The sequence below is a fragment of the Yinghuangia soli genome (genome assembly GCF_021502675.1).
In the GTDB taxonomy this organism is placed as follows: Bacteria; Actinomycetota; Actinomycetes; order Streptomycetales; family Streptomycetaceae; genus Yinghuangia; species Yinghuangia soli.
The window spans coordinates 133,355-218,092 of sequence record NZ_JAKFHA010000003.1; the positions used below are offsets into that span (position 1 = coordinate 133,355).

83 protein-coding genes, 1 pseudogene and 1 riboswitch (1 of these 85 running past the window's edge) are annotated in these 84,738 nt (G+C 71.7%); of the genes and pseudogenes, 45 read left to right on the plus strand and 39 right to left on the minus strand.

Annotated elements, in window-relative coordinates:
• The 3 genes from LZ495_RS07560 to LZ495_RS07570 form a co-directional block, all read left to right on the plus strand.
• Positions 1-478 carry the 3' portion of a glycosyltransferase 87 family protein gene (locus tag LZ495_RS07560; RefSeq protein WP_235051222.1) on the plus strand. The gene continues 791 nt to the left of window position 1, outside the view, so only the last 478 of its 1,269 coding nucleotides appear in the window; the start codon falls outside the window, past its left edge; the stop codon is at positions 476-478.
• Positions 441-1,169: a hypothetical protein gene (locus tag LZ495_RS07565; protein WP_235051223.1), complete on the plus strand. Its 729-nt coding sequence runs from the start codon at positions 441-443 to the stop codon at positions 1,167-1,169. Before LZ495_RS07560 ends, LZ495_RS07565 begins: the two co-directional genes overlap by 38 nt.
• 503 nt (positions 1,170-1,672) lie before the next feature.
• Positions 1,673-2,017, plus strand: coding sequence for a hypothetical protein (locus tag LZ495_RS07570; RefSeq protein ID WP_235051224.1), 345 nt, complete (start codon positions 1,673-1,675; stop codon positions 2,015-2,017).
• Between the two features lie 10 nt (positions 2,018-2,027).
• Here LZ495_RS07570 and LZ495_RS07575 read toward each other — a convergent pair whose 3' ends face one another.
• Positions 2,028-2,522, minus strand: coding sequence for a DUF1877 family protein (locus LZ495_RS07575; RefSeq protein ID WP_235051225.1), 495 nt, complete (start codon positions 2,520-2,522; stop codon positions 2,028-2,030).
• A 113-nt stretch (positions 2,523-2,635) separates the two neighbouring features.
• Positions 2,636-3,550, minus strand: a complete 915-nt coding sequence (locus LZ495_RS07580; protein ID WP_235051226.1) for a LysR family transcriptional regulator — start codon at positions 3,548-3,550, stop codon at positions 2,636-2,638.
• 93 nt (positions 3,551-3,643) lie between these two features.
• Between LZ495_RS07580 and LZ495_RS07585 the strand changes: the two genes are divergently transcribed.
• The 6 genes from LZ495_RS07585 to LZ495_RS07610 all read left to right on the plus strand — a co-directional run bounded on the left by LZ495_RS07585 (position 3,644) and on the right by LZ495_RS07610 (position 10,977).
• Complete coding sequence (locus LZ495_RS07585) at positions 3,644-4,345, plus strand: succinate dehydrogenase cytochrome b subunit (protein ID WP_235051227.1); 702 nt, start codon at positions 3,644-3,646, stop codon at positions 4,343-4,345.
• Position 4,346: 1 nt separating this feature from the next.
• The gene (locus LZ495_RS07590; protein WP_235051228.1) at positions 4,347-6,293 is read left to right on the plus strand and encodes a fumarate reductase/succinate dehydrogenase flavoprotein subunit; all 1,947 of its coding nucleotides are present in this window, start codon (positions 4,347-4,349) and stop codon (positions 6,291-6,293) included.
• A complete protein-coding gene (locus LZ495_RS07595) occupies positions 6,290-7,036 on the plus strand; it encodes a succinate dehydrogenase/fumarate reductase iron-sulfur subunit (RefSeq protein WP_235051229.1) in 747 nt (248 codons plus the stop codon). The genes LZ495_RS07590 and LZ495_RS07595 overlap by 4 nt, the downstream gene beginning before the upstream one ends.
• A 96-nt stretch (positions 7,037-7,132) precedes the next feature.
• Positions 7,133-9,238 carry a DUF8189 domain-containing protein gene (locus tag LZ495_RS07600; RefSeq protein ID WP_235051230.1) on the plus strand — a complete coding sequence of 702 codons (2,106 nt, stop codon included), beginning with the start codon at positions 7,133-7,135 and terminating at the stop codon, positions 9,236-9,238.
• Between the two features lie 171 nt (positions 9,239-9,409).
• Positions 9,410-10,303, plus strand: a complete 894-nt coding sequence (locus LZ495_RS07605; protein WP_372498539.1) for an ATP-binding cassette domain-containing protein — start codon at positions 9,410-9,412, stop codon at positions 10,301-10,303.
• Positions 10,300-10,977 (plus strand): hypothetical protein, encoded by a 678-nt coding sequence (locus LZ495_RS07610; protein ID WP_235051231.1) that lies wholly within the window; start codon positions 10,300-10,302, stop codon positions 10,975-10,977. The genes LZ495_RS07605 and LZ495_RS07610 overlap by 4 nt, the downstream gene beginning before the upstream one ends.
• 94 nt (positions 10,978-11,071) lie before the next feature.
• On the opposite strand, the gene LZ495_RS07615 is transcribed toward LZ495_RS07610, so the two are convergent.
• Positions 11,072-12,169 (minus strand): NAD(P)H-dependent flavin oxidoreductase, encoded by a 1,098-nt coding sequence (locus LZ495_RS07615; protein ID WP_235051232.1) that lies wholly within the window; start codon positions 12,167-12,169, stop codon positions 11,072-11,074.
• Positions 12,170-12,380: 211 nt separating this feature from the next.
• Here LZ495_RS07615 and LZ495_RS07620 point away from each other — a divergent pair, with 211 nt between their 5' ends.
• The 3 genes from LZ495_RS07620 (at position 12,381) to LZ495_RS07630 (ending at position 15,385) form a co-directional block, all read left to right on the plus strand.
• Positions 12,381-12,953, plus strand: a complete 573-nt coding sequence (locus LZ495_RS07620) for an MOSC domain-containing protein (RefSeq protein ID WP_235051233.1) — start codon at positions 12,381-12,383, stop codon at positions 12,951-12,953.
• A 125-nt stretch (positions 12,954-13,078) separates the two neighbouring features.
• Positions 13,079-14,059, plus strand: coding sequence for a DUF5996 family protein (locus LZ495_RS07625; RefSeq protein ID WP_235051234.1), 981 nt, complete (start codon positions 13,079-13,081; stop codon positions 14,057-14,059).
• 297 nt (positions 14,060-14,356) lie between these two features.
• On the plus strand, positions 14,357-15,385 hold the full coding sequence (locus tag LZ495_RS07630; protein WP_235051235.1) for an EamA family transporter: 1,029 nt from the start codon (positions 14,357-14,359) through the stop codon (positions 15,383-15,385).
• Here LZ495_RS07630 and LZ495_RS44725 read toward each other — a convergent pair.
• The 4 genes from LZ495_RS44725 to LZ495_RS07650 all read right to left on the minus strand — a co-directional run bounded on the left by LZ495_RS44725 (position 15,365) and on the right by LZ495_RS07650 (position 19,609).
• The gene (locus LZ495_RS44725; RefSeq protein WP_235051236.1) at positions 15,365-17,053 is read right to left on the minus strand and encodes a DUF11 domain-containing protein; all 1,689 of its coding nucleotides are present in this window, start codon (positions 17,051-17,053) and stop codon (positions 15,365-15,367) included. The two genes, LZ495_RS07630 and LZ495_RS44725, sit on opposite strands and share 21 nt — an antisense overlap.
• Before the next feature lie 411 nt (positions 17,054-17,464).
• The gene (locus LZ495_RS07640) at positions 17,465-18,127 is read right to left on the minus strand and encodes an HAD family hydrolase (RefSeq protein WP_235051237.1); all 663 of its coding nucleotides are present in this window, start codon (positions 18,125-18,127) and stop codon (positions 17,465-17,467) included.
• 43 nt (positions 18,128-18,170) lie between these two features.
• On the minus strand, positions 18,171-18,950 hold the full coding sequence (locus tag LZ495_RS07645; RefSeq protein WP_235051238.1) for a VOC family protein: 780 nt from the start codon (positions 18,948-18,950) through the stop codon (positions 18,171-18,173).
• Between the two features lie 161 nt (positions 18,951-19,111).
• Positions 19,112-19,609 carry a GNAT family N-acetyltransferase gene (locus LZ495_RS07650; protein ID WP_235051239.1) on the minus strand — a complete coding sequence of 166 codons (498 nt, stop codon included), beginning with the start codon at positions 19,607-19,609 and terminating at the stop codon, positions 19,112-19,114.
• A 173-nt stretch (positions 19,610-19,782) separates the two neighbouring features.
• Between LZ495_RS07650 and LZ495_RS07655 the strand changes: the two genes are divergently transcribed.
• Both LZ495_RS07655 and LZ495_RS07660 read left to right on the plus strand, forming a co-directional pair.
• Positions 19,783-20,055, plus strand: a complete 273-nt coding sequence (locus LZ495_RS07655) for a hypothetical protein (protein WP_235051240.1) — start codon at positions 19,783-19,785, stop codon at positions 20,053-20,055.
• 106 nt (positions 20,056-20,161) lie between these two features.
• Complete coding sequence (locus LZ495_RS07660; protein ID WP_235051241.1) at positions 20,162-20,608, plus strand: nitroreductase family deazaflavin-dependent oxidoreductase; 447 nt, start codon at positions 20,162-20,164, stop codon at positions 20,606-20,608.
• Positions 20,609-20,653: 45 nt separating this feature from the next.
• Here LZ495_RS07660 and LZ495_RS07665 read toward each other — a convergent pair whose 3' ends face one another.
• Positions 20,654-21,295 (minus strand): maleylpyruvate isomerase N-terminal domain-containing protein, encoded by a 642-nt coding sequence (locus LZ495_RS07665; RefSeq protein ID WP_235051242.1) that lies wholly within the window; start codon positions 21,293-21,295, stop codon positions 20,654-20,656.
• Positions 21,292-22,395: a sigma-70 family RNA polymerase sigma factor gene (locus tag LZ495_RS07670; RefSeq protein ID WP_308267811.1), complete on the minus strand. Its 1,104-nt coding sequence runs from the start codon at positions 22,393-22,395 to the stop codon at positions 21,292-21,294. The genes LZ495_RS07665 and LZ495_RS07670 overlap by 4 nt, the downstream gene beginning before the upstream one ends.
• A 124-nt stretch (positions 22,396-22,519) precedes the next feature.
• On the opposite strand from LZ495_RS07670, the gene LZ495_RS07675 reads away from it, so the two are divergent.
• The 3 genes from LZ495_RS07675 (at position 22,520) to LZ495_RS07685 (ending at position 26,182) form a co-directional block, all read left to right on the plus strand.
• Positions 22,520-24,046, plus strand: coding sequence for an MFS transporter (locus LZ495_RS07675; RefSeq protein WP_235051244.1), 1,527 nt, complete (start codon positions 22,520-22,522; stop codon positions 24,044-24,046).
• 80 nt (positions 24,047-24,126) lie between these two features.
• Positions 24,127-24,570, plus strand: coding sequence for a GNAT family N-acetyltransferase (locus tag LZ495_RS07680; protein WP_235051245.1), 444 nt, complete (start codon positions 24,127-24,129; stop codon positions 24,568-24,570).
• Between the two features lie 262 nt (positions 24,571-24,832).
• The gene (locus tag LZ495_RS07685) at positions 24,833-26,182 is read left to right on the plus strand and encodes a M20/M25/M40 family metallo-hydrolase (RefSeq protein ID WP_235051246.1); all 1,350 of its coding nucleotides are present in this window, start codon (positions 24,833-24,835) and stop codon (positions 26,180-26,182) included.
• Between the two features lie 84 nt (positions 26,183-26,266).
• On the opposite strand, the gene LZ495_RS07690 is transcribed toward LZ495_RS07685, so the two are convergent.
• Both LZ495_RS07690 and LZ495_RS07695 read right to left on the minus strand, forming a co-directional pair.
• A complete protein-coding gene (locus LZ495_RS07690) occupies positions 26,267-27,244 on the minus strand; it encodes a ribonucleotide-diphosphate reductase subunit beta (protein WP_235051505.1) in 978 nt (325 codons plus the stop codon).
• A 68-nt stretch (positions 27,245-27,312) separates the two neighbouring features.
• Positions 27,313-29,703 (minus strand): ribonucleoside-diphosphate reductase subunit alpha, encoded by a 2,391-nt coding sequence (locus LZ495_RS07695; RefSeq protein WP_235051506.1) that lies wholly within the window; start codon positions 29,701-29,703, stop codon positions 27,313-27,315.
• A gap of 67 nt (positions 29,704-29,770) precedes the next feature.
• A riboswitch (cobalamin riboswitch) is annotated at positions 29,771-30,041 on the minus strand.
• Between the two features lie 201 nt (positions 30,042-30,242).
• Here LZ495_RS07695 and LZ495_RS07700 point away from each other — a divergent pair.
• Genes LZ495_RS07700 through LZ495_RS07710 form a run of 3 tightly spaced genes read left to right on the plus strand, consistent with a single transcriptional unit; the run spans position 30,243 to position 33,896 of the window.
• Complete coding sequence (locus LZ495_RS07700) at positions 30,243-31,148, plus strand: M24 family metallopeptidase (RefSeq protein WP_235051247.1); 906 nt, start codon at positions 30,243-30,245, stop codon at positions 31,146-31,148.
• Positions 31,145-32,932: an SDR family oxidoreductase gene (locus LZ495_RS07705; protein WP_235051248.1), complete on the plus strand. Its 1,788-nt coding sequence runs from the start codon at positions 31,145-31,147 to the stop codon at positions 32,930-32,932. The genes LZ495_RS07700 and LZ495_RS07705 overlap by 4 nt, the downstream gene beginning before the upstream one ends.
• A gap of 46 nt (positions 32,933-32,978) precedes the next feature.
• Positions 32,979-33,896 (plus strand): metal-dependent hydrolase, encoded by a 918-nt coding sequence (locus LZ495_RS07710; protein WP_235051249.1) that lies wholly within the window; start codon positions 32,979-32,981, stop codon positions 33,894-33,896.
• 93 nt (positions 33,897-33,989) lie between these two features.
• Here the strand turns inward: LZ495_RS07710 and LZ495_RS07715 are convergent, their stop codons facing one another.
• Both LZ495_RS07715 and LZ495_RS07720 read right to left on the minus strand, forming a co-directional pair.
• The gene (locus tag LZ495_RS07715) at positions 33,990-34,700 is read right to left on the minus strand and encodes a DUF4328 domain-containing protein (RefSeq protein ID WP_235051250.1); all 711 of its coding nucleotides are present in this window, start codon (positions 34,698-34,700) and stop codon (positions 33,990-33,992) included.
• 117 nt (positions 34,701-34,817) lie between these two features.
• Entirely contained in the window at positions 34,818-35,795 is a 978-nt protein-coding gene (locus tag LZ495_RS07720) for an NADP-dependent oxidoreductase (RefSeq protein WP_235051251.1), read from the minus strand.
• A gap of 213 nt (positions 35,796-36,008) precedes the next feature.
• Here LZ495_RS07720 and LZ495_RS07725 point away from each other — a divergent pair, with 213 nt between their 5' ends.
• Together LZ495_RS07725 and LZ495_RS07730 are read left to right on the plus strand one after the other, a co-directional pair.
• A complete protein-coding gene (locus tag LZ495_RS07725) occupies positions 36,009-36,401 on the plus strand; it encodes a PPOX class F420-dependent oxidoreductase (protein WP_235051252.1) in 393 nt (130 codons plus the stop codon).
• Between the two features lie 156 nt (positions 36,402-36,557).
• A complete protein-coding gene (locus LZ495_RS07730) occupies positions 36,558-37,145 on the plus strand; it encodes a hypothetical protein (RefSeq protein ID WP_235051253.1) in 588 nt (195 codons plus the stop codon).
• Positions 37,146-37,189: 44 nt separating this feature from the next.
• Here the strand turns inward: LZ495_RS07730 and LZ495_RS07735 are convergent, their stop codons facing one another.
• On the minus strand, positions 37,190-37,699 hold the full coding sequence (locus tag LZ495_RS07735) for a DUF488 domain-containing protein (protein ID WP_235051254.1): 510 nt from the start codon (positions 37,697-37,699) through the stop codon (positions 37,190-37,192).
• A 61-nt stretch (positions 37,700-37,760) separates the two neighbouring features.
• Here LZ495_RS07735 and LZ495_RS07740 point away from each other — a divergent pair, with 61 nt between their 5' ends.
• Positions 37,761-38,735, plus strand: coding sequence for a helix-turn-helix transcriptional regulator (locus tag LZ495_RS07740; protein WP_235051255.1), 975 nt, complete (start codon positions 37,761-37,763; stop codon positions 38,733-38,735).
• A 27-nt stretch (positions 38,736-38,762) separates the two neighbouring features.
• Here LZ495_RS07740 and LZ495_RS07745 read toward each other — a convergent pair whose 3' ends face one another.
• A complete protein-coding gene (locus LZ495_RS07745) occupies positions 38,763-39,401 on the minus strand; it encodes a suppressor of fused domain protein (protein ID WP_235051256.1) in 639 nt (212 codons plus the stop codon).
• 106 nt (positions 39,402-39,507) lie between these two features.
• Between LZ495_RS07745 and LZ495_RS07750 the strand changes: the two genes are divergently transcribed.
• A complete protein-coding gene (locus LZ495_RS07750; protein WP_235051257.1) occupies positions 39,508-39,918 on the plus strand; it encodes a VOC family protein in 411 nt (136 codons plus the stop codon).
• Here LZ495_RS07750 and LZ495_RS07755 read toward each other — a convergent pair.
• The gene (locus LZ495_RS07755; RefSeq protein ID WP_235051258.1) at positions 39,915-40,532 is read right to left on the minus strand and encodes a DJ-1/PfpI family protein; all 618 of its coding nucleotides are present in this window, start codon (positions 40,530-40,532) and stop codon (positions 39,915-39,917) included. The two genes, LZ495_RS07750 and LZ495_RS07755, sit on opposite strands and share 4 nt — an antisense overlap.
• Positions 40,529-41,527, minus strand: a complete 999-nt coding sequence (locus tag LZ495_RS07760) for a GlxA family transcriptional regulator (protein ID WP_235051259.1) — start codon at positions 41,525-41,527, stop codon at positions 40,529-40,531. Before LZ495_RS07760 ends, LZ495_RS07755 begins: the two co-directional genes overlap by 4 nt.
• A 223-nt stretch (positions 41,528-41,750) precedes the next feature.
• Between LZ495_RS07760 and LZ495_RS07765 the strand changes: the two genes are divergently transcribed.
• Positions 41,751-42,659: an NADP-dependent oxidoreductase gene (locus LZ495_RS07765; RefSeq protein WP_235051260.1), complete on the plus strand. Its 909-nt coding sequence runs from the start codon at positions 41,751-41,753 to the stop codon at positions 42,657-42,659.
• Between the two features lie 129 nt (positions 42,660-42,788).
• Here LZ495_RS07765 and LZ495_RS07770 read toward each other — a convergent pair whose 3' ends face one another.
• Positions 42,789-43,613, minus strand: a complete 825-nt coding sequence (locus tag LZ495_RS07770) for a polysaccharide deacetylase family protein (RefSeq protein WP_235051261.1) — start codon at positions 43,611-43,613, stop codon at positions 42,789-42,791.
• Between the two features lie 197 nt (positions 43,614-43,810).
• Here LZ495_RS07770 and LZ495_RS07775 point away from each other — a divergent pair, with 197 nt between their 5' ends.
• Together LZ495_RS07775 and LZ495_RS07780 are read left to right on the plus strand one after the other, a co-directional pair.
• Positions 43,811-45,349: an acyl-CoA carboxylase subunit beta gene (locus LZ495_RS07775; protein ID WP_235051262.1), complete on the plus strand. Its 1,539-nt coding sequence runs from the start codon at positions 43,811-43,813 to the stop codon at positions 45,347-45,349.
• An 87-nt stretch (positions 45,350-45,436) separates the two neighbouring features.
• Positions 45,437-46,336, plus strand: coding sequence for an SMP-30/gluconolactonase/LRE family protein (locus LZ495_RS07780; RefSeq protein WP_235051263.1), 900 nt, complete (start codon positions 45,437-45,439; stop codon positions 46,334-46,336).
• Positions 46,337-46,395: 59 nt separating this feature from the next.
• Here LZ495_RS07780 and LZ495_RS07785 read toward each other — a convergent pair whose 3' ends face one another.
• A complete protein-coding gene (locus LZ495_RS07785; protein WP_235051264.1) occupies positions 46,396-47,355 on the minus strand; it encodes a DMT family transporter in 960 nt (319 codons plus the stop codon).
• Positions 47,356-47,455: 100 nt separating this feature from the next.
• On the opposite strand from LZ495_RS07785, the gene LZ495_RS07790 reads away from it, so the two are divergent.
• From LZ495_RS07790 to LZ495_RS07805, 4 genes are all read left to right on the plus strand, one after another.
• Positions 47,456-48,028 (plus strand): helix-turn-helix domain-containing protein, encoded by a 573-nt coding sequence (locus LZ495_RS07790; protein ID WP_235051507.1) that lies wholly within the window; start codon positions 47,456-47,458, stop codon positions 48,026-48,028.
• 144 nt (positions 48,029-48,172) lie between these two features.
• Positions 48,173-48,934 carry an SDR family NAD(P)-dependent oxidoreductase gene (locus LZ495_RS07795; RefSeq protein WP_235051265.1) on the plus strand — a complete coding sequence of 254 codons (762 nt, stop codon included), beginning with the start codon at positions 48,173-48,175 and terminating at the stop codon, positions 48,932-48,934.
• Between the two features lie 175 nt (positions 48,935-49,109).
• The gene (locus LZ495_RS43885) at positions 49,110-52,343 is read left to right on the plus strand and encodes an AfsR/SARP family transcriptional regulator (protein WP_268822479.1); all 3,234 of its coding nucleotides are present in this window, start codon (positions 49,110-49,112) and stop codon (positions 52,341-52,343) included.
• 52 nt (positions 52,344-52,395) lie between these two features.
• Complete coding sequence (locus LZ495_RS07805; protein ID WP_235051266.1) at positions 52,396-53,991, plus strand: MFS transporter; 1,596 nt, start codon at positions 52,396-52,398, stop codon at positions 53,989-53,991.
• Positions 53,992-54,049: 58 nt separating this feature from the next.
• Here the strand turns inward: LZ495_RS07805 and LZ495_RS07810 are convergent, their stop codons facing one another.
• Positions 54,050-54,589: a barstar family protein gene (locus LZ495_RS07810; RefSeq protein ID WP_235051267.1), complete on the minus strand. Its 540-nt coding sequence runs from the start codon at positions 54,587-54,589 to the stop codon at positions 54,050-54,052.
• 35 nt (positions 54,590-54,624) lie between these two features.
• Positions 54,625-55,188, minus strand: coding sequence for a dihydrofolate reductase family protein (locus LZ495_RS07815; protein ID WP_235051268.1), 564 nt, complete (start codon positions 55,186-55,188; stop codon positions 54,625-54,627).
• Between the two features lie 372 nt (positions 55,189-55,560).
• Here LZ495_RS07815 and LZ495_RS07820 point away from each other — a divergent pair, with 372 nt between their 5' ends.
• Positions 55,561-56,049 (plus strand): hypothetical protein, encoded by a 489-nt coding sequence (locus tag LZ495_RS07820; protein WP_235051269.1) that lies wholly within the window; start codon positions 55,561-55,563, stop codon positions 56,047-56,049.
• Positions 56,050-56,077: 28 nt separating this feature from the next.
• Here the strand turns inward: LZ495_RS07820 and LZ495_RS07825 are convergent, their stop codons facing one another.
• Entirely contained in the window at positions 56,078-57,829 is a 1,752-nt protein-coding gene (locus LZ495_RS07825) for a serine/threonine-protein kinase (protein ID WP_235051270.1), read from the minus strand.
• Positions 57,830-58,536: 707 nt separating this feature from the next.
• Between LZ495_RS07825 and LZ495_RS07830 the strand changes: the two genes are divergently transcribed.
• Entirely contained in the window at positions 58,537-59,055 is a 519-nt protein-coding gene (locus tag LZ495_RS07830; RefSeq protein ID WP_235051271.1) for a DUF6461 domain-containing protein, read from the plus strand.
• Positions 59,056-59,149: 94 nt separating this feature from the next.
• Here LZ495_RS07830 and LZ495_RS07835 read toward each other — a convergent pair whose 3' ends face one another.
• On the minus strand, positions 59,150-59,857 hold the full coding sequence (locus LZ495_RS07835) for a hypothetical protein (RefSeq protein WP_235051272.1): 708 nt from the start codon (positions 59,855-59,857) through the stop codon (positions 59,150-59,152).
• Between the two features lie 283 nt (positions 59,858-60,140).
• Between LZ495_RS07835 and LZ495_RS07840 the strand changes: the two genes are divergently transcribed.
• Complete coding sequence (locus tag LZ495_RS07840; protein WP_235051273.1) at positions 60,141-61,298, plus strand: hypothetical protein; 1,158 nt, start codon at positions 60,141-60,143, stop codon at positions 61,296-61,298.
• A 631-nt stretch (positions 61,299-61,929) separates the two neighbouring features.
• Positions 61,930-62,475: a cysteine--tRNA ligase gene (locus LZ495_RS07845; protein ID WP_235051274.1), complete on the plus strand. Its 546-nt coding sequence runs from the start codon at positions 61,930-61,932 to the stop codon at positions 62,473-62,475.
• Positions 62,476-62,586: 111 nt separating this feature from the next.
• Here LZ495_RS07845 and LZ495_RS07850 read toward each other — a convergent pair whose 3' ends face one another.
• The gene (locus LZ495_RS07850) at positions 62,587-62,868 is read right to left on the minus strand and encodes a hypothetical protein (protein WP_235051508.1); all 282 of its coding nucleotides are present in this window, start codon (positions 62,866-62,868) and stop codon (positions 62,587-62,589) included.
• A 390-nt stretch (positions 62,869-63,258) separates the two neighbouring features.
• Entirely contained in the window at positions 63,259-64,443 is a 1,185-nt protein-coding gene (locus LZ495_RS07855; protein WP_235051275.1) for a PQQ-binding-like beta-propeller repeat protein, read from the minus strand.
• Positions 64,444-64,680: 237 nt separating this feature from the next.
• On the opposite strand from LZ495_RS07855, the gene LZ495_RS07860 reads away from it, so the two are divergent.
• Entirely contained in the window at positions 64,681-65,709 is a 1,029-nt protein-coding gene (locus LZ495_RS07860) for a dienelactone hydrolase family protein (protein ID WP_235051276.1), read from the plus strand.
• 323 nt (positions 65,710-66,032) lie between these two features.
• Here the strand turns inward: LZ495_RS07860 and LZ495_RS07865 are convergent, their stop codons facing one another.
• The 4 genes and pseudogenes from LZ495_RS07865 to LZ495_RS07875 all read right to left on the minus strand — a co-directional run bounded on the left by LZ495_RS07865 (position 66,033) and on the right by LZ495_RS07875 (position 68,547).
• Entirely contained in the window at positions 66,033-66,929 is an 897-nt protein-coding gene (locus tag LZ495_RS07865; RefSeq protein WP_235051277.1) for a HEAT repeat domain-containing protein, read from the minus strand.
• 673 nt (positions 66,930-67,602) lie between these two features.
• Complete coding sequence (locus tag LZ495_RS07870; protein ID WP_235051278.1) at positions 67,603-67,779, minus strand: hypothetical protein; 177 nt, start codon at positions 67,777-67,779, stop codon at positions 67,603-67,605.
• Between the two features lie 190 nt (positions 67,780-67,969).
• A pseudogene (locus LZ495_RS45425) lies at positions 67,970-68,128 on the minus strand (IS630 family transposase); the annotation flags it as partial.
• Entirely contained in the window at positions 68,107-68,547 is a 441-nt protein-coding gene (locus LZ495_RS07875) for a hypothetical protein (protein WP_235051279.1), read from the minus strand. The pseudogene LZ495_RS45425 and the gene LZ495_RS07875, both read right to left, overlap by 22 nt.
• Before the next feature lie 191 nt (positions 68,548-68,738).
• Here LZ495_RS07875 and LZ495_RS07880 point away from each other — a divergent pair, with 191 nt between their 5' ends.
• The gene (locus tag LZ495_RS07880; RefSeq protein ID WP_235051280.1) at positions 68,739-69,164 is read left to right on the plus strand and encodes a nuclear transport factor 2 family protein; all 426 of its coding nucleotides are present in this window, start codon (positions 68,739-68,741) and stop codon (positions 69,162-69,164) included.
• Positions 69,165-69,272: 108 nt separating this feature from the next.
• Here LZ495_RS07880 and LZ495_RS07885 read toward each other — a convergent pair whose 3' ends face one another.
• From LZ495_RS07885 to pdxR, 4 genes are all read right to left on the minus strand, one after another.
• On the minus strand, positions 69,273-70,142 hold the full coding sequence (locus LZ495_RS07885) for a helix-turn-helix domain-containing protein (RefSeq protein WP_235051281.1): 870 nt from the start codon (positions 70,140-70,142) through the stop codon (positions 69,273-69,275).
• A 397-nt stretch (positions 70,143-70,539) separates the two neighbouring features.
• Positions 70,540-71,292, minus strand: a complete 753-nt coding sequence (locus tag LZ495_RS07890) for a uracil-DNA glycosylase (protein WP_235051282.1) — start codon at positions 71,290-71,292, stop codon at positions 70,540-70,542.
• Positions 71,293-71,412: 120 nt separating this feature from the next.
• Entirely contained in the window at positions 71,413-72,132 is a 720-nt protein-coding gene (locus LZ495_RS07895; protein ID WP_235051283.1) for a sulfite exporter TauE/SafE family protein, read from the minus strand.
• Positions 72,133-72,554: 422 nt separating this feature from the next.
• Entirely contained in the window at positions 72,555-74,051 is a 1,497-nt protein-coding gene (pdxR, locus tag LZ495_RS07900; RefSeq protein ID WP_235051284.1) for a MocR-like pyridoxine biosynthesis transcription factor PdxR, read from the minus strand.
• 262 nt (positions 74,052-74,313) lie between these two features.
• Here pdxR and LZ495_RS07905 point away from each other — a divergent pair, with 262 nt between their 5' ends.
• Positions 74,314-75,948 carry an amidohydrolase gene (locus LZ495_RS07905; RefSeq protein WP_235051285.1) on the plus strand — a complete coding sequence of 545 codons (1,635 nt, stop codon included), beginning with the start codon at positions 74,314-74,316 and terminating at the stop codon, positions 75,946-75,948.
• Between the two features lie 326 nt (positions 75,949-76,274).
• Here the strand turns inward: LZ495_RS07905 and LZ495_RS07910 are convergent, their stop codons facing one another.
• From LZ495_RS07910 to LZ495_RS07920, 3 genes are all read right to left on the minus strand, one after another.
• Positions 76,275-77,153, minus strand: coding sequence for an NmrA family NAD(P)-binding protein (locus LZ495_RS07910; RefSeq protein WP_235051286.1), 879 nt, complete (start codon positions 77,151-77,153; stop codon positions 76,275-76,277).
• A complete protein-coding gene (locus tag LZ495_RS07915) occupies positions 77,150-77,605 on the minus strand; it encodes a hypothetical protein (RefSeq protein WP_235051521.1) in 456 nt (151 codons plus the stop codon). Before LZ495_RS07915 ends, LZ495_RS07910 begins: the two co-directional genes overlap by 4 nt.
• A gap of 238 nt (positions 77,606-77,843) precedes the next feature.
• The gene (locus LZ495_RS07920; RefSeq protein WP_235051287.1) at positions 77,844-78,371 is read right to left on the minus strand and encodes a MarR family winged helix-turn-helix transcriptional regulator; all 528 of its coding nucleotides are present in this window, start codon (positions 78,369-78,371) and stop codon (positions 77,844-77,846) included.
• A 234-nt stretch (positions 78,372-78,605) separates the two neighbouring features.
• Here LZ495_RS07920 and LZ495_RS07925 point away from each other — a divergent pair, with 234 nt between their 5' ends.
• Together LZ495_RS07925 and LZ495_RS07930 are read left to right on the plus strand one after the other, a co-directional pair.
• On the plus strand, positions 78,606-79,157 hold the full coding sequence (locus tag LZ495_RS07925) for an NUDIX domain-containing protein (RefSeq protein ID WP_235051288.1): 552 nt from the start codon (positions 78,606-78,608) through the stop codon (positions 79,155-79,157).
• Between the two features lie 415 nt (positions 79,158-79,572).
• On the plus strand, positions 79,573-79,962 hold the full coding sequence (locus LZ495_RS07930; protein WP_235051289.1) for a hypothetical protein: 390 nt from the start codon (positions 79,573-79,575) through the stop codon (positions 79,960-79,962).
• Between the two features lie 177 nt (positions 79,963-80,139).
• Here LZ495_RS07930 and LZ495_RS07935 read toward each other — a convergent pair whose 3' ends face one another.
• A complete protein-coding gene (locus LZ495_RS07935; RefSeq protein ID WP_235051290.1) occupies positions 80,140-80,718 on the minus strand; it encodes a hypothetical protein in 579 nt (192 codons plus the stop codon).
• 397 nt (positions 80,719-81,115) lie between these two features.
• Positions 81,116-81,667: an SUKH-4 family immunity protein gene (locus tag LZ495_RS07940; RefSeq protein WP_235051291.1), complete on the minus strand. Its 552-nt coding sequence runs from the start codon at positions 81,665-81,667 to the stop codon at positions 81,116-81,118.
• A 110-nt stretch (positions 81,668-81,777) separates the two neighbouring features.
• On the opposite strand from LZ495_RS07940, the gene LZ495_RS07945 reads away from it, so the two are divergent.
• Positions 81,778-81,939 carry a hypothetical protein gene (locus LZ495_RS07945; protein ID WP_235051292.1) on the plus strand — a complete coding sequence of 54 codons (162 nt, stop codon included), beginning with the start codon at positions 81,778-81,780 and terminating at the stop codon, positions 81,937-81,939.
• Positions 81,940-82,106: 167 nt separating this feature from the next.
• Here LZ495_RS07945 and LZ495_RS07950 read toward each other — a convergent pair whose 3' ends face one another.
• Positions 82,107-82,802 (minus strand): type III effector protein, encoded by a 696-nt coding sequence (locus tag LZ495_RS07950; RefSeq protein WP_235051293.1) that lies wholly within the window; start codon positions 82,800-82,802, stop codon positions 82,107-82,109.
• Positions 82,803-82,958: 156 nt separating this feature from the next.
• Here LZ495_RS07950 and LZ495_RS07955 point away from each other — a divergent pair, with 156 nt between their 5' ends.
• From LZ495_RS07955 to LZ495_RS07970, 4 genes are all read left to right on the plus strand, one after another.
• A complete protein-coding gene (locus LZ495_RS07955; protein ID WP_235051294.1) occupies positions 82,959-83,393 on the plus strand; it encodes an Hsp20/alpha crystallin family protein in 435 nt (144 codons plus the stop codon).
• A gap of 119 nt (positions 83,394-83,512) precedes the next feature.
• Positions 83,513-83,875: an STAS domain-containing protein gene (locus tag LZ495_RS07960; RefSeq protein WP_235051295.1), complete on the plus strand. Its 363-nt coding sequence runs from the start codon at positions 83,513-83,515 to the stop codon at positions 83,873-83,875.
• Positions 83,872-84,204, plus strand: a complete 333-nt coding sequence (locus LZ495_RS07965; protein ID WP_235051296.1) for a hypothetical protein — start codon at positions 83,872-83,874, stop codon at positions 84,202-84,204. Before LZ495_RS07960 ends, LZ495_RS07965 begins: the two co-directional genes overlap by 4 nt.
• 41 nt (positions 84,205-84,245) lie before the next feature.
• Positions 84,246-84,635, plus strand: a complete 390-nt coding sequence (locus LZ495_RS07970; RefSeq protein ID WP_235051297.1) for a DUF2267 domain-containing protein — start codon at positions 84,246-84,248, stop codon at positions 84,633-84,635.
• Positions 84,636-84,738: the final 103 nt, after the last annotated feature.

An 84,738-nucleotide genomic window follows, 5' to 3' on the forward strand; every position in this document is an offset into this window, starting at 1 on the left:
CCTCGGTCTCGCTCTTGCGGTACGCGCGTCCCGGCAAGGGCACGAGGTGCTCGGCGTCGCCTTGTGCGGACTCACCGGCGTCGTGATCGCCCCGCACTCGTGGGGTCATCACTGGGTGTGGGTCGTTCCGCTGATCGTGCATCTCGCGGTCACGGCGTGGCGCAGCCGCGACAGGGCTGCCGGTTTCGCTCTGGCCGCGACGTACCTGACGATGCTCGCGTGGCCGGTCAAGATGCATCCGATCCGACCCTCGACCGGCATCTACGGCCTGGAGGGCCTGCCTTCGTGGTTGAGCGTGCTCACCGAGAACGTGTGGGTAATTGGGTTCGGCATCCTGCTGGCGTACTTCGCCTCAGCATGCCGGCGAGGGCGACTGAACGTGGTTGAGCCGAGGGTCCCGTCCAGGAACGTCGTCGCCCCAGATCGTTATCCTGCCGGGCATGTTGCCCACCCCCGTCGAAGGACCGGTCGGACCTGACGATGCCGCGTTCCTCCCGCGCATGCGCATGACGCTGTATGCCCCCGGGCAGCCCGTCACCGAGCCGGTCGCCAAGCTGGGCGGTTCGCCGGTGTGGCTTACCGAGCCCGCGTGGCCGGTGAGCCCGACCAGCGGCGAACCGCTCATGTTCATCGGCCAGTTCCCGGTGCCGGTCGCGGCCGGGGAGGTCGCGCGTCTGGCCTATCTCTTCCTCGAAGAGGACAGCCTGTTCATGGGCGGACTCGACGGCCCCGATGAGGAGCCGGGCGACGCTGCTTTGATCGTCCAGCCCGGCGGTCGCGTGCGTCCCGGAGTGCGGATCGGCCCGCCTGGCATCACGGGGCCGACGCTGTGGACGGATGCCGTTGAGCAGGTGCCGGTGGAGTGGCTGGTCGACCTCGCACCGTTCGACCCGCGTACCGAGGAGGCAATCGAGCAGTACGTGGGCTGGAGCAACGGGGAACGCGGGGAGCCCGATGTGTGGTCGGACGATCCACGCGACTGGCTGGCGGGCCGCCCTCTGTATCCGAACTTCGCCGTCGTCGGCCGCCCCTGGCGGTTCTTCTTCCAACTCCACGACCTGGAGGGCACCCTCGACGACCCCTACTTCCTCAACTTCGGCGGAGGCACCGGCCATGCCTACCTCAGCACCGACGGCCTCGAAGGCATCTTCGTCTGGCAGGGGGCCTGACGGTCACGGTGGTTGAGCGAGAACCGCCGTTCGCGGTAGTCCGAACGGCGTCCGCCTGGCTGACTCCACTTGACCGGCTTAATGCGTGTGATCGCCCCCTGCACGGGGCCTGAACTCCGCTGCAGTGGAACGACGGTGACGACATTCTTGCCGTTCTTCCGGAAAGCGGCTCACCCGCGGACCAGTTTGAGGCCGTCCGCGCAGGCGCCGCCATCCAGGCAGTGATCCGACGCGGTTTGGGACAGGGTTCCGGGGTTCCACCGGGGCGGTGCCGTCGCGCAGGATTGCGGGCGGCGGTTGCGGGCCGACGTCAGCAGGTGGTCGAGGTCGGTGTCCTGGGTAGTGCCGTACGGTCATAGGTCACGACCCGCCGTCCCTTACTCCTCCTCTAAGCGACGGCGCGGCGCGAGACACTGGAGAGCACGCCAATCAGGTGTCTCTGGGCCTGGGGTCGTCGCACCCCGTACCGATGCTGCGCAGGAGGAGATGTGTCCGGACCTCGCGTGCTTGTCATCGGGCTGGATCCCGAGAAGCTCGACGGCTGGGATCCTGCGCCGGTTCTCGCGGGTCTGGCGCGGAGCCGGGCCGCTTTCGCCGAGCATGGCATTCAGGCCGATTGGTGCTTGTTCGTCCCTGACGACAACGCTGAAGAGGCAGTCACCGCCGCGCTGATCGGTGGCGACTACGCCTGCGTCGTCATTGGCGGCGGTATCCGCAGCCATGAGCCTTTGCTGCCGCTGTTCGAGGCAATTATCAACCTCGTCCGCCTGCACGCTCCCAGGGCAGCCATCGCCTTTAACAGCGCCGCCGACGACTGCGCTACCGCAGCACTCCGCCGGCTGCGCTGACCGGCCCGTTCTACTGATCGACGGTGAAGACCGCCGTGCGTCCGCGGGCGGCTGCTGCTCGGTAGAAGTCCTTGAGGCCGGGCAGGGAAGCCCACGTGTAGGCGATGTCCTGCTCGCTGCCGGCGCCCTCGTAGTCCCCGAAGGGCAGGGTGGCGAACCTGCCCCGAAGCCACTGCTCGTCCAGCGGGGCCAGGGCGCGGGCGATGTCGTGGACCTGCTCCGGGCTGACGTACGACACGATGTAGTCGTCTCCGTCGTACAGGACTTGTCCGCCCAAGATGGCGTGCGAGAGCGGGTAGTCGCCGTTCTCGAAGGCCAGTTCCCCGTCGGTGAGGCAGCGGTGCAGCGCGTCCCACGACTTGTCCAGGTCGACGAGTCCGTCGCGGTCCCAGCGCTCCTCGATCTCCTCGATCAGGCTCATCACCGCGCCGTCGTCCCCGGCGGCAGCCAGGAGGCGCCGGGTGTCGTCGACTCCCAGCGCAAAGATCACCGCTCTGCCTCCCATGGCAGCCCCCTCCCCCGGCAATGAAACGGACAGCGGGAGCCAAGCACAGACGTCGGACAGCGCGTCCGCGCACGTGCCGGACGAACGCTCGTGGTGTCTTCGATCGGCTGTGCTCAAGGGGTTCGGCCGTGGGGTTTGCGGGGGTGGGTGGCGAGGAGGACTCGTTGGAATTCTTGGGCTGCTCGGGAGAGGGTCGCGTCGCTGCGGTGGGCCAGGGCGATGGTGCGGTGGAGGCGGCTCTGGGGGGTGAAGGGGGTGACGCGGAGGCCTTGGCCGGCGTGGGTGGCGACCATGCTGGGGACGACGGCTACGCCCAGGCCGGCGCGGACGAAGCCGAGGACGGCGTCCATCTCGCCGCCTTCCACGGCGAAGGAGGGTTCGAAGCCGTCGGCGCGGCAGGCGGCGACGGTGAGTTCGCGCAGGTCGTAGCCGTGGCGGAACATCACCAGGGACTCGTGGCGGAGGTCGGAGACGGCCACGGTGCGGCCGCCGCCCGGGGGTGGGGCGGTGGTGGCGGAGACGACGACGAGGTCCTCGCGGAGGAGCTCGACGGTGGTGAGCGCCGGGGAGGGGCGGGGCAGCGGGAGGACGACCAGGGCGAGGTCGAGGGCGCCGTCGGCGAGTTCGCGGACGAGGCCGTGGGAGCCGCTTTCCTCGATGAGGAGGCGGATGCCGGGGTGCATGGCGTGGAAGGTGCGCAGCACGTCGGGCAGCAGGCCGGTGCAGAGGCTCGGGGTGGCGCCGAGGCGGACGCGGCCGCGGCGGAGCTGGGCGAGTTCCTGGACTTCGAGGCGGGCGGTGTCGGCGTCGGCCAGGATGCGGCGGGCCAGCGGCAGGAGGGCTTCGCCGGCTTCGGTGAGGGCGATGTTGCCGCGGGCGCGGCTGAACAGGTCGGTGCCCAGTTCGGTCTCCAGGGCCCGGATCTGCTGGGAGAGCGAGGGCTGCGAGACGTGCACGCGTTCGGCGGCCCGGGTGAAGTGCCGGGTCTCGGCCACGGCCACGAAGTAGGCGAGTTGCTGGAACTGCATGGGGGCAGCTTAGCTCGTTGATAGGCAGTGCCTATGGAGTCGAGCAGGATCATGTCTTGGACCTCTTGTGGGTGGCCGCCCTACGGTCGGCGCATGGCTCTCGCAACCAGGGATCGGCGGCCGCCCACCGTACGCACGCTGTGGGACTCCTCCGTCGGCAAGAAGACGGTCATGGCCGTGACCGGCCTGATCATGCTCGGCTACCTGGTCGCCCACATGGCGGGCAACCTCAAGATCTTCTTCGGCGCGGACGAGTTCAACGGGTACGCGCACTGGCTGCGGCACCTCGGCGCGCCGGTCCTGCACAGCCACTGGGCACTGTGGATAGTCCGGGTCGGACTGGTCGTCTCGGTGGTGCTGCACGGTGTGTGCGCGTTCCAGTTGAGCCGCCGGGACATCAAGGCGCGTCCGGTGCGCTACGCGCATACCAAGGCGCGTACGAGCTACGCGACCCGGACGATGCGCTGGGGCGGGGTCATTCTCGCGCTGTTCGTGGTGTGGCACCTGCTCGACCTGACGACGCTGACCGTGAACGAGAACGCGCAGGCGGGACACCCGTACGAGAACGTCGTCGCCACCTTCTCGACCTGGTACGGGAACGTCGTCTACATCGTGGCGATGCTGGCCTTGGGGCTGCACATCCGGCACGGGTTCTGGAGCGCGGCGCAGACCCTCGGAGTGGGCAGCGCGGCTCGGGCCCGGCTGCTGAAGGGGGCCGCGAATCTTCTCGCGGCCGGCTTGACCATCGGTTTCATCTCCGTACCTGTCGCCGTCATGACCGGAGTCGTGAACTGACATGAGCTATCTGGACTACGGCACCGGTTCGCGGATCGCCGACAGCAAGGCCCCCCAGGGGCCGATCGCCGAACGCTGGGACCGGCGGCGCTTCACCGCAAAGCTGGTCAACCCCGCGAACCGGCGCAAGCACACGGTGATCGTCGTCGGGACCGGGCTGGCGGGTGCGTCGGCGGGTGCGACGCTGGCCGAACAGGGCTATCGGGTGCTGCAGTTCTGCTACCAGGACTCGCCGCGGCGGGCGCATTCGATCGCCGCGCAGGGCGGTATCAACGCGGCGAAGAACTACCGCAACGACGGCGACTCGGTGCACCGGCTGTTCTACGACACCGTGAAGGGCGGGGACTTCCGCGCGCGGGAGTCGAATGTGCACCGGCTCGCCGAGATCTCGGTGCAGATCATCGACCAGTGCGTGGCGCAGGGTGTGCCGTTCGCGCGGGAGTACGGCGGGCTGCTGGATACCCGCTCCTTCGGCGGGGTCCAGGTGTCGCGGACCTTCTATGCCCGCGGGCAGACGGGGCAGCAACTGCTGCTGGGTGCCTATCAGGCGCTGTCCCGGCAGATCGCGGCCGGAACGGTCGAGATGCACCCCCGTACGGAGATGCTGGACCTGGTGGTGGTCGACGGGCGGGCTCGGGGCATCGTGGCGCGCGATCTGGTCTCCGGCGAGATCGGCACCTACATGGCCGATGCCGTGGTTCTGGCCTCGGGCGGGTACGGCAATGTCTTCTATCTGTCGACGAACGCGATGAACTCCAACGCGACGGCGGTGTGGCGTGCGCATCGGCGCGGCGCGTACTTCGCGAATCCCTGCTTCACGCAGATTCATCCGACGTGCATTCCGCGGACCGGAACTCATCAGTCCAAGCTCACGCTGATGAGCGAGTCGCTGCGCAACGACGGCCGGATCTGGGTGCCGAAGAAGGCCGGCGACCCGCGGGCTGCGGTCGATATTCCGGAGGACGAGCGGGACTACTACCTGGAGCGCATCTACCCTTCGTTCGGCAACCTCGTGCCTCGGGACATCGCCTCGCGTGCGGCCAAGAACGTGTGCGACGAGGGTCGCGGTGTCGGCCCCGGGGGACAGGGCGTGTACCTGGACTTCGCGGATGCGATCGCGCGCCTGGGCCGCGACAAGGTCGCCGAGCAGTACGGCAACCTCTTCGAGATGTACGAGCGGATCACCGCGGAGAACCCGTACGAGGTCCCGATGCGGATCTACCCCGCCGTGCACTACACGATGGGCGGCCTGTGGGTGGACTACGACCTCCAGACCACGGTGCCCGGCCTGTTCGCGATCGGCGAGGCCAATTTCTCCGACCACGGGGCGAACCGGCTCGGTGCGTCTGCCCTGATGCAGGGCCTCGCGGACGGCTACTTCGTCCTGCCGGCGACGGTGAACGACTACCTGGCCGGCGCGCCCGCGGTCGGGGATGCGGACGCCTCGCACCCGGCGGCGGTGGCGGCGCTGGACGAGACCAGGGAACGCCTCGCGCGGCTGCTCGCGGTGCAGGGCGACCGCACGCCTGACTCCTTTCATCGCGAGATCGGCGAACTGATGTGGGAGTACTGCGGAATGGCCCGCACGGAGGTGGGGCTGCGCAAGGCGCTGCAGCGGATTCCGGAGATCCGTGCGGAGTTCTGGCGGCGCATCAAAGTGCCCGGTACCGGCGCCGAGTTCAACCAGGCGCTGGAGAAGGCGAACCGCGTCGTCGACTACCTGGAACTCGCCGAGCTGATGTGCCTCGACGCCCTGCACCGGTCCGAGTCCTGCGGCGGCCACTTCCGCGAGGAGTCCCGCACGCCCGAGGGCGAGGCGGAACGCAAGGACGACGAGTTCTCCTACGCCGCGGCGTGGGAGTTCACCGCCCCCGGCCAGGCTCCCCTGCTGCACAAGGAGGACCTGGTGTTCGAGTACGTCCACCCCACCCGACGGAGCTACACGTGAAGCTCACCCTGCGCGTCTGGCGCCAGAAGAACGCCGATGCCCCCGGAGCCATGGCCGCCTACGAGGTCGACGGCGTCTCCCCCGACATGTCCTTCCTCGAGATGCTCGACACCCTCAACGAAGACCTCATCGTGCAGGGCGAAGACCCGGTGGCCTTCGACCACGACTGCCGCGAGGGCATCTGCGGCGCCTGCAGCCTGGTCATCAACGGCGACGCGCACGGCCCGGAACGCACCACCGCCTGCCAGTTGCACATGCGGTCCTTCCGCGACGGCGACACCATCGACGTCGAACCCTGGCGCGCGGCCGCCTTCCCCGTGGTCCGCGACCTCGTCGTGGACCGGACGGCCCTGGACCGGATCATCCAGTCCGGCGGCTATGTGACCGCGCCGACGGGTTCCGCCCCGGATGCCCATGCCGTCGCCGTCCCCAAGCCCGACGCTGACCACGCCTTCGTGCACGCCGAGTGCATCGGCTGCGGCGCATGTGTCGCGGCCTGCCCCAACGGCTCCGCCTCGCTGTTCACCGCCGCCAAGGTGAACCACCTGAACGTGCTGCCGCAGGGAGCCCCCGAGCGGGAGAGCCGGGTCCTGGACATGGTCGCCCAAATGGACGCCGAGGGGTTCGGCGGCTGCACGCTCGCCGGGGAGTGCGCGACCGCGTGCCCGAAGGGGATCCCGCTGCAGGCCATCACGACGATGAACAAGGAGTGGCTCCGCGCGGCCCGCACGTCCAAGCGCTGACCGGACCGCGGACCGGCGACGCGACGGGGGGCGATCCGCCCTAGAATCACCTTTCTTTGCGGTAGTGCCCTGGGCATGCTCCGGAAGGTGTCGACGGTGAGACGACGGCGGATATCCGCGGTTTTCATGGCGGTGTTCGCCCTGGCCGCCGGCCTGGTGTCGCCGAGTGCCGGGCAGGCGGGTGTCGGCCGGCCGGCCGTCATGCAGATCGTCGCGCACCAGGACGACGACCTGCTCTTCATGAACCCCGACATCCAGAAGGCGATCGATGCGGGCGTGCCGCTCACCACCGTGTACCTGACGGCAGGCGAGAACACGCCGAAAGCGCTGCCTGCCGGGGTCAGCCAGGAGGAGTACGCCGAACACCGCCAGGAAGGCGTCCGCGAGGCGTACGCCTGGATGGCCGGAGTGGACGGCTGCGAGGAAGCAGCGTCCGGCTGGGGTGCATGCTGGGACGAGGTCCGCCCGTCCGGTCTTCCGCGACCTGTCGAGGCTTTCAAGCTCAAGTCCCCCGGCAAGAGCGTCACGTTGGTCTTTTTGAACCTGCCCGAGGCGGCCGATAAGCGCCACCTGGGCGGCAAGGCACTCGAACAACTCGGCAATAGCGCGGTGAGCACGAGCACCCTGGACGCCGACGGTCCGAACGGGGCCGTCTGGCCGGTCTCCTACACCGGACTGACGCTGCGCAACGTGCTCACCGCCCTGATCACCTGGACCGAGGCCAGGGTCGTGCGTGCCCTGGACACGACCGACGATCCCTCCCACGCCGCAAGCCACTCCGACCACGTGGCCGCCGGCAAGGCCGCAGACGCCGCCGTCGCGCACCACCAGCGGATGCACCCCGACCCCGGCGTGCGGGTGCTGATGGAGCACTACCGCGACTACAACATCAGCGCTCTGCCGCAGAACCTGTCCGGGCCGGATGCGGCGCAGAAGACCGCCGCGTTCGCAAAGTACGCCGCCAATGACGGCGTGCTGCTGAAGTCCCACGCGGTCACCGCGGACGGCATGCCGGACCCGGCCACCGGATCGGGCGCGGGCTATGGTAGCTGGGCGGTGCGGGAGTACGCGGCCGAGTCGCGCGGCACGCAGTGGGCGGGCCGGGACGCCGCCGGCCGGATCCATGCATTCGTCGCGGTCGGAGCGACGCTGTACGAATGGACCGAGAACGCCGCGGGCGGCTTCGATGGTCCGGTTGTCCATGCGGGTCCTCCTGTTCTGGGCGCGATGGCCGAAGGCGTGGCCGTGGGCAACGACCAGGGCGGGCGGATGGCGGTGTTCGTCCAGGCGCGCCTCACCCGGAACATCTGGACGCACTATCAGCGGGCCGACGGCAGTTGGGGCTGGGCGGACCTGGGCAACCCCAACGCGGGCCGGCCCGAGAGGCTCTATGTGAGTCCGCCGACGGTCGTCTCCAACGCGGACGGCCGACTGCAGGTCTTCGTCCGCAACGGCGGAGGCGGTATCAGCACGCGATGGCAGACGACCGCCGGCGGCGCCTGGTCGGACTGGACGCACTTCACGGTCAACGTCGTCGACGGCAAGCAGCACCCGGCAACAGAACCGGTTCGCGGGACGGTCCACCTTGTCCAAGGTGCGCCGACCGCCGTCCTGGCCGGCGATGCCCGGTCGCCGGCGACTCGGCGCATCGAACTCTTCGGCTCGGCCCCCAGCCGCGTCATCCACGCGTACCAGACCGCCCATGACTCCGGTTTCACGTCCGATCCCGGGTTCCCGGTACGGCCTCCCGCAAGTCCGGTCCGGGCCGCCGTCAACGCCTCCGGGCGCGTCGACCTGATGTTCCGGGCCCCGGGGACCGGACAGGTGCAGGCGTTCTCGCAGACCGCCCCGGACGCCGGGTTCGCACCGGTGCCGGCGGACGTCGGCAGCGGTGGTCAGAACGGCGTCGGCGAGATCGCCGCCGGACACGGGGACGACGGGAACGGCATCCGCATCGTGGCCGCCCAGCGCACCGGCGCCGGCAGCATCGGCGCCGTCCTGCAGAACTCCCCCGACGGTCCGTTCGGCACCTGGAAGGACATCGGCGGAGGCCGACATTTCGTCGGACTCCCGGTCGTCGCCGTCGACCGGCTCGGCAGTACGGAGACACCCGTCGTGCTGGCTCTCGGCGCCGACGGCCGGCTGTGGGTGTCCCGCGGCTGGGACCTCCCCCCGCTGAGCCCGATAGGCGGTCCTGCGTAACCCGACCACGCGGAGGCTTGCCGACCTGAACGCCTGCGGGCCCGGGCCGGAAACCGCCGAGCATCGGCCGACACGGGAGCAGCGATCCGTGGCGATGCGAGGGGCAAGCGCGGACGCCCCGATCGGAATTAGGGTTGGCGGGTGCGAGAGCAAGGATTGCGGCTCCGACGCGTGGGCAAACGCTTTCGGCGCGCGGACAATTGGGTTCTTCGCGATGTCGATGCACGTCTGGAGCCCGGAAGGCTCGTCCGCGTCGACGGTGCCAACGGCAGTGGCAAGTCGACACTGCTGCGGGTGATTGCCGGGACGACCCGCCCCGACCGCGGGCGGGTCCACGGCCGCCCGCCGACGGCTTACGTTCCCGAGCGGTTTCCCGGGGATCTGCCGTTCACGCCGGCCGACTACCTGGCCCATATGGGCCGCATCCACGGCCTGTCCACCGCTCGCGCGGTCGAAAGAGCAGGCGAACTGCTGGAGTTGTTCGGGGCGCACGGGTATGCGCGCACCCCGATGCGGGCCCTGTCCAAAGGCACGAGCCAGAAGGTCGCCGTCGCACAGGCGTTGCTGGCCGAGCCCGGCCTCCTCGTCCTCGACGAGGCGTGGACCGGCCTGGACCCCCCTTCGCGCGCGATCCTGGACTCGGCTGTACGCGAACGGGTCGTGCACGGCGGAACGGTCGTCTTCGTCGACCACGACGCCCTGCGATTGGCCGACACCGTGGACACGACCCTGTTAGTCCGCGACGGTCAGGTCACACGGGTGCCGCCGAGCATCGAACTGCTGGTCCACGGACCGCGGCGCGTGTCCGTGCCCGCGTCGCTCGTCCGCATCGACGTCGATCTGGGGATGGCCGCGGACGTCGCTTCCACGCCGATGCCGCCAGCCCTGGTCACGGCCCTGCGGTCGATGCCGGGCGTACGGGACGTGTGCCCGCGACCCGACGGCCACGTCAACGGGTACCGCGTGGACGTCGACCCGGACGTGTGCGCCGACGTCCTGCGTGCCCTGCTCGCGGACCCGGCCACGCGGATCCGCCGCGTGGCGGAAGAGGAGCCTGGCACGTGATCCCCCCGCGCGTTCTTCCCCTGGCGCGCTACCAACTGGCTCTGCTGTTGAGGTCGCAGTGCTGGGTGGCGCCCGTGGTGCTGTACGCGGCCCTCGTCGTGGGCGGCGCGGCCGGCGGACAAGAACTCGGCGACTCCCTCGCGTGGGCCGGCGCCGCCCTCATCCCCGTCACCGCCTGGGTGTCCCGCCTCGTGGTCACCGCCGAGTCCACCGCCGAACGAGCCGTCGTGGCCGCCGTGGTCGGCCCGCGCCGCGTCCAGGCCACCGCCCTGGCCGTGGCACTCCTGTTCGCCGCCGTGCTGGGCGCGGCCGGGGTCGTCTTCGAATACTTCGCCTCGGTCAAACCCCCGCCGGGCGCGCCCCGATCAGCCGGATCCGTCCTGCTGCAAGGCGTGATCGTGGTCGTCATCTGTCTGCTCGCCGGTTCGGCGGCGGGCGCTGTCAGCGCCCCGCCGCTCGTGCATGGCCGAGGGCCGGGCCTCGCCGCACTGGCAGCTGTCGTCCTTGCTTGGCTCGTGATGCCGCTGTCACCGGCCAACGCGGCGATCCGAAGCCAGTACACCGCCGCCCCCGACCCCACCTTCGCACTTCTCGCACCCGTAATCGGCGTTCTCGTCCTGACCGTTCTCGCCTGGACGACGTCCCTCGTCTGCGTAGGCCGCGGCCGGGCGTAGACGCCGGCCGGCTCACCAACGCTCGGCCCCTGCCGCGAGTGCCACGGCCGTCCTGAGCCTGCCAGGCAGTGCAGATGTCAGGAGCACGCACTGGTCAACGGGCAGGCGCAAGCAGTTCGGCGGCCTGGATGATGAGGGATTCGAGGTAGGCGCGGGCGGGGCCGGGGCGGGTGAGGGGGGCGGCCTGGCCGGACCAGAGGCTGGTGAGGTCGGGGGTGCCCTGAAGGGTGGCGGCGCGGCGGAGGGGTTGCATCAGGGCGTTCTGGACGGGATAGGCGGGGACCTCCTGTTCGGCGTGGGCGAGTTCGCGGGTCAGGCGGTTGGGTATGCCGCGGGCGGTCCGGCCGGAGAACAGCCGGGTCAGGACTGTGGTGCGGGCGGCGTCGGAGTGCAGTGCGGCGCGGTGGACGGGGCTTGCCGCGGACTCGTCGGTGCCGAGGAAGCCGGTGCCGATCTGGACGCCGTCGGCGCCGAGGGTCAGGGCTGCGGCGATGCCTCGGCCGTCGGCGATGCCGCCCGCGGCGATGACGGGGATCGCGATGGCGTCGGCCACTTGGGGAATCAGGGCGAACGTGCCCACCAGGGATTCGCCGACCGGGCGGAGGAAGGCGCCGCGGTGGCCGCCGGCGTCGCTGCCCGAGGCGACGACGGCGTCGAGCCCGGCATCGGCCAGGGCGACGGCTTCGGCGACCGTGGTGGCGGTGCCGAGCGTGGTGATGCCCAGGCGGCGGGCCTCGGCGAGGACGTCGTGGGACGGGATGCCCATGACGAAGCTGACGACCGGGGGCCGGGCTTCGAGGAGGGCGGCGATCTGGTCGTCGTAGTCGGGCAGGTCGATGTCCGCGGTCAGGGCGTCGGCGTCCAGGCCCAGTTCCTCGTAGAAGGGGCGGATGCGGTCGACGGCGGTGCGGAGTGCGGGGCGGGCGGGCATGGTGCGGGGTTCGCCGGCGAGCGGAATCCAGAGGTTGACCGCGAAAGGCTGCGTGGTGGCGGCCTTGAGGTCGTGGACGAGGGTCTTGATCGCGCCCGGGTGGAGGTGGTGGGCGCCGAAGGAGCCGAGGCCGCGCGTCCGCGTCAGTACTGCTCGGACGCCTGCCGCATGCGCGCCTACCGGACCCGGCGGGCCGAATCCGCGGAATCCGCCGGCCCCGGCGGCAGCGGCTCGCCGATCGACCGGCGGCCGCTGCGGCACTCGCCCTGCTGCTCGAACCGGCGGGCCTGCCCGATCGACCGGCCGACGAGCCCACCGATGACCCCGCCGACGACCCCACCCACGGCCTGTCTCGCGACCCGGCTCACGACCCGGCACGTACCCTGTCCCCCGCCCCCGCCCCACTCCACAGCCTGGCCAACAGCCTGACCCGCGACCCAGCCCGCGACCCAGCGAAGGATGCCCACGTCCCATGACCGCACCCGCAGCCGGTTCCCCCGCCCAGACCGCCGTCGTTCTCGCGGTCAGCAGCAACGCCGAGTACTCCTTCAGCAAGCCCAACCGCCCGAGCATCCGCCTGCTGACCGGCCGCGGCGTCGAAGGCGACGTGCACGCGGGCGTGACCGTGAAGCACCGGTCCCGCGTGGCCCGCGATCCCAGCCAGCCGAATCTGCGCCAGGTGCACCTGATGCACGACGAGCTGCACACCGAGCTGCGCGCCGAAGGCTTCTCGGTCGCGGCCGGACAGCTCGGCGAGAACATCACCACGACCGGCCTGGACGTCCTGGGCCTGCCCACGGGCACGCGCCTGCACATCGGCGCGGAGGCGGTCGTCGAGGTGACCGGCCTGCGCAACCCGTGCGCGCAGATCGACGGCTTCGAAGACGGCCTGCTGTCCCGGCTGGTCGGCCGCGACGAAGACGGCAACATCGTGCGCCGCGGCGGCATCATGGGCGTCGTGCTGGCCGACGGCGACGTGCTGCCCGGCGACCCGATCCGCGTCGAGCTGCCGGCCGGGCCGCACTCCCCGCTTCAGCCCGTCTGACTTCGGCCCGTCCGACTTCGGCCCGTCCGACTTCAGCCCGCCCGACCCGCCCGGGCCACCGGGCGGCGACGCCCGGACGGACCTCCCGGCGCGCGCCGGGCGCGGAATCTGCCGACGATGAAGGCATGATCACCGCGCCGACCGGCCTGCCCGAGAACGCCGACCTGCCCGAGCTGCCGTACGGAGCATGGTCGGAGACGCTCGACACCCTGCATCTGTTCGCGCAGATCGTCGGCAAGGTGAAGCTGGCCGCGACGCACCCGCAGAACCACTGGTGGAACATCACGCTTTCGGTCGACACCCGCGGCCTGACCACCCGCAGGCTCTCCGCCAACGGCATCTTCTTCGACATCGCGTTCGATTTCGTGGACCACCTCCTGGTGGTCCGCACCGACCGCGGCCAGGTGCGGACGTTCGCCCTCGACGGCGGCCTGAGCGTGGCCGCGTTCGACAAGAAGCTGCACGAGACGCTCGCCGCCCTGGGGGTGGACGTGCCGCTGCTGGAAAAGCCGTTCGGCGTCGAGCACCTGACCACGCCGTTCCCGGATGACACCGCGCACGCGGCCTACCAGCGCGAGTACGTCGAGCGGTATTGGCGGGCGCTGGCCTGGTCGGCGGACGTGCTGCAGGAGTTCGCGGGCTGGTTCACCGGCAAGTCCAGCCCGGTACACGTCTTCTGGCATTCGTTCGACCTGGCCCTGACGCGCTTCTCGGGAAAGCGCGCCGCGCCGCTCGCGGACGCCGATCCCGTGACCGCGGAGGCGTACACGCACGAGGTCGTGTCGTTCGGCTGGTGGCCGGGCGACCCGAAGGTGCGCTATCCGGCGTACTACTCGTACACCTCGCCGCAGCCGGACGGGCTTGCCGCGCGGCCGCTGAGCCCGGCCGGGGCGGAGTGGGTGAACGACGGCGGCATGGCGCTGCTGGCCTACGACGCCGTCCGAGCGGCGGAGAACCCGCGTCGGACCCTGCTCGCGTTCCTGCAGACCGCCTTCGACGCGGGTGCCGCCGCGGCCGACTGGCCCGCGGACGAGCTGACGTCCAACTGGTGTCCGACGCCCGAGCAACTGCAGGCTCTGGCGCGCTCCGGCCTGCGCGTGCGCTGACCAGGCGCCCGCACCGGAGCCGGCATCCACAGCCTCGCCCCATACCCGCGTGCACCGGAGCGCGCCGCTCATCTAGGCTCGGCGTCATGCCCGGACCAGGTTGGTACCTCAGCACCCCGCCGCCGGTCGCCCTCTAGGGCGTACCGGCACGGCCGTTTGCTCAGCCCCGTAGTACGAGGGCTTCTTACGCATGCCGTCGTCGGCGCATAGACGCGACGACGGTGTGGTCTTGCGCCATGTCCGCGGTGCGCCCGTTTCGGATCCCTTTTCCCAGGTCCTGAAACGGAAGGCTTCTGCGTGTCCACGCAATCCTCTTCGGTGCTCTCCCCTGCCCTCGAACCGTCCCCGTCCCCGTCCTCGTCTACGTCGGCGGCCGCCCGCACGTTCGTGCGCGGGCCGCTGCTGATCCTGGTGGCCTGCCTGTTCTGGGGCACCACCGGCACGGTCGCCTCGCTCGCCCCGGCCGGGCCTGGTGCCGCGACCGTCGGCTGCACGGGCTTGTTCCTCGGTGGTCTGCTGCTGGCCCTGACCACGCGCGGCACGCTCGCCGTGCTGCGCGCGGTGTCGTGGCCGGAGCGGGCCGCGTTGCTGCTCGGTGCGCTGGCGGTGGCCGGCTATCCCCTGGTGTTCTACCCCGCGGTCGCGCGGACCGGCGTCGCGACGGCCACGGTCATCGCGTTGGCGGTGGCCCCGGTTTTCGCGGGCCTGCTGGAACGCACGGCGCTGCGGGCCCGCTGGTGCCTGGCGACCGGTACGGCGGTGGCCGGGTGCGCGTTGCTGGTGGCCGGCCAAGAGGCCGGCGGGGTCCGTGCGGACCTGGTCGGCATCGGCCTTGCGGCGGTCGGGGGGCTGGCGTACGCGGTGTACGCGACGGTCGGGGCGCGCCTGATCGAGCGCGGGCACTCCTCGCGCCCGGTGCTCGCGGTGATGTTCGGCGGCGCTGCGCTCGCGGTGCTGCCCGTGGCGGCCGCCGACATGCAGTGGCTGGCGACCGGCCGGGGTGCGGCGGTGGCGCTGCATCTGGGGGTGCTCACCACGGCCGTGGCGTACACGCTGTTCGGCTTGGGCCTGCGGCACACCACGGCCAGTGCGGCGACCGCGCTCACGCTCGGCGAGCCGGTCGCGGCCGCCGTACTGGGCATCGTGGTGCTGGGCGAACACATCGCCGCTGTCTCGTGGTTCGGGATGGCGCTGGTGCTGGCGGGCGTCACCGCGATGGCGTCGCCCGCCGACTCGGCGGCCATGCCGGAGGCGACCGCGCGGTCCGCTTCGGACGGCGGCGGCGAGGCGGACCGCGACGGACCGTCAGCCTCGCTGCCGGCGTGACCGCATGACGGCCCCGACGACCACCAGCAGCGTCCCCGCGATGAGGAGTCCGAAGGCGGACAGGACCGGCCCGGTGCCGGCCAGGCTGCCCCCGGGCTTCGGCTTGGGGAGCGGGGTGAAGGTGGTCGTCGGGGACGGCCCCGGCGTAGGCGGCGCGGTGGTGTGCGTCGGGGTAGGTTCCGGTGACGGTTCCGGCGTCGGGGTCGGGGGCGGCGGCGTCGGGTCCGGCGCGTATGGCGTGACGACCGGTTTGCCATCCTGCTCGACCGGGAGGTTGAGGGTCTCGGCCGTGTAGTCGATGCGCGCGAAGTTGGTGATGCCGTCGGCGGGGGCGTCCGCGCCGACGGTGACGTCGAAAGTGAAGGCGGCGGTCTCGCCGGGTGCGAGCCTGCCGCCGTCGGCGGCGTCGGCCCCGCTGCCGACGCGCATCCGCACCGTGCGCGTCGCCGCGTCGTACTCGCCGGTGTCGTCGCCCGCCTGGTCGGTGCGCGGCCCGGGTGCGGGGCCGTCGACCATGCGCAGCGATCCGGCGACGTATGCGGTGCCCGGCGGTACGGCGTCGGTGACGATGGTCTTCACGGAGGCGTCCATGCCGTCGTTTCGGTGCGTCACCGTATAGCGGAGCGTGTCCCCGGTCTTGGCGGGGTCGTGCCCCGACAGGTTCTCCACGGTCTTCGTCTCGCGCGCGAACTTGGGTGCGTACAGGTCGAATGTCGTGGTGATGACACCGGGGGCAAAGGCGTCCCCGGACGACAGTAGGTCGACGCGTGCGCTGCGCGCGTTGTTGCCGAGGATGCCCGGTGCGGAGACGGTCTTGACGTCGAAGCCGAACAGGTTGAGGTCGGGTGGCGTGCGGTCGGTGTACATCGCGCCGCGGACCGAGTTCTGCGAGTTGAAGAAGTTGTCGGCGGGGGTGACCGCGTCCGCGAGGTCCTGCCCGTCGAGTTGCATGCGGTCGCCGCCCCAGCCCTTTTCGCCTTCGTATGCGACGACGCCGATCTCGGCGTTGACCGGCCCGAAGGGCGGGGTGACGAAGCCGGAGACGGTGAGGTTGACCTGTTCGCGGGCGGCGACCGGTTCGATGCCGTGGAAGACGGTGAGGTCGCGCATCGGCAGGGCTTCGTCGCCGTAGACGACGACCAGGCTCCAGCCGGCGAAGCGGTCCTCACCAGTGCCCGCGGCCACGTTGCCGCCCCAATAGACGCCCGGTCCGGCGGACTTGACCAGGTCGGTGACGACGGCGTGCGCCTGGTAGACGCCGAACGCGGGGTCGTGGCCGCCGCCGTCCGCGGTGACCTGGACGTAGTCGGCCGAACCGGGCGGCTTGAGCTTCATGACGCGTCCGGAGGACGCGGGCGGCTGCCCGCCTGTGCCGGCCGTGGCGACGGCACCCCAGTAGAGGCCGGCCCACAGGACGCTGTCGCCGGACAGGAAGCGGACGTTCGAACTCGACGAGGAGTAGACCTGCCCTTTGCTGTCCGGGTCGGCATTGACCACGGCCATGTTCCAGAAGTTGTTGTTGACGTCCGGTCCTTGGCCGGTGCGCGCGACGATGCAGTCGGGGTCGGCGGACGGGCAGGACAGCAACGTGTTGCCGTAGAGCGCGATGGCGCCCGGCGCCTGGGTGCGGAACGCCTGGGCGAAGGGCTCGGGATAGGCGATCGGCACGGTGGCCTCCTGCGGCGAACCGGGAGGCGGGGGCGGCACCGTGGCCCGCGGCCGGAGCGCCGTGGCGCCCGGTGCAGGAGCCTGCGCGGGGGCGGGCCGCGGTGGGAACGGCAGCGCGGGCGACGTCGCCGGGGCCGCCGCGGCGGAGCCGGCGGCCGGGCGCGGAGGAGCGGCTTGCGGCTGCGGGCTGGGTGCGGCGCCGACGCAGAGGCAGGCGCCCACAAGCAGGCCCGCTGCGGGGCGCGGGACGCGGAGAAGGTGCACGGGTCCATCGAACGCGCTGCGCCCGGGCGGACCGACCGCCACGCACAAGGGCACGGCGGATACCACTCGTTCGCGGCAATGCGCGGCGGCGGTCCGCGGAGCCGGGCGGGGTGGGAATGGCGGGTCGGATCCGACCCGCTCAGGGGGTCATCCCAGGCCGAGCAGCGAAGGCAGCTTGCGCATGTCGTCGAAGACGACGGTCCCGTCGCCGGTGAGCCGGTCCGCGGCGGTGAGGCCGCCCGCGTACGCGTATGACCGCATGCCGGCCGCGCGGGCCGCCAGGACGCCGTAGTGGCTGTCCTCGACGACGACGCATTCGGTCGGGGCGACGCCCATGCGTTCCGCGGCGTACAGGAAGACGTCGGGCGCCGGCTTGCCGAGGGCGACTTCGGTGGAGCTGAAGATGCGGCCTTCGAAGCGCGGGTAGAGGCCGGTGACGCCGAGCGTGTGGCGCATCTTCGCGTGGTCGCCGCCGGATGCGACGCAGGTGGCGACGGCGGGGAGGATGGCGTCAAGGGCTTCGCCGATGCCGTCGACCAAGGGCAGTCCGGCGTCGACTTCTTCGCGGTGCCGGCGGTGGAACACCTCGTCCCACTGGGCGCCCGCGCCGGTGCCGAGGTGCTCGTCGACGCTTGCCCGGATCGCCTGTGCGGAGCGTCCGATGAAGCGGTGGATCACCTCGGCCTCGTCCATGGGCCAGCCCATCGCGGCGAGGACTTCGACCTGCACGCGTACCGCGATCCGCTCGGAGTCCACGAGGACTCCGTCGCAGTCGAAGATGACGAGGCGGGGCGGACTGGCGGCGATCATGCTGCCACCCTATGCAGGTCCGCCCCGCCCGGCCGTCTCGGGGTCACATGCTCGACTTGAGCACGGCGAACACGCCGCCCTGCGGGTCCTGCAGCACGGCCATGCGTCCGGCCGACATGTCGAAGGCCGGCATCAGCAGGGTGCTGCGGGCGCGCACCGCGGCGGCGACCGTGCTGTCGACGTCGTCGACCGCGAAGTACGTCAGCCAGTGCGAGGGCGTGTCGGCGGGGATGTCGGGGTTCATCGGCTGTGCGCCGCCGACGACCCGGCCGGCGGCCAACATGCCGTGGTAGTCGGCCATCTCGGGCGTGGCCTCGAAGGTGACGCCGAAGACCGCCTCGTAGAACGGCAGCGCCTTGTCCAGGTCGCGGGTGTTGAGCTCGTTCCAGATCAGCGCGCCGGGCTCGTTGACCCGCTGCGCGCCGAAGAAGTCGATGCGCTGCCAGGCTCCGACCACAGCGCCGGACGGGTCGACGCAGACCAGCATGTGGCCTTGGTCGCCGACCTGCATCGGGGGGAAGAGGAGGGTGCCGCCGTTGGCGGTGACCTTGGCGGCGGTCTCTTCGATGTCGTCGACCGAGAGGTACGTCGTCCAGACCGTGGGCGGGGGCGGTCCGCCGTCCATCGCCATGGCAGGGCCGATGCCGGCGACCGGCTTGCCGCGCAGTTCGCAGATCGCGTACCCGCCGAATTCCGCGGGCCCTACTTCGCCGTTCCAGCCGAACAGGTCGGAGTAGTAGTCGATGGCGGCCTGTTGGTCGGACGCCATCAGGTCGGTCCAGCAGGGGGTGCCTTGCGTGTACGGCTCGTTGACCTCGGCCATGCCGCTCTGCCTCCAGCGAGGGGACGGGGTTATGAGGGTGCTGCGGGCCTGCTGCGAACGCAGACCCTCCCCAATGTCACCCTGCGGCGCGGGTGCCGCCACCGGAGCCCGCAGGCTCCGGCTCGCGGGCACCGCACCCCGAGCCGCCGCCGTTGCGCGGTTCAGCGCGTACGGCGGTAGCGGATCATCTGGCCGAGAAGCCCCGGCTCGGTCGCGTAGGCGGTCATGCCGAGGCGGGCGACGACGGCGACTGAGGCCTTGTTGCCCTCGTCCACCTCGGCGAGGACCGCGGGGAGCGCGAGGACGGTGAGGGCGTGCTCGACGACTGCCCGGGCGGCCTCGGTGGCGTAGCCGCGGCCCCGGCCGGACGCGGCCAGGCTGTAGTAGATCTCGGTGCCGGCGGCGTCGAGCGGGCGCAGGCCGACGGCGCCGGCCAGGTCATCGCTGCCGTGCACGCGGACGATCCACAGTCCGGCCTCGGCGGCGGATTCGCGCAGGCTGCGCTCGATGGCTCCGGCGGTGTACTCGAGGGTCACCGTCTCGCCGTCGAAGAGGAAGGCGCGGACCTCGGCGTCGGTCCAGTGCGCGTGCAGGATGTCGAGGTCGGCGCGGGCCGCGGGCTCCAGGGTGAGGCGCTCGGTCTTCAGGATGTCTGCCACCTGTTCACCATATGAGCGGTCCGCTCGGCCGACCGAGTGGTTTTCGGCCCATTCCGGCCCGGCAAGGCCGAGCGCCGACCGGTCGCGTGCAGGACTGCGCGGCCCGGTCGGGGGCAGCGCTTCAGGGGTGGGACCGCTGCCTTGTCTCACGGACACCGTCGAAAGGACTCGTCGTGAGGCGACCGACTCATCGCTATCAGTACGTGCGCCGCGAGCCCACGGTCATGGAGTACGTGGCGATGCTCGGGCCTGCGCTCGTGGTCGTCGGGCTCGGCTATCTGGCGTTGCTGCTGCTCATCGGCCTGGGCGGTGCGGGGGTGGCCGCGGTGGTGTGGGTGTGCGGCTTCTTCCTGTTCGCCGGCCTCGCGCATGCGCGGCCGACGCTGAAGCTGCTGCGCTGGGCGTGGCTGGCTGCGGGTGCGTGCGTGGTCCTCACCATGCTGTGACGCGGCGTGGCGTGACGCGGCGCGTATGCGTGTCGTCCCGCGGTCCGGATGCTAGACATTCCTGGACCGCAGGAACACCGGGACGACCGTGATCGGATGGGGAGCCATGCCGCTTGAGGGTGCCTACGAGCCGAGCCCGACGAAGTGGGTGCGGGACCAGGTGGAGCTGTACGAGAGCTCCGGGGGCAAGAAGGGCACCACGATCCGCGGCATGCCTGTCGTGGTGCTGACCACGCTCGGTGCCAAGAGCGGGAAGCTGCGCAAGTCTCCGGTGATGCGGGTGGAGCACGATGGTGCGTACGCGGCGGTGGCCTCGCTGGGCGGCGCCCCGAACAACCCGGTCTGGTACTACAACATCACCGCGAACCCGCTGGTGGAGCTGCAGGACGGCGAGGTGCGCCAGGACATGATGGCGCGCGAGATCTCCGGTGACGAGAAGCAGGTGTGGTGGGAGCGCGCGGTCGCCGCGTACCCGGACTACGCCGCGTACCAGCAGAAGACGGACCGGGACATCCCGGTGTTCGTGCTGGAGAAGGTCTCCGCGGACGCCTGACCGCGCACGGTCCGCGGCCCGTGGCGGAGGCGCTCCGCAGCGCACTCAGCGCGGGTTGCGGCCCAGGTACGCGACGAGCCGGTCGCTCGGGCAGGCGCCCGCGGCGACCGCGGCGCGCCGTGCGAACCACGGGTGGCGGTCGGCCTCGGGCACCAGCAGGCCGCCCACCGCGAGGAGTTCACCGGCGACCGGGGCCGGGATGGGCAGGTCGCGGCCGCATGCGCGGGCGATGTCCCAACCGTGCACGGAGACTTCCAGGGCCGCGGCGGCGGCCATGAGGTCGGTCGGCAGCAGTTGGTCGCCGATCGCGACCACGCGCGGGGCTGCGGCCCAGGCGCCCAGCAGCCCCACGGCGCGGTGCCGGAAGGCCGCCGCGGGGTCGGTAAACGGGTCGGCGAACGGGTCTGCGAACGGGTCTGCGAACGGGTCGTCGGCCGGGTCGCAGCCGCACGCGCAGCCGCAGGAGTCGCCGGACCGGTCCGGGGCGGCTGCCGTCTCGGGGCAGGCCACGAAGCCGGTGGCGACGCCCTCGGTGAGGGCCTCCAGCGACTCCCCCGCGTGCACGAGCAGCGTCCACAGGTCCCATTCGCGGCACGGCGTCGGACGGGACAGGAGCTCGGGCCGGACGCCGTGCACGGCGGTGACCGCGTAGCGCACGGCCTGGCCGAGCAGCGGCGGCGCGGTCACGGCACGAGGACCTTGCCGGGCACGACCGGCAGGCCGAACGTCGGGAACAGGTCCGGGTCGTGGAAGGCGACGACCTGCGCGACGGCCGGTCCGTGCGGGCCGTCGACGAGGTCGAGGACGTGGATCGCGTGCGCCTGCAGGACGCCGTCCGCGTCGGCCATGTAGACGCCGAAGGCGGGCTGCCCGTTGGCGCGCAGCGGCACGAAGCGCCAGCCGCGCCGGAATCCGGGGCAGTGCCGCAGCACCAGGCGGCCGATCTCCGCGCGGCCGCGGAACCAGTTCGGGACCGGCGGCATCTGCCAGACGGCGTCCTCGGTGAGCAGGCCCATCAGGGCGTCGATGTCGGCGGTCTCGAAGGCGCGCGTGTAGCGGTCGAGCAGGGCGCGCTGGTCGGCTTCGGCGGGCCGGACGACCTGCTCGGCGACCGGTGAAGCCTCGGCGAGGCGGGCCCGGGCGCGCTGCAGTGTGCTGTTGACCGCGGCTTCGCTGGTGTCGAGGAGTGCCGCGACCTCGGCGGCGCGCCAGGCCAGGACGTCGCGCAGGATGAGGACCGCGCGCTGCCGGGGCGGCAGGAACTGGAACGCGGCGGTGAGGGCGAGGCGCATCGACTCGCGGGCGGTGGCGACCGCGGCCGGGTCGCCGGCGAGGTCGGCGGGGCCTGCGGGCGGCTGCCCGAGGAGGGCGTCGGGGATCGGCTGGAGCCAGGCATGCCCGGGCAGTTCGGGGTCGAGGGCGCGGGTCGGGTCGGGGTCGGGCCCGCCGAGGCCGATGGGCAGGTCGCGGCGTTCGCGGCGCTCCAGGGCGCGCAGGCACACGTTGGTGGCGATCCGGTAGAGCCAGGTCCGCATCGAGGCGCGGCCTTCGAAGGCGCCGTACCCCTGCCAGGCGCGCATGAGCGTCTCCTGCACGAGGTCTTCTGCGTCGTGCACGGATCCGAGCATGCGGTAGCAGTAGGCGAGCAGCTCGGCCTGGACCGGTCCGGTGTCGCGGACGAAGTCCTCGTCCTGCCGCGGCTGCGTCATGGCCGCTCCTCTCGTCTCGTGCGCTGTGTGCCGTGCCGCCGCCAGGGCGCCTGGCGTACGGCCTCTCCTAGTACAGATCCCGCAGGGGTCCGAAACTCATCGCTCGTCCGGCCGCGGATTCCGGATGCGGCGGCGTGCGATGACTTTCCGGACCGGGGCGGATCGGTATTGGCGAGGAACCGATGCGTCCCAGGAGGCGACGATGCACGACAAGATCCGGCCGCCGGAGATCCCGGACGGCCCGTACCCGAATACCGCCCGCGGCCCTGATGCGGGCGCGGCAGGAGCCGACCCGAGGACGCGCCGCTGGGCGCTCGTCCTGGGTTCGGTGGCGTCGCTGATGGCGGCGCTGGACACCTTGGTGGTGTCGACGGCGCTGCACACGATCCGCCTCGACCTCGGCTCGTCCGCCGAGGAGTTGGAGTGGACGGTGAACGCCTACAACCTGAGTTTCGCGGTGCTGCTGATGCCGGCCGCGGCGCTCGGCGACCGGTTCGGGCGCCGCAGGATGTTCGCCGTCGGCCTGGGGATCTTCACGGCGGCGTCGGCGGCGTGCGCGCTGTCCGGGAACGTCGCGGCGCTGATCGCCGCGCGAGCTGTGCAGGGCCTGGGTGCCGCGCTGATCATGACGCTGGCGCTCGCGCTGGTCAGTGCCGCGTTCCCGGCCGAGCGCCGCGGCGTGGCGATCGGCCTTCTGGAGGGCGTGACCGGGCTCGGGGTGGCGCTGGGCCCGCTGGTCGGCGGTGCGGTGGCCGAGGGCCTGGCCTGGCAGTGGATCTTCTGGGTCAATGTGCCGATCGGGCTGGCGGCCCTGCCGTTCGTGCTGCGGAAGCTGCCGGAGAGCCACGGTCCCGACCGGGCTCTCGACCTGCCCGGCGTGGGGCTGGTGACCGCGGGCGCGTTCGGGGTCGTGTGGGCGCTGGTACGCGGCAACGCGGCCGGCTGGGGCAGCGCGGAGGTCGTGGGTGCGGCGCTGGCCGGTGCCGCCGCGCTGGCGGGCTTCGCGTGGTGGGAGATGCGCACGCCGGAGCCGATGCTGCCGATGCGGTTCTTCCGGTCGCGGGCGTTCTCGGCGGGCAATGCCGCGGTGTTCTTCACGCTGGCGTCGTTGTTCGTGGCGGTGTTCTTCCTGGCGCAGTTCCTGCAGACCGTGCTCGGGTACGGCCCGCTGGGTGCGGGCCTGCGGCTGATGCCGTGGACCGCGACGTTGTTCTTCTGCGCGCCGGTGGCCGGGGTGCTGGTGGACAAGATCGGCGAGCGGCCGCTGATGGTGTGCGGGATGGCGCTGCAGGCGATCGGGATGGCGTGGATCGCGCTGATCGCCGAGCCGGGCATGGGCTACGGGGCGATGGTCCCGGCGCTGGTCATCGCCGGGTGCGGCGTGTCGATGGCGATTCCGGCGGTGCAGACGTCGGTGGTGGGTGCGGTGAGCCATGCCGAGATCGGCAAGGCCGCCGGGGCGAACGGCATGATGCGGGAGCTGGGGGGCGTGTTCGGTATCGCGGTGGCGGTCGCGGTGTTCGCGTCCGCGGGCGGGTACGCGACCGTGGAGTCTTTCACCGACGGTTTCGTGGCCGCGTCGTATGCGGCCGTGGGCTTTGCGCTGCTCGGCGTGGTCGCGGGCCTGTGCCTGCCGGGCCGCCCGGGCACGACGGCCGCGCCGGAGGCTCCTTCGGCGCCCGATCCGGCCGAACTGGCCGGCTTGGCCGACTCGGCCCGGTCCCGCTGAGCCGCCCGGGCATCCGCCGCGGTCGCCACGCGCACGTCCGCTCCCCCGCGTGCGGCGATCGCGGCACATAGGGTCGGGTCATGGTGCAGTTCGATGAGAATCCCGACCGGGAGCGCAGGCTCTGGCTGGGGCGGCGCCTGGAGGCCGACAACACGGCCGCCTCGCCCGTCCTGGCCCGCATGAAGGGGCAGCCGGCCGCCGACGAATTCCCGGTGCACGTCTACGCGATCGGCGACGGCGGCGAGGTGGTCGGCGGGGTGGCCGGCAAGACGTGGGCGTACTGGCTGCACGTCGACCTCCTGTGGGTCGACAAGGAGCATCGCGGTGCGGGGCTGGGCGGGCAACTCCTGGCGCGGGCCGAGGAGATCGCCCGGACCGAGCATGGGTGCACGCATGTGCGGCTGGAGACCTGGGACTTCCAGGCCCCGGAGTTCTACCGCAAGAAGGGGTACGCGGTCGTCGGCGAGGTGCACGACTACCCGCCGGGGGTCACCGAGTACATCCTCGCCAAAAAGCTCGGCTGAGCGGCCGCACTCCCGGCCGCCGTCCGTCCCCGAGGCCGTCCCCGAGGCGGGGCGCGGCAGCACGAATCGGGGCCGTCCGGTCCGCGGCGTCGGGCCTTTGGGCCCGGCGGGTCGCGGCTTTCGCGGCCCCGGGCGGGGTGCCGGGGCGGACAGCATAGGGGTACCGGCCCGGTGGCGTGCGTGTCCCCGGGCCGGCCCGGACGGCCGGGCCCGGCTGCGGCTGCCCGGTTCCGCAAAACGCGCGGCGCGGAGGTGGACGGCGATGCACGACGGTCTCGAAGCCCGGGTCGACGGCCTGATGGACGGGCTGTGCGACGACTTGAAGCGGTTGACTCGGATCCCGTCGATCGCCTTCCCCGGCTACCCGGCCGAGCCGGTCGCCGAGGCGCACGACGCGGTGGTCGCGTTGCTGCGCGACGCTGGGGTGCAGGACATCGCGGCGCTGCGGCTGCCGGACACCGCCCCCGTGATCACCGGCCACATCCCGCCGCCGACCCCGGACGCCCCCACCGTGCTGCTGTACGCGCACTACGACGTGCAGCCGCCCGGCGACGAGTCGCTGTGGCAGACGCCGCCCTTCGAGCCGACCGAGGTCGACGGCGCGATCCACGGGCGCGGCGTCGCCGACGACAAGGCCAACCTCATGGCGCACATCGGGGCGCTGCGGGCGTTCGGCGGCCGCCCGCCGGTCGGCATCCGGATCGTGTTCGAGGGCCAGGAGGAGTACGGCAGCCCGTTCGACGACTACCCGGCCGCGCATCCGGACGAGTTCGCGTGCGATGCCATGGTGGTCGGCGACATGGGCAACATCCGTGCCGGGGTGGGCACGTTGACGACCGCGCTGCGTGGCGTCGTGGACGTCATCGTCGAGGTGCGGACGATCGCCGAGGCCAAGCACAGCGGCAACTTCGGCGGCCCTGCGCCGGACGCGCTCAAGGTGCTGGTCGCCGGGCTGGCCCGGCTGCACGACCACGACGGGAATGTGGCCGTGCCGGGTCTGCTGCGCCACGAGTGGGGCGGTGCGGGGTGGACCGACGAGGAGTTCCGCACGCTGGCCGGCGTCGAGGAGGGCCTGCCGCTGGTGGGCACGGGCGGGCTGGGCGAGCGCCTGTGGTCGGGTCCCGCGCTCACCATCACCGGTCTGGATGCGCCGCAGGTCGACACGGCGGCGTCCGCGGTGGTGCCGTATGCGCGGGCCAAGCTGAACCTGCGGGTGCACCCGCGCCAGGACGCTTTCGAGGCCGAGCAGTTGCTGATCGACTTCCTGTCCGCGCTGCGCCCGTATGGTGTGCCGCTGACGGTCCGCCGCTCGGGTGAGCCCGGGGCGGGTTTCGCGGCCGCGACCGAGGGCCCGGCGTACCGGGCCGCGCATCAGGCGCTGCGCGCCGCGTGGGGCAAGGACCCCGTGCATGCGGCGGCGGGCGGTTCGATCCCGCTGGTGGCGAGCCTGGCCGCGGCGCAGCCGCAGGCGGAGATCCTGCTGTTCGGGGCCCAGGACAGCCTGTGCAACCTGCACGGCCCGAACGAGCGGGTGCTGATCAGCGAGTTGCGCGGCACGGTGCTCGCGGAGGCGGAGTTCTTCCGCGCCTTCGCGGAGCAGTCCGCCGAGTAGCCCCCGCAGCGGGGCCATGAACCCGGGTGCCGCCGGCCTGAGCCGCGTCCGGCCGGCGGCACCCGTCCCAATATCAAGAACCGGCTAGAAGTCCTCGTCGAACGACACGGACCCGGTGACCGCCACCTGGTAGGCCGAGACGCGGCGTTCGAAGAAGTTCGCCAGTTCCTGCACGTCCTGCAGCTCCATGAACGCGAACGGGTTGGCCACCCCGTAGACCGGCGCCATGCCGAGCTGGGTGAGCCGCCGGTCCGCGACGTGCTGGAGGTAGGTGCGCATGTCGGCGACCGTCATGCCGGCCACGCCGCCGCCGAGGAGGTCCTCGGCGAACGCGGTCTCGGCTTCGACGGCCTCGGCGAGCATCTTGCGGACGTCCTCGGCGAGCGCCTCGTCGAACAGGTCCGGCTCTTCCGCGCGCACGGTCTCCACGACCTGGAAGGCGAAGTCCATGTGCGCGGACTCGTCGCGGAAGACCCAGTTGGTGCCGGACGCGAGTCCGTTGAGCAGGCCGCGCGAGCGCAGGAAGTAGACGTACGCGAAGGCGCCGTAGAAGAACAGGCCTTCGATGCACGCCGCGAAGCAGATCAGGTTGAGCAGGAACTGCCGGCGGTCCTCGCGGGTCTCCAGCCGTTCGAGGCCCATCGCCGAGTCGATCCAGCGGAAGCAGAACTCCGCCTTGCGCCGGATCGAGGGGATGTGCTCGACGGCCGCGAAGGCCTTGGCGCGCTCGTCCGGGTCGGGCAGGTAGGTGTCCAGGAGCGTCAGGTAGAACTGGACGTGGACGGCTTCCTCGAACAGCTGGCGCGACAGGTACAGGCGCGCCTCGGGGGCGTTGATGTGCCGGTACAGGTTGAGCACCAGGTTGTTGGCGACGATGGTGTCGCCGGTCGCGAAGAACGCGACCAGCCGCTGGACCAGGTGGCGTTCGGCCGGGCCGAGCTTGTCCAGGTCGGCGAGGTCGGAGTGCAGGTCGACCTCTTCGACGGTCCACGTGTTGCGGATGGCCGCCCGGTACTTCTCGTAGAAGTCCGGGTAGCGCATCGGGCGCAGCGTGAGGTTCATGCCCGGGTCCAGCAGCCGCGGCGCCGGGGCGGTGCCGTTGCTCTGGGCCGGGACGACGGGGGCGGTGGTCACTGGCACGCCTCGCAGGATTCGGGGTTCTCCAGGGAGCAGGCGATGGCGTCTTCGTCGGCGACGGCCGCGGGGGCGGCGGCGACGGTGGCCTGCTGGATGCGGGTCGCGGGGCGCGAGCGCAGGTAGTACGTGGTCTTCAGGCCGGTGGACCAGGCGTAGCGGTACATCGAGGACAGCTTGCCGATGGTCGGGTCGGCCATGAACAGGTTGAGCGACTGCGACTGGTCGATGTACGGCGAGCGCGCGGCGGCCAGGTCGATGAGCGCGCGCTGCGGCAGCTCCCACGCGGTGCGGTAGAGCAGGCGTACGTCGGCGGGCAGTTCGGTGATGTCCTGCACGGAGCCCTCGGCGCGCTTGATGCGGTCGCGGACCTCGGCGGTCCACAGGCCGCGGGCCTTGAGCTCGCGCACCAGGTAGGTGTTGATCTGCAGGAACTCGCCGGAGAGCGTCTCGCGCTTGAAGAGGTTGGAGACCTGCGGCTCGATGCACTCGTAGGCGCCCGCGATGGAGGCGATGGTCGCGGTGGGGGCGACCGCGATGAGCAGCGAGTTGCGCAGGCCGTGTGCGGCGACCTTGTCGCGCAGGGCGTCCCAGCGCTTGGTCTGGGTAGGCGTGACGCCGTCCCAGAGGTCGGGCTGGAGGCGGCCGCGGGCGGCGTGGGTCTCCTGGTAGGCGGGGTGCGGGCCGGCCTCGGCGGCCATATCGCAGCTGGTCTCCAGCGCGGTGAGGTAGATCTCCTCGGCGATGCGCGTGGACAGTTCGCGGGCTTCGGCGGAGTCGAAGGGCAGGCCGAGCGAGAAGAACACGTCCTGGAGGCCCATGACGCCGAGGCCGACGGGGCGCCAGCGCGGGTTGGACGCGGCGGCCTGCTCGGTCGGGTAGTAGTTGATGTCGATGACGCGGTCGAGGAAGGTGACCGCGGTGCGCACGGTGGTGCGCAGCTTCTCCCAGTCGATGCCGCCGTCGGCGACGTGCGCGCCGAGCTGGACGGAGCCGAGGTTGCACACCGCGGTCTCGCCGTCGCTGGTGACCTCGAGGATCTCGGTGCACAGGTTGGACAGGTGCACGACGTTGGCGGGGTCGGCGGCCTGGTTGCAGGTGCGGTTGCTGGCGTCCTTGAAGGTCATCCAGCCGTTGCCGGTCTGCGCGAGGGTGCGCATCATGCGGGCGTAGAGCTCGCGGGCCGGCATCTGGCGGACGAAGCGGCCGTCGCGTTCGGCCTGTTCGTAGACGGCGTCGAACTTCTCGCCCCACAGGTCGGGCAGCTCGGGGAAGTCGTTCGGGTCGAAGAAGGACCACACGCCGTCGGCCTCGACGCGGCGCATGAACAGGTCGGGGATCCAGTTCGCCAGGTTGAGGTTGTGGGTGCGGCGGGCTTCCTCGCCGGTGTTGTCGCGCAGTTCGAGGAATTCCAGGATGTCCGGGTGCCACGGCTCCAGGTAGACGCACGCGGCGCCCTTGCGCTTGCCGCCCTGGTTGACCGCCTGGACGGACGCGTCGAGGGTGTTGAGCCACGGGACGATGCCGTTGGAGTGGCCGTTGGTGCCGCGGATGAGGGCGCCGCGCGAGCGGACCCGGGACCAGGCGACGCCGATGCCGCCGGCGAACTTCGAGAGGCGGGCGATGCGGCCGTACATCTCGTAGATGGACTCGATGTTGTCCTGCGGCGAGTCGAGCAGGTAGCAGGAGGACATCTGGGTGTGCCGGGTGCCGGAGTTGAACAGCGTCGGCGAGCTGGGCAGGTACGCGAGCGAGGAGAGCAGCCGGTAGAAGCCGATGGCCTCCTCGGCGGTCTTGGACAGGCCGCAGGCGACGCGCAGGAGGAAGTGCTGCGGGGTCTCGACGACGTCGCGGTTCACCGGGTGCCGCAGCAGGTAGCGGTCGTAGACGGTGCGCAGGCCGAAGTACTCGAAGCGGCGGTCGGCTTCGGTGTCGATCGCGGCGTCGAGTCCGGCGGCGTGCGCGGCCACGAAGGCGGCGGTCTCGTCGCCGATGAGGCCTTCGGCGTGGCCGAGCGCGATGCCGGTGCTGAAGGACTCGATGCCCTGGCGGCGGACCTCGGCGTCGATGGTGCGGGCCAGCAGGCGGGCGGCGAGGCGGGAGTACTCGGGTTCCTCGGCGATGAGTTCGGCCGCGGTGCGGACGACGAGGGCGTCGAGTTCGGCGGTGGTGGCGCCGTCGTAGAGGCCGGCCAGGGCGCGGGCGGCGACCCGGGCGGGCACCACGTCGGGCAGGTCGCCGGCGAGTGCGGCGATGCCGGCGAGGACCGCTTCGCGGCTGGGCAGGGGGCTCGCGGGGGTGACCGGGATTCCGGTGAGCGCCTCGGCAATTGCGGACGATTCATCGGAAACCGGGCGAGTCTGGGCGCGCGAAATCGCGCTGTCCATGACGGTCACGGGGCTCTCTCCTCGCGAGCTCGAATGTGCGGTGACCACACCGCGCGGGCCGACAGGAAGCACGCGCGGGCAACTGGCAGGTCTTCGGACTTGCGGGCATGCCGGACACCGGCACGCCGTGGGCGCACCGGGCCGCGGAGTTCCTAGTGGCCGTCGCTTCCCCCGGCCCGAAGGCCGGAGTGCTTTGGTGACGGCGGTCGTTCCCGCTCACCGCTGCGAGAGCAGTCCCGGCTTGCCGCGTCAGCTGCACCGACTCGCGTCGGACCGCCGGACACCCGGGTTCCCTCTTCAAGGACCAATGCCGCCTGACGGGACATCAGCACCTTTTCGCCGCCTGCTCCCAGAGTGCGGAGCAGGCGAACCAGCTGCGAGCAGGAGCATATATGTAGTGGCCGGTCTCGCATGTGACCCCTACTGGTTGTGTCCCGCGTGTCGCGCGGCACGTGTCGGGACAAGGGGGGTTCCGTCCCGGACTACCTGCGGGTATGTTACCCCCGGTAACACCTCGATCCCCAGGGAAGGTGGTCGGCATGGCGACCCTGCTCACGGACGCGCCCCCCGGCATGACCGCCGCGGACATCGACGGCTTCCGCGCGGTCCAACGCCTTGCGTACGACTGCGCCGAGGCGGTCGCCGCCCGGCTGCACCCCGGCACCACCGAGCGCGAGGCGACCGCGATGATGCGCCGCTGGCTCACCGAGCGCGGCGTGCGCGACTGGCTGCACCTGCCCTTCGCGTGGTTCGGCGACCGCACCGCCTTCACCGGCTTCAAAGTGCCGCACCAGTTCTTCGCCACCGGCCGCCGGCTGACCGAGGGCATGCCGTTCATCCTCGACGTGGCGCCGGTCTACAACGGATACACCGCGGACATCGGCTACACCACGTCGCTGGGCCCCAACCGGGTCGTGGACCGCCTGCTGGACGACCTCGCCACGCACCGCGCGTTCATCCTCGAGGCCGTGCAGGCGGGCCGGACGCTGCGTCAGATCTACCTGGACGTCGACGCCCTGATGGCCCGTCAGGGCTACGAGAACCGGCACCGCGCCTACCCCTTCGGGGTCATCGCGCACCGCGTCGGCAAAGTCCCAGACGCGCGCTTCCGCCCGCACGCCTTCGGCTTCGGCCAGAACGCGCTGCGCGGCCTCCTCAAGGACGGCGTACGCGGCCACCGCGAGGGCTGGTCGCCGCTGTGGAACCACCGCAAGATGTCCGACCACCCGGCCACGCCGGGCCTGTGGGCGGTCGAGCCGCACGTCGGATTCCGCGGTGTGGGCGCCAAGTTCGAGGAGCTCCTCGTGGTCGAGGCGGACGGGCACGCGTACTGGCTCGACGACGACCTGCCGCACGTGCACCGCTGGGCCGACCGCGGCCTGCACGGCACCGCGGTCACCGGCACCGCCCCGGACCGCCTCGACACCCTGAAGGAGCCGGTGTGACCTCCCTCTACAGCCTGCCCGGGGCCCGCCGGTTCGAGGTCACCGCACCGGACGGCGTACGCCTCGCCGCGGTCGAGGCGGGCGCCGCCGACGGCCCGACCGTGGTCCTCGTGCACGGCTACCCGGACACCAAGGAGATCTGGACGGACGTCGCCGAACGCCTCGCCGACACCTACCGGGTGGTCGCGTACGACGTACGCGGCGCGGGCGAGTCGAGCCGCCCCGAGGCGACCTCGGCGTACGCGCTGCACCACCTCGCGGACGACTTCGAGGACGTCCTCGACGCGGTCGCCCCCGAGGGCAAGGTGCACGTGGTCGGCCACGACTGGGGCTCCGTACAGGCCTGGGAGTTCGTCACCACGCCGCGCATTGCGGGCCGTATCGCGTCCTTCACCACGATCTCCGGGCCCAGCCTGGACCATCTCGCGCTGGTCACCCGGGAAGGCCTGACCCGGCCCACGCCCAAGCGCGTGTCGCGCAACGTCGAGCAGGCGTTCCGGTCCTGGTACGTCTACGCCCTGCACGTACCCGTCGCCCCCGAGATGGCCTGGCGCGGACTGCTCGGCAAGCACTGGCCCGCACTGCTGGCCAAGGGCGAGAAGACCCTCGGCGCGCCGGAGCCGTCGCTGCCCGAGGACGCGGCGTTCGGCGCCAAGCTCTACCGCGCCAACGTCCGGCACCGGATGGCCAATCCGCGCGGCGATGCGACCACCGACATCCCCGTCCAGCTGGTGGTGCCGGACCGCGACAAGTTCCTCGCGAAGCGGCTGTACGACGAACTGCATCGCTTCGCACCGAACCTGACGCGCCGCCAGGTCTCCGGCGGGCACTGGGTGCCGCGTACCCGCCCCGATCTGCTGGCCCGCTGGATAGGAGAGTTCGTGGACCGCGTGGAGCGCGACGCGGTGCCCGCACCCGCTGCCGCCAAGGGCCGCAAGGCCCGCCGCGACGAGGACAACCGGCGCCGCTTCGCGGGGCAGCTGGCCGTCATCACCGGCGCGGGCAGCGGCATCGGCCGGGCCACCGCACTCGCCCTCGCGGAGGCCGGCGCGCGCCTGGTGCTGGTCGACCGCGACGGCGCCTCCGCGGCGCGCACCGCGGACCTGGCCGAAGTCCTCGGCGCGGTGGGGGCGTACCCGGAGACCGTGGACGTCTCGGACGCCGAGGCGATGGAGCAGCTCGCCGAGAAGGTGCGGGCCGCGCACGGCGTGCCCGACCTCGTGGTCAACAACGCGGGCATCGGCATCGCCGGGTCGTTCCTGGACACCTCGCCCGAGGAGTGGAAGCGCACGCTGGACGTGAACCTGTGGGGCGTCATCCACGGGTGCCGGCTGTTCGGCGCGATGATGGTCGAGCGCGGGCAGGGCGGCCACATCGTCAACACCGCCTCGGCGGCCGCGTTCCAGCCGTCGAAGTCGCTGCCCGCGTACTCGACGTCGAAGGCCGCGGTGCTGATGCTCAGCGAGTGCCTGCGCGCCGAGTTCGCCGCGCACGGCATCGGGGTCACCGCCATCTGCCCGGGCTTCGTGGCCACCGGCATCACCGGCGCCACGCGCTTCGTGGGCACGAGCTCCGACCAGGAGCGGTCGCTGCGCGAGAAGACGACCAAGGCGTACAAGCGGCGCGGTTACCCGCCGGAGAAGGTCGCCGACGCCATCCTGCGCGCGGTCGGCCGCAACACCGCCGTGCAGCCCGTCACCCCCGAGGCGCGCGCCGCCCGGGCCGCGTCGCGCTTCACGCCGCGCGTGCTGCGCGCGCTGGCCCGCGTCGACCTGCCCAAGTGACCGGCCCCCGCCCCTCCCCTCGACCGCAGAACAGGAGGTCACCGCAATGACCGCGGTCATCCCCGCGTCGGTCTCCGACACGCCGATCCGCCCGCGCCGCGTGGCGTTCGACTGGCAGGACACCCCGGTCCACTGGATCCCGGGCGACGCTCCCAGCACCCACCTGATCAACGTCCTGCACCTGCTGCTGCCGGCCGGCGAGAAGTGGTTCGTGCAGGTCTACAAGGAGGCCCTGCCGCTCATCACGGACGACAAACTCCGCGAGGACGTCCGGGGGTTCATGGGCCAGGAGTCGGTGCACTCGTACTCGCACGCGGCGGTCCTGGACCACCTGCGCGCGCAGGGCATCGAGACGCGCGGCTACACGCAGCGCCTGGAGTGGTTCTTCTTCGACTTCCTGGGCGACAAGCCGTACATCCCGATGCCCAAGGGCGAGTGGCTGCGGTTCCGGCTGTCGCTGATCGCGGCCATCGAGCACTTCACCGCACTGCTGGGCGCCTGGGTACTGGACGCCGAGGAACTGGACATCATCGGCGCCGACCCGATGATGCTGGACCTGCTGCGCTGGCACGGCGCGGAGGAGGTCGAGCACCGCTCGGTCGCCTTCGACCTGTACCAGCACCTGGGCGGCCCGCTGCGCTACCCGCGGCGCATCGAGGGGATGCTCTTCACCGCCCCGATGCTGCTGTGGCTGTGGCAGATGGGCGCCAGCTACCTGATGCGGCAGGACCCGACGATCCCTGACCGCCGGTACAAGTTCCGCGACATGATGCGCGCGTCGGCGCAGGGCCGGGTGCCGAGCTACGTCGAGCTGATCGTCGCGATCCCCCGCTACCTGAAGCCGTCGTACCACCCGGAGGGCGAGGCCTCCACGCAGAAGGCGCTGGACTACCTGGCGAGTTCACCGGCCGCACTCGAGGCCGACCGGCGCGCCGCGGAACGGCGCCGCCGGCTCAGCGCCTGAGGCGCACAGAAGACGTTCCGCCATCGCGGAACCGGGCGGGGCCAGGGTACGGGAGCACCCTGGCCCCGCCTTCCGCTGACTTCGGGGCGGTGGTCAGCGCGGGTCGGACTGCATGGTGGTGATGCGGTGGACCATCGTGACGGCGAAGACGGCGGCGACGGTCAGGCAGATGCCCGAGAAGGCGCCGAGGACGCAGGAGCGTTGTGCGGCGTCGAAGTACTCGGCTGCCGTCACCTCGCCGGACTCCACCTCGCCCGCATACGAACGCGCCAGGAGCATCCTCCCGTAGAGAAACCAGCCGGCCGCGAAGGTCAGCGCCCAGCCCCAGATCACGACGTGCCGGACACGCGAGGTTCCGGCATCCGCAGGCTGCGGGCCGACACTCCCCTTCCAGGTGTCGTGCGCCACGACGGCAGGTATCACTGCGCTGGCCAGCGGGATGAACCAGCCGCCGATCGCCATGCCCTTGCCCAGGTTGCGCGGCCCGGGGGCGATCACGTCCACGTTCGCGCGGGCCCGGTGGAACCAGACGATGAACGGGATGGCGGCGGCAAAGAGCAGCATCATCGGGACGCCCCAGGCGAACCACAGCAGGGGGTCGGCGAACACGTTCTGGCCGTCCCAGTCTTCTTGACCGAGACCGCTGAACTCGCCGGCCCGCTTCAGCTGCACCACGGCAGAGAACAGCGCAAGGGTGCCGACCACTCCGACGCTGACCGACGCCGCCCGCGCCCAGTTCTTCAGCGGCCGGACCACCGCCACCGGTCTCGGGGACGGGGAGACCTCGGATATGCCCGCGGACATGGCTGCGCCCTTTCGCTCGCGACCGGGCGGCCCGTGCCGTGCCGTATCGCGCGGAGCATCTTGCCGGGACCTGCGGCAACTGTCGACCGCCTTGTTGGCCGTGGCGGCGGATGCCGCTCAGCCGGGCAGGACCGACAAGACGATCTTGCCGGTGGTCCGTCCCGTTTCGCCGAGTTCGTGGGCCTTGGCGGCGTCGGCGAGCGGGAAGACCGCGTCGACGAGCACCCGCAACTTCCCCGCCTCGACGAGTGCGGTCAGGGCCTCCAGCGCGGTGTGGTCGGGTTCGACGAGCATGAAGCCGGCCCGGACGCCCGCTGCTTCGGCCTCGGCGGTCGGGTAGGTGGCCGACGAGGGCAGCGAGACCAGGATGCCGCCGCGGCGCAGTGTGGCGAACGAACGTGTCGTGTATTCGCCGCCGATCGCGTCCAGGACCACGTCCACGTCGCGCACCGCCTCCGCGAAGTCCTGGGTGCGGTAGTCGATCAGCTCGTCGGCGCCCAGTTCGCGGAGCAGGTCGTGCTTGGCGGCACCGGCGGTCCCGATGACATACGCGCCGCGGCTCTTCGCGATCTGGACGGCCAAGTGCCCGACTCCCCCGGCCGCCGCGTGGATGAGCACCCGTTGCCCCGGCCGGACGTCGGCGGTGTCGACGAGGGCCTGCCAGGCGGTCAGTCCGGCCAACGGGATGGCGGCGGCGTGGATGTGGTCGAGCCCTGCGGGCTTGCGGGCAAGGTGGCGCGGCGGTGCGGTGAGGTACTCGGCGTACGCGGAGGCGGGCTGCGGGAACCGGGGCATGCCGTACACCTCGTCGCCGGGCTTGAAGCGCGTCACGCCGGGGCCGACGGCCTCGACCACGCCGGAGACGTCGTGGCCGACCGTGAACGGCGGCGTGGTGCCGATGGCGAACCGGCCACGTGCCCGGGTCTTCCAGTCGGTCGGGTTGACGGCTGCGGCGTGCACTTTGACGAGGACTTCGACGGGGCCGGGGACCGGGCGTTCGACCTCGGTGAGGGTGAGGACCTCCGGGCCGCCGGCGCGGTCCTGGACGATCGCGTGCATGCGCTGCGGGGCGTCGGCGGTGGGCGGGGTCGTCATCCGGGGCTCCCAGGTCGGTGCGGCGTTCCGCGGCCGGCATCGCCGCGGTCCCCGCCCATCCTCGGGACCGGACGGGCCCGGATCGAGCCGCCTCGCTGCCAAATCCCGTGAAGATCCGGCCACCGGATCCGCACCGCGCCGATGAGTTTGCGCGCCCGCGCGAGTCTGCATTCACAGCGGGCCGAGGGAGCCCGTCCGACGAGGGGATCGCCCATGTCCACGACGTTTTCCGAGGCCGCCCGCGCGTTGTTCGCCGGGCCGAACTACGCCCACCTGGCGACGCTGTTGCCGGACGGCTCGCCGCACAGTGTGCCGCTGTGGGTGGACCTGGAGGGGGACCGCATCGTGTTCCTCACCGGGCCTGGTTCGCGGAAGGCGCGCAACATCGCCAAGGACGCGCGCGTCTCCCTCTCGGTGCTCGATGCGCAGGACCCCACGCGGATGGCCCACGTGCGCGGCCGGGTGACCGCGCTGGTGGACGGAGATGAGGGTTGGGCGATCATCGACCGCATCGCGCACAAGTACACCGGGGCGCCTTATCCGCTGCGTGCGGACCGGGTGGTGTTCCTCGTCGAGGTGGAGCACGCCGGGGCCGTGGCTTTCTAGGAACACCGCAGCGCCGGCTGCTACACCGGCCGGCCCATGGCAGAGCCCGTCGGAAAGCAGATGATCGTCCCTCCGCTTCGATACCGTCGCCTGGGCCACGGCAATTGTCCGTGGCGACACGAACGGTACGCGGGCACAAGCACGGAGGGGGAGTTCATGGGCGACTGGTTCCAGACGCTCGTCGACACCGAGGCCACACCGGAGGAGGCGCAGGAACTCGCGGCGCACGTACTCGATTGGCTGATCGCAGACGGCTTCGTCGCTGCGGAGCGGACCGACTGCGTCCTCGGCGCTGACGCCGGGCACGCGCCCGGGACACGCTACGGCGAAGCCGTGCAGGACCCGGATCCCGAGCTGGCCAAGCTGTGGAGCAACGGCCTGCAGATCACCGTCGAGCGTACGGTCTTCGATGCCGGACAGGGCGAACCCTCGGCCGTCACCTGCCCGCACTGCGCAGCGGAGATGCCCCTCGTCGACGCGTACTGGTCGCCCATCGAGGAGACGTGGGCCCGGTTCGCGGACGCGGTGGGTTCCTGGGCCGAGGGCGACGATGAGCCCGTCGCCTGCCCGTCCTGCGGCCGGACAGCTCCCGTACACACGTGGCTCTGGGCCGACGACTACTTCGCGTTCGGCCATCTCGGCTTCACGTTCTGGAACTGGCCCGCACTGCGCCCCGAGTTCGTCGCGGACTTCGCGCGCCGCCTCGGCGGCCACCGCACCGTACTGCTCGAAGGCAAGCTCTGACGGGTCTCAGGGCGTCGAACGGGGCGCCGAAGCACCACCGACACCTACACCCAGGACGCAGGGTCGAGGTGGGTGACCGGGAGGCCGTGGTCGGTGCGCAGACGGTCGGCGACGAGTGAGCGGTGGCAGGCGGCCGCCGCGCACTCGACGCAGAGCAGGGCGGTCGCGGTGTCGTCCGGGAGTCCGGCGGCGAGGGTGCCGAGGTCGTACGGGTCGAGGATCTCGCGCGTGTAGCGCTCGGTGTATGCGGGGGCCAGGGCTATGCGGTTGCGTTTGCCGACGCCTTGGCGGTCGTCCTCGCGGTATTGGAGCTGCCGCAGTTCGGTGGTGGGGGCCAGCGCCTTGACGTGCCGGTAGGCGATGCCCGCCTCGGCGAGGGCCTGTTGGAGGCGTACCGAGTTCGCCCAGGCGTAGTCGGGACCGCGGACGCCACGGCGCTGGCGGAGGTCGAGCAGCAGTCCCGTGCCGGCGCCGGCGAGTGCGTCGAGGAACGCCTCGCGGGTGAAGCCGTGGACGCCGATGGTCGCGATGCGCTTGGCATTCTCGTCGGTCATGTATCAAGCTTCGCGACCGAACGATGACACCCTCTGTCATGTATTTGGATAGGCTTTTCGGGTGCGTGCCGATCGGTTGGTCTCGCTGGTTCTGCTGCTCCGCCAGCACGGCCGGCTGTCCGCGACCGCACTGGCCCGCGAGCTGGAGGTCACGCCCCGGACCGTGTTGCGCGACGTCGAGGCCTTGTCGGCCGCGGGCGTCCCGGTCTATGCGGAACGCGGCCGCAACGGCGGTTTCGCGCTGCTGCCCGGGTTCCGGACGGAGCTGACCGGGCTCAACCACGACGAGGCGCTGGCCCTGCTGGTGGCCGGATCGCGGCGCGGTGCGCAGATGTTCGGGCTCGGCACCGCGTTGGCCTCGGCCATGCGGAAGGTGGTCGACGCGCTCCCGGAGGAGCAGCGGGCGGTCGCGGCGGGTGCGGCCCGGCGGCTGCTGGTCGATCCGGAGACCGATCTGCTGGCCCGCCGCGAGGCCGCCGAGGAGGTGCCCGACGCGGTGGTCTCCGAGATCCGGCGCGCGGTGTTCTCCGGCCACCGCTTGCGGATCCGGTACGCGGCCGTGGACCAGAAGCCGAAGTGGCGGACCGTGGACCCGGTCGGCCTGGTGACCGTGCGCGGGCAGGGCTACCTGCTCGCCGCGCGCGAGGGCGAGGACCGGACATACCGGCTCTCGCGCATCGCGGCCGCCCAGGAGACGGCGGAGTCGGCGGAGCGCGCGGACCGCGTCGACCTGGCGCGGGCGTGGCAGGACCGCAGCACGCAGTTCCGCACCGGGGGCGACCAAGTCGCCGTGCTGCTGCGCCTGGACCCGGCGCGGCGCAAGGAGTTGGCGGGCACCGCGCTGGCCGTGTTCGGCGAGGAGGCCGACGAGGACGGCCTGCTGCGCCTGGAGGCGACCTTCCAGGACGCTCGCCACGCCGTCTGGGCGCTGTGGCAACTGGGCCCGGGCGCCGAGGCGTTGTCCCCGCAGTGGCTGCGCGACTCGCTGCGGGAGCGGGCGGCGGCTCTGGCCGCCCGCTACGCCGCGCCGTCCTGAGCCTGCGGACAGCGGGCCGCCCGCGGCTCAGCCGAGCGTCGTGCGTGCCGGGTCGACGAGGTGCAGCGGAGTCGAGCGGGCCGCGATGCGGCTCAGGACGCCGGGTGCGTTGCCGCCCTGGGCGGCCGCGTACTCGTCCTCGGTGAGCCCGGCGATCTGCAGGAAGGTCAGGCTGCCGAACGGCGTGGCGATCGCGCCCAGATCAGGGTCGACCAGGAACGCCAAGGCGGCGAGCTCGGTGTCGGCGGTGCCGAAGGTCCCGGATGCGACGTGGATGGTGTGGCCGGGAGCGAACGGCCGCTGCGCGACGACGTAGCGGGCGAGCTGCTGGAGCATGACCGCGGCCCACATCGGCGGGTCGTCGCCGTCGCGGCGCACCACACGGATGGTGAACTCGAAGCCGTAGCCGGATACTTCGGCGTCGGCGGACTCCTTTGCGTACAGCTCGGACATGCCGTAGCCGACGAGGAGCCAGTGCGGTTCGGGTGTGTCGCGCGCGTACACCGAGATCCCGTCGAGGGGGTCGGGGCCGCCGAGTGCATAGGGGACCTGCGTGCCGATGTGCCCGAACGGCTCGACGGCCCCGTAGGTCCGCTCCAGCGCCGCGTCGATCGCCGCCCAGCCCGGCGCCTCGTCGGTTGCGTCGTCCTCGTGTATCGCGTTCATCCGCGCAACCCTACCGGCGGGTGCCGCGGCGGAACCGCGTTGCCGCAGCTGGGGCGGGTGGTTAGTGTCGTTCTCTCCCCCGCTTCCCGGCCCGGAGACTCCCCATATGCCTCAGCACGACGCGTCGGCGGCAGCCGGTGTGCAGTTGAACCACACGGTCGTCTACGCGCGCGATCGCGCGCTGTCCGCGGAGTTCCTCGCCGCGGTGCTGGGGCTGGAGGTCGGTGCGCCGTTCGGGCCCTTCCTGCCTGTCGATCTCGGCAACGGCGTCACGCTCGACTACTACGAGATGCGCGGCGAGCCGATCCAGTCGCAGCACTACGCGTTCTTGGTGCCGGAGGACGTGTTCGATGCGGCGATCGCCCGCCTGGAGGTGCTCGATGTCAGCTACTACGCGGACCCCGGCCACACTGAACCCGGCCGTGTGAACGGGCTGTTCGGCGGGCGGGGTGCGTACTTCGACGATCCGGACGGGCACAACATGGAAATCATCACGCGGCCGTACGCGCGCCCTTAGGCGCCGGGCTCGTCGGCGAGGTAGGGCGGGGCGGGGTCGTACTGGATGTAGCGGCGGACGGCGCGGGCGTGGTCGCGGCCGTGGAGGCGGCCGATGAGCCACAGGGACATGTCGATGCCCGCCGAGACGCCTTGGGAGGTGGCGAGGTTGCCGTCGACGACGTAGCGGGCGTCGCGGACGACGGTGATGTCACCGCGGGCCTCCAGGGTGTCCTCGAAGCCGAAGTGCGTGGCGACGCGGCGGCCCTTGGCGGGTCCGGCCTCGTGCAGGAGCAGCGCGCCGGTGCACACGCTGGTGACCCACTGGGCGGTGGCCGCGGTCTTGGCGATCCAGTCCATGAGCGGGCGGTTGTGCACCTGGGTGCGGGTGCCCATGCCGCCGGGGACGAGGAGGACGTCGAGGGGCGGGTGGTCGGCGGTGGTGGCGTCGGGGACCACGCGGAGCCCCTTGGCGGAGCGCACCGGGTCGAGCGTCTCGGCGATGGCGACGACGCGGTCCTCGGCGGGCGGTTCCTGGCCGGCGCGGACCATCGCGGAGGCGCCGAAGACTTCCCAGGGGCCGGCGAAGTCGAGTTCCTCGGCGGCGTCGAACAGCAGGATTCCGTACGTGGTCACAGGGTTCCTTCGATGGCGGCCATGGCGGCGGTCAGGGTGGCGGCGGGGCGGGCCGTGGTGCGGAAGCGGTCCCGGTAGTCGCTGGGCGAGACGCCGACCCGGCGGTGGAAGGTGCGGCGGAGGGTCTCGGCGGTCCCGAAGCCGCAGCGCCGGGCGACGGTGTCGACCGGGTCGTCGCCTTCGGTGAGGGCCCGCCGGGCGGCCTCGACGCGGACTTGTTCGACGTAGCTGGTCGGCGGTATGCCGCATTCGGCGGTGAAGCGGCGCTGGAAGTGCCGGGCGCTGAGCCCGGCGCGGGCCGCGAGGGTGTCGACGGTGTGCCGGGCGGCGGGGTCGGTGGCGACCGCGTCGACGGCGGCGCGGATCGGGTCGGTGGCCGGGCGTACGGACCACAGCGGGGCGCTGAACTGCGACTGGCTGCCCGGTCGGCGCAGGTACATGACCAGGTAGCGGGCGATGTCGTGGGCGGCGTCGCGGCCGTGGTCGTCCTCGACGAGGGCGAGGGCGAGGTCCATGCCGGCGGTGATGCCGGCCGAGGTCCAGATCGGCCCGTCGCGCACGAAGATCCGGTCGGTGTCGACGGTGACGCCGGGGTACGCGGCGGCGAGTTGGGCGGTGCGGATCCAGTGGGTGGTGACGGTCCGCCCGGTGAGGAGCCCGGCGGCGGCCAGCAGGAAGGCGCCGCTGCAGACCGAGGTGACGCGCCGGCTGCGGCCCGCGACCGCCACCCAGGCGACGGTCGCCGGGTCGCGGGATGCCGCGTCGACGCCGGAGCCGCCCGCGACGACGAGGGTGTCGATGCCGGTCGGGTCCAGGTCGCGGAGGCCGTACGCGGCGTGCACGGGCAGGCCGCTGTCCGAGGCCACCGGCCCGGCCTCGGGCGCGACGACCTCGCAGCGGTAGCTGGGGATCCGCGAGAAGACCTCGTGCGGACCGGTGAGGTCGAGCATCTGGAAGCCCGGGAAGACGAGGAAGGCGACGGTTCTGTCGGTCACGCTCCCAGCTTGGCGCGCGGCCCGGATGGCGTCCACGCCGCGCATCCCACGGATTGCGCCATCCGGGTCCGGAGGCGGCCGGCCGGAATCCGGGCGTCACCCGTCCGGCGTGTCCGCGTTGCCGTGGGTGCGAGGTCCGGTGACCATGAGCCAAAAGGCGGCAGACCAGGAGGAAACAGTGCGCGCGGTAGCTGTCGCGAAACCGGCGGGCGATCCGGAACTCATGCGTCTGCCGGTGCCCGAGCCGGGCCCCGGCGAGGTGCTCATCAAGGTGGTCGCGGCGGGCTTGAACCCGCTCGACTGGAAGCTCGCCGACCGGGCCCGGTCCGGGGAGACCGCCGAGCCGGCGGTGTATCCGCTCATCTACGGCGTGGACTTCGCGGGCAAGGTCGCAGCGCTGGGCGAGGGCGTGACGCGGTTCGCGGAGGGCGATGCGGTCTTCGGGCAGCCCAAGCGGGTGCCGGTGGGCGCGTACGGGACGTATGCCGAGTACGTGATCGCGGCCGAGGACGGCGTGCTGGCGGTGGCCCCGGAGAATCTGCCGCTGCCGCTGGCTGCCGCGCTGCCGACCGCGGGGCAGACCGCGCTGTCGCTGCTGGAGGCCGCCGGGCTGGGCGAGGGGCAGACGCTGCTGCTGGTCGGTGCCGCGGGCGGCGTGGGGTCGTTCGTGACGCAGCTGGCCGCGGCCCGGGACGTGAAGGTGATCGCGGTGACGCGCGGGGTCGGCGAGCGTGTGATGGGCGAGCTGGGCGCTGCGGAGACCGTGGACGCCAAGTCCGGTCCGCCGGTGGACGACCTGCGCGAGACGTACCCGGACGGTGTCGACGCGCTCATCGATCTGGCGTCCGACGCCGAGCAGTTCGCGGAGTACGCGGCGCTGGTGGCGGACGGCGGCGTGGCGGTGAGCACGGTCCATTCCGCCGAGCCGGAGGCGCTGGCGCGGCGCGGCGTCGAGGGCGTGAACTTCGTGATCGCGCCCAGCGCCGGCCTGCTCGCCCGGTTGGCCGCCGAGGTGGCGGCGGGCCGGGCGACCGTGCAGCTGGACGCCCAGGTCCCGCTCGCCGATGCGCCGGACGCGGTGGCGCGCAGCCGGGCGGGCAAGTCGCGCGGCAAGACGGTGATCCTGGTCTGACCGGGGCGTACGCCGGGGCCGGGCCCGCCGCGCGGGCCCGGCCGGGCGCCTCGGGGCGGTCTTGTCATGGCCGGTCAGTGGGCGCGTAGGGGCGGGTCATGCGGGCGGCCCGGGTCGGGGCAGGTCGGGTCAGGCCTTGGGGAAGCTGTAGGTGTAGCCCTCGGCGTCGAGGTGGTCGAGGATCTCGGCGAGGGCCGCGACCGACTGGGACCGCTCTCCTCCCCCGTCGTGCAGCAGGGCGACGCGGCCGGGCTTGATCTGCTGCTTGAGCCGGTCGACGATCGCCGCGGTGCCGTCGCGCTTCCAGTCGTCCGAGTCGACGTTCCAGCCGAGCGGGCGGAGGCCGTTCTCGGCGGCGATGTCGCGGATCCACGGCTTGAAGTCGCCGCCCGGGGCCCGGTAGTACCAGATCTTGGCGTCCGGCCCGGCGGCCTCCTGGATGAGCCGGTTGGCCTCGACGATCTCGTTGCGGTTGTAGTCCTCGGACTCGCTGCTCTGCCGCACGTTGTGGCTCATCGAGTGGTTGCAGAGCCGGTGGCCCTCGGCGGCGACGCGCTTGACGAGGTCCGGGTGGGCCTTCGCGGCCGGGCCGAGCATGCAGAACGTGGCCTTGGCGTTGTGCTGCTTGAGGAGGTCGAGCATCTGCGGGGTGGAGCGGGGGTCGGGGCCGTCGTCGATGGTGAGGGCGACGGCCTTGCCGCCGGCCTCGGTCTCGCGGGTGATCTCGGGGCTCACCTTGCGGTCCGGAGCCATGCGGTGCGAGCTGCGGCTTTCGCCGCCTGCGGTCGGCGCGGACGGGTCCCCGGAGGCCGCGGCAGGCGGGGGCGTCCGGTCGGCGCTGCCGCCTCCTCCGGTCCCGCAGGCGGCTATCGCGAGCAGCAGCGCGGCTCCGGCGGTTCCGGCGACGGCGCGGGCGGTGCCGCGTCCGCGGCCGGCCTCGGGGTTCCTCCGCATGGCACAACTCCCTCATCGACGAAGCCGCCACTCTGCCGGTGAGGTGTGCCGCCAATACGTAGGTAATCCGACGGATATGTAACAGTCGTCCATCATTCGCAGAATCCTCCGCAAGACGGGCATCCCGCGGGCCGGGCCGCGCCGTGCCTGCACCGTCGCCCCTTGCCATCTATTTGACTCTGTCTAGTATTGGCGCCATGACCGACAGCCCGTCGCACCGCGCCGCCTGGCAGCCCCTGCTGGACGACCTGGCCCAGCGCCGCACCGCCTCCCGCGCCATGGGCGGCCCGGCCAAGCTGGCCCGCTACGCCGCCGGGGGCCGCCTGCCCGCGCGGGCCCGCATCGACCGCCTCCTCGACGCCGGCTCGTTCGCCGAACTGGGCACGCTCGGGGGCGGCGCGGAGTCCCCCGCCGACGCCTTCGTGGCGGGTTCGGGGCGGATCGCCGGGCGGCCGGTCTTCGTCGGTGCCGAGGACTTCACCGTGCAGGGCGGCTCGATCGGCGCGGCCGCGGCCGCCAAGCGCGCCCGGCTGGCCCGCCTGGCCGGCCAGGAGCGCGCCCCTCTCGTGATGATCCTCGAGGGTGCGGGCCACCGGGCCACGAACGCCCTCCAGGGCCACACCGCCTCCCCCAACGACCTTCAGGCCCTCGCCGAACTGGCCGGCCTCGTGCCGACCGTCGCCGTGGTCGTCGGCCCGTCGGCCGGGCACGGCGCGCTGACCGCGCCGCTGTCGGACTTCGTGGTCATGGTCGAGGGCAACGGCGCGCTGTTCACCGCGGGCCCGCCCCTGGTGGCCGCGGCCACCGGGGAGCAGGTCGACAAGCAGACCCTGGGCGGCAGTGCGGTGCACTGCGTGCTCAGCGGCGTCGCGCACAACGCCGCGCCGGACGACGAGTCCGCGCTCGCGCTGGCCCGCCGCTACCTGTCCTACCTGCCGTCCAACGCGTGGCAGCGGCCGCCCCACGCCGGCCCCGAGCAGGGCAACACGGACGTCGGACCGCGCGAGACCGACGGCCTCCTCGACCTGATCCCGCCGGACGCGCGCCGCCCGTACGACATGGGCGCGGTGCTCAAGGAAGTCTTCGACGCCGGTTCGGTGTTCGCACTGCAGCCCAAGTACGGCGGCTCGATGCTCACCGCCTTCGCCCGGCTGGGCGGCCATGCGGTCGGCGTGCTCGCCAATCAGCCGCTGGTCAAGGCGGGCACCATCGACGCGGACGCGGCCGCCAAGGCGACGCACTTCCTCGACGTGTGCGGGGCGTTCCATCTCCCGGTGGTGTTCTTGGCGGACAACCCGGGCGTGCTGGCCGGCTCGGCGTCCGAGAAGGCCGGGATCCTGCGCGCCTCGGCGCGCCTGTTCGCCGCGCAGCACCGGCTGCGGGTGCCGAAGCTGCACGTGACGCTCCGCAAGGCCTTCGGCTTCGGGTCGTCGGTGATGGCGATGAACCCGTTCGACGCGCAGACCGTCTCGTACGCGTTCCCCGGCGTGACCCTCGGCGGCATCCCGGCCGCCGCGGGCGCCGCGACGGCGAAGCAGGACGACGAGACCAAGGCCAAGCTGGTGGCGAACGAGGCGTCGGGGCCCTGGCGTTCGGCGAATTCGCTGTCGTACGACGACGTCGTCGACCCGCGCGAGCTGCGCAACGTGCTGCTCGCCGGGCTCGGCCGCGCGCAGGCCCGCATCGGGCCGGACACCCCGGTGGCACCGGTCGCGCACCACGGCTACCTGCCCTGACCCGCGACCGACAGAGGGTGTGCGCGGTGCCTTGGCCGTTGCCCATGCGTCTTCCCATCGCAAGCCTGCTCGGGTAGGCCTGGGCGCATGGTGACGCGGACGACGATCCTGGACGGCCTGTGCTTCGGCGAGGGCCCGCGGTGGCATGACGGGCGTTTGTGGCTCTCGGACCTGATCGGCCATCAGGTCCTGGCCGCGGACGTCCCCGACCTCGAGGCACCCGGCGCCTGGTCGGCGCCACCGGTGAAGGCCGAGGTGGTGGTGGCCGAGCACGCCGACCAGCTCTCCGGGCTCGGCTGGCTGCCGGACGGCGACCTGCTCGTGGTCGCGATGGCCGGCCGCCAGGTGCTGCGGCGTTCGCCCGACGGCGGGCTGGCCGTGCACGCGGACCTGGGCGGCCTCGGGCGCCTGCACGTCAACGACATGGCGGTGCGGGCCGACGGGTTCGCGTACGTCGGGCAGATGGGCTACGACTTCCACGTGCACGGGGTGCGCCCGGAGCCGATGCCGCTGCTGGGCATCGCGCCGGACGGCACCGCGCGGGCGGTGGCCGAGGATCTGCACTGCGCGAACGGCATGGCGCTGTCCCCGGACGGCTCGCTGCTGATCGTCGCGGAGAGCGCGGCGCGGCGGCTGACCGCCTTCGACGTGGCGCCGGACGGTTCGCTGTCCGGGCGGCGGGTGTTCGCGGCGCTGGGCGAGCTGGACCATCCGGACGGCATCTGCCTGGACGCCGAGGGCGCGGTCTGGGTGGCGTGCCCGGTCGCGCGCCGGTTCGTGCGGGTGCGGGAGGGCGGCGAGGTCGCCGAGGCGGTCGAACTCGAAGCGGACCGCCGCGCGATCGCCTGCGTCCTCGGCGGTGCGGACCGGCGGACGCTCCTCATGGTCACCGCGGCCACGCTGGGCGATGCGGAGCGCTCGCGCGAGCTGCGGGCCGGGCGGGTCGAGGCGGTACGCGTTGCCGTGCCGGGTGCGGGCACGCCGTAGGCGGGGCAGCCCGGTCCGGGGCGGCCCGCGGTCCGAGACAAACCGGCCCGCGGCAGTGGTCAGCCCGCGGCGAGCAGTACGGTCCCGGCCAGCGCGAGTCCGGCGCCGACCGCCTGCGCGGTCTCCAGGCGCTCCTTGAGGAAGCCGCGGGCGGCCAGGGACGTGATGACCGGGTAGAGCGAGGCCAGCACGGCCGCGACCGTCACCGGCCCGTGCTGCGCGGCGCTCGCGTAGGTGCCGTTGGCGGCGACGTCGGCGATGCCGACCGCGGTCAGGGCGAGCGCCAACTTCCACGGCCATGGGCGGCGTTCAGCCCGGGCTGCGGCAACGGGGAGCGTGGCGGTCGCCACGACGCTGCCCGCCGAAGCCGCGGCAGGCAGCGGTCCGGCGGCCGGCGCCGGGGACTTCCCGCCCCCGGCCCGGGCCCGGCGCTCGGTCACCGCCAGGGCCGCGCCGCCGACCACGACGTTGACGCAGCGCTGCACGAACAGCGCGAGGAACAGCCCGGTGACCGTCGTGGAGGCCTCGGCGACGAGCGCGAACACGGTGCCGAAGCCGAGCGCCGAGCCCATCGTCAGCATGAGGGTCTTGCGCTGGATCGCCGCGCCGCCCAGCCGCAGCCCGCCGGCCATGGCGATCCCGGCGATCGCCACCGCGATGCCCGCGTACTGGAGGAGGCCGGGCCGGTCGCCGTCGACCGCGAGCCCGATGCTCACCGGGATGAACACGCCCGCGGTCGCCAGCGGCGAGACCACGCCCATCGGTCCGCGGGCGAGCGCCGAGTAGAAGCACAGCAGGGCCAGCGGCCCGACCACGCCTGCCGCGGCGGCGAACCACAGGCGCGGTCCGGCCTCGGAGAAGGCCCCGGTGGCCAGGACCACGGCACCGAGGACGAGCACGGCCGCGCTCTGCGACAGCACCACCACGCGAGCCGCGGCCATGCGGCGGGTCAGCAGCCCCGCGCCGAAGTCGGCCAGGCCCCACAGCACGCTGGTGAGCAACGCGAGCGTGATCGTCATAGTGGACCCCACAGTGCAGTACGGTGAACCAATCTGCACGGCAGACTAGTGCAGCTCAATGAACTGTGTCATGCAGAATATTGGACTAGTGGACGGTGCCATGCCCGAACTGGAGATCGTCGCCCAGTCGCTCGCGCGCAACGCCAAGCGGGTCCGCCAGGCACGCGGGTTCAGCCTGGACACGCTTGCCGCCCGCGCCGGAGTCAGCCGGGGCATCCTCATCCAGATCGAGCAGGCCAAGACCAATCCCAGCATCGGCACCCTGATCCGGGTCGCCGACGCGCTCGGCGTGAGCATCGCGCAACTGCTGGACTACTCCGACGCGGCCAACGTGCGGATCACGTCCGCCGACGACGCCGTCGTGCTGTGGAGCACGCCCGCAGGCAGCACCGGCACCCTGCTGGCCGGCACCGAGGCACCGGGGCCGCTGGAGTTGTGGTCGTGGCACCTCATGCCGGGCGAGGGGCAGGACTCCGAGGCGCACCCGGCCGGTTCCGCCGAGCTCATCCGCGTCGACGAGGGCGTGCTGACGCTGGTCGTCGACGGCCGCGAGTACGCCGTCCCGGCCGGGCACACCGCGCACTTCGAGCCGCATGTCGCGCACGGCTACCACAACAGGGGCGACGTCCCGGCGGTCATCACGCTCGTCATCGCGGTCCCGCCGCCCGCCTGACGGGCCGGCCGGAAATTCGCGTCCCGCAAGTGGTCCCTTTTTGGCACGGCGTGCCATACGGTGTACGGCGCCGGACCTGACGCGGTGTCACCTTCCCGCCCGGGCCCGGCGGCTCGTCCACACGTCGCCCAAGGAGCAGCGATCATGAGTGTCACCCCCGTGCAGGCCGCCCGCACCGTCCTGGTCACCGGCGGCGGTTCCGGCATCGGCCGCGCCATGTCGATCGCGTTCGCGGCCAACGGCGACCGCGTCGTCGTCGCCGACCTGTTCCAGGAGACCGCGGCCAAGACCGTCGCGGAGATCGAGGCCGCGGGCGGCACCGCGACCGCCGTGCAGGTCGACGTGTCCGACGAGGCGTCGGTGGCCGCGATGACGGCCGCCGCGGTCGAGGCGTACGGCGGCCTCGACGTGCTGTGCAACAACGCCGGCGTGCTCGACTCGATGGGCCTGCTGGAGGACATCTCGCTCGCCGAGTGGCAGCGCACCATCGGCGTGAACCTGACCGGTGTCTTCCTGGTCGCCCGCGCCGCGCTCCCGCACCTGCTGGAGAGCAAGGGCAGCATCATCAACACCGCCTCCGAGGCGGGCATCCGCGGCGGCTGCGGCGGCCCGTCGTACACCGCCTCCAAGCACGGCGTGGTCGGCCTCACCCGCAGCATCGCGTACATGTACCGGGAGCAGGGCATCCGCTGCAACGCGATCTGCCCGGGCGGCGTCAACACCAACATCGTCCAGGGCGAGATGAGCGAGTCGGGCTTCGGCCGCCTGGCCGGCATCCTGATGAACGCCGGGGCGATGGCCGAGGCCGACCAGATGGCGTCGGTCGCGGTCTTCCTGGCGTCGGACGCGGCGTCCTACGTGAACGGCGCGATCATGCCGGTCGACGGCGGCTGGTTCGCGGGCTGAGCCCACGCGCGGAGCGGGGCGGGCGGCGGCGCGGCGGCACGCCCGCCCCGCTCCCGTGCTCCGGCCCGGCCCCGGCCCCGGCCCGGCTCCCCTGCTCCGGCCCGGCCCGGAAAGGCCAAGATCCCGAATCCGCACTGCCGGAACGGCGCACCGCGGCATAGGCAAGAATCTCCCCATGTTGTTCGGCATCCTGGGCCCGGTCGAGGCACACCATGCGGACGGGACCGAGGTCGCCGTCGGCGGTCCGCGCGTCCGGTCGCTGCTCGCACTGCTGCTGCTCGACGCCGGGCGCATCGTCCCGACCGAGACCCTGGTCGACGGCCTGTACGGCGAGAACCCGCCCGGCGACGCCGCCAACGCCCTGCAGTCCCAGATCTCCCGGCTGCGGCGCGGGCTGCGCGACGACGCGGGCACCGACAAGCTGGTCGAGTTCCACGCCGCGGGGTACCGGCTGTCGGTGGACCGCGAGCAGGTCGACGCGCACCGCTTCGACCGCCTGGTGCGTGCGGGGCGACAGGCTCTGGCGCTGAGCGACCACGCCGGGGCGGAACGGCTCCTGGACGACGCGCTCGGCCTGTGGCGCGGCCCGGCGTTCGCCGACGTGATCGACGCACCGTTCGCCCCGGGCCAGGCGGCCGCCTGGGAAGAACTGCGCCTCGAAGCCTTCGCCGACCGCGCCGAGGCGCAACTGCTCCTGGGCCGGCACCAGGACGCCCTGCCCGAACTGCGGCGGCTGGCCGCCGAGCATCCGCTGCGGGAGCGCTTCGTCGGGCAGCTCATGCGCGCGCTGTATGCGTCCGGCCGCCAGGCCGAAGCGCTCGCCGCGTACGAGGAGACCCGCACGCTGCTGGCCGACGAGCTCGGCACCGACCCTTCCGCGGAACTCGCCGCCGTGCACCTGGACATCCTGCGCGCGGCACCGACGCTGATCCCCGCGCCGGCCGCGCCCGCGGCGGCTCCGTCGACTTCGGCGTCCGGAACTGCCCTGATCCCCAGCGCACTTGCCGCGCCGGGGCCCGAGCACGTCGGCCTTCCCGTCCAGCTGACCAGCTTCGTCGGCCGCGAGGCGGAACTCGAACGCGTCGCCGCCCTGCTCGGCAGCGCCCGCCTGGTCACGCTCACCGGCCCGGGCGGGACCGGCAAGACCCGCCTGTCCGTCGAGACCGGCCGCCGCACCGCCGGCGACGTCTGCTTCGTCGACCTCGCCCCGGTCCGGCACGGCGGCGAACTCGTGCAGGCCATGCTGGCCGCGCTGGGGCTGCGCGAAGGCGGCCTCGCCCCGGGCAACACCGGCAACGACGGCGCGGCCCGGCTGTTCTCCGGGCTGGCCTCCCGCGAGATCCTGCTGATCCTCGACAACTGCGAGCAGATCGTCGCGGACGTCGCCCGCCTGGCCCACCAACTCCTGAACGCCTGCCCGGGCGTGCAGGTGCTGGCGACCAGCCGCGAGGCGCTGGGCATCACCGGCGAGATGCTGTGCCCGGTGCCGCGCCTGGCCCTGCCCGCCGACGACGCGCAGTTCGAGGAGGCGATAGCCGCACCCGTGGTCCGGCTGTTCGCGGACCGGGCGGCCGCCGTACGCCCCGACTTCGCGGTGGATGCCGTGACGCTGCCGACCGTGCTCGGCATCTGCGGCGCCCTGGACGGGCTGCCGCTGGCCGTCGAACTGGCCGCGGCCCGGCTGCGGGCGCTGCCGCTGGAGGAGATCGCGGCACGCCTGGACGACCGGTTCCGGCTGCTGTCCCGCGGCAACCGGACCGCCGCGCCCCGGCACCAGACCCTGCGCGCCGTCGTCGAGTGGAGCTGGGAGCTGCTGGACGACGCCGAGCAGGAACTCGCCCGGCGCCTCACGGTGTTCCCCGGCGGCGCGACCATCGAGTCGGCCGCGCAGGTGTGCGGTCTGCCCGACGACGAGGTGGTCGAACTGCTCGCCGACCTCGCGGACAAGTCGCTGGTGGAGGGCAACGGCGGCCGCTACCGCATGTCGGAGACGGTCCGGCTGTACGGCAGCGAGCGGCTGGACGAGGCCGGTGAGCGCGCCGCGCTGGAACGGGCGCACGCGGAGTACTTCCTGGCGCTCGCCGAGCGTGCCGAGCCGTATCTGCGGACCGGCGAGCAGTTGGTGTGGCTGGACCGGCTCAGCGCCGAACTCGCCAACCTCCGCTCGGCGCTGCGCTGGGCGACGGGTACCGACCCGAACCTCGGCCTGCGGCTTAACGCGGCGCTGGCGTGGTTCTGGTGGCTGCGCGGCCTGCGCCACGAGGCGGGCGTCCCGGCGCACGAGCTGCTGCTCGCGGTCGGCGACGAGCCGCCTGCGGGGCTCATCGAGGAGTACTTGTTCTGCCTGCTCTGCTCGCTGGCCGCGACCACCGACCCCGACGACGAGCAGCGCGCGGCCCGCCTCGCCCGGGCCCAGCCGCTGTTGTTCTCGCTGCCCGGTCCGCCGCGGCAGCCGGTGCTGTTCGTGATCATGGGCATGGCGCTCGGCCCGGAGCGCTCGGACACCGAGCGCACGATGGCGCTGATGGGCGACGACGCATGGTCCCATGCGGTCATGGCGATCGGCTACGGCTTCACGAAGCTGTACGGGGGCGACCTTCCGGCCGCCGGTCAGTACTTCGAGGACGCGCTCACCCGGTTCCGGGTCCTGGGCGACCGCTGGGGCATCGCGAACGCCATCGACCAGCTCGCCGTGCTGACCGACTGGGCGGGCGACATCGAGGGCGGCCTCGCGCTCATGGACGAATCGTTCGAGCTGATGCGGCAGTTGGGCATCACCGCGGACATCGACGACCTGCAGGTCCGGCGCGCCGAGATGCTGGTGCGGCTGGGCGACCGGGACGGCGCGCGGGCCACCTACGAGCGTGTGATGGTCTCGGCGACCCGGACCGGCCGGCCGTCGACCCGGGCGGTCGCGCGGGCCGGACTTGGCGAATTGGCGCGGCTGGACGGCGCGTACGCGGAGGCGAAGCGGCTGCAGGAGCAGGCGCTGGCGGAGTGCCCGTCCGACTCGTTCGACAGCGAGGGCTCGGTGGCCGGCATCCTGACCGCGCTGGCGTGGACGTCGGTGGCGCTGGACGACCCGCACAAGGCGCGGGGGCTGGCGCAGGCCGCGATGGAGCTGACGTACACGACCGGCAACCTCATGGTCGCCGCGGACGCGATCTCGGCGATGGCGGGCGCCGCCCTGCACGAGGGCGAGGCCGCCGAGGCAGCCGTACTGCTGGGTCTCGCCGCCTCGACCCGCGGCGCCGAAGTGCCGGGCCACGTGGACGTGATGCGGGTCGCGGCGGGCGCACGGGACGCCTTGGGCGAGGCGGCGTACGACGCCGCGTACGCCCGCGGGAACGCGGTCGAGCGCGGTGCGGCCCCGGCGCATCTGGTGTCGGGGCGCATGGCGGGCATCTGACGGTCAGCGTGCGGTCAGCCGCCGGTCAGCGGCCCCCGGCACGCTCCCGGGCATGGAGTCCTCGCAGATCTCGCCCGCCCGCAGGTGGGCCACGGTGGCCGTCGGCTGCCTCGCCATGCTTGTGCTGTCCGTCGACCTGACCGCCCTGCACCTGGCCATTCCCGGACTGGTCGCGGACGTCGAGCCGTCCGCGAACCAGATCCTGTGGATCGCCGACTCGTACGGCTTCGCGCTGGCCGGGCTGCTCGTCACGATGGGTGTGCTGGGCGACCGGATCGGCCGCAAGAAGCTGTTCCTGATCGGCACGGTCGCGTTCGGCGCGGCGTCGCTGCTCACCGCGTACGCCTGGAACGCCGAGACGCTGATCATGGCGCGGGTGCTGCTCGGCGCGGCCGGGGCGACGATCATGCCGTCCACGCTGTCCATCGTCCGCAACGTCTTCACCGACCCCAAGGAGCGGACCACCGCGGTCGGCGTGTCGATGGGCGTCGGGGCGCTGGGCGTGGGCCTGGGGCCGGTGTTCGGCGGGCTGCTGCTCGAACACTTCTGGTGGGGCTCGGTGTTCCTGGTCAACGTACCGCTGATGGCGGCGGCCTTCGCGGCCGGTCTGTTGATCCTCCCGGAGTCGCGCGACCCGCGGCCGCACCGGCTGGACATGCCGAGCGTGCCGCTGTCGATCGTCGGCGTGCTGGGCTTCGTGTACGCGGTGAAGGAGGCGGCGGCGGGCGGCGTCGTGCAGAGCCGCGTGGCGGTGTCACTGGTGGTCGGGGTACTGGCTGCGGGCCTGTTCGTCCGGCGCCAGCGGCGTATCGCGCATCCGCTGATCGACGTGGGGCTGTTCCGGCGCCGGGCGTTCACCGGCTCGGTGCTGGCCAACATGTTCGCGATGTTCGCACTGGTCGCCCAATCGCTGCTGTTCGCCCAGTACTTCCAGTCGGTGCTCGGCTGGTCGCCGCTCAAGGCCGGACTGGCCGGGCTGCCCGGCGGCGTGTGCGCGATGCTCGGCGGGGTGGCCGCGGCGCCGCTGATCACCTTGCTGGGGCGGGCGCGCGTGGTCGCCGTCGGTCTGACGGTCGCGGCGGCGGGATTCGCGCTGTACCTGCTGTCCGGGTCCTCGGCGGACTACCTGCTGCTCGTGGTCGGCATGGTGCCGTGCGCGGTCGGCATGGGCCTGGCCATGACGGTCACCGGCGACACGATCCTCGCGTCCGTGCCCAAGGACCGCGCGGGCGGCGCGTCCGCGATCGCGGAGACCGCCACCGAACTGGGCGCGGCGCTGGGCATGGCGGTCCTCGGCAGCATCCTCAACGGCGTCTACCGGCACACGGTCGACATGCCCGCGGACGTGCCGGAGGCCTCGCGCGGCGCGGTGGAGGACTCGATCGGCGCGGCCCTGCACAGCGCCGCGTCGCTCCCGCCCGACGTCGCGGCCCGGGTCGCCGACGCCGCCCGGCACGCCTTCGTGACCGGCATGCACGCCGCGCTGCTGACCAGCGCGGCGCTGGCCCTCGCGGCCGGCCTCGCCGCGCTCGTGCTGCTGCGCGACGTCCCCAAGGTCCTGGAGGACGACCAGGACCCGGCCGACGGCACTCCGGCCGTCCCGTCACCTGCCGAAAGGCTCCCGGACCCCACTGCTGCAACACCGTGACCCGCCCGCCTTGCGGCGCCCCGGACGCATTCCCCGCGCAAGGGGCGCCGGCGCGGCTTCACCTGGGGGCGAGGCGGACCAGGACCAGGCCGTCGCGTTCCTCGGCGACGAGTTCGGGGCGGCTCCGCAGCACGGCTGCGAAGTCCGATGCCGCGGCCGCGTCAGGGGCGAACTCGAAGACGAAGTGCTGGGCGTACAACGGAAGTGCGTGGGGCAGGCCTTCCGCGTCGACGCGGAAGACGGCCCGCTCGGCCGCCTGGCCGAGGACGGACACGAACAGCGCCAGGAAATCCGCGTCCAGGAGCGATTCCGCGGCTTCGACGACCACTGCCATGTCCCGCTGCCGCACTTGGCCGTGCAAGTTGCTCAGGCAGTCGACCAGCGCGTCCCAGTTGCGGCCGAAGTAGCCCGGGAACGCCAGCGCGGCGGCAAACGTGTCGAAGACCTGCCGCGGTGTCGCCAGGTCGCGCGCGGCCAGCACGGTCACTCTTCCGCCCGCGGCGGTGAGCGCGTCGATCTCCCCGCGGACCCGCGGATCCCCTTCGGGTGCGAAGACCACCCAGGGCGGAGACATGGTGGTGAACGAGAACGGCGTCACGATTCTTGGTCCTTGCGCAGCGGGCGGACGGAGTTTCAGCGGATCACGCGGTAGCGGAGGCCCATGACCCGCTCGTCGTAGGTGCGGGCCGAGACGAGTTCGAGGTCGATCTGGTGCTCGTGCCGCGGGAGGAACGGGACGCCGCCGCCGAGCAGCACCGGGTAGACCCGCGGCCGGTATTCGTCGATCAGCCCCAGCGCGGTGGCCTGGGCGGCGAGGTTCGCGCCGCCGATCGCGATGTCGCCCTCCCCCGGCTCGGCCCGCAGCCGGGCGACCTCCTCGGCGAGTCCGCCGGCGGCCAGGCGGGCGTTGCCCTGCACCTCGGTCAGCGTGCGGGAGAAAACGACCTTGGGCAGCGGCTTCCACAGCGCGGCCCACTCCAGCTCCGCCTCGTCCAGCTCTTGTTCCTGGTCAGCGGTCTCCCAGTACAGCATCGTCTCGTAGAGCCGACGGCCCATCAGGTGCACGCCGACGCCGCGGATCTCGTCGACGGACGAACGGAACACCTCCTGGCCGGGGATGGTCCAGGCGATGCCGCCGTCCGGTCCGACGACATAGCCGTCCAGGGATACCGCCATCGAGTAGACCAAGCTGCGCATCGCACGCCCTCCGCGTCGCCCGGAGCACCGACCCTACGGTCCCCCGGCGCCATCCGCCGGGAACGAACCGGCGGGCGGCCTGTGTCGGGCCCGCGTCGCCACCCGTTCGGCGGTACGGCAGGACACCGAGCAGCAGGCCGGTGATCCACGCCGAGCTGTTCCGGTGCCGCTCCCCCGCCGCGCCGCGCTCCCGCAGCGCCGCGGAATCATGAACTTGGTGCGTTCGGCACGAACAAGCCACGGCGGTCAAGCACCCGTATATGGATTCCGGGGCGCGGACGCACAGTGCATCTTCCGCTCTCGCGGCTACCGGCTCCGGCGCGCCCGTCGTGGTGATTGCCGCGCGCGGGTTCCGGCGACACCATCGTCGCCATGACACGCGAGGAAGCCGCCACCTTCGACGGCGTCCCCCTGACCGAGCTGTTTCCCGAGCTCGACGCGGCCCGGCACGCCCGCGTTCGCGCGGCGGTGGCGTCGTTCGACGTGCTGCGTCCGGCCGCGCATCACACGCGGTGGGAGTGGTGGCGCGAGCATGTGCCGCGTCCGGAACCGCAGTCGAGGCGCGGGCCGATCGTCCTGCTCTCCACCGAGATGATGCTCGGCGTGTACGACGACAACTTCGAGGTGCTCCTGGATATCGCGTGGACGAGCAGCGGCCGTCAGATGTCCGCGGGCGTGTGCCTGCGGTGCTGGTGCCGGCAGGACCACGGCTCGCACTTCGCCGAGTCGTTCGAGGCGGACGTCCCGGACGCAGCCTCGCTCGCGGATGCGTTCGAGTCGGCGGCGTGGCAGATGCGCCGATGGCTCGGGCAGCCGCACAGTGCCGCGTACTGGCGCGCGGAGATGGCGGTACCCGGCTGACGCGCCCTCGGGTATCGCGCCAGGCGGGTCAGCCCGGGACGGTCCAGGCGTCGAGGCGGCTGCGGATTCCGGCGACGTACGAGCTCTCCGCGCCATAGCGGGCCAGCGCCTCCGCGGCGAGCAGGTCGTACAGGTGCCGGGCGCGGGCGACGTCGCCGGTGGCGCCCGTCCAGTGCGCGAGGGCGTTCTTGGCGTCGAGGGTGACGGTGGCGCTCTCGCCGAGCGCGGTGCGGCACTCCCCCACGAGCGCCTCGAAGTGCCGCAGGGCGCGCACCGGGTCGCCGGCCTTGGCGATCCAGGTCGCCCATTCGGCGCGGACGGTCAGGGTCACTGCCGCGGTCTGCCCCGAGGCGCGCACATAGTCGGCAGCCAGTCCGGCAAGGTCGTCGGCAGCGCGGGCCGGGTCGCCCGCGTGCCCGGTCCAGTGCGCCAGTTCGCCGCGCAGCAGCAGCGTGAACGGGTGGTCCGTACCCAGGCTCTGGTACGCGTTCTGCAAGGCGGTGGCGGCCTGGTCGCGCGCGCTGGTGGCCCAGCCGAGGCGGCCGATCGCGTGGATGTTGCCCAGCAGCGAGAAGACCGTGTAGGCGTGCCACGGCCCGTGGACCTGCACGCCGCCCTGGAAGCCGACGTGGAAGGCCCGCGCGGCCTCGTGATAGCGGCCTTCGTGGATGAACCGGCAGGCGTCGTCGTACACCGCCATCGCCGCATGGTCGGCCTCGGTCTGCGGGGGCACGAAGGCGCGCGCCGCGGCGTAACGGCGCGAGCGCGGCTCAGGCGCTGCGGGGGCGGAACGTACCGCCGGGTGCATGGCGCTGGGCGCGGGCGGCGGCATGTCGGGCTTCGGGCCCGGCACCGGCGCTGCGCCCGGGGGCATGCGCGGCGGCGGCGGGACGGTCTGCGTGCGCTCCTCCGGCGTGGCGGGCAGCGGCGCGTCGCGGAACGTGCGGATGAGTTTCCACGAGCACTCGTCGAGCCAGCCCTGGGCGTTGTCGTGCGCGACCAGGTCGACTTCGGCGGCCAGCAGCCGGATCAGCTCGCCGGGCGAGGGCCGCAGCCGCGCGTCGCGGTCCAGGCAGCGCTCCACTATGCCGCGCAGCGGCTCCGGCAAGCCTTCGGCGCTGTGCTGGACGGGCGCGTCGCTCTCGCCGGTGATGAGCCGTACCAGCGTGAGGCCGAGAGCGTAGATATCGGTGGCCGCAGTGACCGGCATGGTGCCGTACGCCTGCTCCGGCGACATGAAGCCGGGCGTGCCGATCGCGCTCGTGCCGCCCGTCGACACGTACGTACCCTCAGCGTGCACGACACCGAAGTCGATGACGCGCGGGCCGTTCTCGTCGAGCAAAATATTGGACGGCTTGAGGTCGCGGTGCACAACACCCACCGCATGGATCGACTCCAACGCCTCGGCGATGCCCGCCCCGAGCCACATCACGGTCCGCGCGGGCTGCGGCCCGCACGAAGTCAGCAGCAACTTGAGCGACGGGGCCGGCACATACGCGGTGGCAATCCACGGCACGTGCGACCCCGGGTCGCTGTCGATGATGGAGGCGGTGAACACCCCACTCACCCGGGCCGCAGCCTGCGCCTCATGAGCAAACCGCCGCCGGAACTCCCCGACCGCAGCGAACTCCGGCCGGATCGTCTTGACCGCCACCCAGCGCCCGGTCGCCGAGCGGGCCAGGAAGACGCGTCCCATACCCCCGGAACCGAGCCGGGCCAGAACCTGGAACGGACCGACCGCGGCCGGGTCGCCCGGCTTCAGCGGCGCCCATGCCGACAACCCGCCCACCCCCTTGCGCGCCGCCGGCCGCCCCCCGGCGCAGCCGTACGCACCGTCTCCCTCGAGCGACCTTGAGTGGTCGACCAGCGGATCTTTTCACATCCGGAGCCCCTCGGCGTCCCCCCGGGTCACCCCGCGCAAAACCGATCCCCTTACCGTCCTCCGCTCCCCCCACACGACCCCACCGATCCGCCCACCTGTCCCTCGAGGTCGCAACCCGAATCCACCCACCGAGCCGCCCACACGCCACCCCGGGACGCCTCCTCACGCCCACGCGCCGCCACCCACCCGACGTAACCGCCGAACCCACTGATGCGGCGCCCGGCCCCGGGCGGCCAGACCCCGACGCGGAACCTCAGCGAACCCTCTGAATGAGTGCAACTGGCAGTTCGTCTCCGACGCCGCATTCAACAAGCCCGGCCTCGGACAGTGCCTGTGCGCGGACTTCAAGTGCTGGTGGAACCAGCCGCTGCGGTGGAAGAACGACTGCGACTACACCTGCGGCAACAAGCTGGTGTGGTTCAAGTCCACTTAAAAGGAGAAGGCGGACGGTACTGCGTACCCGCCGAACTGCACCCTGACGGGACGTAACCGTCAGACGGGTAGGACTCGTTGCCCTCCGCAGGGGTGCTGTCGGGCAAGCTGCCTATGCTGCGCGAGCACGGAGTGTTTCTGTGGGCTGCCTGCCCGCCCTCGAGGAGATGAACATGGACGGCGACGGAACCCGGTGGCTGGCAGAGCGGGCGCATTTCCCGAACGGGTTCTGCGCGACGTTCGCCCGGGGTTTGTCGCCCGAGGAACTGCTGGACCGCTTGGGCTCCGACCCGGAGCACACTGCAGCCTTGGACGCGATGGACGCTCTGGAACTGTGTACCGACCTGGAAGTCGGTGGCGACGAAGAGGAAACGATCGTCGCCGTCCTCCGTGCCGGATCCCGCAGCGGCTGGGCATTCGCCCTTGAGGACGTCACGCTGTATGCCGCCGATCAGGAGCTGCTCAGTCGCGTGTCAGCCGGCACCGAGGTCGCCAGCCTGCGCCGCGACGCCGCGCACGGGGAGGCGTGGTTCGACCTGTGGCGGGACGGCCGGCCGGTCGAGCACCGCACTGTCTGGGAACCAGACGACCTGGCCGACCTCGAGGACGCGCTGGGTATCGACGCGCCCCTGCTTGATCTCCTGAGTCCCGCAACCGAGCTGCTGACCGGCTTCGCGCGTTGGGACGCCTGACCGCCGAATACTCGTCAGGCCGACAGGACTCGTTTGCGGAGCAGGGGGACCACGGCGCTTGCGGCCCGCCTGGGCCGAAGCCTTCCGCACTCTGTCAGATGCCGAGTTGGGCGTCGCCAAGCACGCTGCTTCCGATGTGCGCGGCAAGGCTGCGGGCCCTGGCCGAGTCTCCCCACTTGGTGACGTGGACGAACACGGTGTGGTGCGCGACCCACTCGCCGCCTTGGGCCCGGTCGTCGTGGAACGCAACCTGCACGCCGTCGTACTTGGGATGCGGGTCGCTTTCCGAATCCGAGTCCTCCGGCCACCGGCCGCCCCACTGCATCGACGCAGTTCCCTCGCCAAGCGCGCCAAGGACCGTCTCTTCGGCGGCGCCGGCCTGGATATCGGCCAGCACGTGGATGGGGAGCTCCGCCGCAATCTCGTCCTCCGCGGCCGAGCGAAGGTCGACGTATGCGGCACGGTTCGACGACCACACCCGGGCCGCCCCGGGCAACACAGCAGCCATGCGCCGTGCATCGGCAACGGTCCGGAGCTCGACACTCACGGCAACGTCGTCCTCGACGTACTCCAGCAGCTGCACGAGTTGCCGTGCGCGCAGGTACGCCTCGGCTGCGTCAATGGTTCGGAAGACGGGATACGCCCGGGAATTGCCGACGGCTCCAAGATGACATATCACGCGCACCCTGAGGCCACCGGCCCAAAGGGAGCGCGGCAACCGTTTCACAAACCCGCAGCGGCGAACTGCCGCCCCCTCATCGAGCCACCGCTGCCGGCCCAGCGTGCAGACGACTTCAGGCATCCGTGGAGCACGCTACGCACACTGACACGCGGCTCGCGGGTTCACAGGCCAAATCGTTTCACGGGATTTTGCAAATGGTCACCCTTTCTGCCCGTCCTATGAAGCGGCGAAAGCCCTATACATGGCGTGCGTCTGATGGTGGTTCATGAGCGACCGCCTGTGAAACAGCTCGACAGCTGACGACCGGATCCTGTGTGGCATCCGCGGCGGATCGGGCAAGCGGCAGTGCCACCGACTCTGCCCCCGCTGAGGCGTTCCAGCACCTGGTTGCCAGGATGGGAGCGTGAGCACCGATCCCCTTGGACCCGGGCGGAGTGTCCTGGTCGACGATCGCGCCGTGGTTGCGTGGCTGGGCGCAGGCACCTGCGTTGATACCGGCGACGGCACGGTGTTCGTGCTTGCCAAAGCGGCGACCGCGGTTGTCATGGCGGCATCCGACGACTGGGCATTCAGCGGGGTCCGAGACGCTCGCTCCTTCACCATCGTCGGTCCGATTCCCGAGGACGTCGAGCCGCGCTTGGTCGGACGCTTCGAGTGGTTCTACCCCAGCGGCGACGGTGACCGGGAAATGCCTCTGCACATCTTCGTCCGGGTCGCCGCAGGTCTCCTCTACCTAGGAATTGCCGGCCGGGAACGCGGCCGGGAGATCACCTGGTCCGGAGCGCTTGCGGAGTGGAGCGGGGAACTGCTCACGCCTCTGAGCCGCGAAGTGCTCGACATGGCCCGCCCGGTGGGCGACTCGAACTCGTTGCCTGGACTGGACTGGCTCGACCATGCGGCCGACGACCGGGTGGCTGCGCTGCAGAGTTTCGTGACGGGATGGTTCCCGGTCGTCGAGCGGGAGCAGCCCGACTCGGCTGCGGCCGCGGCGGACGCCGCGCAGCTGCCAGTTCCCCGGCCGTTGCGGGAGCTGTACCTCATGGCGGCGGGCCGCAGCCGACGCGTGCTGGCTGCCTGGGACGCGATCCGCTTCCCGCAAGAGCTGAGCCTTGACGCCTCGACGGGACGGCTGGAGTTCGCCGGGGGCAACGAAGGCGACTGGACCTGGGCGTGCGATCTCGACGAGGACGATCCGGCAGTGTGGTGGACCTGGGACGGCCGCGAGCCTGTCACGAGACGCGAACCCGAACCCTTGAGCGGGTTCCTGCTGCAGTTCATCCTCCGCCAGGCCATGGTGACGGCCGTTTACAGGGCCGAGAGCGGCTTCCCCTGCATCCCGGTAACCGTCGCGGACGAGCTGGCCGCAGGTCTGCGCCCGGTCCCGCTGCATCCGCTCCACTGGCATTCCGATCGCAGCGTGCTGTACGTGGCCCCGGGACTCGTCGTCGCCATTGAGCACGTCAACCACAACGAACGCTACGTCTCGGCCGGCGCGACCCACCGCAGCGCGCTGCGTCGGCTCGCCGACGCAGGCATTGACTGGATGCGCTTCGACGGCTGAACTGCCGGGTGCTTGCCCAAGATGCCACAGCTTCCCGCTGCTGTCCCGGTTCACAGGTCAGGGGTCTCGCCCTGCCCCGGGGTTCAGCACGTCCCATGTTGGCGCTGCCTGTATTTCCCCATCTCAGGCTCGGGGGTTGGGACAGACCTGCTCGATGAAGTTCCTCACCCACTCACAGTCGAGCAAGCGGCGCTTCTCAGCGTGGCACGGGTACTGGCTGTGCTCTGGCCGACTGCCCCGGTGACAGTCCGTGATTCGCGCCGCCTGGGATGATTGGGTGACTCGCATGACGAGTCACGGTGCGCCGATAAGCCTGTTCGACGCAGGACAGCAGCGGACCGTGTCGCTGCCGCCTCCCGCTGCAGTCCCGATCGTGGTATCCGTTGTCCCAGCGAGCGCAGGCGCGCTGACACTGGGTGAAGCGCGCGCGGGCGTAATCGCCGAGACGTTATGCCGCGTGCTGACCTGGAAGGGATACCACGTCCTCCGGGATGAGCCCGAAACCCACCTCGCCTACCCCCCGGGGGGCGTCCGCGGCTGCCCCCCAGGAGTCGCCGGTCGCGTATGCGTGCACGTGTCCGGGCCACAGGACAACGGCCGGCAGGGCTTGCGCTGTCACCTTCTTGTCGACGTGGTGCGACTCGGCACCTTCAGCAAGGTCTGCACGTACCGGGACTGGCATATCGAGCATCGTCCGCCCAACCTGACCGACCTCGCCGAACACGGCATTTGCATCGCCGACTTCGAGTTTGGGCTTCTATGGGCAGGCCACTACCGTCATCCACGCAGGCTCCAGTGCTCAGCCCTGCACCACGGCGTGTCGTTCTGGGACGCCTCGGTCACTCGCCGCCGGTGGGGAAACCTCCTGCGTCGCAGGGAACCGCTCCCGCAGGTGCGGTCCCACGCCGAGGCCGCGGGGCTGCTGTCGTCGGAAGGCAAGCGTGTCCTCGACACCTTCGACGCGGCAATCAGCCGCGACCTGAACACGCCTGCCGCGCTGCCGGTGCTGTATCGGGCCCAACGGCGCGGCGAACTCCTCAACGAGGACCAAACCGTGCTGGCCACCGTGGCCCGCACCCTGGCCCCGTCCTTGGCCGCTCCGCTCATCGTCCGGGGCCAGGTCAGCGAGATCGGTTCCTCCAGTGCCTCCGGGCCAGGCAAGACGGCGTCGCTATAGGCACCAGTGGCGAATCCGCTTGGTTGTTGCCGCATCTTGTGAAGCGCATCCTCAGCACTGGCCGTTTCAAGGCTGTGGCGGATATCGCGTGACGACGTCGGCGCGGTCAGCTCAGTCGCCGATGAACCAGACGTCGCCTGAAATGCCTCCGGCGGCGATCCGGCACAGCTCCCGGACCTCGGCGACCCAGGGGCCTCCGCACTCGGCGGGGAGGCGTTCCAGTTCATCGATCAGCGCTGGAAGTTGCGGGCCTCTGAACGCTGCGTCCCTATACGGGTCGAGCGAGCCCAGCATCGGGAAGGCCGCCGGGTCGAGACCGGCGAGCGTCTCGAACCAGGGAAGTCCGCATGCGGCCCGGGCCACTACAACGCCGCCGTCCCCCCGCACATGCATGTTGATCACCCACCGACTCTATTCCGCTGGCTGCCCGAGTGGGATGGGGCTGACGGGGTGGTACGGGCGGTTGGCCGCGAAGGCCTTGTCGCTGCCGGCAGGTCGCTTGTCGACGCTGTGCTGACCGAGGACTGCAGCGTCATCGATGGGCTGTCTGGCGAAACCCAGGCCAGTCTGATTCCAGTGCTGTCCATCTTGGACCAAGTCCTGAGCTCCGAGGCGGACTACTCCCCGGTGCAACTTGTCGTCGCCTTGCGTCTCGCTCGCAACCATGTCTTGGAGGCCCGCCGAGAAATTCCTGAGTCAGTGTTTGAACTGGCAAGGGAAATTGCTGTCTAAGAGTTGTCACGCGGGCTGCGGCCACCGCTTCGTGCGCGACCGCCGTGCGGGTCAGCGCAGTACGAGAACCTCGTTGTCGGTACAGACGTACAAGGCACCATCGGACAACACGAAGGGGGTCTCGGGCTCGTCATACTCACCGCAGTCCGGCGTCCAGGATGTCGCAGCGTCCAGTGTCAGGCTCCACGACAAGCTGCCGGTCTCGGCGTCCACGGCGTGCAGGGCACCATCGGCGGTCGCGGTATGCAGCGTGCCTCCGGCCCACAAGGGCGTGCCGACGATCTCGGCCGCGAAGCTGCGCGTCCAGCGCACGATGCCGGTGTCGAGCGCGACGGCTTCTATCCGTCGGCTGCTCGTGCGGATGATCGCGCCTGGCGTGAACACTGGTGCTCCGGCCGGGTATTCGTCGGCCTCGAGGTCCGGCCAGGAAGAGTCGGCTACGCGGTGACGGGGGCTTCCGTCTGCGGGGTCGGCACCGACGAACTCGAACGTCGCTGCCTCCTCGGCGTGGTCGCGGCTGCGCAGAGTCCAGACCAAGCCGTAGGCATAGACCGGGTGGAACGGCGCCACCATCAGATCGTCCTCGACACAGGCCGGATCATCGGGACATGCGGTGGTGTCGCTCTCGACCCCCCATAGGAGCCGACCCGTGTCCGCGGCGAAGGCATGGAGCCCGCCGTGGACGTGATTTCCCTCGAAGCCTTCGACGACGAACACCCTGCCGCCCGCAACAGTCGGCCGAGTCTGCAGGAAGCCGTAGCCCGCCCCGTCGAACCGCGGTCCGCTCGACCATCGCCGAGCCCCGGACGCGAGATCGACAGCATGCAGGCTGTCCAGCCCTTCCAGGACCAGCAGCATGTCGTCGGCAATCGTGGGCCGAACGTGAAACCCCTCAATTTCCCAGAGCAGTTCGCCCTGATGCGCATCGTGGGCGGTGATACGCCCGCCGGCGTCGACCACGACACGTCCGGAGCCGACGGCCACCGCAGCGGGGGCTGCGTACGGGTGCACGGCCGCACTGTGGTCGCGGTGCCAGAGCCGGCTTCCACTGTCACGGTCGAAAGCGCAGACTGCACCCGTTGCATCCCCCACATACACCACGCCGTTCATGACAGCGGGCCGCGACGGAGCACCGCCACCGGGTGTCCGCAGCCGCACCAGCCGCGACGGCTCCGCAGTGAGTCCCGGCCCCGAACAGGCACCGGTACGGGCAAGATTGCTGTCGTCGTAGTCCACAGGGTTCATCGAATCAGAACGCGGCGACACACCTTGCCGCGGTCCCCGCTCTTCACGCCGACGACAGAATCCGCGAATATCCTTTACTGGTAAGGAATTTGCGAGCAGGAGACGCCCCGCCCCCGGTGTGTCGGGGCGCCCGCGGTTGTGCGCTGCCCAGTGCAGGGCGTGGAGGTCGTCCAGTGCGGCGCAGCCGCGGCCGGATGTGAAGGCTGCGCTTCTGTCAGGATTGCCGGCATGCCTGAGCCGTTGACGGCCGCGTCGCTGAGTCGTGTTCTCGGTCCCATCGCTCCGGCGGCGGTCGGGGATGTCGAGATCGTCAGCGAGAGGCCCTGCGAGGGCTATCTGCTCCGCCATGTCGCGTACGACGTGCCCAGTGGCCGCGCGTCGGTGTTCGTCTGCATCCCGGACGGCCTGACCAGTCCGGCGCCGCTGGTGTTCTGCCACCACCAGCACGCCGGCCGCTTCGACCTCGGCAAGAGCGAGGTGGTCGGGCTGCGAGGCCAGACCGACCAGCACTACGCCGCCGAACTCGCCCGCAGAGGCTTCGTCACGATCGCCCCTGACGCCATCGGCTTCGAGGACCGCAACTGGGCCGACGGGGACAACATCAGCTGGTTCGAACTGTCCTCGCGCCTGGTGCAGGGAAGGACGCTTCTGGCGGACCTGCTGCAGGAGGTGAGCCTGGCCATCGACTACGGGACGTCGCTCCCTGAAGCCGACGCGGCGCGCGTCGGCTTCATCGGCCACTCCTACGGCGGCCGGATGGCTATCTGGGCGCCCGCCTGGGACCGGCGCATCCAGGCGAGCGTGTCGAACTGCGGGTGCATCCCCTACCGGGACTCGGCCGCCCGAGACGCGGGCTTCCAGGCGGATTTCGTCATCCCGGGCTTCGCCCGCGACCACGACGTCGAGGATGTGATCTCGGCGGCCCGGCAATGCCGGTACCTGCTCATTGCGGGAGACCAGGACGTGTGGAGCCGCGGCGCGTCCGACATCGCCCGCGAACTCGAGCAGCGAGGGCACGACCACGCCACCGTGCACCTCCGGCCAGGCGGCCACGCGTTCCCCGCCGAAGACCGCCGAAGACCGCCGACTCGCTTACCACTTCCTGGAGTCGGCTCTCGCCTGAGCACTCGCCTGCTGCCGCTCGTCACCTGCACCACAGCGTCGGTGTCATCAGCGAGCCTCCGTGTGGCCATCTTGCGCCCGTGGACGATGCCTTGGACATCAGTGCAGCCGTCGACGCTTTGGCTTTGTCCATAAGAAGTGGCTCTGGGTCAGGTTCTGTGGAGCTGTGACGGAGAGTTGACGGCGCGATGGATGCACGGGCGATGGGTCATGCGCCGTCGTGTACGCCCGCGCCCAATTGCCTCTCCTGACGCTCCATCAGTCGGCACCACAGCACGAACACGCCAGCAGCCCGGGGCAACTAACAGACGCGCACTGATCGGTGCCACACGCGGTCGTCCTGTCCTGAACCCACGAGCGCGCCTCTATCTGCCGTCCGAGCCAGCAGCGAATGCCATTGCCGGAGAACCGGCCCGCTGCTTTTGGCTCCTCTCCAGGCTGCGGCATGTCCTGCCTGGCTAGAAGGGCGGATCATCGGTGTAGCCGCCGTCCGGCCCGGTGCCGCGAGAAGCCTGCTGAGCGTGGTCAGGGTTCGGCGTCGTCCGGGTCGCCGGTGGCCACCGGTCCTCGGCTACCGCGTGGATCATCGTCTGAAGGCTTCGGCGCAGGCCATCGCCGTAGACGTCTTCGGCATCGACCATCCACGGCAGCGGGGCCATCAGCAAAGCCATTTCGTCTGTGGCCAGTTCGTCGATGACTGCGTGCAGTTCCTGCGGGACGGGTGCATCGGACAGGCACAGCCAGCCCAGTGCGGCGCTGATGCGGACCTCGGGCGGACTGCCGGGGTCGGACCAGTGCGCGTGTGTCCATGCCATGGCTCCCGCGTCGTGGTGGGCGATGGCCAGCTGTGCGATCGCCAGCACCAGGCCGGCGCGCGTACGCGGGTCGTGCTCGGCACGCAGGCGGGCGTGAAGCGCAGTGCGGACGTCGTCGGCCTGTTCGGACACGGCCGCGAGCGCGTACGTGGCGGCAGTGCGGATGTCGGGGTCCGGGTCGTCGAGCAGTGGCACGAGCAGGTCGATGTCCGCGGCGATCGCGTCGCGGGCGGCCCGTACCGACCAACTCCCCAGGTATCCGCTCGGTTCGAAGGCCCACACGTCGCCGCAGTAGCGGAAGCGCAGCATCTCGGCACGTGTGCAGACACCCTGGTTGTGCCAGCGCGCCACCCCGGCCGCTACCAGCAGGGTGCGGGCCCGGTGATGTGCACCTGGATCCGCGCCGACCCGCAGCAGGAAGGGGACCGCCGGCGCGACCGCAGCCCGCATGTCGTTCGCGCACCACCCCCACAACTGCATCTGCGCGTTCCGGACGACCGCGGGGTCGTCCGAGCGCAGCTCGCACACTGCCGTCGGCACACCAGCACCGTCAGGGAAGCGCTCCCAGGGAACGCGCCAGAGAAGGAACCCGTCTTTGACCTCACGCGGCATGGCCGCCACCACCGCACGGACATCCAACGGTCCGCCCGCCTGCGCCTGCGGATCCCCTTCGCAGAACGCCTGCACCACTGCTCGGTGTGCCGGATCGTCCTCCCACCGCTCCATGCAACCCCCACCCCGAAGTCAAACGCCCGTCGACTGAATGTACGGCCGCGCGCGAGGTTGGACTGCGATGGTGATCTTGGCTGCGAGCTGCGGCGCGGGTGAGGGCCCGGGGTGTGCGGCTGGCCATGGGGCAAGTTTGGCGGCCGTAGCGCCGAAATCGTCCTGGGCCGCGTCGCGGCGGTCACCGTCGAACGCCGCCAAGTCTGGGACTCGGAGAGCCGGCAAAGGGTCGAAAGGGGCTTCCCCAAGTCCGCGTGATCCCCCGCAGGGGCAGCCGCAGCGGCTGATCCCGGCCTAGGGTTGGGGGTCTAAACAGATTAGGGATCGGATCGCCACCAATCCTGCCCCGTTTCGACAAGAAGGCCATTGAAGAGGAAGGGACGCATTTTCACGTTGTATACGGATCCGGCACTGGCGGTCGGCGTCGAAGCCGTGAAGACAAATAGCGCAACCGCGCAGACCGCCAGGACCTTCTTCACAAGAGAAGTCATTGCTCGCCCTTCTGTTTATCCACGTTGATCCAAGCCGCCGAGGCGACCGAGAACGTATCCTTAAGCACGAGAATGACCAAGGGTCGAGTGTGGAATCCTTGACCGCCTGGCTTGATTTGATCTCTGGGCAGGTTCAAGACCTCGTCGCCGACGTTGCGAATGGGTCGGATCATCTTCGTTTGTGTTTCATGCCTTCTGCTATGCCGGCTGATCAAGTCTCCTGACACTGCGGGAGATGGAGCAGAGCTCTTCTCACTACACCCGTCAAGCCTTAGGCCCGTACGCATTTAGACAACGGCGATGCGGGGAATACAGGAGCTCAGCGTTCGCGTCGGTGAATTCACGCACGCCGGCCGTCAGTTAAAGGCGGATGTCGTCCCGGACGAGCACAATCGGTCCACCGAGCTGGATGTGGGCACAGGTGATCAAGTCGCGGGAGTCACGCCGGTCAAAGCCCTTCGGCTCCTCCTTGCCGCGCCGGTACTCGCGGATCGCGCAGATCAACCTGGACCGATTCCGGGGTTCGAGTCGGATGCGGGCAAGGCCACTACCGTGCAAAGCGAGCCACCCGCCCTCCCCCTGCGACGGGTGGTCACGCGGCGGCCGTCGCCGAGCAGCGGCCCGAAGCGCAGGCCGCTCGCGGTGCGCTGATGGACGCTCGTGAACATGCCGCCGTGGTTCTCGGTGACCCGGCGGAAGACGGTGAGGCGCAGCGTGGCCGAGCACCGCCACACCTCCCATCCGTCGAGCCTGATGCGCACGTCGGGGCCGCGTCCGGCCTCGGCCGGGTGCGGCACCCAGGCGGGCGCGAGCCAGTGGTTCGGCGGGTGCTCCTCGCCGTGGCCTTCGTCCGGCGGGGTGTAGCGCACCAGGTAATGCGCCTGGGGCATCGGCGGTTCGGGCTCCGGGTCCGCCGCGACGAGTCCCTCGAAGAAGCTCATCGCCTCAGCGTGCCGCACCCCACCGACAACCCGTTGGGCGCAACTCCCCTGCAGGCCAAGCCTGATGACCTTGGGCCTGAGCGGTGGCCCGCCCCGAGGACGGCGCTCCGGAGAATTGCCGCTTTGAACTCCGTACATCGTACCGTACGCTGTACGAAGTAAGCCCGAGAACGTGCCCAGGAGGACCATCCATGTACCAGCCGACCACCGAAGAACTGCAGGCCGTCGACGCGTGGTTCGCCGCGTACGACGCTCTCGCCGAGCGCGGCGCGATCGAGGAGTTGGCCGACCTGGCGGTGTTCCCGATGAACGTGGCCACCGACGTGCCGGGCGGCCACGCCGTGCTGAAGCAGTGGACCCGCGAGGAGTACGTCGAGGCCATGGGCCAGGCGATGGGCGGCGGGACCGCGGGGCTCGAACTGTCGTCCGTCCGGACGCCGCGCTTCGTCAGCGCAAACCTGGTCATCGTGGAGACCGAGGCGACCATGACCATCGAGGGGCAGCGGCAGAGCATGCACTACGCCGACCTGCTGGTCCGCACCGAGGACGGCTGGGCGTTCCAGACGATGGTGCAGGGCGGCTGGGGCTACGGCTGGCCGGCCGCCAAGCGCGGCTGACCGCACGACGCGGCTGACATCGCGCGGCGCGGCCGAGCGCAAGACGTGTCCCGGTGGCGCCGGGGAGACCGAACGGCATCCCGCCGAACGGCATCCCGGCGCCTCCGGTCACGCGAGGTAGATGGCGTCCTCGACGGCCCACGCGGCCGAGGCGCACCACCGCGGCGAGGCGCCCGCGAGGTCGCGGAAGTCCAGGCTCAGATGGGCCTGGTCGTAGAAGCCGCACGCAGCCGAGATCTCGGCGAGATCGGCACCCGGCCGGGACAGCATGGCCACCGCCTGCTGGAAGCGCGCGACGCGTTCCATGGTCTTGGGGGTGAGCCCCACCTGCTGGGTGAAGCGGCGCGCCAGGTGCCGCCGGCTCCAGCCGACCTCCTCGGCGATCCGCGCGATGGAGACGGCGCCGGGGCGCGTGGTGACGGACCGCCAGGCGTACACGACCTTGGGGTCTGGCTCCGGCCCGCCGTGGATGCGGGCCAGCAGTGCGGCGTCGATCAGGTCGAACCGGCGTGACCAACTGGTCGTGGCCGCGGCGCGTTCGGCGAGTTCGTCGGCCTCCGGGCCCAGGACGTCCCGGAGTTCGAGCGACGTGTTGGCGAGTTCCGACTGCGGCATCGCAAACAGCCGGTACGCGCCCAGCGGCGTGAGCTGCATGCGTATCGACTCTTGGCCGCCGGGGTGTTCGCACACGCCGGGCCCGTCGTCCAGCCCGCTGACCAGCGAGCCGATCGGGCCGCTGTCCGAGGTCCGGGCGCCGATCCGGGCCACCCTGGCGTACGGCGCACCGAGGTTGACGACCACGGTGACCTGTCCGGTGGGCACCAGCCGGACGGTGTAGCCGGCCCCGGGGGCGCCGACGTACGCGGCCCGTTCGTGGAGGTACTGCGCCAGTCCGGGGTGCTGCGGACGGCTGAGCCGCCACATCTCGCCGACCTGGGTCACGGTGAAGTCCCGGCCGGGACGAGGGCGATCAAGCACAGCGGCGGAGTCTAGTGCGGTCGGACATTCCCGGCTCCGCCTGGTTCGCGGCCCCGCGCGAATCGGCCACAGCACCGGGCGCGCAAGGCCCCTCCCCGCGTGGAGGCCCTGCACACCCGGCGTGCGCCCAAGACGCGGGCCGGTACGGGACGGCCGTACCGGACCAGCCCGCGTCGGCTGGTGAACCCCCGTCGGCGAACAGCAGGTTCGGCGCGACGAGCGCCCTCCTGCCTCCTCCTGGGGCAATGCGGAACGCACGCCGCGACCGGTGACGCTACGCAATCGCCGCAGGTCCAGGCTTGGAAAAAACGGACCTCTCCGCCGAGGGCGCCACCGGAAGCCCGGGATTTGCTCCGTGCCTCGGCCGCGGTTCAGGCCGCCGCAAGGCAGTTGCGGGTCACGGTGTCCGCGGGTGGAGACCGGCGGCAGTGGCGGCATCGGCGAGGACTTCGCGGAGCATGGCCGGAGTGAGCCGTCCGGTGAAGGTGTTCTGCTGACTGACGTGATAACTGCCGAACACCGCGAGCGGTCTCGGCGTGGCCGGATCGGCCGGGGCCAGGTCGACCCGCACGCCGTGGCCGAACACCGGACGCGGCCGCGGCACCGACCACCCGGCTGCGGGGATCGCGGTCATCAGCGCCTGCCAGCCGAAGGCGCCGAGGACGACGACCGACCCCAAGGTGCCCTTCATGAGCTGCAGTTCGCGAACGAGCCACGCTGCGCAGGTGTCCCGCTCCCCCGGAGTGGGCTTGTTGGCGGGCGGGGCGCAGTGCACCGGGGCCGTGAACCGTACGCCGAGCAACCGCAGTCCGTCGTCGCGGCGCTCCGAGGTCGGCTGCGACGCGAGGCCGATGTCGTAGAGCGCCCGCACCAGGACGTCGCCGGAGCGGTCACCGGTGAACATGCGTCCCGTGCGGTTCCCCCCGTGGGCGGCCGGCGCCAGGCCGACGACGAGCATGCGCGCATCAGCCGGCCCGAACCCGGCGACCGGACGTCCCCAGTACTCCTCGTCAGCGAACGCCGCCCGCTTGACGCGCGCGACTTCCTCCCGCCACTCGACCAGCCGCGGACACGCACGGCAGTCGGCCAGCACACGGTCCAAAGCCGCCACACTGCCCAAGCGCGGCGCCCGTTCGCTCGGCGGTTCCATACGCACTCCAGTCGTCCGGGCGGCGGGCGGCGTCGGTCGCCGTGCGGGCATGACAGCACGCCGCACACCGGGAAATGCCCCGGCGCGCACGAGGCAATCGCATGAAGTCGGCGGACGCCGTCACAGGCAGGCCTGCGTGCCCACGGTGAGGGCCGAGGCGAAGGCGATGGCCAGGACCGCGTTGGCGACGGTGCCGTGGGTGAGGCGGGCAGCGAGCGGTAGGGATGCCGCAAGACCGGCGAGTGCCGCGGGCAGCAGGGACAGCGCGGAGCCGAGTTGGCTTGCGGACAGTTTGCCGGTGCCTGCCAGGAGGACCACGGCGACCAGCGAGGTGACCGTGAAGTACGCGGAAAGCGTCGCGCGCAGGCGGGCGGTGTCGGTCGGGCGGTAGACCAGGGACACCGGCGGGCCCGCGGTGCCGACGACGGTGCCGAGGAACCCCGACAGGCCGCCAGCCGCGGTGAGGGTGGTGCGCGTGGCGGGTATGCGGAGCCCGCACCAGGCGGCGATCACCGCCGCGGCGACGGTTCCGGCGACGATCAGCGCCGTGGGCCGCGGCGCGAGGACGCCGAGCGCCCATAGCCCGACCACGGTTCCCGGGACGCTGGCGACCGCCGCCCACCCCAGGTCGCGGGGCGCGAGCGCGGCGCGTTCCCGGTAGGCGCCTGCGGCGGTCACCACCATGCTCACCATCAGGACGGGGCCGGGCACGAGGGCCGGGTCGAGGAGGAGCAGCAGCGGCGCGCACACGAGTCCGAAGCCGGCTCCGGTGCACCCTTGGACGGCAGCGGCCGCGGCGACGATGGGAGCGGCTGCCGCGATGGTGGGCACGGTGGTCATGCGGCGGCCGCCTCGGCGCCTTGGGCGGGGGCGGCGGGCCGGGCGGCGGGCCGGGCGGCGGGCCGGGCGCCGTGCTGAGTGACCGTCATGGCATCCGAGACTGCCGGGGGTTCTGGTCCTGGTGAAGAGCCAGTACCTAGCGGATCGACGGGTCCAGATGACGGCGTCGACCCAGGGGTCCGCCCGGCTGGGCCGTCGTCCGTGGAGCGGGGGTTTGCCTGCCCGGGTCACCTTCCGCCGAGCAAGGCCCTGGCCGGCTGGGCCGCCGTCCACGGAGCAGGGGTTTGCCTGCCCGGGTCACCTTCCGCCGAGCAAGGCCCTGGCCGGCTGGGCCGCCGTCCGCGGAGGAGGGGTTTGCCTGCCCGGGTCACCTGCCGCCGAGCAAGGCCCCGGCCGCCGCGGCGAGGGCGCCGATCCTCGAGTCACCGTCCGCCGAGCAGGGCCCTGGCTTCCGCGGCGAGGGCCGCGATGCCCGGTTCGATGTCCGCGGTCCGGATCGAGGCGAAGCCCAGGCGTACGGTGCAGGCCGGCTGGTCCCCGTCCAGGAAGCACGTCTCGCCGGTCTCGATGAGTACCCCCGCGGCGGCGGCCCGGCCCGCGAGCAGGCGGGTGTCGAGGCCGTCCGGGGCGCGCAGCCACAGGCTCACGCCGCCCGCGGCCGGGTCGTACTGCCAGGTCGGCAGGTGCCGGTCGACGGCCTGCCCGGCGGCGAGCCAGCGTTCGCGGAGCAGAGTGCGCAGCGTGCGTACCCAGCGGCGGTATTCGCCGGAGGCGATGAGCAGGGCCAGGGCCCGCTGCAGGTGGCCGGAGGGGTGGCGGACCATGTAGCGGCGCAGGTCGCGGAGGTAGGCGATCAGTTCGGGCTCGGCGACGACGTAGCCCAGCCGCAGTCCGGGGGCGAGGAACTTCGCGAAGCTGCCGAGGTAGACCACGGACGCCGGGTCGCTCGCGGCCAGGGCGGGGGTGCTGCGTCCGACGTAGCGCAGCTCGCCGTCGTAGTCGTCCTCGACCACGGGGAAGCCGCCTGCCGCGGCCAGTTCGAGCAAGCGGGCGCGGCGCGGTGCGGACAGGGTGGCGTTGGTCGGGTACTGGTGGCTCGGGGTGACGAGTGCCATGGCGATGTCGTCCGGCCAAGGTTCGACCACCACGCCCCCGCGGTCCACCGGGAGCCCGACGAGCCGGGCGCCGGCCCGGGCGAGGATGTGGCGGGCGTCGGGGTAGCCGGGGTCCTCGACGGCGACGCGGGCGCCGGGGCCGATGAGGGCGGTGGTGATCAGGTGCATGCCCTGCTGCGAGCCGTTGGTGACCAGGACGCGGGCGGGGTCGGCGGCGATGCCGCGGGCCGGCAGGACGTCGCGGCACAGGGCTTCGAGCAGCAGCGGGTCGTCGGCGTCCTGGCTGTCCTGGAGGCTGGCCGCGCGGTGTTCGCCGCCCAGCGCGGTACGGAGGCAGCGCAGCCACGCGGCGGTGGGGAACGCCTCCAGCGGCACGTGGCCGGTGGCGAACCGGTAGCGGTAGCGCTGCCAGTCTGCGGTCTTGCTGATGTGCGGGAGGGTGTCGAGCGGCGGCCGGGCGGCGAGGTCGCCCAGCCATTGCGGGCGCGGGCGGTGGGGCGGGGACGGGTCGGGGCCGGATTCTCGGCCGGATTCGGGGCCGGGTTCGGGGCGGGCGAGCCGGTCCGCGAGTTCGGGGTTGACCACCATGCCCGAGCGCGGCTGGGCAGACACGTAGCCGTCCGCGACCAGCTCCTGGTAGGCGAGGTTCACGGTGTTGCGGCTGATGCCGAGGGAGGCCGCGAGCTCGCGCGACGACGGCAGGCGGCGTACCCCGAAGTCACCCGTCGAGATGGCGCGTTGCAGCCCCCGGCGGACCTGCCGGTAGAGCGGTTCGGGCGAGTCGTGGTCGAGAGGTATGTACACGGTCCTCCGGCCTGGTCTGTCGTCGCGGCCGCACCCCGCGGGAACCGGACGGGGTGCTTCCGGAGCAAGGCCTCTGGTCTACCGGACTTCTCCACTTGTGACAACTGGCACCATCGAGGCGTCGCATTCTGGATCTGGCCATGGGTCCAGACCGGCTGCCATCGTGGTGCCCCTCCAGACCAAGACCCACGTGAGGAGCGGGGAGCAATGCGGCAGCACGACTACGCGATGGCCACCGCCCACATCCTCGAGGAGGCCGCCGATGGCGCCGCATGCTGACCTGATCATTCTGGGCGGCAGCGTCGTCACGGTCGACGACGCCCGTCCCGAGGCCGAAGCCCTCGCGGTGCGCGGCGGACGCATCGCCGCAGTGGGCGACGAGGCCGACATCCGCGCACTGGCCGGCCCCGGCACCGAGATCGTCGACCTGGCGGGCGGCTGCCTGCTGCCCGGCTTCGTGGAGGCGCACAGCCACCCCATCAGCCTCGCGCTCTCCCAGGACGGCCCGGTACGCGACATCCGCCCCGCGACCGTCCCCGACGCCGACGCCGTCCTCGCCGCGATCCGCCGCGCGGTCGCCGACGCGGAGGCAGCCGACGACGGCACCGGCGCCTACCTGTACGGCTGGGACGGCCTGCTGCAGAAGGGCCTGGAGGAGCCCACGCGCGACTGGCTCGACAGCCTCTCCCCCGCACGGCCGCTGGTGATCCTGACGAACTCGGGCCACGCCGCGTACGCCAACACCGCAGCACTGGCCGCGGCCGGCATCACCCGCGACACCCCCGACCCGGCCGGCGGCCACTTCGCCCGCGACGACGCGGGCGAGCCGACCGGGAAGGCGTACGAAGGCGCGGCCATCGGCATGCTCGCCGGGCCGGTCCTCAAGCGCATGGCCGACATCGCCGGCCCCACCTTGAAGGCGACCCTCGCGGGCCTCAACCGCGTGGGCATCACGACCGTGTCCGACATGGCCTTCCATGCCGCGCGGCGCCCGTTCCTCGACGCGCTCGCGGCGGGCGGCGAACTGACTGCCCGGCTGCGGCTGTACGAGGTCTCGGACGCCCGCCTGGCCAGCGAAGTCCCGCTCGCCAACGGCGACGACATGGTCCGCCAGGTCGGCATCAAGACCTGGGTGGACGGATCACCCTGGAACGGCAACATCGCCACCTCGTTCCCGTACCTCGACACGCACGCCACCCGGGCCGTCCTCGGCCTGCCGTGCGACCACCGCGGCGGGACCAACTACGACAAGGACGCCTACCGCGCCATCGCCGCCGCCTACTTCGCGCAGGGCTGGCAACTGGCCTGCCACGCGCAGGGCGACATCTCCATCGACCTGGTACTCGACGTCTGGGAGGAACTCCTCGCCGCCGCGGACCCGGACGACGGCCGGGCCCGCCGCCTGCGCCTGGAGCACTGCGGCGCCATGACGCCCGCGCAGTACACGCGCGCCGGCCGACTCGGCATCACATGCAGCCTGTTCGCCGCGCACATCCGCTACTGGGGCGAAGTCCTCGTCGACGACCTCTTCGGCGCCCCTGCCGAGACCTGGGTGGCCGCCCGGTCCGCCGTGGACGCGGGCGTCCGGATCTCACTGCACAACGACAGCCCGGTGACCCCGGCCGACCCGCTGGGGAACATCGCCACCGCCGTCACGCGCCGCACCCGGGCTGGACGTGTCCTGGCCCCCGAGCAGCACCTGACCGTCGACGAGGCCCTGCGCGCCCAGACCCTGGACGCCGCCTGGCAGTTGCACGCCGACGACATCATCGGCTCACTGACCCCCGGCAAGTACGCGGACCTGGTGATCCTGTCCGAGGACCCGCGTCGCGTGGCGCCGGAGGACATTGCGGAGATCGAGATCCGCGCGACTTACCTCGAGGGGCGACGCGTCTGATCGGGTGATGCGCCCTGTCGCGGCGCCGTTTCGGGGTGCCGTTTCTGGGTGCCACTTCTGGGTGCCACTTTTGGGTGCCACTTTTGGGTGCCGTCGGTGCGTGCACGCACGGTTCGTCCGTGCACGCAACGACGGTGACCGGCGAAGCCCTCGCAGCCGGGCCGGCTCAGGCCCCCCCGCGCCACCACCCCCAGCAGCACGTCGTCGAAGCCGCCACACAACGACGGCGTGATCCTGCTCCACGGGCTCGCCGCCGACCGCATCCGGACACGCCGGCCGCAGCAGGCCCCTGTGCGCCGCCCGTTCGCCGCCCTCTCTCGCACCCGTCAGCGGAACAGGCCCACATGCTCCGCCAGGTACGCGTCCAGGCTGCGCGGCGCCCGCCCGAGTAGGCGCGCCACGTCGTCCGTCGGCCGTTCCGGCCGCAGCACGGCGAGCTGCTGGATCTCGGCGACGTGCGCCGCGAGCCAGTCCGGCATGCCCGCGACCCGCACCAAGTGGGCGCGGAACACCTGCGGCGGCAGGTCCACGTACCGGATCGTGCGACCGAGCAACCGGCCGATGCGTTCCGCGAGTTCGGGGTACGTGATGGCCTCGGGTCCGGTGAGGTCCAGGACAGCACCCGCCGGGCCCGGCGGCGGTCCGGTCAGCGCGGCGGCGGCCACGTCCGCGATGTCGCGCACGTCGACGTAGTTGCACGCCGCGCCGCCCATCGCCCCGACGATGACGCCGCCGTGGCGTATGCCGTCGGCCAGCAGCGGCAGCTTCTGCATGAACGCGTACGGCCGCAGCATCGTGGCCACCAACCCGCGTTCTTGGAGACGCTGTTCGATGCTGGAGTGGCCGCGTGAGACGGCGACCGGCGCGTCAGGTTCGGCCGCGGGCGCGGACAGTTTGACGACGTGCCGCACACCGCACGCCGCGGCCGCGTCGACGGCGGCATTCTCGTACGCGACCTGGTCGGGACCGTTGGCCATCGCGAGGAACAGCGCCTCACAGCCGACGAATGCCGCACGCAGCGACGCAGGGTCGGCAGCGTCCGCACCGACAACCTCGATCCCCCGTACGTGTTGCGCCCGTTCGGCGATGCGACGCACAAGACCGGCAGGGTCGCGGGTGACCGCACGGCACGGCACCCCGAGCGCCACGAGGCTGTCGAGCAGGGCCCCGCCGGTGGCGCCGCTCGCTCCCATGACGGTGATCATCCGCGGACTCCTTCGGGACGGTTCGCCAGGGCGTTGGCCCGCTTCCGCACGCCGCGCCAGCGGCTCGTAATGATCACGGTCGCAAGGACCGCGGACAGCGGCAGGTCGATGCGCAGACGGGTGAGCCACGCGGCATCCGGAGCACCTGCGTGCGCGGGCAGCCAGGCACCCGCGAACCACCCGACTGCGCCCGCGAGTATGGCAGCCACAGCCGCGAGCAGGGCGGCGAGCGCCGGCGTGGGTGTGGCCAACGTCCAGCGCCGCGGGCGCCCCCCGCGCTCGAGCCACCGCCCCACGACTGCGGCCACAAGCCCCGAGGTGCCTGCGATGGAGGTGACCGCGGCGATGGCAAGCCCGGTCTGGCCGGTGGCAAGCCCGGCGGCACCGGCGCTGAGGGCGGGGGCGAGATAGGCGATGGCGGCCTCGCGCCACAGGACGAACGGCGGGGACATGGCATCCTCACAAAGTAATTAGGGAGCTAACTATATGGGCAAAAATGCGCGCCGCCCAAGCAGGAACGGCGTACGCCGAAGGCACCACCCGCGCAACGGCGGGACCGGCAACGGCAGGTCGTACAACTCAGGCCGACGACAACTCAGCAGAGCACCGAGCCCCGCAGCCCCTCCCGAAGCCCGCCCCGACAACCCGACAGCCCGACGACCGAACAACGACCGACAGCCCGGACGGCCATCACTCCGGATCCGCGGTCAGCGCCCCGACGCCCTGGGTGATGCGGCCGAGCAGATCGAGGAACACCCCCCGCTCCTCGGGCGTCAGACCCGAGACGAGCAACTGGAGGCGCCCGAAGTGGTCGGCGGCCATGTCCCGCAGCCGCCCGGCACCGCGCGCGGTCAGCACAACAACCATGGCCCGACCGTCTTCGGCGGACGCACGCCGCGCCACCAGGCCGTCCCGCTCCAGACCGTCGACCAGCCCGGTCACGGTCGCCCGACTGACGCCAAGGCTCGCGGCCAGCTGCGAGGGGGACTTCTCCCCCTCGTGGTCCTCCAGGTCCACGAGCAGCCGATAGCGGCCCGTCGACAGGCCGAACCGAGCAAAGTGCACCTCGGACGCCTGGCCGAGCAAGGCCCCGGCCGCCATGAGGCGCACCGCGACGAGCACCGCCTGCGGGTCGGCATCCAGCCCGTACCGGGCGATCTGCCGGCGGGCCTGATCGAGACTCGGAGCCCCGTTCGCGATGTCGCCGTCGTACCTCATGAAAACTAATATGGCACCTAACTACTTTTCGATCAAGCCCCTCAGGGCACCGACACAGCCGACACGGCCCCGCCGACGCGACCCCGCCGACGTGCACCCATCCCGACGACGGCCACCCATCCCGCTTCGCCGACGTCACAATCCCGGCACACCGATCGACTCCACGCGTTAGTCGACCGCGCGTCCACCAGCCTTGCAACACAGGCAACTTCGACGAACCAAAGGCCGACACGCATGACACCCTCTGCTGACAACGCCAGGACTCCCGCGCGCTTCGCCTTCACAGATGGCCGTGACGCCGCCGCCTGCTTCATCACCGACGCCGACGGGCGCGTCCTGCTCGTCCGCACCACGATGGGCATGTGGATGATGCCGGGCGGCAAGTTCGAGCCCGGCGAAGGCCCCGAGCAGTGCGCCGTCCGCGAATGCACCGAAGAAGTCGGCCAGGCCCCGCAACTCGGCCGCCTCCTCGGCATTCACCGCGTCAGCTCGGCGTACTCGCCTCGCGTACCCCGGGGGCGGTGGCGCACCGTCTATTTCTTCGCCGCCGATCTCACCCTCGACCAGACAGCCGAGCTGACCCCGCAGCCGGAGGAGGTCGTCGAGATCGCGTGGCTCTCCATCGACGACGCAGCCACCCACATGCAGGCGCACCACGCCGCCCTGCTCCGAGCCATCGCCCACCACGCCGCCACCGGCGACCCCGAGTCGTACGTCACCCTCGAGAACGGCCGCCCGACACCGGACCACCCGGCATTGCGCGACCGGCATCCGCGAGCGAGATAACCGACAGCCACCGACTCGGCCGACACCGCGACACCAAGGTCAAACATCTGCAGCGCGTCGTCCTCGGCCACAACAAGGATCCGCAATCGGACGGCGGCACGGCCTCCACCCCGGTACGAGGAAGCCCCCATCGAAATCGTCGCGGCCCACTCCGGCGAAACGGACGACCCCGGACCGCCCGCCGACGTCGCCGTCGTCAAGTAATCACGCCCCCGGGCTCCAGGCACCGCGGTCTGACCACGTCGCGAGCCATCCCCGGCACCGCGTCACAAGAACGAGACAGATGCTCGCCTTCCTCGCGATGTCGGTTTTATACAAGAGCCTTGGGCGAGGCAGCACCCATAGTGCATCCACCGACGCGCCTTTCCCCGCGACGCGGCCGACCACCCCTATGCTCCCGCCGGAGGACTGCCCCATGAACCTGCTGAACGGCATCGCCAAGCGCCGATTCCTCGTCGCCGCCGCGGCGTTCGCCACCGGTGTCGGCGCTGTCGGCGTCATGGCGCCGCAGGCGCAGGCCACGAGCGCGTACGGGTGCGGGTGGCCGCGCGTGTGCTTCTACAAGACCCAGGCGAGCTGGAACGCCGACAGCCCGACCGCCTCGTACCAGGACATGGGGTACTGGCAGACGCTCGGTACCAGCAGCAAGGGCTCGTACGGCGTCTACAACTCGCGCAACGACGACTGCGCACTGCTGGAGTTCAGCGACGGCGAGCAGTACCGCCTCAAGCCCAACAAGTTCTTCCAGACCTCGTTCATCGGCACCGTCACCAAGATCAAGATCATGGACAGCCCCACCTGCTGACCCCACCTAGCCACACGGTCGCCGCAGACCGTCTTGCGCCGCTGTCCGAACACGGCGGCGTCGGACTGCGTAGGCGTGTCTTGGCGGATCAGTTCACCGGACGCACCCGTCACTGCGGCGAGGGACAGGCAGATGGCCGGCAGGAACGGGATCAGGCGGTGAGTTCCGCTGCCCGCGTCAGCCCAAGGGCGTGCGTGCCGTCCACCACGCATGGTGCTCGGCCAGATCCCTTGCGGACGGATCGCCCCTGCGGGCAAGAGCGTCGATCATTTTCGCATAGAGGTCGCGCGCAGTGGCCGGGTCACCCGCCTCGCCGATCCATCGCGCGGCCTCGATGCGGGCGTCTAGCGTGTCGTTGTGGCACGGGCCGTGGACGCGGGACATCTCTGGGAGGAGTGCCACGAAAAGGGCGCGGGCGGCGGCAGGATCACCGGACATGCCCGTCCAGTAGGCGTGCTTGATACGCCAGTAGAGCGAAGGCGCGCGCAGATGGTGGTAGCCATCGGGCGGTGTGGCGCAGTCCGCCATCAAACGGACGTGCTCGTCGATGACGGCCGCCAACAGGTCCCGCGCGGCGGCAGGGTCCCCGGCCTCGCCGGTCCAGTGCGCGTGTTCGCCGCGGGCGCCGAGCGCTTCGGGATCGTCCGGGCCGTGAACGCGTGCCATATCCGCGGCCAGCGTCGCCGCTTGGTCGCGGGCCTCGGCTACATCACCGGACTCGCCGGTCCACCAGGCCAGTCCGCTCCGCGCGTCCAAGGTGTCCGGAGCGTCCGCCCCGTACATCCGCGTGCATTCCGCGACAGAAGCGCGGCTTTCCTCTCGGAGCCGCGCCGCGTACTCCCGACGAGCGTCGTATCTCGCCCATCGTGCCCCGGGCGCAGACGACTGCCCGTCTGCCAACTCGGGCCCCTCCATCTCGTCGTTCTGGCAGCACCAAGGCGGGTGCGCACCTTGCGCAGGGCAGTGTCTTCGGTCCGCCCGGCGAGCTCAACCGAATAGGTGACTGAGGTTGTATACAGGCTGTTCCTTCGCGCGCCGATGGACAACGCCGCCGTAGTCCGACACGGGCGTGTGACGGCTGATGAGGCTCCTGGAAAGTGGCTGTGGCGGGTGTTTCGTGACGGTCGCGTCCGATGGTCGGTCGGGTGGGTGCCTACGGGCGGTACTCCTCGCCGGTGACTTCGTCGACGATGATGCGCCATACGCTGTGGGGTGGCCCGACGGCGTCGGGGTCGACGGCGAGCAGTCGCTGCACGATGCGTTCGCGTTCGGCGAGCGCCGCCCGGGTCGGGAGGAAGTCGCACTTCTGGGCGTCGCGGTGGGCGATGAGCATGCACGCGCCGAACTGTTCGACCGAGCTGTTCATCGGCGTGATCTCGTCGGTTTCGTAGGGCGAGATGTACAGCACCCGGCCGTCGTCCGGCACCAGGCACACACTGCCCGCGCGCCAATAGCCGATGCGCAGGGTCCTGCCGGCCGCAGCCGAGCAGGGGGCACCGTGGTCGGCGCACCAGGCTGCGTACGTGGCGAAGGGGTCTTCGACGAGGCCGGCGTACACCGCGGATCGGCAGTACATGGGCACCCCGACCTCGGTCAACGTGCGCCGGACAGCGTCGGGGAAGCGGTGCGGGGCAACCTGGTCACGGCTTGCCAGCGCGATGCCATGTTTGCCGAAAACCTCGACGAGGTCCGCGCGTCGCAGCATTGCCCCTCCCCACCGTGGACGACGCGCCGACCCTATCGAGCAGGAAGACCAGGCAAGTTCGCGGTGCGCGATCGGGATGTCCGGTGTGCGGAGAGGTTCACGATCAGAGGATGGAGATCGAGCCGGTCGGCGTCCAGGCGATTGGACCATCACGCAATATCCGCCACAGCCGCTTGGATAGCGCCATCGGCGTCGCGGTATTCACGACGGTATGGCGCGCCGAGCAGGCACGGTCCACGATCCCCGACTGCGCTGTTCGCGCTGGGCGTTGACAGCCGGCGCGGTCCAGGTCCGCGCCGATTGCTCCCCGCCGGGGCCTTGCGCCGACGCGCGGCACACGGACCGTCAAGTGGCCCCTGGCCACTTGCGGCCCGCTGAGGCAAGGGGCCGTCTGTCGGTCGAGTAGGCGAGGGCCGGGGCTTACTGACGAGCACGGGGTTCACGTCGCGCGGCGGCGCTGGTGGTCGCTGGCTTGGCGCAGGCGGTCGACTTGGTGTGCGAACGCGTCTATCCGCGTGCCGAGGTCCGGGTGGTCCGGGTCGAGGTGCGGGCGGGTTGTGGCAAGGGGCGCCAAGAGCCGGGCGGGGTCGTCGTGGCCGAGTGCGGCGGCGAGTGCGGCCTGCGGCTGCTCTGCCTGCGGGCTGAGGTCGTCGAGTGCGGTGATCTGTCCGGCGAGGGCACGCAGCGCGCCCGCGTGTTCGCGGGCCCAAGCGGCGACGGCGCGGTCGGCGGCGCGGTGGTCCCGGGTGGCCTGGACGCGCTGGTCGCCGGTGGTGCCGGGGACGCCTCCGGGGCGCAGGCGCAAGTAGCGGCGTTCGGCGGCCTGGCGGCTGGCGACGCCCAAGGGGCCGGCGAGCGCGGCCCAACTGGCGCCGGCCTGGCGGGCGTCCTCGATCAGGTCGGGCTCCCAGGTGGCCAGGCGGGCACGCAGTTCGCGCAGCAGGACCAGTGCGGCAAGGGCATCGTGCGTGTCGGGGGCCGCGTCGGGTACGGCGTCGGCCCGGTCGGGCCTGGTGCGGTCGGCCGCGTCGTGCCGGGCTGCGGCAACCGCGGTGTCGATGGCGCGCAGCGCAGCGGCCGCGGCCAGGAACCGGACCCGGGGTTCGACCTCTCCGGGTTGTTCGTCGGGTGTCACCGACCCACCTCGTTCCGCATGTCGTCGTTCAGCTGACATTCTGTGGTTGTCATCGTTACGACGACATGCTACAACGGAATCGAGGTGAAGCACACGGGCGCGGCGCAGACCCGGACGGGGCCTGGCCGTGCCGGAACGACACGGAGGTGACTTGCGATGCTGATGCGTACCGACCCGTTCCGCGAGCTCGACCGGATCACTCGGGACGTGTTCGGAGCGACCGGGACCTGGTCGCGGCCGTCCGCGATGCCGATGGACGCCTACCGCGCGGGCGACGAGTACGTGGTCGTGTTCGACCTGCCCGGGGTGTCCCCGGACGCGATCGACGTCGACGTCGAGCGGAACATGCTGACCGTGCGAGCCGAACGCCGTCCCCTGCCCGGCCTCGAGGACGCCCAGGTGGAGCTGTCCGAGCGTCCCTTGGGGGTCTTCTCCCGGCAGATCATGCTCGCCGACACGCTCGACACCGGGGCGATCAAGGCGGACCACGATGCCGGCGTGCTGACGCTGCGCATCCCGATCGCCGAGCGCGCCAAGCCCCGCAAGATCGCGATCAACCGCGGCGGCGACCGCAAGCAGATCAACGCGTGACGTGGACACGCCGGGTGCGCCGCGGGCCCTCCCCGCGGCGCACCCGGCGCACGGGGCCGCAACGGCCCCGGCGGTGCCCGTCGCCGACGTCCCAGTCCCAGTCCCAGGGAGCCTGCGGCATGTTCGCCCTCGAACACCACCGGCCGGCCGGCGGCCTGCGGCGAGACCGCGGTCGGCGGCCGGCTCCCGCGCGGGCGGCGACGGGTGGCACCGCGGTCGTCAGGGCCGAGGGCGAGATGGACATCGCCACTGCCGACGCCCTGCGGGACCGCCTGGTCGCCGCCCTCGCCGAGCACACCGAGGTGACCGTCGACCTGTCGGCCGTCACCTTCATCGATTGCGCCGGGCTGCGCGGACTGCTGGCCGCCCGCGCGTTCGCCGACCGGCACGGCCGACACCTGGCCGTGCACGACCCCAGCCGGCCCGTGCGGCGCCTGCTTGCATGGACCGGGCTCGACCGACAATTGCGGACCACCCGATGACCCACCCCACCGACCACCCTGCGAACCAGGCTGTCGAGCATGAGCAGTTCGTCCGCCGCATCGACAAGGAGTTCGCCGACGTACTGCGGCGCCTCGACGACCTCGCCCGGCGCACCGATGGCAGGTTCGCCGCACTCGAAGCCCGCGCCGCCGCACTCGCCGCGCACGTCGACGCCCGGACGGCCTGGATCCTGGGCCGGCTGCCGCCCGGCACGCCGCCACCCCCCACCGCACCGCCCCGCCCGGTCACCGCCGCACCGCCCCGCCCGGCCACCGCCACCAGGACCGGGGCCTGGGCCAGGGCCGGGAGACAACACCAACCGGCTTGAGCAGACCTCGGTTTCGCCCCGCACCAGAACAGGAACAGGCCATGAACTGGGAGACCTTCCTCGACCAGGTCAAAGACCGCGGCGAATACCCCACCCGCCACGAGGCCGAACGCGCCATCCGCACCGTCCTCGCGCTGCTGGGCGCCCACCTGGTCGGCACCGAACGCGCCGACCTCGCCGCCCGACTCCCCGAGACCTGCGCACTCGTGTTCCTCGACCCCATGCACGCCCCCGAACCGCTGGCCCCCGAACGGTTCGTCCGCGCCGCCGCCGCATGGATCGACGGCGCCACCGAGCAGACCGCCACCTGGGACGTCAGCGCCGTCCTCAGCACCGTCGCCGACGCCGCCGGCGACGAACTCATGGGTCGCATCCTGCTGCAACTCCCGCCCGGCTACGACCTGCTGTTCGGACAGCCCCAACCCGTCTGACGCGACACGACCACGTGAACACCGCCCCCGAGCACGGACACACGGACACCAGCTCCGCCCCCGGGTCTGCCGGGCGTCGCGACGCCCGGCAGACCCGGGGGCG

Bases quoted from the DNA above. Each gene is read 5' to 3' on its own strand.
- LZ495_RS07575 (WP_235051225.1), bottom strand. From the start codon at position 2,522: ATGGGAGGCAGAGCGGTGATCTTTGCGCTGGGAGTCGACGACACCCGG.
- LZ495_RS07925 (WP_235051288.1), top strand. From the start codon at position 78,606: ATGACACCCTCTGCTGACAACGCCAGGACTCCCGCGCGCTTCGCCTTC.
- LZ495_RS07835 (WP_235051272.1), bottom strand. From the start codon at position 59,857: ATGCCTGAAGTCGTCTGCACGCTGGGCCGGCAGCGGTGGCTCGATGAG.
- LZ495_RS07955 (WP_235051294.1), top strand. From the start codon at position 82,959: ATGCTGATGCGTACCGACCCGTTCCGCGAGCTCGACCGGATCACTCGG.
- LZ495_RS07720 (WP_235051251.1), bottom strand. From the start codon at position 35,795: ATGACGACCCCGCCCACCGCCGACGCCCCGCAGCGCATGCACGCGATC.
- LZ495_RS07585 (WP_235051227.1), top strand. From the start codon at position 3,644: ATGGCTCTCGCAACCAGGGATCGGCGGCCGCCCACCGTACGCACGCTG.
- LZ495_RS07850 (WP_235051508.1), bottom strand. From the start codon at position 62,868: ATGCATGTGCGGGGGGACGGCGGCGTTGTAGTGGCCCGGGCCGCATGC.
- LZ495_RS07675 (WP_235051244.1), top strand. From the start codon at position 22,520: ATGCACGACAAGATCCGGCCGCCGGAGATCCCGGACGGCCCGTACCCG.
- LZ495_RS07875 (WP_235051279.1), bottom strand. From the start codon at position 68,547: ATGAGCTTCTTCGAGGGACTCGTCGCGGCGGACCCGGAGCCCGAACCG.
- LZ495_RS07920 (WP_235051287.1), bottom strand. From the start codon at position 78,371: ATGAGGTACGACGGCGACATCGCGAACGGGGCTCCGAGTCTCGATCAG.
- LZ495_RS07680 (WP_235051245.1), top strand. From the start codon at position 24,127: ATGGTGCAGTTCGATGAGAATCCCGACCGGGAGCGCAGGCTCTGGCTG.
- LZ495_RS07970 (WP_235051297.1), top strand. From the start codon at position 84,246: ATGAACTGGGAGACCTTCCTCGACCAGGTCAAAGACCGCGGCGAATAC.
- LZ495_RS07750 (WP_235051257.1), top strand. From the start codon at position 39,508: ATGCCTCAGCACGACGCGTCGGCGGCAGCCGGTGTGCAGTTGAACCAC.
- LZ495_RS07690 (WP_235051505.1), bottom strand. From the start codon at position 27,244: ATGAACCTCACGCTGCGCCCGATGCGCTACCCGGACTTCTACGAGAAG.
- LZ495_RS07930 (WP_235051289.1), top strand. From the start codon at position 79,573: ATGAACCTGCTGAACGGCATCGCCAAGCGCCGATTCCTCGTCGCCGCC.
- LZ495_RS07640 (WP_235051237.1), bottom strand. From the start codon at position 18,127: ATGATCGCCGCCAGTCCGCCCCGCCTCGTCATCTTCGACTGCGACGGA.
- LZ495_RS07815 (WP_235051268.1), bottom strand. From the start codon at position 55,188: ATGCGCAGCTTGGTCTACTCGATGGCGGTATCCCTGGACGGCTATGTC.
- LZ495_RS07880 (WP_235051280.1), top strand. From the start codon at position 68,739: ATGTACCAGCCGACCACCGAAGAACTGCAGGCCGTCGACGCGTGGTTC.
- LZ495_RS07905 (WP_235051285.1), top strand. From the start codon at position 74,314: ATGGCGCCGCATGCTGACCTGATCATTCTGGGCGGCAGCGTCGTCACG.
- LZ495_RS07735 (WP_235051254.1), bottom strand. From the start codon at position 37,699: ATGACCGACGAGAATGCCAAGCGCATCGCGACCATCGGCGTCCACGGC.
- LZ495_RS07660 (WP_235051241.1), top strand. From the start codon at position 20,162: ATGCCGCTTGAGGGTGCCTACGAGCCGAGCCCGACGAAGTGGGTGCGG.
- LZ495_RS07645 (WP_235051238.1), bottom strand. From the start codon at position 18,950: ATGGCCGAGGTCAACGAGCCGTACACGCAAGGCACCCCCTGCTGGACC.
- LZ495_RS07590 (WP_235051228.1), top strand. From the start codon at position 4,347: ATGAGCTATCTGGACTACGGCACCGGTTCGCGGATCGCCGACAGCAAG.
- LZ495_RS07715 (WP_235051250.1), bottom strand. From the start codon at position 34,700: ATGTCCGCGGGCATATCCGAGGTCTCCCCGTCCCCGAGACCGGTGGCG.
- LZ495_RS07770 (WP_235051261.1), bottom strand. From the start codon at position 43,613: ATGCGGAGGAACCCCGAGGCCGGCCGCGGACGCGGCACCGCCCGCGCC.
- LZ495_RS07830 (WP_235051271.1), top strand. From the start codon at position 58,537: ATGGACGGCGACGGAACCCGGTGGCTGGCAGAGCGGGCGCATTTCCCG.
- LZ495_RS07945 (WP_235051292.1), top strand. From the start codon at position 81,778: ATGGAGATCGAGCCGGTCGGCGTCCAGGCGATTGGACCATCACGCAAT.
- LZ495_RS07915 (WP_235051521.1), bottom strand. From the start codon at position 77,605: ATGTCCCCGCCGTTCGTCCTGTGGCGCGAGGCCGCCATCGCCTATCTC.
- LZ495_RS07730 (WP_235051253.1), top strand. From the start codon at position 36,558: ATGGGCGACTGGTTCCAGACGCTCGTCGACACCGAGGCCACACCGGAG.
- LZ495_RS07860 (WP_235051276.1), top strand. From the start codon at position 64,681: ATGCCTGAGCCGTTGACGGCCGCGTCGCTGAGTCGTGTTCTCGGTCCC.
- LZ495_RS07765 (WP_235051260.1), top strand. From the start codon at position 41,751: ATGCGTCTGCCGGTGCCCGAGCCGGGCCCCGGCGAGGTGCTCATCAAG.
- LZ495_RS07780 (WP_235051263.1), top strand. From the start codon at position 45,437: ATGGTGACGCGGACGACGATCCTGGACGGCCTGTGCTTCGGCGAGGGC.
- LZ495_RS07710 (WP_235051249.1), top strand. From the start codon at position 32,979: ATGACCGCGGTCATCCCCGCGTCGGTCTCCGACACGCCGATCCGCCCG.
- LZ495_RS07785 (WP_235051264.1), bottom strand. From the start codon at position 47,355: ATGACGATCACGCTCGCGTTGCTCACCAGCGTGCTGTGGGGCCTGGCC.
- LZ495_RS07895 (WP_235051283.1), bottom strand. From the start codon at position 72,132: ATGACCACCGTGCCCACCATCGCGGCAGCCGCTCCCATCGTCGCCGCG.
- LZ495_RS07795 (WP_235051265.1), top strand. From the start codon at position 48,173: ATGAGTGTCACCCCCGTGCAGGCCGCCCGCACCGTCCTGGTCACCGGC.
- LZ495_RS07820 (WP_235051269.1), top strand. From the start codon at position 55,561: ATGACACGCGAGGAAGCCGCCACCTTCGACGGCGTCCCCCTGACCGAG.
- LZ495_RS07725 (WP_235051252.1), top strand. From the start codon at position 36,009: ATGTCCACGACGTTTTCCGAGGCCGCCCGCGCGTTGTTCGCCGGGCCG.
- LZ495_RS07775 (WP_235051262.1), top strand. From the start codon at position 43,811: ATGACCGACAGCCCGTCGCACCGCGCCGCCTGGCAGCCCCTGCTGGAC.
- LZ495_RS07745 (WP_235051256.1), bottom strand. From the start codon at position 39,401: ATGAACGCGATACACGAGGACGACGCAACCGACGAGGCGCCGGGCTGG.
- LZ495_RS07565 (WP_235051223.1), top strand. From the start codon at position 441: ATGTTGCCCACCCCCGTCGAAGGACCGGTCGGACCTGACGATGCCGCG.
- LZ495_RS07940 (WP_235051291.1), bottom strand. From the start codon at position 81,667: ATGCTGCGACGCGCGGACCTCGTCGAGGTTTTCGGCAAACATGGCATC.
- LZ495_RS07960 (WP_235051295.1), top strand. From the start codon at position 83,513: ATGTTCGCCCTCGAACACCACCGGCCGGCCGGCGGCCTGCGGCGAGAC.
- LZ495_RS07685 (WP_235051246.1), top strand. From the start codon at position 24,833: ATGCACGACGGTCTCGAAGCCCGGGTCGACGGCCTGATGGACGGGCTG.
- LZ495_RS07890 (WP_235051282.1), bottom strand. From the start codon at position 71,292: ATGGAACCGCCGAGCGAACGGGCGCCGCGCTTGGGCAGTGTGGCGGCT.
- LZ495_RS07580 (WP_235051226.1), bottom strand. From the start codon at position 3,550: ATGCAGTTCCAGCAACTCGCCTACTTCGTGGCCGTGGCCGAGACCCGG.
- LZ495_RS43885 (WP_268822479.1), top strand. From the start codon at position 49,110: ATGTTGTTCGGCATCCTGGGCCCGGTCGAGGCACACCATGCGGACGGG.
- LZ495_RS07870 (WP_235051278.1), bottom strand. From the start codon at position 67,779: ATGATCCGACCCATTCGCAACGTCGGCGACGAGGTCTTGAACCTGCCC.
- LZ495_RS07625 (WP_235051234.1), top strand. From the start codon at position 13,079: ATGATCACCGCGCCGACCGGCCTGCCCGAGAACGCCGACCTGCCCGAG.
- LZ495_RS07805 (WP_235051266.1), top strand. From the start codon at position 52,396: ATGGAGTCCTCGCAGATCTCGCCCGCCCGCAGGTGGGCCACGGTGGCC.
- LZ495_RS07695 (WP_235051506.1), bottom strand. From the start codon at position 29,703: ATGGACAGCGCGATTTCGCGCGCCCAGACTCGCCCGGTTTCCGATGAA.
- LZ495_RS07620 (WP_235051233.1), top strand. From the start codon at position 12,381: ATGACCGCACCCGCAGCCGGTTCCCCCGCCCAGACCGCCGTCGTTCTC.
- LZ495_RS07790 (WP_235051507.1), top strand. From the start codon at position 47,456: ATGCCCGAACTGGAGATCGTCGCCCAGTCGCTCGCGCGCAACGCCAAG.
- LZ495_RS07965 (WP_235051296.1), top strand. From the start codon at position 83,872: ATGACCCACCCCACCGACCACCCTGCGAACCAGGCTGTCGAGCATGAG.
- LZ495_RS07700 (WP_235051247.1), top strand. From the start codon at position 30,243: ATGGCGACCCTGCTCACGGACGCGCCCCCCGGCATGACCGCCGCGGAC.
- LZ495_RS07910 (WP_235051286.1), bottom strand. From the start codon at position 77,153: ATGATCACCGTCATGGGAGCGAGCGGCGCCACCGGCGGGGCCCTGCTC.